At 38.4% G+C, this 115,343-nt stretch carries 99 protein-coding genes, 1 tRNA gene, 2 rRNA genes, 1 other RNA gene, 6 pseudogenes, 1 riboswitch and 1 other annotated feature (2 of these 111 only partly in view); of the genes and pseudogenes, 28 read left to right on the plus strand and 81 right to left on the minus strand.

Features of this window, described 5'->3' with window-relative positions:
• The 4 genes from IGK53_RS09815 to IGK53_RS09830 form a co-directional block, all read right to left on the minus strand.
• Positions 1-929 (minus strand): 23S ribosomal RNA (locus IGK53_RS09815); it reaches 1,986 nt to the left of the window's first position.
• A 344-nt stretch (positions 930-1,273) separates the two neighbouring features.
• A 16S ribosomal RNA gene (locus IGK53_RS09820) occupies positions 1,274-2,834 on the minus strand.
• The 16S and 23S rRNA genes sit together here, the layout of an rRNA operon.
• Positions 2,835-3,534: 700 nt before the next feature.
• Positions 3,535-3,897, minus strand: coding sequence for a hypothetical protein (locus IGK53_RS09825; protein ID WP_002310196.1), 363 nt, complete (start codon positions 3,895-3,897; stop codon positions 3,535-3,537).
• A 75-nt stretch (positions 3,898-3,972) separates the two neighbouring features.
• The gene (locus tag IGK53_RS09830) at positions 3,973-4,353 is read right to left on the minus strand and encodes a CvfD/Ygs/GSP13 family RNA-binding post-transcriptional regulator (protein WP_002290989.1); all 381 of its coding nucleotides are present in this window, start codon (positions 4,351-4,353) and stop codon (positions 3,973-3,975) included.
• Between the two features lie 63 nt (positions 4,354-4,416).
• Here IGK53_RS09830 and IGK53_RS09835 point away from each other — a divergent pair, with 63 nt between their 5' ends.
• Positions 4,417-5,610, plus strand: a complete 1,194-nt coding sequence (locus IGK53_RS09835) for a MalY/PatB family protein (RefSeq protein ID WP_016853423.1) — start codon at positions 4,417-4,419, stop codon at positions 5,608-5,610.
• Positions 5,611-5,685: 75 nt separating this feature from the next.
• On the opposite strand, the gene IGK53_RS09840 is transcribed toward IGK53_RS09835, so the two are convergent.
• The gene (locus tag IGK53_RS09840; RefSeq protein WP_002290993.1) at positions 5,686-6,270 is read right to left on the minus strand and encodes a peptidylprolyl isomerase; all 585 of its coding nucleotides are present in this window, start codon (positions 6,268-6,270) and stop codon (positions 5,686-5,688) included.
• Between the two features lie 210 nt (positions 6,271-6,480).
• Here IGK53_RS09840 and IGK53_RS09845 point away from each other — a divergent pair, with 210 nt between their 5' ends.
• Both IGK53_RS09845 and IGK53_RS09850 read left to right on the plus strand, forming a co-directional pair.
• Entirely contained in the window at positions 6,481-7,479 is a 999-nt protein-coding gene (locus tag IGK53_RS09845) for an NAD(P)/FAD-dependent oxidoreductase (protein WP_002290995.1), read from the plus strand.
• A 110-nt stretch (positions 7,480-7,589) separates the two neighbouring features.
• Positions 7,590-8,099 (plus strand): phosphatidylglycerophosphatase A family protein, encoded by a 510-nt coding sequence (locus tag IGK53_RS09850; RefSeq protein ID WP_002290997.1) that lies wholly within the window; start codon positions 7,590-7,592, stop codon positions 8,097-8,099.
• A gap of 26 nt (positions 8,100-8,125) precedes the next feature.
• Here the strand turns inward: IGK53_RS09850 and IGK53_RS09855 are convergent, their stop codons facing one another.
• The 6 genes from IGK53_RS09855 to tadA all read right to left on the minus strand — a co-directional run bounded on the left by IGK53_RS09855 (position 8,126) and on the right by tadA (position 12,501).
• On the minus strand, positions 8,126-8,785 hold the full coding sequence (locus IGK53_RS09855; RefSeq protein ID WP_002310190.1) for a TIGR01906 family membrane protein: 660 nt from the start codon (positions 8,783-8,785) through the stop codon (positions 8,126-8,128).
• A gap of 1 nt (position 8,786) precedes the next feature.
• Positions 8,787-9,551: a TIGR01457 family HAD-type hydrolase gene (locus tag IGK53_RS09860; protein WP_002290999.1), complete on the minus strand. Its 765-nt coding sequence runs from the start codon at positions 9,549-9,551 to the stop codon at positions 8,787-8,789.
• Between the two features lie 7 nt (positions 9,552-9,558).
• On the minus strand, positions 9,559-10,236 hold the full coding sequence (locus IGK53_RS09865) for a YutD family protein (protein ID WP_002335489.1): 678 nt from the start codon (positions 10,234-10,236) through the stop codon (positions 9,559-9,561).
• A gap of 36 nt (positions 10,237-10,272) precedes the next feature.
• Positions 10,273-11,658, minus strand: a complete 1,386-nt coding sequence (locus tag IGK53_RS09870; protein ID WP_002291001.1) for a bifunctional metallophosphatase/5'-nucleotidase — start codon at positions 11,656-11,658, stop codon at positions 10,273-10,275.
• Positions 11,659-11,877: 219 nt separating this feature from the next.
• An RNA gene (ffs, locus tag IGK53_RS09875) (signal recognition particle sRNA small type) lies at positions 11,878-11,964 on the minus strand.
• A gap of 39 nt (positions 11,965-12,003) precedes the next feature.
• Entirely contained in the window at positions 12,004-12,501 is a 498-nt protein-coding gene (gene tadA, locus IGK53_RS09880) for a tRNA adenosine(34) deaminase TadA (protein WP_073357764.1), read from the minus strand.
• Positions 12,502-12,607: 106 nt separating this feature from the next.
• Between tadA and IGK53_RS09885 the strand changes: the two genes are divergently transcribed.
• Complete coding sequence (locus IGK53_RS09885; protein ID WP_002315790.1) at positions 12,608-13,465, plus strand: helix-turn-helix domain-containing protein; 858 nt, start codon at positions 12,608-12,610, stop codon at positions 13,463-13,465.
• 80 nt (positions 13,466-13,545) lie between these two features.
• Here the strand turns inward: IGK53_RS09885 and IGK53_RS09890 are convergent, their stop codons facing one another.
• The 3 genes and pseudogenes from IGK53_RS09890 to IGK53_RS09900 all read right to left on the minus strand — a co-directional run bounded on the left by IGK53_RS09890 (position 13,546) and on the right by IGK53_RS09900 (position 15,940).
• On the minus strand, positions 13,546-13,881 hold the full coding sequence (locus IGK53_RS09890) for a hypothetical protein (protein ID WP_002291007.1): 336 nt from the start codon (positions 13,879-13,881) through the stop codon (positions 13,546-13,548).
• Positions 13,882-13,956: 75 nt separating this feature from the next.
• Positions 13,957-15,327: an RsmF rRNA methyltransferase first C-terminal domain-containing protein gene (locus IGK53_RS09895; RefSeq protein WP_002335488.1), complete on the minus strand. Its 1,371-nt coding sequence runs from the start codon at positions 15,325-15,327 to the stop codon at positions 13,957-13,959.
• A 77-nt stretch (positions 15,328-15,404) separates the two neighbouring features.
• Positions 15,405-15,940 (minus strand): annotated as a pseudogene (locus tag IGK53_RS09900) (TetR/AcrR family transcriptional regulator).
• 319 nt (positions 15,941-16,259) lie between these two features.
• On the opposite strand from IGK53_RS09900, the pseudogene IGK53_RS09905 reads away from it, so the two are divergent.
• A pseudogene (locus IGK53_RS09905) lies at positions 16,260-17,748 on the plus strand (helix-turn-helix domain-containing protein).
• A 292-nt stretch (positions 17,749-18,040) separates the two neighbouring features.
• Here IGK53_RS09905 and IGK53_RS09910 read toward each other — a convergent pair.
• The 8 genes from IGK53_RS09910 to IGK53_RS09945 all read right to left on the minus strand — a co-directional run bounded on the left by IGK53_RS09910 (position 18,041) and on the right by IGK53_RS09945 (position 26,248).
• Positions 18,041-19,258 carry an IS110 family transposase gene (locus IGK53_RS09910; protein ID WP_002341111.1) on the minus strand — a complete coding sequence of 406 codons (1,218 nt, stop codon included), beginning with the start codon at positions 19,256-19,258 and terminating at the stop codon, positions 18,041-18,043.
• A gap of 259 nt (positions 19,259-19,517) precedes the next feature.
• Positions 19,518-20,225, minus strand: coding sequence for a zinc metallopeptidase (locus tag IGK53_RS09915; RefSeq protein WP_002287139.1), 708 nt, complete (start codon positions 20,223-20,225; stop codon positions 19,518-19,520).
• Positions 20,226-20,303: 78 nt separating this feature from the next.
• A complete protein-coding gene (locus IGK53_RS09920) occupies positions 20,304-20,642 on the minus strand; it encodes a zinc ribbon domain-containing protein YjdM (protein ID WP_002291014.1) in 339 nt (112 codons plus the stop codon).
• Positions 20,643-20,753: 111 nt separating this feature from the next.
• On the minus strand, positions 20,754-21,716 hold the full coding sequence (locus IGK53_RS09925; RefSeq protein ID WP_002291016.1) for a DHH family phosphoesterase: 963 nt from the start codon (positions 21,714-21,716) through the stop codon (positions 20,754-20,756).
• A gap of 14 nt (positions 21,717-21,730) precedes the next feature.
• On the minus strand, positions 21,731-23,062 hold the full coding sequence (locus IGK53_RS09930; RefSeq protein WP_002291018.1) for a DRTGG domain-containing protein: 1,332 nt from the start codon (positions 23,060-23,062) through the stop codon (positions 21,731-21,733).
• A 7-nt stretch (positions 23,063-23,069) separates the two neighbouring features.
• On the minus strand, positions 23,070-23,750 hold the full coding sequence (locus IGK53_RS09935; RefSeq protein ID WP_002291020.1) for a metal-dependent hydrolase: 681 nt from the start codon (positions 23,748-23,750) through the stop codon (positions 23,070-23,072).
• 213 nt (positions 23,751-23,963) lie between these two features.
• Positions 23,964-24,443, minus strand: a complete 480-nt coding sequence (locus IGK53_RS09940) for a YbaK/EbsC family protein (protein WP_002291021.1) — start codon at positions 24,441-24,443, stop codon at positions 23,964-23,966.
• A 125-nt stretch (positions 24,444-24,568) separates the two neighbouring features.
• The gene (locus IGK53_RS09945; protein WP_002291023.1) at positions 24,569-26,248 is read right to left on the minus strand and encodes a ribonuclease J; all 1,680 of its coding nucleotides are present in this window, start codon (positions 26,246-26,248) and stop codon (positions 24,569-24,571) included.
• A 547-nt stretch (positions 26,249-26,795) separates the two neighbouring features.
• Here IGK53_RS09945 and IGK53_RS09950 point away from each other — a divergent pair.
• Entirely contained in the window at positions 26,796-28,292 is a 1,497-nt protein-coding gene (locus tag IGK53_RS09950; protein ID WP_002341208.1) for an ABC transporter permease, read from the plus strand.
• 12 nt (positions 28,293-28,304) lie between these two features.
• Positions 28,305-28,967, plus strand: a complete 663-nt coding sequence (locus IGK53_RS09955; protein WP_002315781.1) for an ABC transporter ATP-binding protein — start codon at positions 28,305-28,307, stop codon at positions 28,965-28,967.
• Positions 28,968-29,066: 99 nt separating this feature from the next.
• Here IGK53_RS09955 and IGK53_RS09960 read toward each other — a convergent pair whose 3' ends face one another.
• The 8 genes and pseudogenes from IGK53_RS09960 to IGK53_RS09995 all read right to left on the minus strand — a co-directional run bounded on the left by IGK53_RS09960 (position 29,067) and on the right by IGK53_RS09995 (position 39,547).
• On the minus strand, positions 29,067-29,270 hold the full coding sequence (locus tag IGK53_RS09960; protein WP_002291027.1) for a CsbD family protein: 204 nt from the start codon (positions 29,268-29,270) through the stop codon (positions 29,067-29,069).
• Positions 29,271-29,381: 111 nt separating this feature from the next.
• On the minus strand, positions 29,382-30,566 hold the full coding sequence (gene iadA, locus IGK53_RS09965; RefSeq protein WP_002315780.1) for a beta-aspartyl-peptidase: 1,185 nt from the start codon (positions 30,564-30,566) through the stop codon (positions 29,382-29,384).
• 160 nt (positions 30,567-30,726) lie between these two features.
• The gene (gene yfcC / locus IGK53_RS09970; RefSeq protein ID WP_025481635.1) at positions 30,727-32,466 is read right to left on the minus strand and encodes a putative basic amino acid antiporter YfcC; all 1,740 of its coding nucleotides are present in this window, start codon (positions 32,464-32,466) and stop codon (positions 30,727-30,729) included.
• A gap of 773 nt (positions 32,467-33,239) precedes the next feature.
• Complete coding sequence (locus IGK53_RS09975; RefSeq protein ID WP_002291034.1) at positions 33,240-33,854, minus strand: SIS domain-containing protein; 615 nt, start codon at positions 33,852-33,854, stop codon at positions 33,240-33,242.
• Between the two features lie 605 nt (positions 33,855-34,459).
• Positions 34,460-34,837 carry a hypothetical protein gene (locus IGK53_RS09980; protein ID WP_002328959.1) on the minus strand — a complete coding sequence of 126 codons (378 nt, stop codon included), beginning with the start codon at positions 34,835-34,837 and terminating at the stop codon, positions 34,460-34,462.
• 300 nt (positions 34,838-35,137) lie between these two features.
• Positions 35,138-36,019 (minus strand): UTP--glucose-1-phosphate uridylyltransferase GalU, encoded by an 882-nt coding sequence (galU, locus tag IGK53_RS09985; protein ID WP_002315776.1) that lies wholly within the window; start codon positions 36,017-36,019, stop codon positions 35,138-35,140.
• Between the two features lie 42 nt (positions 36,020-36,061).
• The gene (locus IGK53_RS09990) at positions 36,062-37,081 is read right to left on the minus strand and encodes an NAD(P)H-dependent glycerol-3-phosphate dehydrogenase (RefSeq protein ID WP_002291040.1); all 1,020 of its coding nucleotides are present in this window, start codon (positions 37,079-37,081) and stop codon (positions 36,062-36,064) included.
• Positions 37,082-37,810: 729 nt separating this feature from the next.
• Positions 37,811-39,547, minus strand: a pseudogene (locus IGK53_RS09995) (fibronectin type III domain-containing protein).
• A 206-nt stretch (positions 39,548-39,753) separates the two neighbouring features.
• On the opposite strand from IGK53_RS09995, the gene IGK53_RS10000 reads away from it, so the two are divergent.
• Together IGK53_RS10000 and IGK53_RS10005 are read left to right on the plus strand one after the other, a co-directional pair.
• Entirely contained in the window at positions 39,754-40,638 is an 885-nt protein-coding gene (locus IGK53_RS10000) for a helix-turn-helix domain-containing protein (RefSeq protein WP_002291043.1), read from the plus strand.
• A gap of 131 nt (positions 40,639-40,769) precedes the next feature.
• On the plus strand, positions 40,770-41,414 hold the full coding sequence (locus tag IGK53_RS10005) for a lytic polysaccharide monooxygenase auxiliary activity family 9 protein (RefSeq protein WP_002291044.1): 645 nt from the start codon (positions 40,770-40,772) through the stop codon (positions 41,412-41,414).
• A 63-nt stretch (positions 41,415-41,477) separates the two neighbouring features.
• On the opposite strand, the gene IGK53_RS10010 is transcribed toward IGK53_RS10005, so the two are convergent.
• The 7 genes from IGK53_RS10010 to IGK53_RS10040 form a co-directional block, all read right to left on the minus strand.
• Positions 41,478-42,482 carry an SIS domain-containing protein gene (locus tag IGK53_RS10010; protein WP_002291045.1) on the minus strand — a complete coding sequence of 335 codons (1,005 nt, stop codon included), beginning with the start codon at positions 42,480-42,482 and terminating at the stop codon, positions 41,478-41,480.
• Positions 42,483-42,494: 12 nt separating this feature from the next.
• Positions 42,495-43,544, minus strand: coding sequence for an SIS domain-containing protein (locus tag IGK53_RS10015; protein ID WP_002291046.1), 1,050 nt, complete (start codon positions 43,542-43,544; stop codon positions 42,495-42,497).
• Between the two features lie 16 nt (positions 43,545-43,560).
• The gene (locus IGK53_RS10020; protein ID WP_002291048.1) at positions 43,561-44,382 is read right to left on the minus strand and encodes a PTS system mannose/fructose/sorbose family transporter subunit IID; all 822 of its coding nucleotides are present in this window, start codon (positions 44,380-44,382) and stop codon (positions 43,561-43,563) included.
• Positions 44,369-45,148 carry a PTS mannose/fructose/sorbose/N-acetylgalactosamine transporter subunit IIC gene (locus IGK53_RS10025; protein ID WP_002335477.1) on the minus strand — a complete coding sequence of 260 codons (780 nt, stop codon included), beginning with the start codon at positions 45,146-45,148 and terminating at the stop codon, positions 44,369-44,371. Before IGK53_RS10025 ends, IGK53_RS10020 begins: the two co-directional genes overlap by 14 nt.
• Positions 45,149-45,164: 16 nt before the next feature.
• Complete coding sequence (locus IGK53_RS10030) at positions 45,165-45,635, minus strand: PTS sugar transporter subunit IIB (protein ID WP_002287114.1); 471 nt, start codon at positions 45,633-45,635, stop codon at positions 45,165-45,167.
• An 11-nt stretch (positions 45,636-45,646) separates the two neighbouring features.
• Complete coding sequence (locus tag IGK53_RS10035) at positions 45,647-46,066, minus strand: PTS sugar transporter subunit IIA (protein ID WP_002328951.1); 420 nt, start codon at positions 46,064-46,066, stop codon at positions 45,647-45,649.
• Positions 46,067-46,145: 79 nt separating this feature from the next.
• Positions 46,146-48,923, minus strand: coding sequence for a sigma 54-interacting transcriptional regulator (locus IGK53_RS10040; protein ID WP_002341202.1), 2,778 nt, complete (start codon positions 48,921-48,923; stop codon positions 46,146-46,148).
• 193 nt (positions 48,924-49,116) lie between these two features.
• Between IGK53_RS10040 and IGK53_RS10045 the strand changes: the two genes are divergently transcribed.
• Positions 49,117-49,341, plus strand: a complete 225-nt coding sequence (locus IGK53_RS10045) for a hypothetical protein (RefSeq protein ID WP_002315767.1) — start codon at positions 49,117-49,119, stop codon at positions 49,339-49,341.
• 249 nt (positions 49,342-49,590) lie between these two features.
• On the opposite strand, the gene IGK53_RS10050 is transcribed toward IGK53_RS10045, so the two are convergent.
• A complete protein-coding gene (locus tag IGK53_RS10050; protein WP_002291054.1) occupies positions 49,591-50,214 on the minus strand; it encodes a hypothetical protein in 624 nt (207 codons plus the stop codon).
• A 598-nt stretch (positions 50,215-50,812) separates the two neighbouring features.
• Here IGK53_RS10050 and IGK53_RS10055 point away from each other — a divergent pair.
• Positions 50,813-52,528 (plus strand): ABC transporter ATP-binding protein, encoded by a 1,716-nt coding sequence (locus IGK53_RS10055; protein ID WP_002291058.1) that lies wholly within the window; start codon positions 50,813-50,815, stop codon positions 52,526-52,528.
• A gap of 2 nt (positions 52,529-52,530) precedes the next feature.
• Positions 52,531-54,294 carry an ABC transporter ATP-binding protein gene (locus IGK53_RS10060; RefSeq protein WP_002291060.1) on the plus strand — a complete coding sequence of 588 codons (1,764 nt, stop codon included), beginning with the start codon at positions 52,531-52,533 and terminating at the stop codon, positions 54,292-54,294.
• 39 nt (positions 54,295-54,333) lie between these two features.
• Here IGK53_RS10060 and IGK53_RS10065 read toward each other — a convergent pair whose 3' ends face one another.
• The gene (locus IGK53_RS10065; RefSeq protein ID WP_002291062.1) at positions 54,334-54,870 is read right to left on the minus strand and encodes a folate family ECF transporter S component; all 537 of its coding nucleotides are present in this window, start codon (positions 54,868-54,870) and stop codon (positions 54,334-54,336) included.
• A gap of 37 nt (positions 54,871-54,907) precedes the next feature.
• A riboswitch (THF riboswitch) is annotated at positions 54,908-55,006 on the minus strand.
• 186 nt (positions 55,007-55,192) lie between these two features.
• Positions 55,193-55,615: a methylglyoxal synthase gene (gene mgsA / locus IGK53_RS10070; RefSeq protein WP_002291069.1), complete on the minus strand. Its 423-nt coding sequence runs from the start codon at positions 55,613-55,615 to the stop codon at positions 55,193-55,195.
• Between the two features lie 208 nt (positions 55,616-55,823).
• Here mgsA and IGK53_RS10075 point away from each other — a divergent pair, with 208 nt between their 5' ends.
• A complete protein-coding gene (locus IGK53_RS10075) occupies positions 55,824-56,933 on the plus strand; it encodes an ABC transporter ATP-binding protein (protein ID WP_002291070.1) in 1,110 nt (369 codons plus the stop codon).
• 118 nt (positions 56,934-57,051) lie between these two features.
• Here IGK53_RS10075 and IGK53_RS10080 read toward each other — a convergent pair whose 3' ends face one another.
• The 4 genes from IGK53_RS10080 to IGK53_RS10095 form a co-directional block, all read right to left on the minus strand.
• Positions 57,052-57,681 (minus strand): hypothetical protein, encoded by a 630-nt coding sequence (locus tag IGK53_RS10080; RefSeq protein WP_002291071.1) that lies wholly within the window; start codon positions 57,679-57,681, stop codon positions 57,052-57,054.
• Positions 57,682-57,994: 313 nt separating this feature from the next.
• Positions 57,995-58,879 (minus strand): 16S rRNA (adenine(1518)-N(6)/adenine(1519)-N(6))-dimethyltransferase RsmA, encoded by an 885-nt coding sequence (gene rsmA, locus IGK53_RS10085; protein WP_002293596.1) that lies wholly within the window; start codon positions 58,877-58,879, stop codon positions 57,995-57,997.
• Entirely contained in the window at positions 58,872-59,441 is a 570-nt protein-coding gene (rnmV, locus tag IGK53_RS10090) for a ribonuclease M5 (protein WP_002315760.1), read from the minus strand. Before rnmV ends, rsmA begins: the two co-directional genes overlap by 8 nt.
• On the minus strand, positions 59,434-60,210 hold the full coding sequence (locus IGK53_RS10095; RefSeq protein ID WP_002293591.1) for a TatD family hydrolase: 777 nt from the start codon (positions 60,208-60,210) through the stop codon (positions 59,434-59,436). Before IGK53_RS10095 ends, rnmV begins: the two co-directional genes overlap by 8 nt.
• On the opposite strand from IGK53_RS10095, the gene IGK53_RS10100 reads away from it, so the two are divergent.
• Positions 60,209-60,358: a hypothetical protein gene (locus IGK53_RS10100; protein WP_002293589.1), complete on the plus strand. Its 150-nt coding sequence runs from the start codon at positions 60,209-60,211 to the stop codon at positions 60,356-60,358. The two genes, IGK53_RS10095 and IGK53_RS10100, sit on opposite strands and share 2 nt — an antisense overlap.
• Before the next feature lie 6 nt (positions 60,359-60,364).
• Here the strand turns inward: IGK53_RS10100 and IGK53_RS10105 are convergent, their stop codons facing one another.
• The gene (locus tag IGK53_RS10105; protein ID WP_002328947.1) at positions 60,365-61,687 is read right to left on the minus strand and encodes an APC family permease; all 1,323 of its coding nucleotides are present in this window, start codon (positions 61,685-61,687) and stop codon (positions 60,365-60,367) included.
• Positions 61,688-61,861: 174 nt separating this feature from the next.
• Between IGK53_RS10105 and IGK53_RS10110 the strand changes: the two genes are divergently transcribed.
• Positions 61,862-62,449, plus strand: a complete 588-nt coding sequence (locus tag IGK53_RS10110) for a hypothetical protein (RefSeq protein WP_080489359.1) — start codon at positions 61,862-61,864, stop codon at positions 62,447-62,449.
• 475 nt (positions 62,450-62,924) lie between these two features.
• Here the strand turns inward: IGK53_RS10110 and metG are convergent, their stop codons facing one another.
• Positions 62,925-64,934: a methionine--tRNA ligase gene (gene metG / locus IGK53_RS10115; protein WP_002293583.1), complete on the minus strand. Its 2,010-nt coding sequence runs from the start codon at positions 64,932-64,934 to the stop codon at positions 62,925-62,927.
• Positions 64,935-65,202: 268 nt separating this feature from the next.
• Between metG and IGK53_RS10120 the strand changes: the two genes are divergently transcribed.
• Both IGK53_RS10120 and IGK53_RS10125 read left to right on the plus strand, forming a co-directional pair.
• Positions 65,203-65,481, plus strand: coding sequence for a hypothetical protein (locus IGK53_RS10120; RefSeq protein ID WP_002293582.1), 279 nt, complete (start codon positions 65,203-65,205; stop codon positions 65,479-65,481).
• Between the two features lie 97 nt (positions 65,482-65,578).
• Entirely contained in the window at positions 65,579-66,400 is an 822-nt protein-coding gene (locus IGK53_RS10125) for an NUDIX domain-containing protein (protein ID WP_002293580.1), read from the plus strand.
• A 282-nt stretch (positions 66,401-66,682) separates the two neighbouring features.
• Here IGK53_RS10125 and IGK53_RS10130 read toward each other — a convergent pair whose 3' ends face one another.
• The 5 genes from IGK53_RS10130 to opp3b are packed head-to-tail and all read right to left on the minus strand — an operon-like array spanning position 66,683 to position 71,709.
• Positions 66,683-67,693 (minus strand): RNA-guided endonuclease TnpB family protein, encoded by a 1,011-nt coding sequence (locus tag IGK53_RS10130; protein WP_002293578.1) that lies wholly within the window; start codon positions 67,691-67,693, stop codon positions 66,683-66,685.
• Positions 67,694-67,704: 11 nt separating this feature from the next.
• Positions 67,705-68,658, minus strand: a complete 954-nt coding sequence (locus tag IGK53_RS10135) for an ABC transporter ATP-binding protein (protein WP_002293576.1) — start codon at positions 68,656-68,658, stop codon at positions 67,705-67,707.
• Positions 68,648-69,718 carry an ABC transporter ATP-binding protein gene (locus IGK53_RS10140; protein ID WP_002293575.1) on the minus strand — a complete coding sequence of 357 codons (1,071 nt, stop codon included), beginning with the start codon at positions 69,716-69,718 and terminating at the stop codon, positions 68,648-68,650. Before IGK53_RS10140 ends, IGK53_RS10135 begins: the two co-directional genes overlap by 11 nt.
• A 5-nt stretch (positions 69,719-69,723) precedes the next feature.
• Positions 69,724-70,767 carry an ABC transporter permease gene (locus IGK53_RS10145; RefSeq protein WP_002293574.1) on the minus strand — a complete coding sequence of 348 codons (1,044 nt, stop codon included), beginning with the start codon at positions 70,765-70,767 and terminating at the stop codon, positions 69,724-69,726.
• The gene (gene opp3b, locus IGK53_RS10150; RefSeq protein ID WP_002293573.1) at positions 70,768-71,709 is read right to left on the minus strand and encodes an oligopeptide ABC transporter permease; all 942 of its coding nucleotides are present in this window, start codon (positions 71,707-71,709) and stop codon (positions 70,768-70,770) included.
• Between the two features lie 83 nt (positions 71,710-71,792).
• On the opposite strand from opp3b, the gene IGK53_RS10155 reads away from it, so the two are divergent.
• Complete coding sequence (locus IGK53_RS10155) at positions 71,793-72,140, plus strand: DUF3899 domain-containing protein (RefSeq protein WP_002293571.1); 348 nt, start codon at positions 71,793-71,795, stop codon at positions 72,138-72,140.
• 69 nt (positions 72,141-72,209) lie between these two features.
• Here the strand turns inward: IGK53_RS10155 and IGK53_RS10160 are convergent, their stop codons facing one another.
• The gene (locus tag IGK53_RS10160) at positions 72,210-73,871 is read right to left on the minus strand and encodes a peptide ABC transporter substrate-binding protein (RefSeq protein WP_002289796.1); all 1,662 of its coding nucleotides are present in this window, start codon (positions 73,869-73,871) and stop codon (positions 72,210-72,212) included.
• A gap of 193 nt (positions 73,872-74,064) precedes the next feature.
• Here IGK53_RS10160 and IGK53_RS10165 point away from each other — a divergent pair.
• Positions 74,065-74,166, plus strand: a pseudogene (locus IGK53_RS10165) (ribonuclease P); the annotation flags it as partial.
• A 127-nt stretch (positions 74,167-74,293) separates the two neighbouring features.
• On the opposite strand, the gene aac(6') reads toward IGK53_RS10165, so the two are convergent.
• Entirely contained in the window at positions 74,294-74,842 is a 549-nt protein-coding gene (gene aac(6'), locus IGK53_RS10170) for an aminoglycoside N-acetyltransferase AAC(6')-Ii (protein ID WP_002293569.1), read from the minus strand.
• Between the two features lie 550 nt (positions 74,843-75,392).
• Between aac(6') and IGK53_RS10175 the strand changes: the two genes are divergently transcribed.
• The gene (locus IGK53_RS10175; protein WP_002293566.1) at positions 75,393-76,496 is read left to right on the plus strand and encodes an iron-containing alcohol dehydrogenase family protein; all 1,104 of its coding nucleotides are present in this window, start codon (positions 75,393-75,395) and stop codon (positions 76,494-76,496) included.
• Here the strand turns inward: IGK53_RS10175 and IGK53_RS10180 are convergent.
• The 7 genes and pseudogenes from IGK53_RS10180 to IGK53_RS10210 form a co-directional block, all read right to left on the minus strand.
• A pseudogene (locus IGK53_RS10180) lies at positions 76,493-76,700 on the minus strand (hypothetical protein). The gene IGK53_RS10175 and the pseudogene IGK53_RS10180 sit on opposite strands and share 4 nt — an antisense overlap.
• Complete coding sequence (gene rlmN, locus IGK53_RS10185) at positions 76,690-77,757, minus strand: 23S rRNA (adenine(2503)-C(2))-methyltransferase RlmN (RefSeq protein ID WP_002293564.1); 1,068 nt, start codon at positions 77,755-77,757, stop codon at positions 76,690-76,692. The pseudogene IGK53_RS10180 and the gene rlmN overlap by 11 nt, the downstream one beginning before the upstream one ends.
• Before the next feature lie 233 nt (positions 77,758-77,990).
• A complete protein-coding gene (locus IGK53_RS10190; protein ID WP_002293563.1) occupies positions 77,991-80,438 on the minus strand; it encodes a DNA translocase FtsK in 2,448 nt (815 codons plus the stop codon).
• Between the two features lie 188 nt (positions 80,439-80,626).
• The gene (locus IGK53_RS10195) at positions 80,627-82,063 is read right to left on the minus strand and encodes a glycoside hydrolase family 1 protein (protein WP_430604713.1); all 1,437 of its coding nucleotides are present in this window, start codon (positions 82,061-82,063) and stop codon (positions 80,627-80,629) included.
• 154 nt (positions 82,064-82,217) lie between these two features.
• Positions 82,218-83,033 (minus strand): amino acid ABC transporter substrate-binding protein, encoded by an 816-nt coding sequence (locus IGK53_RS10200; protein ID WP_002328943.1) that lies wholly within the window; start codon positions 83,031-83,033, stop codon positions 82,218-82,220.
• Between the two features lie 17 nt (positions 83,034-83,050).
• Positions 83,051-83,686, minus strand: a complete 636-nt coding sequence (locus IGK53_RS10205) for an amino acid ABC transporter ATP-binding protein (protein WP_430604715.1) — start codon at positions 83,684-83,686, stop codon at positions 83,051-83,053.
• Positions 83,687-83,704: 18 nt separating this feature from the next.
• Positions 83,705-84,346, minus strand: coding sequence for an amino acid ABC transporter permease (locus IGK53_RS10210; protein WP_002293344.1), 642 nt, complete (start codon positions 84,344-84,346; stop codon positions 83,705-83,707).
• 155 nt (positions 84,347-84,501) lie between these two features.
• Positions 84,502-84,736 (minus strand) — a binding site (T-box leader).
• 88 nt (positions 84,737-84,824) lie between these two features.
• Here IGK53_RS10210 and IGK53_RS10215 point away from each other — a divergent pair.
• Positions 84,825-85,310, plus strand: coding sequence for a prolyl-tRNA synthetase associated domain-containing protein (locus IGK53_RS10215; protein ID WP_002293342.1), 486 nt, complete (start codon positions 84,825-84,827; stop codon positions 85,308-85,310).
• 452 nt (positions 85,311-85,762) lie between these two features.
• Here IGK53_RS10215 and IGK53_RS10220 read toward each other — a convergent pair whose 3' ends face one another.
• From IGK53_RS10220 to IGK53_RS10235, 4 genes are all read right to left on the minus strand, one after another.
• Positions 85,763-86,671, minus strand: a complete 909-nt coding sequence (locus IGK53_RS10220) for an IS982-like element ISEfm1 family transposase (RefSeq protein ID WP_002335471.1) — start codon at positions 86,669-86,671, stop codon at positions 85,763-85,765.
• Between the two features lie 118 nt (positions 86,672-86,789).
• The gene (locus IGK53_RS10225) at positions 86,790-89,516 is read right to left on the minus strand and encodes a Cna B-type domain-containing protein (RefSeq protein ID WP_080343993.1); all 2,727 of its coding nucleotides are present in this window, start codon (positions 89,514-89,516) and stop codon (positions 86,790-86,792) included.
• A gap of 463 nt (positions 89,517-89,979) precedes the next feature.
• Complete coding sequence (locus tag IGK53_RS10230) at positions 89,980-90,279, minus strand: bacteriocin immunity protein (protein ID WP_002291543.1); 300 nt, start codon at positions 90,277-90,279, stop codon at positions 89,980-89,982.
• A gap of 138 nt (positions 90,280-90,417) precedes the next feature.
• Positions 90,418-90,490: transfer RNA gene (locus IGK53_RS10235), tRNA-Thr, on the minus strand.
• Positions 90,491-90,610: 120 nt separating this feature from the next.
• On the opposite strand from IGK53_RS10235, the gene IGK53_RS10240 reads away from it, so the two are divergent.
• Positions 90,611-90,853, plus strand: a complete 243-nt coding sequence (locus IGK53_RS10240) for a hypothetical protein (protein ID WP_002291542.1) — start codon at positions 90,611-90,613, stop codon at positions 90,851-90,853.
• Positions 90,854-90,990: 137 nt separating this feature from the next.
• Here the strand turns inward: IGK53_RS10240 and upp are convergent, their stop codons facing one another.
• The 7 genes from upp to IGK53_RS10275 form a co-directional block, all read right to left on the minus strand.
• Complete coding sequence (upp, locus tag IGK53_RS10245; protein ID WP_002291540.1) at positions 90,991-91,620, minus strand: uracil phosphoribosyltransferase; 630 nt, start codon at positions 91,618-91,620, stop codon at positions 90,991-90,993.
• Positions 91,621-91,753: 133 nt separating this feature from the next.
• Positions 91,754-92,701, minus strand: coding sequence for an alpha/beta hydrolase (locus IGK53_RS10250; protein WP_002328941.1), 948 nt, complete (start codon positions 92,699-92,701; stop codon positions 91,754-91,756).
• Positions 92,702-92,855: 154 nt separating this feature from the next.
• Positions 92,856-94,100, minus strand: coding sequence for a serine hydroxymethyltransferase (glyA, locus tag IGK53_RS10255; protein WP_002291533.1), 1,245 nt, complete (start codon positions 94,098-94,100; stop codon positions 92,856-92,858).
• A gap of 165 nt (positions 94,101-94,265) precedes the next feature.
• On the minus strand, positions 94,266-95,291 hold the full coding sequence (locus IGK53_RS10260; RefSeq protein WP_002291530.1) for an L-threonylcarbamoyladenylate synthase: 1,026 nt from the start codon (positions 95,289-95,291) through the stop codon (positions 94,266-94,268).
• Positions 95,292-95,484: 193 nt separating this feature from the next.
• Complete coding sequence (gene prmC, locus IGK53_RS10265) at positions 95,485-96,324, minus strand: peptide chain release factor N(5)-glutamine methyltransferase (RefSeq protein ID WP_002291522.1); 840 nt, start codon at positions 96,322-96,324, stop codon at positions 95,485-95,487.
• Entirely contained in the window at positions 96,317-97,390 is a 1,074-nt protein-coding gene (prfA, locus tag IGK53_RS10270) for a peptide chain release factor 1 (protein ID WP_002291519.1), read from the minus strand. The genes prmC and prfA overlap by 8 nt, the downstream gene beginning before the upstream one ends.
• Before the next feature lie 2 nt (positions 97,391-97,392).
• Positions 97,393-97,977: a thymidine kinase gene (locus IGK53_RS10275; protein ID WP_002291517.1), complete on the minus strand. Its 585-nt coding sequence runs from the start codon at positions 97,975-97,977 to the stop codon at positions 97,393-97,395.
• A gap of 320 nt (positions 97,978-98,297) precedes the next feature.
• On the opposite strand from IGK53_RS10275, the pseudogene IGK53_RS10280 reads away from it, so the two are divergent.
• Positions 98,298-98,887, plus strand: a pseudogene (locus IGK53_RS10280) (class I SAM-dependent methyltransferase).
• A gap of 121 nt (positions 98,888-99,008) precedes the next feature.
• Here the strand turns inward: IGK53_RS10280 and lepB are convergent.
• The 4 genes from lepB to IGK53_RS10300 all read right to left on the minus strand — a co-directional run bounded on the left by lepB (position 99,009) and on the right by IGK53_RS10300 (position 101,857).
• Positions 99,009-99,578, minus strand: coding sequence for a signal peptidase I (lepB, locus tag IGK53_RS10285; protein ID WP_002291512.1), 570 nt, complete (start codon positions 99,576-99,578; stop codon positions 99,009-99,011).
• 173 nt (positions 99,579-99,751) lie between these two features.
• Positions 99,752-100,519, minus strand: a complete 768-nt coding sequence (locus IGK53_RS10290) for a DUF6681 family protein (RefSeq protein WP_002291511.1) — start codon at positions 100,517-100,519, stop codon at positions 99,752-99,754.
• Positions 100,516-100,995: a hypothetical protein gene (locus tag IGK53_RS10295; protein ID WP_002291510.1), complete on the minus strand. Its 480-nt coding sequence runs from the start codon at positions 100,993-100,995 to the stop codon at positions 100,516-100,518. The genes IGK53_RS10290 and IGK53_RS10295 overlap by 4 nt, the downstream gene beginning before the upstream one ends.
• Positions 100,996-101,119: 124 nt before the next feature.
• Positions 101,120-101,857, minus strand: a complete 738-nt coding sequence (locus IGK53_RS10300; RefSeq protein ID WP_002291509.1) for an epoxyqueuosine reductase QueH — start codon at positions 101,855-101,857, stop codon at positions 101,120-101,122.
• Between the two features lie 160 nt (positions 101,858-102,017).
• Here IGK53_RS10300 and IGK53_RS10305 point away from each other — a divergent pair, with 160 nt between their 5' ends.
• From IGK53_RS10305 to IGK53_RS10315, 3 genes are all read left to right on the plus strand, one after another.
• Positions 102,018-103,418, plus strand: coding sequence for a TrkH family potassium uptake protein (locus IGK53_RS10305; RefSeq protein WP_002291505.1), 1,401 nt, complete (start codon positions 102,018-102,020; stop codon positions 103,416-103,418).
• Positions 103,419-103,638: 220 nt separating this feature from the next.
• Positions 103,639-104,991 carry a Mur ligase family protein gene (locus tag IGK53_RS10310; protein ID WP_002287244.1) on the plus strand — a complete coding sequence of 451 codons (1,353 nt, stop codon included), beginning with the start codon at positions 103,639-103,641 and terminating at the stop codon, positions 104,989-104,991.
• On the plus strand, positions 104,984-105,682 hold the full coding sequence (locus tag IGK53_RS10315) for a type 1 glutamine amidotransferase (RefSeq protein ID WP_002291503.1): 699 nt from the start codon (positions 104,984-104,986) through the stop codon (positions 105,680-105,682). The genes IGK53_RS10310 and IGK53_RS10315 overlap by 8 nt, the downstream gene beginning before the upstream one ends.
• A 61-nt stretch (positions 105,683-105,743) precedes the next feature.
• On the opposite strand, the gene IGK53_RS10320 is transcribed toward IGK53_RS10315, so the two are convergent.
• From IGK53_RS10320 to IGK53_RS10330, 3 genes are read right to left on the minus strand one after another with little or no spacing between them, the layout of a single operon-like run.
• Entirely contained in the window at positions 105,744-106,895 is a 1,152-nt protein-coding gene (locus IGK53_RS10320) for a mannitol-1-phosphate 5-dehydrogenase (protein ID WP_002291501.1), read from the minus strand.
• A 12-nt stretch (positions 106,896-106,907) separates the two neighbouring features.
• The gene (locus IGK53_RS10325; protein WP_002291499.1) at positions 106,908-107,345 is read right to left on the minus strand and encodes a PTS sugar transporter subunit IIA; all 438 of its coding nucleotides are present in this window, start codon (positions 107,343-107,345) and stop codon (positions 106,908-106,910) included.
• A gap of 14 nt (positions 107,346-107,359) precedes the next feature.
• The gene (locus tag IGK53_RS10330) at positions 107,360-109,126 is read right to left on the minus strand and encodes a PTS mannitol-specific transporter subunit IIBC (RefSeq protein WP_002291496.1); all 1,767 of its coding nucleotides are present in this window, start codon (positions 109,124-109,126) and stop codon (positions 107,360-107,362) included.
• A 263-nt stretch (positions 109,127-109,389) separates the two neighbouring features.
• Here IGK53_RS10330 and IGK53_RS10335 point away from each other — a divergent pair, with 263 nt between their 5' ends.
• Together IGK53_RS10335 and IGK53_RS10340 are read left to right on the plus strand one after the other, a co-directional pair.
• Positions 109,390-110,067 carry an ABC transporter ATP-binding protein gene (locus IGK53_RS10335; RefSeq protein ID WP_002291495.1) on the plus strand — a complete coding sequence of 226 codons (678 nt, stop codon included), beginning with the start codon at positions 109,390-109,392 and terminating at the stop codon, positions 110,065-110,067.
• 2 nt (positions 110,068-110,069) lie between these two features.
• Positions 110,070-111,197 carry a hypothetical protein gene (locus tag IGK53_RS10340; RefSeq protein ID WP_002328940.1) on the plus strand — a complete coding sequence of 376 codons (1,128 nt, stop codon included), beginning with the start codon at positions 110,070-110,072 and terminating at the stop codon, positions 111,195-111,197.
• A 109-nt stretch (positions 111,198-111,306) separates the two neighbouring features.
• Here IGK53_RS10340 and IGK53_RS10345 read toward each other — a convergent pair whose 3' ends face one another.
• The 3 genes in view from IGK53_RS10345 to IGK53_RS10355 are tightly spaced (at most 10 nt apart) and all read right to left on the minus strand, a layout consistent with a single transcriptional unit that may run on beyond the window.
• Positions 111,307-111,747, minus strand: a complete 441-nt coding sequence (locus IGK53_RS10345) for a PTS sugar transporter subunit IIA (protein ID WP_002291492.1) — start codon at positions 111,745-111,747, stop codon at positions 111,307-111,309.
• Positions 111,748-111,757: 10 nt separating this feature from the next.
• Entirely contained in the window at positions 111,758-113,791 is a 2,034-nt protein-coding gene (locus IGK53_RS10350) for a BglG family transcription antiterminator (protein ID WP_002291491.1), read from the minus strand.
• 1 nt (position 113,792) lies between these two features.
• A protein-coding gene (locus IGK53_RS10355) for a PTS transporter subunit EIIC (RefSeq protein ID WP_002291490.1) crosses the window boundary here: on the minus strand, positions 113,793-115,343 show its 3' portion. It continues 153 nt past the right edge of the window; the window shows 1,551 of its 1,704 coding nt (coding positions 154-1,704); its start codon lies off the right edge, out of view — the gene reads right to left on this strand; its stop codon occupies positions 113,793-113,795.

The raw sequence follows: 115,343 nt of genomic DNA on the forward strand, positions 1-115,343 counted from the left end.
AGATGGGCCCCTAGTCCAAACAGTGCTCTACCTCCATCATTCTCAATTCCGAGGCTAGCCCTAAAGCTATTTCGGAGAGAACCAGCTATCTCCAAGTTCGTTTGGAATTTCTCCGCTACCCACACCTCATCCCCGCACTTTTCAACGTACGTGGGTTCGGTCCTCCAGTGCGTTTTACCGCACCTTCAACCTGGACATGGGTAGATCACATGGTTTCGGGTCTACGACTACATACTCAAACGCCCTATTCAGACTCGCTTTCGCTGCGGCTCCGTCTCTTCAACTTAACCTCGCATGCAATCGTAACTCGCCGGTTCATTCTACAAAAGGCACGCCATCACCCATTAACGGGCTTTGACTTGTTGTAGGCACACGGTTTCAGGTTCTATTTCACTCCCCTTCCGGGGTGCTTTTCACCTTTCCCTCACGGTACTGGTTCACTATCGGTCACTAGGGAGTATTTAGCCTTGGGAGATGGTCCTCCCGGATTCCGACGGAATTTCTCGTGTTCCGCCGTACTCAGGATCCTCCTAGGTGTCTTCCACATTTCGTCTACGGGGTTTTTACCCTCTTTGACTGACTTTTCCAAGTCATTCGACTATCTGAAAGAACGACCATATCGGAGTCCTACAACCCCAACAAGCAAGCTTGTTGGTTTGGGCTTTTCCCGTTTCGCTCGCCGCTACTCAGGGAATCGAATTTTCTTTCTCTTCCTGCAGGTACTTAGATGTTTCAGTTCTCTGCGTCTACCTCGAATGTGCTATGTATTCACACAATCGTAACATCCTATTAAAGATGCTGGGTTCCCCCATTCGGAAATCTCTGGATCATAGCTTACGTACAGCTCCCCAAAGCATATCGGTGTTAGTCCCGTCCTTCATCGGCTCCTAGTGCCAAGGCATCCACCGTGCGCCCTTATTCACTTAACCTTATCAACCTTATGGTTGGGTTTTGATCCTTCTTCTAGCGATAGAAGTTAGATCAAGAAAATAAGCAATTGAACTTATTAAAAAACTCTATCCAGCTCACAAATCAGCCTGTGCGGCAAAAAGATCGATCGCCTCATAAAATCAACGATTTTATGGCCGTCCGCCTATTTTGCTTCAGGCTAAACAATTTGTTTAGCTTTCAAATTCAACGCGGTGTTCTCGGTTTGTATTACTTACATTTACTTCAAATATCCAGTTTTCAATGAACAAAAGTGTTTGAGAGTAAACCTCTCAAAACTGAACAAAGTAAAAACAAATTGTGTAGTCTCCGTAATATTCCTTAGAAAGGAGGTGATCCAGCCGCACCTTCCGATACGGCTACCTTGTTACGACTTCACCCCAATCATCTATCCCACCTTAGGCGGCTGGCTCCAAAAAGGTTACCTCACCGACTTCGGGTGTTACAAACTCTCGTGGTGTGACGGGCGGTGTGTACAAGGCCCGGGAACGTATTCACCGCGGCGTGCTGATCCGCGATTACTAGCGATTCCGGCTTCATGCAGGCGAGTTGCAGCCTGCAATCCGAACTGAGAGAAGCTTTAAGAGATTAGCTTAGCCTCGCGACTTCGCAACTCGTTGTACTTCCCATTGTAGCACGTGTGTAGCCCAGGTCATAAGGGGCATGATGATTTGACGTCATCCCCACCTTCCTCCGGTTTGTCACCGGCAGTCTTGCTAGAGTGCCCAACTGAATGATGGCAACTAACAATAAGGGTTGCGCTCGTTGCGGGACTTAACCCAACATCTCACGACACGAGCTGACGACAACCATGCACCACCTGTCACTTTGCCCCCGAAGGGGAAGCTCTATCTCTAGAGTGGTCAAAGGATGTCAAGACCTGGTAAGGTTCTTCGCGTTGCTTCGAATTAAACCACATGCTCCACCGCTTGTGCGGGCCCCCGTCAATTCCTTTGAGTTTCAACCTTGCGGTCGTACTCCCCAGGCGGAGTGCTTAATGCGTTAGCTGCAGCACTGAAGGGCGGAAACCCTCCAACACTTAGCACTCATCGTTTACGGCGTGGACTACCAGGGTATCTAATCCTGTTTGCTCCCCACGCTTTCGAGCCTCAGCGTCAGTTACAGACCAGAGAGCCGCCTTCGCCACTGGTGTTCCTCCATATATCTACGCATTTCACCGCTACACATGGAATTCCACTCTCCTCTTCTGCACTCAAGTCTCCCAGTTTCCAATGACCCTCCCCGGTTGAGCCGGGGGCTTTCACATCAGACTTAAGAAACCGCCTGCGCTCGCTTTACGCCCAATAAATCCGGACAACGCTTGCCACCTACGTATTACCGCGGCTGCTGGCACGTAGTTAGCCGTGGCTTTCTGGTTAGATACCGTCAAGGGATGAACAGTTACTCTCATCCTTGTTCTTCTCTAACAACAGAGTTTTACGATCCGAAAACCTTCTTCACTCACGCGGCGTTGCTCGGTCAGACTTTCGTCCATTGCCGAAGATTCCCTACTGCTGCCTCCCGTAGGAGTTTGGGCCGTGTCTCAGTCCCAATGTGGCCGATCACCCTCTCAGGTCGGCTATGCATCGTGGCCTTGGTGAGCCGTTACCTCACCAACTAGCTAATGCACCGCGGGTCCATCCATCAGCGACACCCGAAAGCGCCTTTCAAATCAAAACCATGCGGTTTCGATTGTTATACGGTATTAGCACCTGTTTCCAAGTGTTATCCCCTTCTGATGGGCAGGTTACCCACGTGTTACTCACCCGTTCGCCACTCCTCTTTTTCCGGTGGAGCAAGCTCCGGTGGAAAAAGAAGCGTACGACTTGCATGTATTAGGCACGCCGCCAGCGTTCGTCCTGAGCCAGGATCAAACTCTCATAAAAAGTTCGAACAATCTTGCGATTGTTAAGCTCAATTTGTTTGCTAGCATATTGCTTGCTTGTTAAAAATGTTTGTTGTCTTGAATTGAATCAAGACGCCCTACACATTTGGTTTGTCTTACTTTGTTCAGTTTTCAAAGGTCTACTTCATCGGAAGTGTTTTTCCGATTTGTTTTTGGCTGCCGTAGCAACTTTTATATCATATCAGAGTGACAAGTGATTGTCAACTCTTTTTTAAAAGTTTTTTTGATTTCGTTTTTCAAAATCTTTCAGCAACTCATTTATCGTAACTCATCGTTTGTTATTTGTCAAGAACTTTTTTGAAGTTTTTTTCGATAGAATAAAGCTTCGCAAGTTGTTCTTTTTTAACGACTCAGTTATCTTATCATGTCATTATCAACATGTCAATAACTATTTTTTAAGTTTTTTTCAGAAACGTGATATAACGTCCGCTTCCAGAATCAACGCTGTTAAATTTATCATGTATTTCTTCCTCGGTCAACTATAAATTAAGCATTACTTTGTGAAATGATTTTTCGATCAATTATTATTATTCGTTATACAAACGTTTTCTACATATTTTGAAAACAAAATGCACTAAAAAATTATCTATAGCAGAACATTTCAATGTCTTTTCTGGATTAAACAATAAAAAAAGAAGTTTGAAAAAAATTCAAACTTCTTTGTTCGCTTAATCTGTATTTTAGAAGAAAGGCACTCCCTCTACTTCGTAAGTTCCAAGAACAGAGCGCATTTGACCTGGTTCTTCCCAAATATATCCTTCGCCTAATTCTTCTCTTTGATTCTTTTGTTCAGTCTCAAAGACAAACAACGGAACATTTTCCTGATTAATATGTGTATTTGTCAATTCCATCAAACTAATCTTGCTAACATCGATATGAACTATTTCTTTTAAGAAATTAAGTATATTCGCTAAACCAGTCTTCCCTTCAGAAAGTTCCGCTAACGCAAATTCCAACTTGTCATCAATTGAATGGACCAAAAATTTTTTAGAACCATCCTCCAAATGCAACATAATTGTACCAGCAACTCTTTTGCTTGCCAAAATTTCCACCTCGATCACCTTGTTCTATGGCTTACATAAAAATTCTAGCACATTTTCAGAAAAAATACACACTTTTTATTTCTTATTTTCTTTCCGTTCTAATTCAGATAACGCTTCTTCTATCCAAATAGGTAACTGCTCCGCAATAGTAGCAAAACCGATTTTACGATTTTTATTCGTGAAATATCTTTTTCTACGATAAGGAACAGCTGGATTTGTTTTTTCTAATGTTCTTAAAGATAAACTGATTTTTTTGGAATATTCATCAATGTCGATGATCTGAACGGTTACTGGCTGCCCGACTTTTAACAATGAATGGATATTTTTCGTATAACCGGATTGTACTTCCGAAACATGAATAAGTCCTTGCGTCTCATTATCAAGAGAGACGAATGCCCCATAAGGCTGTATCCCTGTTACTTTTCCTTCAATTATTTGTCCAATTTTATAAGTCATCTACTTCCCTCTCTTCGCATTTATCATTATACTGTAAATAGCTCAAAAAAAGAAGCGACGAAAATGACTGGAGGTATTGAGATGATCGAATTTGATAAAAAGATTTCAAGAAAAGATACAGAAAGTGTAAAATGGGACGCGATTGCCGAGACATATCAAATGGATGATTTACTTCCTTTGTGGGTAGCAGATATGGATTTCTTATCTCCCGAGGGGGTAGCTAATGCGTTTAGTGAATACATCAAACACGGAATCTTTGGTTATGCCACTCTGTCTGATAAACTCTATCAGGCTATCATTCATTGGGAACGTCAACGCCATGCTGTTGAGTTGACGAAAGAAAATATTGTTTTTACAAGTGGTGTGTTAACTAGTTTAGCTGCAGCAGTACAAACTTTTACAAAACCAGGTGATTCTATTTTGATTCACGACCCAGTTTATCCTCCATTTTCTTCTATTATAGAAACAAATCAACGTCACATTGTTCGAAGCTCTTTGCTAGAAAAAAATAATCATTTTGTCATGGACTTTTCTGACATGGAGAAAAAAATAGAAGAAAACAATGTAAAAGCAATGATCTTGTGCAATCCTCACAATCCAGGAGGTCGCGTTTGGAACAAAGAAGAATTGAAACAGTTAAGCGAATTGTGTTTAAAACATCGAGTGTTTCTGTTTAGTGACGAAATCCATCAAGATTTGACTTTATTCGATCATACATTTACTTCCATGCTGACGATTAATCCCGATTTGGACGATTTGCTCATTGCCTTTACTTCTGCAACAAAGACTTTCAATTTAGCTGCAATCAAAAATTCAATGGTATTTATCAAAAATCCAGAGCTGAAAGATAAATTTGAAAAACATCTAGTGATGAATCAACAGCACGAAATCAACACTTTTGGTTTGATTGGGACTCAAGCGGCTTATGAGACCGGTGGAGAATGGTTAAGTCAACTGATTCCTTATCTAGAAAAAAATGTTCAAACAGTTAATCAGTTTTTTGAACAGCATCTTCCGAAAGTGAGAATAATGAACCCTGAAGGAACTTATTTAATGTGGTTGGATTTTACCGCTTATATTTCAGACGACCAGAAATTAGAGAACACTCTAGTGAGAAAAGGAAAAGTCGTATTAAATCCTGGTATCACATTTGGGCCTTCCGGTCATGGACATATGCGCTTGAATATTGCTTGTCCAGAAGAAACTTTACTAGAAGGACTCCATCGAATCAAGCACGCTTTAGAAACAATCGAATAAATCAGTTATCAAAGTAAAAGGACGAGACCTTACTAGGTTTCGTCCTTTTCTATAATTACTCCGTATCATACCAAACTATTCTGAAATTTCAATTGTTTCTATCACTACATCATGTACAGGGCGGTCTTGTGGACCACGTTGCACATTTGCAATTTCATCTACTGTATCCATTCCTTCCAGTACATGTCCAAAGACTGTATGTCGGAAATCTAACCAAGGGGTTCCGCCACCTTTATACGCTTCAATGATTTCTGATGGGAATCCAGCACCTTCTAATTGTCCAAGCATATTAGCTGGCACATTTGTGTTATTTACAATAAAGAATTGGCTTCCGTTTGTGTTTGGACCTGAATTTGCCATAGATAAAGCTCCGCGAAGGTTGAACAGTTCACGACTGAATTCATCTTCAAAACTTTCTCCATAAATACTTTCTCCACCCATTCCTGTTCCAGTTGGATCGCCGCCTTGAATCATGAAATCAGGAATAACACGGTGAAAAATCACGCCATCATAATAACCTTTTTTGGAAAGTTCAATGAAATTTTGAACCGTCTTCGGTGCTAGTTCAGGGAATAATTGAACAGTAATATCACCACGGTTTGTTTTGATAACAGCTTTTGGTCCTTTTTCACTTTTTAAATCTAGTTGTGGGAATCCCATATTGTTTCCTCCTATTATTTGCATACTTCATAAATAATAATAACATAATACCTAACCTTCCGTAAAAATACTAGATTTGTTTTTCTTTATTTTTTCATCACTGCCTGCATTCCATGAATAAATTCTATGACTGGCCATTTCAACTTCAAATGTTTTTGAGAAGCATTCTCAATTAAATTCTGCTATAGTGTGAAAAGGGAGGAATTTTTTATGGAAATCTATGACATTACAATTATCGGTGCAGGTCCTGTGGGGATGTTTGCCGCTTTTTATGCAGGAATGCGCCAAGCTAAAACAAAAATCATTGACAGTCTACCTCAACTTGGTGGTCAATTAGCAACATTATATCCTGAAAAATATATTTACGATATCCCAGGTTATCCAGCAATCAAAGCAAGTGAATTAATCGATCAATTAGAAAAACAGTTAACTACTTTTAACCATACATTTCATTTAAAAGAAGAAGTTCTCTCGCTTACTCGTGAAGACGAAGTTATCGAGATCACTACAAATAAAGGCATACATTATTCTAAAGCAGTCATTTTAGCTTTAGGAAATGGTTCATTCCAGCCAAGAAAATTGAATTTAGATAATGCTGAAACATTCGAAAACCACGGATTGGATTATTTCGTAAATGATTTGATGAAATATGCCGGAAAAAAAGTTGCTATTGCTGGAGGCGGTGATTCTGCTATCGATTGGGCATTGATGTTGGAGCCTATTGCAAGCGAAGTTTACCTGATCCATCGTCGTCCGGAATTCCGTGCGCATGAACATAGCGTATCACGTTTGAAGTCTTCATCTGTCAACTTGCTTACTCCATATCTAATCGATGGATTGTCTGGAAACGATGGAGAACTGTCAGATATCCGCTTAAAAAAAGTGAAGAGCGATGAAACAATTGATTTGATGATTGATGCTCTGATCGTCAATTATGGATTCACTTCTAATTTAGAACATCTCTCTTCTTGGGGACTTGATAGTACCAGAAATGCCATCACTGTAAAATCAGATATGTCTACTTCTATTCCAGGTGTTTATGCAGCTGGTGATATCTGTACCTATGAAGGAAAAGTGAAACTGATTGCTACTGGGCTCGGTGAAGCACCTACCGCAGTGAACAATGCATTACACTACATTAATCCAAAAGAACGGACTCAGCCTGGTCACAGCACAAGCTTATATGATAAAAATCTTCGTCCTAGTTGATTTTTTAGATTCCTCTGCATTTCAAGCGAGATCCGAAAGCAGTTTCTTGCATTTTTTTCATGTTCCGTTAACATGAAATAGAGAAAGAAAAATAAAGGGGGAGCAATAATATGGTCGTCAAAACTGAGACTTTAGAAGAAAAAGCAAGAGAACTATTGAAGGAACGTGGCGTAACTGTAGAAGATATCGCACAACTTGTCATGTTTTTACAAAAAGACTATATTTCTGATTTGACTTTGGCAGATTGTACTGAAAGTGTCAACAGCGTATTAACAAAACGTGAAGTACATAACGCCATTATCACCGGAATCCAATTAGATATATTAGCAGAAAAGAAAAGATTGATGGATCCGTTGCAACACATTATCGAAGATGACGAAGGTCTTTACGGTATCGATGAGATCTTAGCTTTATCAATCGTGAATGTTTACGGTACGATTGGCTTTACGAACTATGGCTATATCGATAAAGTGAAACCTGGTATTTTAAAAGAACTAAACAGCCACGATGGCGTTCATGTCCATACCTTCTTAGATGATATCGTCGGAGCAATCGCCGCTGCTGCTGCCAGTCGATTAGCACACAAAGAACCAGAAAAAAGAAGTCGACTTACTCAATAAATCAAAAAAAGAAAGAAAACGTCTATTTAGACGAGTTCTTTCTTTTTTGTTTGTTTCAAACTATTTTTCCCTAAGAAAAGAAAAATAGCAAAAAATACTTCTAATACTACAAAGAACAAGATAAAGCTATGCATGAAAAATTCTTCTGGAAGTACATTGATGATTGGATCAGTTACAGGATCGAATAACCAGTCATCGTTGTTGAAAAACGTTTCATGAAAAAGGATAAAAAAGCGATCAAATCCAATCATCATGAAAAAACCGAAAATAACTGGCAGCAACATGCCAATCTGAAACGGACGAATCAATCGCCAAAGACGATCATTCTTTTGCAAATATCTGATAAACAAAATACTTGGGATCAGAGTGATGAAAAATACAGCATAATCCACTAAAAACAAAATTTTCACTTCATAAAAATGATGAGCTCCGCTAGCAGAAACTGGAAAGTCCGGCAAACTGAGGACTGTTTGGAAGGGATTATTAAGATAATTCATCAGGTGATCAAAATTTTTCAGTAATGTCTCTTGGTCTAAAGAAGTATAATCCAAAATATGCAAATGTCCGATATCAAATACATACAGCGGTCGAAAATTGATCGTCACACCAACTGCCAAACTGATCAGCGTCAGAAACAGGCTGAATAATCCGGCATATTCCAACCACCGCCATCTCGAATTTTTCATATTAGAAGCTCCATTCATCCAATGATCGTTTCACATAGGTAGCTGGGATAGGCAGCCCAGGTACATCTTCTTCTTTTGTGAAACCTGATAAAACGAGCAAAGTATCGATATTATTACGTATCCCTGCTTGGATATCTGTTTCATAGTTATCTCCAACCATGATTACTTCTTCTTTTTGCAGACCTAATACTTCAACGGCTTTATCCATAATGATTGCTTCTGGTTTTCCGATATAAATTGGTGGAGTTTGGGTTGCTGTCTCGACGAAAGAGATGACTGACCCAGCTCCAGGAAGAAGACCTCGTTCGGTAGGTATATTCTTATCCGGATTCGTTCCAATGAAAGTAGCCCCTTTTTGAATAGCAAGAGTTGCTTTGACGACCTTTTCATAGGTCAAATAATTATCTAGCCCTACTACAACATAGTCAGGAACCTCTTCTTCCCATGTAAATCCGGCAGCTAAAATCAAGTCAATCAATCCGGCTTCTCCGATAACATACACTTTTTTTCCTTTTCCATCTGTTTTCATGAAATCAATTGTAGCCAAAGTAGCTGTATAAACTGTTTCTGGTGCTACATGAATGTCAAACTCATCTGCTAGACGATTAGCCACTGTTTCTGGCGACTTAGTCGTGTTATTCGTAACAAATAAGAAAGGCAATTTCCTTTTTTGTAATTCTTCCACAAACCGTTTTCCTGCCGGTATAGGTTCCGTCCCGCGATAAATCGTCCCGTCTAAATCAATTAAATATCCTTTATAATCCATTCATCCACTACTCTTCCTTTTTTCTTATCGTAAATGCTGTTTTTGTTTTTTCCACTTGTTTAGATTGTTCCTGTTTTTTTACTTTTTCAGAGGTTTTTGCTGACTCTGTTTTTCGGTTTTTAATAACCGGTTTTTTGCGATTCGATGTGACTGGTCCTTTTTTCTCATCGATATACGCACGATTATGGTTTTTTTTCTTTTTTCGGCGCTGAGTTGTCTTTTCTTTTTTACCGCCGATTCTTTCGATGACAAAATACGCACAACCAAAATTGCAATATTCGTAAAGATAGTCTTCCAATGAATCAATTCGCTGATCCGGATGCGCCCGTCGATTATCCGCTCGGAAGAATCCTTTTAAACGTAGTTGTTCATAACCCCAATCTCCTACGATATAATCATATCGGGCTAATACATCACTGTATCGTTCTCCCAGTTTTTCTGCATTAAATCCTTCACGATAATCGGACACAAGCCGATAATGTCTTTCGCCTACCAAAAAATTACTGTCATCTAACAGCGTCACTAATTCACCTTTGACTTTTTCTGCTTTCGGCTCCTCGACGATTTCTTCCAAAGCAGCTGTCAATTCTTCTGTGACTGTTTTTTCCTGTTCAGCTGATGATTTTTTCTTAGCAATTTCTGTTTTATGCTCAACGTTCTGCTGTTCATTTTGTTTTGCAGACATGCGTTCACCACCTATCTTTTTTATTATACCTTGTTTTTATTTGATTGGGTAGTGAGCTTTCAAGTAATCTCCTACCACGCTTCGGATAAATTCAGGAAACAAAAATTCATTTTTTCCAACAATTTCGATCGTTGGAAAAAATGGGACAAACATTAGATGATCGACGGTAGTAAAAGTATAATTTTTAGTCGGATCGACTGGCTTGTTCTTCCAAAAGACTTGGTGGTTAACAGAATCATACGTGATTCCATTATAGACCATCTGTCCAAAAATCTTGCCGCGAAATCCCATTCCCTTCATCGGATAGTTACGTAAAAAAAGACGATTTTTTTCTATTTCTAAAACTAAACGAATCAGATCATTTCCACCCAATGTGACATTCAGCAAGTGCATTGGATGCGGCAATGCCGTGTGAAGCTGATCTTGATTGACACGTCCTTTTGGAATTTCAGTTAAAAACAGACCACTGTTTAATATTGCGGCGTCCGTCTTTCCTCGTTCTTTCACCGCCTCAAGGGCTACTTGGATAAACGAATGCTCACTGAAGATATCTAGGCTTAAAGAAAACGGCAAATCCGCTACTTCTTTTTCTTTTAGCAGCTCATGCCCCTGTTCTAAGTAACCGTTTACCTCTTGTTCATCTTCTGTAAAAGCTGTCATTGTTTCTGTAGGGATGGCTTTGGCCGAATGCTTAAGGATTTTTTTTTCTTCATCGATGGTTAAATGGACTTCTCCCACATACTGACCGTATTTGCCAGCTGCTGCTATTTGGACATCGTTGACTACATGACCTTCTCTGAATAAATGATGGGTGTGCGAACCTAAAATAACATCAATTGCTGGTATTTCTTTTGCAATTTGTAAATCATCTTGAATCCCGAGATGACTCATCAAAACTAAAACATCCACTTGTGGACGTAAATCTTCGACTAATTCCGGCAAAATATCATATGGATTGCGTATGTCCCAGCCATTTGGATTATACGTAAGCGGGAACGGGGCAGTAAATGCAATCAAGCCAATTTTTGTCTGGTGTTTCGTTGTAATGATTTTATACGGTTTCGTCCATATCGGTGGCTGCAACGTATTTTTATCGAACAAGTTATCAAGGATGATATCAAACTCAGCATGATCATATAAATGATTTAGATCTTCTTTGGAATTTCCTACGCCTTCATTGTTTCCTATCGTCGCTGCATCATAACCAACTTCATTCATCAGCAAGATATTCGCCTGTCCATTCGTTGCCTCTGATAATGGATGCCAACGATCCACAAAATCACCTAGATCGACTGTAATCGTTGTTGTATTTTCTTTCTTTTCGTTTTCTCGTTTACGCTGATCTAAGAATCTTCTGATCCTTGGCCAATTTTCTAAATGTGAATGCAGATCATTCGTATGTAAAATCACTATTTTTTCCATGTGTCCTCTCGCCTCTCTTTATCTTCATCATACCACAGGCAGCTTTTTCTTCCATTGAAACAAGCTCCATTTCAGAGCTTTTCCTGCCTAAAAGCAAATTACATAAGTATAATATTCGATAAAATAGTCTGGCTAAAAGAACGAAAAACCATTCAGTTTTATAGCCTAATTATTTCTAGAAATAAAAAAAAAACAGACCCGAAAGTCTGTCGTCGTTTCATTATAATCAGACACATGGCGGAACCTGCTTAGTGCTGCTTCCTTCCAGACCTGACACGCTTCACAAGCCCACCATTGTCCTAGCCTTTCGGCAAAGAATAGTATACCTTATTTTTCATTCGTTGACTAGTCTTTTTTTAATTTCTTTTTTCGCTGACGTAGCTTTCGAAAAAAGTCAGTCAAAATCATCCCGCATTCGTCTTCTAAAATGCCACCTTCTACATACGCTTGATGGTTGAATCGTTCGTTTTCCAAAAGATTCATCAAAGTGCCGGCTGTTCCGCCTTTCGGGTCATATGCACCGAAATAAACTTCTGCTACACGAGACAAAATCATCGCGCCACTGCACATAGGACAAGGTTCCAAGGTAACAAAAAGAGACGCATTTTCTAAGCGCCAACTTCCAACTTTTTCACAGGCTTCCTTGATTGCAAGCATTTCTGCATGTGTAGTAGCATCTTGTGTCGTTTCTCTAAGGTTATATCCTTTTCCAATTACTTCTCCCTCTAATACAACCACTGCTCCAATCGGAACCTCATGGAGCACTTCTGCTTTTTTTGCTTCTGCCAATGCAAGGCGCATCCATTTTTCTTTATCTACTGCATCAAGATTTGTATTAACCAATTATCCTTCCCTGCCTTTGTTTTTTCTTGTTTTACTTTAGCATATGACAAAAAGGCTGTAACTAACTTTTTTTTCTATGGTAAAATAAATACAAGAGGTGAACAAGATGAAAATGAATAAATTACTTGCTCTTTACCCACAAGCACAGAAAAAAAGCTGTCCAGCGTCAGAAGCTGATATCCTTTCTTTTGCAGTTGATGATGCTTTTATTTGGATCAAAAGCGATTCACTATCCCAACAAGAAACTAGTCTTTTGAAAGCGTTATTCCCTATAGTCAGCGATCAAAAAAAACATCCATGGTATCACTATCTTTTTAAAGATGCTTCTTGCATCCAAGAAAAAAGCTTTCGCTTGATCCAGCTTCACGTCGAATCGAAAGGAGAATTCTTAAAAAAAGAATGGCAAGATACTATTTTGGAATTATTTCGCTATTCTGCTGATTTCTTCTTTTATACAGATACTGATGCTCTCTTGATCGAACAAAAAAATTGTGATTATCTTGATGCTGCTGAGATCAATGGTATTTTTCTATCTTTAGATGCTGATTTTGATACGACAACGTCTGTATTCGTTGGTTCTTTTCATTCACCAGGTAGCGACCTTGTCCCTTTGTTTGCTGAAGAAAGAAGAATTTTTTTAACAGAGCAAAACAATCTCTATACTCACAGCCGTACTTTTTCTATGCAAGATGTTGCTTTACATTACTATACAAAAGATGTCATGAAAGATAGTGCGTTGATCAAAAGTTACATAGAACTGATCAAACAAAATGAAATGGAAGAGATTATTCAAGAATTATGGAATGAATTAGGTAATGTCAGCTCTGCTGCAAAAACATTGTTTCTTCATCGGAATACGCTAAAATATCGAATCGAAAAATTTCAAGAACAATCAGGTTTCAATCTAAAAAAAGCCAATGATTTACTGTTTTGCTACCTTTTATTGATTCATGAACATGATTAAAGATAAGTTAAAGGGGTTATGACAAAAATTTTGTCACAACCCCTTATTTCGAATGAATAGTGTTCAAAAGCTAGTTTCTCTTACATCATTTTTTCAACAAAATGCATAAGGCGATCTTTTACGTCTTCGGTTGAGTCTTTGATGGAATCACCGTAAACAGAGATTTTCTTTTTTCCTGATTTTATTTTTGCTAACATCCCCATCAAAGAATCCAAGTCACTATCTGACAGATCATCTACGATTTCCATCAATTTTTCATTTCCATCGAATTTGTCATGGACGAATTTTTTTACTTTTGTCCGAGTAGTCATATGATGGATCTTTTCCATTACTTTTCCCGATACGACGACTGCTGTCGCTACACTGGCAGCGGCTGCTACGCTTAATCCAATTGTTACTTTTGTTGATGTTTTCATAAGTATCAGCTCCTTTTTATCTACTTCAATCATAGCATAGACAAAAAAATAAACGAACTAATCCACTCATCGAAATCAGCGAAATCTTAATCCTTTAGGAAAAAAGTTCTTTACTGTTCCTTTTACTTGTTTACCAAAACCGACAGGTATCTTATCCAATACTAATAAAACCCATCCTTGATCCCCATCACGTTGAAATGTTTCTCCTGCTGTGTAAGATTGCCATTCCTTTTGAGTGATCGACAAACAAGGGATGTTTTCTGTCTTTTTCATAGCAAGTGCTAAGGCATAGCTAGGTTCAAATCGATTCTTTTTGAAATCTCCTAAATGCAAACCTGTACGCATGACTTTCAAACCATCAAGAGAAGGGAGCAACTCAGGAACTTCCCAAAGATGATCGTTGAACACTAAAAGTCTCCCAGTGATTTCATAATGGAAATCCATTGAAAATTCCGTCCAAAGTTTTTCCTGTTCTTTTGTCAATTGTTCTTTCCGTTTCTTACGTACTTTCTTTTCTTTACACGTCGGGTTTTGTCCATGAAAAGTCAACTTTGCGACAAAATGCCCTTCTCCTTGATTTTCATGAGGCCATATACGTACTGTTTTGTCCAAACCATCTACGCTTCCCCATTCAGGACGTCCTGAACTAACGGTTTGAGACAAAGGGATTTCTTCAATTGTTACTGGATAATTTTCTACAAGCCAGCTAATAATCTCTTCATTTTCTTCTGGTGCAAACGTACAAGTAGAGTAGATCAGCTGCCCTTCATGTTTTAGCATCTTTATTGCTGAAGACAAAATCTCTTGCTGACGTTTTTGACAGTGTAGCGGAGATTCTTCTGTCCACTCTTTTACTGCATTCGGGTCTTTTCTGAACATCCCTTCCCCTGAACAAGGCGCATCAACCACGATCCGATCAAAAAAACCGGAAAAATGAGGAACAAGCTCTGCAGGTGCATGATTTGTCACTATTGCGTTCGAAACTCCCCATCGTTCTATATTTTCTGATAGGATTTTCGCGCGTTTCGGAAATATCTCATTTGACACTAATAACCCTTTGCCTCTCATTTGAGCAGCTAATTGGGTCGATTTACCGCCGGGAGCCGCACACAAATCCAATACTTTTTCTCCGGGTTTTGCTGCAGCAGCTGTTCCAACAATCATTGCACTTGGTTCTTGGCTATATTCGTACCCAGCTTGATGGAGGAAAGACTTTCCATTCACAGTGCCAAGAAATCCCTCATTGCTGTAGGGAGCGGGTTGCAATTCTTCGCTATGGTAAGTTTGAACCATAGCCAATCCTGCCGGTTTTAGTGGATTCCACCGAAATCCTTTTTTTGCGCTTCCTTGCTCAAGTGCGCAAAAAAATTCAGTTGATTCTTCGCCTAAAAGAAGACGGTATTTTTTGATAAATTGCTGTGGTAACGTTGTAGCTTCCTCCTTCATTCAAATGTTTCGTTAGACATTTTACAATCTTTTTTACGAAAAATAAAGGTGGCTGATCTACTTTTTCATGTTGCTTCCTAAGATAACTGGTCCTTTAAGATACTTTCCAAGTATTCATCCGTCACCTCGTTTTTATCCCAAACAGCGTTCATCGTTTCAAAAAAATCTTGAGAAAAATTATCTGAGCTTAAACTTCCCAATGCATTAAGCCAAAGCAATTCAAGCAACTTTTCTTCTTTGACTTTCGTGTGGCTTTTGATGTATGAGAAAAATGGCCGTTTAAATAGCGAATTCATGTCTAATTCAGATTTTGCAATGATTCCACGGATACTTTCATGGATAGAAAAAAATCTTTCAGCAAGTAGACTGTGCTTAGAACATCATTGGAATTGCATTCAGCTAAGTATCGTTCAAAGCAAACAGTGATTTCTTCTAATATTTTCTCCTTTAACCCGCTGATCGATTTGAAATGTGTATAAATCGGATATGTAGAGCACCCGCAGAAATCCGCCAGATCTCTTGCAGTAATTGATTTCATTCCATATTCTTCCACATATACCATACTTTTGAACAGCAAGTATTCTTTACTATAATTCGTTACTCTCCCCATTATTCTTACCTCCTTCCCTCTTCAACTACCCTCTAATAAATAACATACAAAATTAAAAAAATAGCGAAATAATCACTGATAACCTTCATAATCACTTTAGATATATCCATTAAAAATCAAGTATATTTACTTCTTATACAAGAAAGCCTTGACAAAACATCCTATGAAATAAACAATAGAATAAACATGGTGATAACAAGATTTAAATAACAATATATACAAACAAAAGGCGGTACTCTGTGAGAATAACACACACTGAAATGACTTTCCACTCACAGTTTTTGTCTAACTATATACAAAAACAGAATAAAAGGAGGCTATTATGTTAATTGAAGCAAGAAAAAAAGAGTTGCTTGTTCTGCACAGGGTCATTCAAAAAAAATTGTTCTTTACAGGAATTAGCCAATGAATTGCATATTCCAAAACGAACAATCAAAGAGTTGATTCGGAAAGTAAATTTTTCGCTCAAGCAATTTTTATTGATGGAGGAATTTATTTATTCTAACCATAAAGGAGAGATCTACACCAAAGAAACCGATCAGCCTAAAAAGCTAGCTGTTTTTTATAAGTTAAGATTACGCTACCTACAAGAATCCAATCGTTTTAATTATTTAATGTTGCTGATCAATTATCCACAATCTGCTGTACCAAAAAAGTATTTACTTGAACAACTTTATATATCGCCCTCCTATCTCGAAAAGCTGACAAAACAGCTCAATCATTCATTAAATAAATTCCATTTAAGGATCGTATCTGTACAAAACTGCTGTGTTCTTGAAGGAAACGAATTATCTATCCGCCTTTATCTTTATTTTTTTCTTTCAGATACATTCGAAGGAGACGATTGGCCGTTTTCCTCTCTTGAATTAAATACACTAAAAAAGAAAAGTAAGGATGAGCACAGAGAAAAAAATCCAAAACAAGAAAAAAACATCTATTTATTACTTGCTTTATTCATATGTCGTAACAGACAACAGGCACGTTTTTCGAAAATTTCTCCTGAAATTACTGAATTAATGGATTTGTTGCAGCGTACACATGATTATTCAGAATGCTTTACTTCTTTTTCAGCGATTTATCCCTGTGAAGAGGTAGAAACGGAAAGAGCCTACTTCAATTATTTTTTCTATTGTTTTTTTCCAAATCAAATTTCATTCCAACAAAAACAGGTGATTGGTTTCTTATTTTCCACAAGCAAAAACCTTATTTGCCAACAAGTCGATCAATTGATGACTTACTTAACTCAACAGTTTCCTATCAATCATTTGGAAGACAAAAAACCGATCTATTTTTATTTTCTCGTACTAGCAGTTATTCTTTTGGAACTGTTAGGTGAATCTAGCAGTAGCTTTTCTACACTCTGCTTTCCAGAAACTACCTCCAATCAAACAGCTTCTTTTATACAGGAAAAAAAATTAAGAGAAAAAATCGACACAATTTTTTCAAACTCTAGAAAAAAAGTTCAATTAAGTCAATACCTTAGTCAATTGATCCAACACTTATTACAAACAGAAATGAAAGAACAGTTACTCATCCACTTGCAGATAACCAAACCATTCACAGGGAATTACCATCTGCAAAGTCATTTACAGAAACTATTTCGCAATGAAGCAATCAAGATTATCGAATGTCCTGAACATGCTGATTTGATTATTACAGATCAGCATGAGAAAATATCAGCTGAAACGGAAACTTTCTATCTAGATACAAACCACGATACAGTATTATTCGGTGAGTTGATAAAAGCGATTCAAGAACTGTATATGAAAAAAAGATATGAGAATAAAACAAAGAGCGTGGGACAAAAGTAAAGAACACTTTTGTCTCACGCTCTAAACACGTATAAACGGCGGAAGCAGAAGCAACTCCTTCGGAAATAAGCTGAAATTCACAAAAATTTGAAAAGCAATTTTCGTGAATTCCTTCTTATTTCTTGGAGTTAAACGCTTCTGTCCCAGCCTCTTTCCTACGATTAGTCAAGTAAAAGGTGTAAGAAAAATAGCTCATAAACGAAAGCGACAAAATCAAGGCATACCAAATAAAGCCTCGTTCGTAAAAAATTTTCGATCTGGGCAAAGAAGTGGTATACTGTAAGTGGTTTAGTTAATGGTCCACTGAGACCGCGTACGCATAGTCGTACTCTGTATGTGCCCTAACCATAGCGTGCATACATTTCAGAAGCTTGTTCATACAAGCAACTGTGGCAACCTTATCTTTCTTAGGGATAGGTTGCTTTTTTAATTTGTAGTAATAATCGACAATATGATTAGGAGCTGCGCGTTGCTGGCGAATCATATTTCGAATGGTGAAGAAAATAATTTTCCGTGCTTTGGGATTACCACGCTTATTGATGCGGTCTTGGCCAGTATACTTACCTGATTGATACCGTCGGATGTCAATTCCGACAAAGGCATTCAATTGTTTATGGGTTTTAAATCGTGTGATATCTCCTAATTCACCGAGCAATAAAGCGGCTGTGAGTGCGCCGATCCCAGGGAACGTTTGGTACAACAAAAAGCAAGGAGAGCCTTCGGCTTTTTTGATCATTTGTGTCGCCAGTGCTTCTTTTTGTTCGAGTAAATCTTGGAGAAGTTCGGCGTAATAAATCGTTTTTTGACAGTGGATACTGTCTTTTTCAACAGCTGGATAGGCACACTGTGCATAGTGGATGATTTGATCTGCCTTTTGCTCGGCACGATTCGCGGAGATTTTTTTCCGTGTTTCGTTGATTAGTTTATTTTTTATTTTTGTCCGAGTAGATGCCAATACAAAATCTGGATGGGGAAAAAGACGGATCAATGTCAATGCGTAAGGGGTCAGCCTGTTTGAAAAGAACTGTTCAAGCTCTGGAAAAGTCAACTGAAGGCAGTTGTGTAAATCCATGCGCAGACGAGTGATTTTCTTCTCAATCTCTTGATAAAAACGGGCTAAATCGCGCATCTCTAAGTAAAAATTGCTTTGTACTTCTTTTGGCTGACGTTGATTTTTAAGATGAGTCTGTGCGAGCCGGTGGGCATCCGATTTATCTGTTTTCCAACTGCGTAAGGTGTTTTCTTCCATCTGCTTTTTCGCTTCTAACGGGTTTAACAAACAGTAAGAAAAGTGATGATCTTGAAAGAACTTTTCGACTGGTCTGGAATAAATCCCCGTTGCTTCAAAAACAATCAATGGACGTTCAGGCAAGTGCTGGATCTCTTCGAGTAATGCATGAAATCCTCTTTGAGTGTGTTCGATCTCGTCTTCAAATAAGCAGGTGTCGTCTTTGTATAGGACACTGTAGCTGTGTCCCATTGAAACATCTAATGCAAGAATGTAAGGCATTTGTATTCCTCCTTTTTAAGTTTTGAAAGAACTTTACTGCTTCATTTCGATTCCAATTTCCTATACACGGGCTCATGGCCCCAACATACGTAAACCTGATTCTAAAATGACAGTAAAGAAGTTCGGTTTTTGATAGGGACTCGTAGTCCTCAAGGCTTTGTTCGAACTTTCTTTCACTCTTCACTATAATCTAAAAATAGAAAATAGAGGAGAACATCATTCGTCAATGATGTTCCCCTCTAATCTTAGTATGTTTATGTTAATCTCTTCGGTTACCGCCAAACAATAAAATCAGACGCAGTAGTTGCAAGAATGTCGAAAGCGCCGCTGCAACGTAAGTTAATGCCGCTGCAAACAATACGTGTCTTGCCATCGGTACTTCTTCTTCCGTCAGCAGTCCGCCTTCACTCAAAATTTGGATTGCTCGACGAGATGCGTTGAATTCAACTGGTAATGTCACCAATTGGAAGAGTAACGCTAAAGAAAAAGCAAAAATCCCGATATTGATCAACGTAGAGTTCCAACTAAGCAATACACCTACCATAATCAATGGGAACGAAATCATCGAACCAAAGTTAGCTGCGGGAACAAGTGCCGCACGGATCTTCAATGGAACATACCCCGAAGCATCTTGCACCGCATGTCCGCATTCATGAGCTGCTACACCTATCGCAGCAACTGAAGTAGATTGCGCAGTCGCTTGAGACAGGCTCAGCATCTTATTACCTGAATTGTAGTTATCTGTGAGATCTCCGGCAATTTGTTGAACGCCAACATTATTTATTTGTTGGCTTTGCAATATATATTGTGCTGCTTGTGTACCAGTCACGTTGTTTTTGCTTCTCACTTGATCATATTTGCGGAAAGTACTATTGACATAAGCAGACGCAATTCCGGAAATGACTAATCCAAGAATGACCAAAAGAAATGTCGGATCTAAAAAACCATACATTCCATAACCATACATTGTCGTTTCACTCCTTTTTGTTTCCTTTATTTTATCATTAGTAGCAAGAAAAGAATGTGAAAAGACCTTGAATATTCTTTAATTCTTTTTCACAAATTCCGATTTCAGTTTCATCGGTCCAAATCCTTCTACTTTACAATCGATATTATGGTCGCCTTCTACTAAGCGGATGTTTTTGACTTTCGTTCCTTGTTTAATGGCACCTGATGCACCTTTTACTTTCAAATCTTTGATCACTGTCACGCTATCGCCTTCTGACAGACGGTTTCCATTTGCATCTAATACCACTAATCCGTCTTCTATGACAGTTTTTTGTTCTTCTTTGCTCCATTCGTTCCCGCATTCTGGGCAAATCAACAGACCTCGATCTTCATATGTGTACTCTGAGCCGCATTCTGGGCAATTTGGTAATGTCATCTTCTTTCTCCTTTAAAATCTTTAGTGAGCACTATTGTAACGGAAAAAGAAGATGTTGAAAAGATACATTTGTGATTTTTACCACAAAAGGAACGTTTTCGAATGAAGTTGTTACTTCGTTTCTCTACTCTTATACGATTGGCAAATGTCTTGAATCTCTTTATAGATTTCCTCTACTTCTGCTAAATCTTTTGCATTCGCACCACTTGCTAATGGGTGGCCTCCCCCATGATGGCGTTTCGCTAATTCATTGATGACTGGTCCCTTAGAACGTAAGCGTACGCGGTAATGTCCTGAAGGCTGCTGAACAAAAATACCCCAAGCTAGTACTTCGTCGATCACTCCAGGAAGAGAAACGATTGAAGCCGTCTCTGAATCATCGATTCCATATTTATCAAGAATTTCTTGCGGAAGGATTATTCTTCCTGCACCATTTTCATCCACCTGGATATTTTGATAAAGATAACCGGAAAGTTTAGCGACTTTCATCGGCATTTGCTCAATCTCTCTATTCAAAGCACTTGCATCAAATGGATAATTTCTCAATATCGATGCAATCTCTAATGTACGGGACGTCGTGGAGGGATACAAAAAGCGCCCTGTATCTCCGACGATTCCCGCATAAAGTAACCGTGCAGCTTCCACGTTCATCTTAAATAATTCAGGAAACATCAAAGCAAATTCTGCAATCATCTCACTACAACTGCTTGCTTTTGTATTTACCCACACAAGATCTCCATAAGGGTCATCATTGGGATGATGATCGATTTTGATCAGCTTTTCTGCTAACTGATATCTTTGATCACTGATTCTTGGTGAATTAGCTGTATCGGTCACGATGACTAGCGCTCCTTGATAGAAGGCATCTTCAACCTCTTGCATTTCTGCTAAAAAGCGAAGACCTTCAATCGTTTCACCTACTTGTCGTATTTCTTTTTCTGGGAAACTTTCCCGTAATAGTTCAGCTAATCCTACTTGTGATCCTAACGCATCAGGATCAGGGCGCAAATGCCTGTGGATAATGATTTTATCGTATTTTTTTATTGTATCTACTATTTCTTGCTGTACTGTCATTTCACTCCTGCTTTCTAAGAACGTTCCATTACTTGACAAACAACGATTGCTTTGGAAACGATGGTATTTTCAATAAATACTTCGATATCCAATTTAGCGGAACGTCTGCCGATTTCCAATACACGTGGACGAATGTCCAACTCGCTTTCCAATTGGATCAGCCGCAAATAATGTAGGTTCACTTGTTCAATCAAGATATTTCGTTTTTGGTTCATCACCATTGTTTTTTGTGCGACATCAGAAATGATTTCGCTAAGTACACCAAAAGAAATGGTTCCAACACCATTGACCATTTGTGGTGTCACTACAAATTTGAACTTAGGGTTTTCCAAACGGTTCCCTTCACGATCGGTATCAATCGTATGGATATTTCCAGATATCTGATCTGAAATCGTATCTGCAATCTGCGGTTGTCGCTGGACAAGCTGCATCGCTTTCATTACATCTTGCCGGGTAATCAAGCCTTCCAATGTCAAGTCATCGGAAACGACCGGCATGACTTCCAGCCCATCCCAGATCATTTGATGGCTAACAGAAGCAATACTCATTGTTTTCTTTACACTGATTGGTTCTTTCGTCATCACTCGATCAATGATCTGATTTGGTGATTTCCCTAAAACGTCTTTTGCCGTAACGATCCCCATCAAACGGTGATGGCGGTTAACGACTGGAAAACGTGAATGTTGCGTTTCTTCTGACAAACGTTGATAATCAGATATCGTATCCATCTGATGCAAATAATGTGTCTTTTCTGCCGGCATGTAGATATCGCTAACAAGCATAATATCTTTTTTGATCAATTGGTCACTTAATGCTCGGTTGATCATGGTAGCGACTGTAAATGTATCATAAGAAGTGCGCAAGATTGGCATTTCAAGTTCATCGGCTAGCTTTGCAATCTCAGCAGTCGTATTGAATCCGCCTGTGATCAATACTGCAGCGCCATCTTCCAATGCTAATTTTTGGACTTCCGCCCGATTGCCGACGATCATCAGTGAGCCTGGTGTAATATAGCGTTCCATGGCATGTTTAGTCATCGCACCAATGACGAATTTATTCAAGACCTTGTCTAATCCTGCCGAGCCACCTAAAACGTCCCCCTCAATGATCCTGACGACTTCGCCAAATGTCAAACGTTCAATATGTTTTTTTAATTTACGTTCGATACGAATCGTACCTACTCGTTGAATCGTTGAAACTAGTCCGACATTTTCCGCATCTTTGATTGCACGGTACGCTGTTCCTTCACTGACATTCAATTCTTTTGCGATGCTTCTTACAGAAATTCGATTGCCCACAGGTAAACTTTCAATATATTCTAAAATCAAATCATGTTTTGTCGCCATTTTCTGCCTACACTTCCAGCGTTTCCGAGACGCTCATTATTTTTCCTTCGCTATCTTCCAGTAATGCTACAAAAGATTCAGGATCTTGTTCAATAACAGGGAACGTATTGTAATGGATTGGAACGACTTTCTTGGCACGAATTGTTTGTGCAGCCCGAGCCGCATCCTCTGGTCCCATCGTATAGTTATCACCAATCGGCAAGAAAGCAACATCAATATCGAATTCCTCTGCAAGCAATCCTAAATCACTGAAATAAGCTGTATCTCCTGCATGATAAATCGTTTTGCCTTCTGCTTGGATAATGATTCCGCTAGGCTCACCCATATACTGAACGATACCATCTACTTCATAGCTTGAACTATGCTGTGCATGGACGAATTTTACTGTGCCGAATGGAAATGCATGTTTTCCGCCGATATTCATACCGAATGAATCTACTCCTCTGCTATTTGCATAATCAGCGATCTCAACAATACTGATAACCGTGGCTTGATTTTCTTTTGCAATAGGGATCATATCTCCTATATGGTCACTATGTCCATGAGTAATCAGCAACCAATCTGTCTTTACTTCTTCTGCAGTTAAATCTGACAATGGGTTTCCTGTAATAAACGGGTCAATCATCACACGTTGGCCATTTTCCATTTCAATCGTTAAACAAGAATGTCCATGATACGTAATTTTCATATTCTACACCTCACGTTTTCTCTGTATCTTTTTTATTAAAACCGATTTCATTACTTGCACATCAATGAAAAAATATAGTTACTAAATATATTTTCATTGGATTGATAGTACAGTATGCACAAAGTAATTGTAACAGATAATACAGGATGCACCAAGTACCAAGCAGATATAATCTCAAGTTTGAGCTCTCTGCTTGGCTCCTCTTCTCGTCACTTAACTAATTAAATCAGCGTAAATAGGATGGACGATTTTTTCTAAATCAGCTACTTTTATCTGGAGGCTTCTCCCGATTTCACCGCTCGACACAATCACTTCTTCTTTTTCTTTTAAAGAACTGTCTGCTAAAAAACAATAATCAGGATGTGCGAGTTTTATTCCAATAGGGGTATTCGCTCCGTGAGGATAGCCTGTATGTGCTAATACAAAATCCATTCCAGGAAAACCGACTTTACGATCTTTCGTCACTTGTCTCGTTTTTTTATAATCTAAATGATCATTCAAAGGAATCAATGCGATGATCACCCCGGTTTTGTTCCCTTTTACTACGAGAGTTTTACATATCAAAGCTGGATCAATCCCTCTTTTTTGTAGTTCTTCTGTGAAAGATCCTTCTACTATATGACTAAAATCAAGTGGTTGATAGCTGATTTTTTGTTCTTCTAAATAACGTTCGACTTTTGTTTGACTCATCATTGATCCACTCCCTTTATTCTATCGTTTATTATAGAACGAGGGATACTGTATTCAAAAATCATTTGTTTCCCTCAAAAAAAGAGCAAGACGAGCACTCTATAGAGAGCCATCTTACTCTTATTTATTTATTTCTTATTTCGACGTTGAGTAGCTTCCATAATGACTGGCAAGATCACAGGGCGTCGTTTTGTTTGTTCAAATAAGTAACGACCTAATTGATCACGAATGTCTTGCTTTAATTTGCTCCACTCAAAATCATTGCTTTCTAAATGTTTCTCAACGATCGTTTCGATCATGTTGCTACTTTCTTTCATCAGATCACGGCTAGCTTTTACGTAAACGAATCCTCGTGAAGTGATTTGAGGTTTTGAGATGATTTTCTTCTCTCTTCGGCTGATAGTGACAACCGCTACGAAAATCCCATCTTCTGATAAGATTTTCCGATCACGTAAAACAATGTTTCCGATATCGCCTATGCCTAAACCATCAATCATTACATTTTCTGCACTTGTAGTTCCTGCAGCACTCATACGTTTATTCTTATATTCCAGCACATCTCCGCGTCCAGTAATATAGATATTTTTGTAAGGCATCCCTACTGCATGAGCCAAATCTGCGTGAGCAGCTAATTCCCGATATTCCCCTTGAACTGGCACAAAATATGTCGGCTTCATCAAATTGATCATCAATTGCAAATCATTAGGATTGGCATGACCAGAAACACGCATATTCTCAGAAATCAATTTCACTGTTCCACCAGCTCGATAAATGATATCTTCCGTTTTCGCCACGATTGTTTCCATCGCGATGCTTGGCGTAGTAGTGATATAAACCAAATCCCCTTCTTCGATCTTGACATTACGGTGTGTGCCGTTTGCCATTTTTTGCAGAGACTTGATGGGTTCACCCATTCGGCCAGTTTCTAAAATGATTAGTTCTTCTGGATCATAGTTTTTCATGTCTTTCAATGTAACAAGCAAATCTTCACTTGGTAATTGAAGTTTTTCTAAACGCATCGCTGTTCGAATAATTCGTTCGAAATCTTGACCAGTCAAGACAACTTTTCGTTGTGCTTTTTCTGCTGCGTCCAATACTTGTTGCACTCGTTGCAAATTACTTGCTACACAGGCGACGATGATGCGTCCTTCCCAATATTTGATCGTATCAAATACTTCATCAGCTATCTGAGCTTCAGAAGCTACAGGTTGAGGATTCTCTGCATTTGCCGATTCACTCAGTAAAGCTAAGACTCCTTCTTTGCCGATTTCTGCCAATCGTGCATAATCTGTTTGATACATCGGGATAGCCGTTTGATCAAATTTAAAATCTCCCGTATAAACGATACTACCTTCTTTTGTTTTCAGATTGATCCCCACTGAATCTGGTATCGTGTGAGTGGTACGGAAAAAGCTCACTACTGTTTCACCAAAGTCGATTTCTGTATGCTCATCTACCACATGGAAATCCTTAAATCCTTTGGCTGCTTCGTTACGACTGACATTCAATTTTGCTAACTCGATCGTCAACTCCGTTCCAAATACTGGTACAGAAATTTTCGACAACAAGTAAGGAAGCGCCCCGATCGCATCTGCGTGCCCATGTGTTAAAAAGACACCAGCTACACGATCAATGTTTTCTTCTAAATACGTAAAATCTGGGATGACGACGTCGATTCCCAGCAACTCATTTTCAGGATATTTTAGCCCACAATCTAATATGAAAATATCCTCGCCCACTTCTGCGACATACATGTTTTTTCCATTTTCGCGAACGCCGCCTAATGGGATAATTTTAATGGTACTCACAAATTTCACCTCTTCTTATGACATCCAAGTTTAAAGATGTCGATTTTCTTCTTTATCTAAATTTACGAGCCATTCCAATGAAGCACATGCAAAATCACTAGTTCTCAACTTATGGAGAATCAGCAGGAAAATTACCAGCACATCCGCGTTCTGACAGTTGGATGGGCATTTTATTTTGGATATACTTCATTAACAAAATGGATCTTTTGCGAAACGCTATAGCCAGAATCCTTATATAAGTATTCGGCTGTTCCCCATTATTATACAACAAATGAACTAAATCGCTAGTATCAGCAATTGTTAGAATCACTAAGCAAATGAAAATTCCTCTGTAACATCTAGGATTTCTTTTGCTGTTTCTCTTTCATCTCTTCTTCGTCGGTTTGAAACATACTTTTTTCATTTTACCACATTTTTTGCAATAACTATAGTGACTTTTTATATATACAGAACCTCGAGTTGATGATATGCAAACAGCATAAGATTTAAGCTAGTTTTAAGATAGGTTGTCTATTATCAAAAGCATCTACTAGGAGGGATGCAAGATATGAATTTTATGAAACGTGCATGGAAAAGTACAAAAGTAAAATGGGGACGTTCATTGTTATTGTTTGCCGTGTTCACAGCCATTCTTATTTTTGTGCTAGCTGGCCTCACGATTCGAAGCGCTGCAGAAGAAGCAGCGAATCAAGCACAAAAAGAAGTTGGAGCAACAGTGACTTTAAGTGCCAATCGAGAAGCTTCATTTAAAAAACAGGAACAAACTTCTTCAAGCAATTCTACCGCTGAAGAACGTCCAGATCCGGGCAGTTTTTCTCTTACCCCAGTATCCTTAACGGACGCGGAAAAAATAGCTAAATTAGATAATGTAAAGAGCTATTCCTTTGAAAGTTCCGCCTCAGCTATGGCAAAAGATGGAATAACTGCCATCACTAGTTCTGATTCAAGTGAAGACAGTTCAGAAACTACCGATGCAGGCGGTGGACCTGCCGGAGGAATGGGCGGAAATCCGCAAATGACTCAAGCAGATTTTCAAATCAGCGGTGTGTCAGCAACTGCACAAAATAGTACTTTTTCTGATGGGACAGCAAAAATCACGGATGGTGAAGGAATAGATGACAGCGACAAAGGCACAAACAACGTAGTCATTGATTCTACGCTAGCAGAAGCAAATGACCTGACAGTCGGAGATACTTTCACAATCACGAGTACTGAAGATGAAGATACCACTTATGAAATGACGGTCAAAGGAATTTATGAATCTAGCGAAACAAGTAGCAGTATGGGTATGAAATTCAACTTCATGAATCCGTCGAATACACTTTACACCTCTTATACTTTTGCAAATGAATTAAATGGGACATCTGACGATAACACGATAGATTCTGCTGTTTACACTCTATCTGATCCAGATGAAATGGATAAATTTCTCGAAGAAGCAGAGAAGCTGATCGACACAGATACATTTAGCTTACAATCAAATGATTCCATGTATCAGTCAATGTTGGAACCTTTAAACAATGTGGCAAGTTTTTCTAAAAATGTTGTTTTACTAGTGGCTGTAGCCGGTATTATCATACTTACTCTGATTATCATGATTACCATCCGGGAGCGTCGGCATGAATTAGGCGTCTTGTTGTCTTTAGGAGAATCCAGAAGTAAAATCATTCTCCAATTGTTTACCGAAGTTGCTATTTGTATGATTCTTGCATTAGGAGTTGCTTCGATTAGCGGGAACGTCGTCGCGAATGCCGTGGGGCAGCAGCTACTTGACCAACAGACAGAAACCACGACACAAAACCAACAAGCTCCTGGCGGTGGACAAATGCCAGGTAACGGACAAGGCGGTCAACGTGGGGGTCAACAAGGAAACATGAATAATCCATTTGCTGTTTCTGATCAAGTCAGCGAATTGGAAATCAATGTCAAACCTACACAATTAGGACTACTAGCCGGAGTAGCATTTGGAATCAGCCTGCTTTCTGTCTTTTTAGCTTCTATAGGGATATTAAGATTAAACCCAAGAAAAATCCTATTAAATTAAAGGAGGAATTTGATGTTACGGACAGAACAATTGGGATTTTGGTATCAAGATCCGCAAGATGCGCTTTATAAAGATGTAGAACTGAATTTCGAAGCTGGAAAAATGTACGCTATTTTAGGAGCAAGTGGTTCTGGAAAAACGACTTTTCTTTCGCTTATTTCCGGATTAGATACACCAAAAGAAGGAAAGGTATACTATCAAGATCGTTCACTGAACAAAATCGGGTTAAGAAGTTATCGTAAAAATGATGTCTCGATTATTTTCCAAGCTTATAACTTGCTTCCTTATTTATCAGCTCTAGACAATGTCATAACAGCAATGGAGATCACTAAAACCAAACAAGAGAATTATCGACAAGTTGCTTTAGATCGACTGGCTCGTGTAGGAATTGATGAAGTATTAGCAAAAAAACAGGTGACCAAACTTTCAGGAGGTCAGCAACAGCGAGTCGCTATCGTTCGTGCTATCTGTTGCGAACATCAACTGATTGTAGCTGATGAACCTACTGGGAATCTGGATGAGACCGCATCACAAGATATCGTCAAACTTTTCCAAGAAATCGCCCATGAACAAAATCGCTGTATTATCATCGTGACCCATGAGGTCGAAGTAGCAAAAAGCTGCGATGAAGTCTTTGAACTAAAAAATAAAGAATTTCAAAAAATAGAAGTTTAAAAAACAGGATAACTTTCAAACAAAAAATCCGAACCATATCTATGAAGCAGATACGGTTCGGATTTTTATTTGCTTGATTCATTTAGTAATGAACGTTGTTTATTTGTTTTCATCTTTTCGAGAGAATTTGTCTTTGATTTCATCGCCCAAATCACGAGCTTTTTCTTTGATATCAGAACCTAGTGATTGTGCTTTTCCTTCTGTTTCTTTGCTCTTGTCGTCTGTTGCTTTGCCGTATGCTTCTTTTCCTTTACCGACTACTTTGTCTTTCATGTCTTTAGAACGCCCTTTTAAATCTGCCATTGTGTTTCCTCCTCTTAATTTGTTTATTGATCTACTTTCAGGGTAACATCAACAACAGATACAGACAAACAGAACGCTCGTTTTCTAAAAAAGGATGAGACAGATAGTGGATCAAAAACTTTTTTCGAAAGTTCCCCATACTTTGACTTCTTTTTCTTGGACCATTATTTCTCCTTTAGCAATAACTGTATCGATATCAAGCGTTTCTTTGTCCAAGATACACAAGTCTGCATCTGCGCCAATTTCAATTTTTCCTTTTTTATCCAATTTCAATATACGTGCTGGGTTACTGGTTATAGCTCGCAAGGCGATTTCCAGAGGAATATTTTCTTTTTGCACAGCTTCTTTGATCCCTACTAGCAATGCCTTAGCACTTCCTACTCCTAACCCTAGGAAATGATTGTTTTCATCAAAATAAGGCAAGCTTCCTTGTCCATCTGAGGTCATCGTGAAATTATCTAAAGAAACATCTTCCTCAATCAATCGTTTCAATGCTTTACTGAAGCGCACTTCCCCATCTGTCTTCTCCCAAAAATCAGGATCTTCGCTAGCGGTGAAGTCAATCGTGCCGCCACGTTTAGCAAATGCCACGCAAGCTTCAAATAATTCTGGTGTACGATTCGCATGAGTAGGCAAAAACTGTGTGATCGGAATTTCTGTTTCTTCTACAATTCGTGTCAATAACTCTAGCTTTCTTTTTCCTCCGCCTAAGTGGACATTGATGATCCCAGCTTTTCCCGACAACATGCCTCCTACACGAGCATCTGCTGCTGCACGGGCGAACTCTTCAAAACTTGGCTGAGAAGAACGGTGATCGGATACTGCGATTTCTCCGATTCCGATGATTTTATCGATTGTTAAAAAGTCTTTGATGATCGAATCTGTTACTGTTTTTACCGGCAATCGGTACGAACCCTCGTACACATAAGTGGAGATTCCTTCTGCTTCAAGTCCTTTCGCTTTGCTGATCAAAGCAGTCATATCTCGACCTTCTCCGTCTGTTCCCAAGCAACCGACAACTGTCGTTACACCAGCTGTAGTCAATTGACTTAATGTAACTTCTGGTGTTCGGTTTTGATAACCGCCTTCTCCTCCTCCGCCTAAAATATGGAAATGACAGTCAATGAAACCTGGAGTCAGTACTTTTCCCTCACCTGAAAGTTCTTCTACTTCCACTCCTTCGTAGCCGCCTTCTAGCTGTTCTTCTACAGCCAAAATCTTCCCACCGGCAATCAATACGTCCATTTTTCCTAAGTAATCTGGTGCAAACACTTCAATTTGTCGGATGATCTTCATACATTTTTCCTCTTTCTTTAAGTATAACTGATGATAGGATCTTAAAAAATAATCCAAACGATAGAATCTTTACTCCTTTGATTTTACCGTAAAATGACGGTTCTTGGAGTCATTTATCTACTGTTTGGATTACTTTTTTTATTTACTTATGTCTCCAGTACTACTGCAGACCGATCGCAATAGCAATCATGATGAAAATAGTTCCCAAAACAAACAGGAATCCTTGCATCTTGATTTGGAACCTTGCCCATTTTGCCCATTCGATCCGTGCAACACCTAACACACCAATCAAGCTAGCTGATACGGGCGTAAAAGCATCCATGAAACCAGAACCAAGCTGATAAGCAAGAACTGCTACTTGTCTGGATACACCGACTAAATCTGCCAATGGAGCCATAATCGGCATGGTCAAAGCTGCTTGTCCTGAATTTGATGTAACAACCAAGTTGAACAAACTTTGGAAGATATACATCGCCCAAGCGCCAATGACAGCTGGCACACCGGTCAATGCCGTCCCGATTCCATGCAAAATCGTATTCAAAGCTGAAGGAACAGACGCATCGGATCCACCTAAGACGAGAAGGATTCCTTTGGCCATCCCTACTACGATTGCTGTACCAGCTAAATCAGCTGCACCAGATTGGAAAGAAGAAGCGATGTCATTGACTTTCATTCCATCTAATTTGAAAAGAACAGCAATGATTCCGGCAACTAATCCCATCACAAAGAATTGAGAAGCGATTTCGGGGATGTAATAGCCTTTTTGAGTCACGCCCCAAACGATCCAAACAAGAACAGCTAACATCTCTACTAAAATCAGTTTATGCCCAAGCATGAATTTTTTATTTTCATCAGATGTCTTTTTGATATGAGAACGGAAATAATCATCTGATTTATAAGTCAACGAACTTTCCGGTTTTTTACGGATTTTTTCTGCATATATCATCATATAACCAGCTGCTAAGGCAGTAACAACTACCCACATAATCAATCGAAATGTCGCACCAGACAACACTGGGATTCCAGCAATCCCTTGAGCTACAGCTACGCTAAACGGACTCATCCAAGAGGTCGCATTTCCGACTTGAGATGCGACATAAGTCACGGTTACTGCTACGATCGAGTCATATCCTAAGGCAATGACGAATGGAACCATCACCATTGAGAATGGAATTACCTCTTCTGCCATCCCAAATGTAGCGCCCCCCAATGAAAAAGCAAAGAATAATAGCGGTAAAGCTAAACGCTCCAGTCCCTTCGTTTTACTGATAAACGCATAGATTCCTGCATCAATCGCTCCGGTACGCATAATAATACCAAAAGCACCTCCGACAACAAGGATCAATGCAGCAATCCCTACAGCAGATCCATATTTATCTCCAGATACTAGACCTTCAAAAACAAAATTTAAGAAGCCAAAGCCACCAAAATCGTCTGTTCCCCATATTTTGGCTGTTTTATGCAATTTTTTAGAAGTATCATAGATATTTTCGCCATACTCATCGTAAAGAACATCATCTGTTAAGGAAATTTCATCTAGTTTTTCTTGCGTAAGATTTTTTTCTCCGTCAGCAATGACTTTTTCCAATCCTTTTTCAGGAACATCCAGTTTTTCACGTTCTGCTGGATGATCTTGCAGTTCTTCTAATTGATCAAATACATACGATTTATCCAGCTCGTAAGCATAACGGAAGGAATCTTGGCGTAAAACAGTACGAGTACTTGTTTCGCCATTCGCATCTTTATATTCAATGTCTTGCGTGCTGAACTTTCCTGCTGGTACGACAAAAGTCAGTATCCATGCAAAGATGACTACACCAAAAATAATGACATACGTATGGGGTGTCGATAATTTAGTGAAGTCACGTTTCGGTTTTCCTGAAGAATTTGTTTTCTTCAAATTTATTTCTTCCTTTCTTTTCTCAGTAATTTTGATGAATAAAAAATGGATAATCAAATGAATTATACAGTAAAAATGTCAATTCCACATGAATAATTTATTAGAAAATCACTTTTTTCTATTTTGCTTTTTTTCTCATATGTATGACTATTTTTTTCTTTTTCCATTTATATTGAGTATTTTATTTCTCTGTTTTTCCTTAAAATTCTTTTTTTATTTTTAGATTAGCGGAAATCCCGTCCTGATTTTTTCATTTTATAATCGTGAATAAATTGTATTTCATTGCAAAAAAGCAAAAAATAATAATAAATATTCATCTCATATCTTTCATTTTTTGTATATTTTCTTTCTATTAGAAAAAGGAATCTTCTTCGACAATTTTGTTATATCAGGTAAACTTCATTGCAATAATGATAACAAATGTACTATAATTACATTGTAAAGAGTTTTGGGGAAGACTCTTTCATCAACGTGTATTAAGAGGCAAGAAAGGATCCATGCGGATTCTTTCTTGTCTCTTTTTCCGCTATTTTTTTTCTATCTAGCATTGCATATTTTTGTAGCTCTTTTCTTCTCATTGTGAAACAACTTATAAAAATAATGTACTTTCAAAAAAAAAAGGCTGACCTCTATAGCTAAACAAACTTAAAATAACAAAAAATAAAAAACGATTATTACTGCTTTTCTTTAAAAATCGTTTTCTTTGTTTCAAACACTCCATATTTACGTGGAACACCGTTTTTTTAAAGAAACTTTGGTCATTATGTGGAAAACTATTTTCCTCTTGTTTCCTGAACTAGCTGTTTTGCTGTAAAATACAATACTTGTTGAAGCAAAAAAATCGTTGCAAGAGAGGCTGTTCCACAGATTGCTGGATCTAAATTCGGCAAAGTCAAGACTGCATCATGCAGATTGGCATGGTTATCCAAAACTAAATCAGCAAATTCAAATAATCTCAAACCACTGCTATGCTGGGACTTGATGCTTCGTGACAAATCAAATCCAGTAACAATGATCAAAGGATGTCCATTTTCTTTGATCCATTGAGCCAACTCAATGATTGCTGGATTTCTTCCTTCATTCGAAAGAAGTAGAAAAATGTCTTCTGGTTTGACAGAAAGCTCATCAATAATCGCTTGTCCTGCCCCTTCTAGCGTTTCATAGACACCTCCGGCTGGGTTTTCAATCAATATACTTGGCACAAGGTCCGGTGTTTGATCCCAAAATTCAAATGCTACACCACTTAGTGTGCGGCTAGCATATATCTGCAATCTGCCGCCTTGATTGATTTGTTTCGCAATCCAAGTTCCTGCTTGAACCATCAACGGCTCTTCTATCCTTAATTTCTCTTCCAATTGGTAATAATAGTCAAAATAACATAAACTCATTTTTCTCTCCCGCCTAGCTATACTTGACATGAATAGAAACAGCTGCCTAATCTAAGGAAATACATAAAAAACAGAAGATAAACAGTAATACATGCGGTCTTTGCTGTTTCAAACGCAAAAAAGGTATTGAACGAATACGCCCAATACCTTGACATAGCAAATAAAACAACGTGCAGACCATAGAAAATCTCTACACAGGGGTAGAATTTTCCCCTTAGATTAGGTACAATAAATAAGGTCGATGCACTGCATTGACTATGGCAAAATGATCGGTCAGGGTGTATGAGTGTGACTGGTCATTCCCTGATTCTTAGCGCCAACTAAGGGTCAGGGAGCCTTTTTTTATTCAGCTGTTTCTATCTGAACTCATTGTAAGTAATCTCTTATTCAAGTGCAAGTACGAAAACACAAAAAAACATTGGTATGATTTTTTTACAAATAAATAACATAAAAAAAGGAATGGCTTGTCCTTATGTAGCAAGCATTCCTTTTTGAAAAGATTCTTTTAAATAAGTGAAAAAAGTTTTTTCTCATCAATTAAATAAATCTCTCAACTCAATATTTTGTCCATTATTTTATCTTTTTTTGCGTATACATACTAAATATTACCGTCTTCTTCTCGCTCTTCTGCTTTGTTCTGGAGAATCTGTACTAGAAAAAGTAGTGGCATGTCTACCCTTTCTTCCGATCCGAGACTTTCTTTTCCTATAAGGAATATAAATGAGCAGATACAATACAGCAAAAAATAAGGCAAATATGCAAGCTTCCCAACTACCTAACGCCAGTTCGATCATCAAGCTAGCAACTGCAATAGACGCTGCATACCAGATAAAAATCAGGAATCTTTCTTTTTTTCTGACCATTTTGAACATGATAAATAGACTAATGAGCAATAGTGGTAACACAAATACCCAATTATTTCCTTCCATCAGCCACTTGAGTATATCAAGTAGCGACTGCGCAATAGCGACTAATTTTCCCATAGTGGACACACACCTTTTTTATAATTAAAAAAATTCGCCTTTTTATTCTACTATGAATCTTCTGGATTGGCTTTCATTTCTCTTATGTAATCATTTTCTTTTATGTAACTTAAAAAAAAATTAAACCATTAGCAGAAAATTTCCTAAATATATTCACGAAAGTCTTTTTCTATCTTTCATTTTTCCTCGTCTTCATTCACTTAGCGTCAAAAAATAAAAACGACAGTTGCGCAAATGACGCACAAGCTGCCGCTTTAATACCCATTTGATTTTTATTCTCAGCAGGTCACTTATTTCCAGTTAATTTCCTGTTCTTAGCTCTTTGCTCAACTGGATAATATATGCGCTTAACGATGCGCCGATTTCCGGATGATGAAGTCCATATTCAATATTTGTCTTCATATATCCTAGCTTATCGCCTACGTCATATCTTTTTCCTTTAAATTCTCTCGCATAGACCGCTTCTGTTTGGTTAAGGGTCTGGAGCGCATCCGTTAGTTGTATCTCGTTCCCTGCTCCTGGTTCTTGAGTTGCTAATATCTCAAATATTTTGGGGGTCAGCAGATAACGTCCGATAATGGCTAAATTGCTTGGTGCTTTTCCAAGTTCAGGTTTTTCTACAAAACCATTTACTCTGCAACGTCCCTTTTCGTTATCCGTTTTAGGATCAATAATTCCATATTTAGAGGTTTCATTTTCTGGTACACGCATGACGGCAACAGCAGAAGATTGTGTTTCTTCATAATCCATCATCAATTGTTGAGTCAGTGGGATATCATCTTTCATCAAATCATCCCCGAGCATGACAACAAATGGTTCATTCCCTATGAATGCTTTTGCTTGAAGCACGGCATCCCCCAGTCCTCTTGGATGAGATTGACGGATGAAGTGAAGATTGACATGAGTCGTTTCTTCAACTAAAGCGAGTAGTTCTGTTTTTTCCTTTTCCCGCAAATTGTTTTCCAATTCGATATTTGCATCAAAATGATCTTCGATGGGTCTCTTTTCTTTTCCCGTTACGATCAAGATATCTTCGATTCCCGAATCCAATGCTTCTTCCACAATAAATTGGATCGTTGGCTTATCCACGATTGGAAGCATTTCTTTTGCCATGGCTTTTGTTGCCGGCAAAAAACGTGTTCCTAGCCCAGCGGCAGGAATAACTGCTTTTTTGACCTTCACTTACTGTTCCTCCTAAACGACGCTTACCTGTTAATCATCTATTTAACGAAGAGAAAATTCATTCTCCATTTTTCCGTCACGTAGCATGATTTCTTTTGCTGCTTTTTTAATATCTTCTCCATTATACAAAACATTATAGATGGTTTGAGTAATTGGCATCTCAACCCCTAGCTGTTGTGCTAGCTCGACTGCTGCTTTTGTCGTTGCCACACCTTCAACGACCATTCCCATGTTTTCCAAAACTTCTTCCAGTTTATGCCCCTGTCCTAGTAAGTTACCGGCGCGCCAATTACGGGAATGAACACTTGTACAAGTAACAATCAAGTCCCCAACACCGCTCAAACCGATAAACGTCAGCGGATTGGCACCCATTGCTACACCAAGACGACTAATTTCTGCTAATCCGCGAGTCATGATGGCCGCTTTTGCATCGTCTCCGAACCCTAGCCCATGGATAGCACCGGCACCAATAGCAATGATATTTTTTAATGCTGCGCCAGTTTCTACACCAATCACATCATTATTTGTATAAATCCTGAAATAATCATTCATGAATAATTCTTGTACATAAGCAGCTGCTTTTTGATCGATACTTGCAGCTGTAATCGTTGTAATATCATGAACTGCTACTTCTTCCGCATGACTAGGGCCAGATAATACGACGATTGCCTGTCGTTTTTCTTCTGGAATCTCTTCAGCCAAAACTTCTGAGATCCGTTTATGCGTATCTTGTTCTAGGCCTTTACTTGCATGGATAATGACGGGCTTAGTATTCATTTTACCAATAAGTTCCTGGGCGACTGAACGGATTGCTTTTGTCGGAACGACAAACAAAATAGCATCTGCGTCATCCACTGCTTCTGCCAATTCTTTATATCCGATAATCGATTCTGGGATCGTCAAATCGGGTAAAAAATGTTGATTTGTATGATACGTATTGATTTCGTCAATCTGTTCAGGTACATTTCCCCAAATCCGGACATCATGCCCGTTTTCTGCCAATGTCTGTGCTAAAGCAGTGCCCCATGATCCAGGACCAAGAACTGCGATTTTTTGTTTCATGGATATTCCTCCAAATAAATAATTGATAATTTCCATTATAGTATACATTTCTTAAAGTTTGGACTAATTTCCATTGTTTTTAAGTGTTTGTTTAATTCTTTTATCGACTTTCACTTGAAATAATCTATTAAATGTTGCAATAGCGTACATTTTAATTTTTTTCTTTTTACACTTGTTATACTTTATTTGTCACTAAGAGAAAGGAGGTTTGACTATGTTTCCATTACCATTACCATTGGGAGGCTGGGAAGTTTCTCCTAACAACCCTTAATTGAAGCTACATACAAGAAGAGGCTGGGACAGAAGCGTTTAACTCCAAGAAGTAAGAAGGAATTCACGAAAATTGCTTTTCAAATTTTTGTGAATTTCAGCTTATTTCCGAAGGAGTTGCTTCTGCTTCCGCCGGTTATACGTGTTTAGAGCGTGAGACAAAAGTGTTCTTTACTTTTGTCCCACGCTCTTTGCTTAAATCAATACATGGTAGAAATTTTGATAAAAGTCGTATCCTCCTTATTCCGAGTAAATGATGTGACACGCAGTTATACATCAGGCTTATTATCTCTTGATACACAGTGTTCAATCAGCTCACCCTCAATATTAGATTAAAAAACGGCAAAATATGAAAAACTATTTTGCCGTTTTGTTTCTGTAATACTTAGGTCAAAGTATTGATTTCACAACCGCTTGATAAACGGTGTTACAGAAGTAGCTTCTATCACGACCTCATCATCAACTTATTTTTTGCCATAAAGAGAAGGCCGTATCTGGTGCCCAATGTGCGGCTGCAATATGCGCTTGCAAGCAACGATATTGAATACCATTATATGTGACTATGTCTCCTGCTTGATAAAAAGTACCGACTGTCCAAGAATTTCCTTGGCCGTTCTCGTCTAGGGTTCTTGCTGTGACAGACTGGCTTAGTAAAGAAACACCTGTCCGATTGACTGCACGAACTTGATAGCGATACGCAGTAGAAGCTGTTCAATTTTGATCTTCAAATACAGCGGTTTGTGAGGTAGCGATCTTCTTGCCATCTCTGTATATTTCATAATAAAGTACTTCTTCCAATAAGCTATTTTCTTGCCATACCAAACGAACTGTTGATTGTGTCACATGGTTGATGCTCAACCCGTTTGGAATAGAAGGTGCTGGTAAAGCTGTTGCTTCTTGCGTACGGATATTCAATCTATCGGAACGTGCAGAAATATTTCCTGATGGATCGACCGCTTCAATCGTATAAGAATAAGTCGTTTCTGGTTGTAAACCTGTATGTATATAATTCGTAGTTTTGCTTGTTCCTACTAATCGATTGTTTTCATAAATATTATAATGTGACACACGAACGTTATCCGTTGACGCAGTCCAAGACAATGTGACTGTCGTACTTGTTGCTGTTCCTCGAAAATTGGTCGGTTTAGAAGGTTTCTCTGTATCTGGTTCTTGTTCCGTAAACAGATTTTGATAAGCTTTCGCAAATGATTCATTATAAGAAATGCCAGCTGAGTTTACCCCTTCGTCCCAGTTCACGCTCCAAGTCATCAAACCTTTTAAAGGTGTACGTTCTTTTTCCATTTGTTCGAATACTTGATAAACAACGGATGGATCTTGCACATAACCGTTGGCTGCCGCATCGTTATTTGCTGGAATCCCCAAAGCCAGACGATCTGCTGGTATCCGAATGTATCCACTCTCTCCGTTATGCAAGGCTTTTGACATACCATATAAGAAATCATATTTTCGACTGTCATTGTTCTGAGCAATCCATTCGTCTCCCACGCTTAATCCGTCGCCCGCCTGATTATATAGTTGTGGTGCAATAAAATCATACTCATTTTCTAATGCAGTGATATAAGGTACATAGCCTCCCGCTGTTCTCAAATAAGGGAATTCAGGTGCCATAGAAATAATAAAGTGTTTTCCTTGCTTTTTATAATGATCTCGTACGATTTTCAACGCTTCTGGGATCACTTGCTGGTTATCTCCTGCCGTAATGGCGCTTTGTTCTAAATCAATGTCTAAACCATCAAAACCATAAGTTTCTACCAACCGAATCACTTCATCTGCAAATGCTTGTTCTTGTCCTCTGTGCAATTCGATATGGGAATCAGCTCCGCCTAAAGAAATGATAACTGATCGTCCTTCTTCATTCAGGGCAGCCACTTTGCTTCTGAATTCTTCATCACTCATATTAAATGGCTTAAATGTAGGGATTCCTTCGCCTTTCATAAAAGATACTGCGATGACATTGTAAAACGGATTGATCTTTCCTAAGTCTGTCTCTGCTGGTTTCCCACCTCTATATCCCGCACCTTGCTCTGGTACCCAGTTATGATAATATCCAACAGCAATTTGCTTTTCTGAGATATCCGGCATCAATGCCGCGGAATCTTGTGCAGCATGTATAGTTTGTCCACCTCCAGCTAAACAGCCGATTGCTGCCAATGACAGCCAAAAAATTTTTTTCATTCATCATACCTCCTAGTATTTGGTAAATATATTTTATTTTAACAACATCTGTTTTTCATTTTTTGTATGTTATTACAACATAAATAAAAATTGCTTTTAAAGCATGAGCACTTTTTATCAAAAATAGTACATAATTGACATTTTCGTCCTTAGATAACAGCCTTGTGTTATCTTATATTCATAAAAAACGTATGGAGGTAACTTACATGATAAAACATGCTTCTTTAATTCGAAAACTAAGAAAAGAACGTGGACTGACACAAGCTCAATTAACAGAGGGGCTTTCTCAGCGAGGGACATTAGCTGCTTTTGAATCTAGAGGAACAAAAATCAGTTTTGAATTGTTAGTGGATTACCTTGAACGGATGAATGTTACACTTGAAGAATATCAATTTTTGCTGAACAACAATACTCTCACAAGTAAACAAAAACTTTCTAATTACCTGATCACAACAAAATATTTAACAAAAGAGCAAGAGAATGAACTGCTAAAAGAATATAAAAAAACTGGGAATATTTATTATCGCCTGCTATATACGCAACGTATACTAATTGATCAATATCTGGGAAACCGAAAGCTCACTCGTTCGGAAACTTTGACAGAAGTTTCTATTATCAAAAAGTACTTGGAAGGTATCGATACATGGGGACACTATGAACTTTCTATTTTTTCCAATTGTTTATTCATATTCGATGACGAGTATATTTATCATTCTTTTCAGCGTAGTGTCACAAAAATGAAAGCATATGTCGATACTGCTCATTATTCCGAATTATTATCAAATTTTCTTTTGAACGGGATACATCTATCTTTTCATCGTTCTTCTGTTTTTCTTAGAAAACTATTTTTAGGAGAATGGAAAAAAGTAAGTGACCGTTATAAACATACGTTAGACTTAGCCCGTTACAAAGCATTCACTGCTTTAGCTCTATTAGCAGATGGCAATGAACGAGCACTAGAAGAAATTGACGAAGCAATCCATTTCTTTGAATGGCTAGGACTAGAGGAAGTGAAAGAAGAGATCATTGAATTGAGAGATTCTCTTTTGAAAAAAACTATACATAAAAATGATAAGGCTATTTATCAATAGTCATTCTTCTAGTTTTTTATTTTTGTTGCAATACCATACAAAAAAATAATATTTAAATAATACATTTTATACTATCTTACGAAAAGGAAACCTTTTCTTAAAATATTTTATCTAACTGGAGGAATCATCAAATGAAAAAAAGTACTTTATTGGGATTAGGAATGTTACTTGCTACAACAGGAATCGCCGCTTTGTCTTCTGTAGATGTCTCGGCTCATGGCTATGTTTCACAACCTATCAGCCGTGGCTATCAAGGTGCTCTAGATAGTAGGAATAATTGGCAAAGTGCTTTTGAAAAGTATGGTCGTATCATCAACGAACCACAATCTTTAGAGGCACCAAAAGGATTCCCTTCGGCTGGACCTGCAAATGGTCGGATTGCTTCTGCTAATGGTGCAGTAGGTGACTTTGTTTTGGATAAACAAACAGCTACGTTATGGACAAAAAACAACTTAACTACTGGGGCAAACCGATTCACTTGGCATTTCACAGCTGACCACGCAACGACGAAATGGCACTATTACATGACTAAAAATGGTTGGAATCCAAATGCCCCATTGAATAGAAATGACCTGGAATTCATTGGTGAAGTAAATAATGGTGGTAATTCGTCTATTACTAATCCGACTCATACAATCAATATTCCTAGCAATCGTCTGGGGTATCATGTCATTTTAGCAGTTTGGGATGTAGCTGACACAGATAACGCATTTTATAATGTAATCGATGTCAATGTTCAAAATCGTAATGCATTAACTGACTTGGAAAACAACTAAAAAATAAAGGGAGCAGTTGTCGCTGCTCTCTTTATTTTTTATATTCTTTTCATCCAATCGATCCTAATAATCAAACTGACGATAGTAGCGGCGTATCTCTAATGGATGACAATTCAGCTGTTCGACATGTGCATCGATACGCTGTGTCACTGCATGCATCAATAAGAAAGACAACACACGTCCGCGATATTTTTCGCTGATACCTTCTACTGGATAGTCTTTTGTATCTATCAATGTATAATTACTACAAATTTTTGGCAAAAGTTTAGCTACACGTTCAGATAACGCTCTCTGTTCATCTTCGCCTAAAAATAAAGTGACTGGGGTCGTTTCTTCAACGATCTCTAACGTCCCGTGAAGAAACTCGGCAGCATGGATAGATTTCGATGGGAGCCAGCTTTGTTCTTCCCAATAACACATGGCATATGAATAAACAGCTCCCCATTGATTCCCTGCTCCGATAAAATAATGCATGCTATCACGTCGATGCTTTTCTGCAAATGATAAGCCAAATGTATCTGCTTTTTTCTCTGCTTCAACTAACCCTGTTGGCAAATAATGTTCGAGCTGTTCATAGTACTCTGAGTAATCTTCGAATTCCCCATGCAAATACATCAATCGATCTGCTACCATAAAAAATTTGATTTGTTCTGTTCCGGGAGCTGGATAAGTAACCACAAAATCGCATAGTTGAGACAACTTACTCTCCGCTTTATCGATAAATCCAATCAGTGTCGCTCCTACTTTCTTGATTTCTTCTACTGCTTTCACTACTTCTTGGGTTGTCCCAGTAACAGAGGACACGACGACAATAGAATCTTTTGTTAATCTTTTGTTCCCAGTAGTGTAATATTCTGCAGCATGCTGTACAAAGACAGGCAAGTTGCTTTTCCCATTCATATAAGTGACAGCTTGCATCGAAGAAGCATACGTTCCACCAATTCCTAAATAATAGACAGCATCGAATTTTTCCGTATAAAGTTTATCGATGATTTTTTCTACTTGCGGACGTAAAGCTAGTGCACCTTTTATTGCTTTGATTTGTTCTTCTTCATTGAACTTCAACATGATTTCCACCTCTTATAATTTACTTTTCAAGACTGTATCAAAGTCTTCAAAGATCTTTTTGTTCAAGTCGATTCCTTTAGCTGCTGCGATTTTATAAGCGAATAGTTGAAATGGAACGACAAGTGCTAATATAGACAGATATTCATCACATTCTATTGCTAATCCAAGTGTTTTCTCGTCTCTTGCTTTTTTTGTGGTAATTGTGAGAGCCTCTCCAACATACTGACTCATATATCTCCGCAACTTTTGTGAACGTTCCTTATTTTCATTGTCCCCTTCAATAAAGAACAGCAAATGGGAAGCATCAGCCTCTAGATATGGGCCATGCATGTAAGCTTCTAACTCAAATCCTTGTGACGGGACACGGATTGTTTCCGTCAATTTCGTTTCTGCTTCTTTCGCTGTTCCCCAGTTTGGACCATAGCCAATAGTGATGAAGCGTTGTGTTAAACGAAACAAACTTTGATACTCATCAAAAAATTCTTCCGTTTTTTGAATAATCACTGGTAAATGATCGATTATTTTTTGTAACTGTTGCATGTAGTTTTGTTCTATTTCTTTGCTGATATTATTTTTACTTATCCCAATTCCTAGCCCTAAGAGTAGTAACTGTAAGACAGTAGCAGAATAGCCTTTTGTAACGAAGCCAACTGTTTCTATCCCAGCACCTAAATCAATAATCTGTGTAGCTTCTAAAGCAAGTGGACTTTGTACGTCATTTGTGACAGCAATAATCGGTATTTCTTGTTTTTGGATCATTTTTACTGCTTCAACAGTAGAAGCACTTTTCCCACTTTGTGACACAGCAATCACAGTATCGATTGATGGAGAAAGTTTTCCATAATGAGCAAAATGAAAAGGTTCTTGAATATCGACAGTTAGCTCGCCATAAGATTCCAATGCCGGCTTCGCTGCTAAACAAGCGTTGTAAGAAGAACCCGTTGCTAGCATCAGCAGATTCGTTGTTTTTTTCATTTGTTTTCTTGTCGAAAAATCATTCTTTTTCAAGATCGTACTTAGTACTTCCTTTTCTTCATAAATATAATCTTGCATCGTAACCATTTTCTCTGCTCCTTTTCTAAAAAATCCCTATCCACGAACCAAAAATCCCAAAGAAAGCTAATCCGATCAAGATCGTCAATGGTTTTACTTCTTTTTTCAATAGATAAAACACTACACCAAATGCACCCAGACATAAGATATTTGGGACAATATCATCAAAAATACTTTGAACAGTCACAGCATTTTCTCCTGAACCGATTTTTAAAGGGATATTGATAGTAATCATCGTGGCAGTCATTGCTCCCACGACCATCAACCCAATGATAGACGCGCCTAATGTCAAACTTTCCATCATCCCGTTTGCCTGAATCTTTTTCAAAAAACCCGTTCCTAAGCGATAACCCCAACCTGTTGCTAGATAGCGGAACAGAATGTGCGGAATATTGAAAATCAAAATGAACAAGATAGGTCCTAAAATATTTCCTTGCATAGCTAAAGAGGTGCCCACACCTGTGGCAATCAATCGCAAAGTTCCCCAAAAGAAAGAATCCCCTAACCCTGCAAGTGGTCCCATCAAAGATGTTTTGATACTGTCGATTGCGGTCACATCAAATTCAGGATCATCCTTATTTTCTTCCTCCATTGCAGCCGTGATTCCTAAAATCAATGTAACGATATGTGGGGTCGTGTTGAAAAACTCTAGATGCCGTTTCAAAGCTGCTGCCATTTCTTCTTTCGACTGATATAACTTTTTCAAAATCGGAATCATTGCGTAAACATAAGCCATATTCATCTGTCGTTCATAGTTCCAAGAAAACTCCATTTGAAAAGAACGCCAGAATACATGATTCAGTTCTTTTTTCGTTATTTTGCTGTTTTTACTCTCAGAATTCTTCATCTTCTTCGACCTCCCCTGCAGTGGTTTGAAGTGGCAATTGACGGACATTCATGATATTGACTACCACAACGGCTAAAATTGCACCAAAAATAGCTACTCCGGTCACAGGAATCTTTAAGTAAGAAGCTATAGCGAAACCTAAGAAAAAGTATGGCGCAACTTGTTTGTTAATCAGCAATCGAGCGAGCATCGCGAAACCAAGAGCTGGAATCAACCCTGTAGCTACTGACAAGCCATTCTGAACGAAGTCAGGAATCTTATTGAGTAGATTTCCGATCGTATTGCTTCCCACCATATACGAAACCATTACCACAACACCAAGCATCAAAGAAAGACCGAAACCGGCAAGCAAGTGCATATGCTCGACTCCTTTATAGTTTCCTTCTTCTGCATAACTGTCCGCTTTATGGTTCATAATTGGAATCAAAAGACCTAAGTAAATATTTTTCAATATCAATGTCAACGTAGCAATTGGTAAACCTAGTAAAAGTGCCGTTTCCGTACCAGCTCCAGCTGTGATAGCAAAAGCCGTGCCTAAAATTCCTCCGGTCACCACATCAGGGGGGATCGAAGCACCTACTGAGAATGATCCGATAAATGCTAACTCCAAAGTGGCACCCATGACGATCCCAGTTTTTACATCACCCAACACGATTCCTGTAAACAGTCCCGTCACAATTGGACGAGAAAGCAGTGATGTCCCTAATGCATATTCTGATTGTGCGATAAATGCAACGATACCTAATAAGACTGCTTGTACAATCATTGAGTTTCTTCCTTTCTTACAAAACTTCCCTTACGTCCACTTTTTTATCTGCCGGTACTTGACGGATCTCCACTTCTATTTGTTTGTCAATCAATCTTTTCAATCGTTCCTCCTCTTCTGGTAAAATATTCACCGCTTTTCCAATACTGCGAGTACCAGGTTTCGCCTTGATCCCTCCTAAGTTGATGGTTTTGATTTCTGGATACGCTTCTGCCAGCTTATATGCGTCCTCGATTGATTCCACTACAATGAATAGCTTATATTTATCTGTCACACCGCTTTTCAATGCGGCAATCGAGTCATCAATGGATTTGATTACTAGTTTGACTCCTTGCGGCTTGGCTAATTTGATTGTTGTCTTTCGTATCTCATTAGTAGGCACATCATCATTGGCAATCAAAATACAATCTGCGCCTATTGTTTGTGTCCAAGAAAAAGCGACTTGTCCGTGTAATAACCGATGGTCAACTCTTGTCAATACAATCATTCTTCTTCCTCCTAAAATTCGTCTTCTTCTATTTTTTGATTGATCCGTTCGTTACAAAACTGGATCATTTTTTTTGAATCAGTTAGCACCTGTTGGATCAAAACAGTTGTCTCTACTTCAGCGTCCAACCGAGATACTAGCTCAATCAAGAGTGGCAAATTCAATCCGGCAACAAGATAGACATGATCCTGATTGATATATTGTAAGAATTCATTGTTGACACTTCCGCCAAAAAGATCCGTCAGAACAATGATTTCTTTATCTTTGTACCTCATAAACAGCTGACTTACTGATTCCGTTAAATCAAAATTCTCATCAGTATAGCAGTCCAATGCAGTAATAGAATGATTTTTCCCATAGATTAGCTCTAATGAATCTAGTATCCCTGAAGCAAATTTTCCATGGGAAGCTAAGATAATTTCTCTGTCCACTTTTTCATCTCCTCTTTTTACTTACACATACTAAAAAGCAAGTTGCGTGCCAAAGTTAGTGGCCGCAACTTGCGTATGTTCAAAATTCTTCTTCTATCGAGAGTAACTCTGTACTTTCACTCAAAATATCACAGATATAGGCAATCTCAGAATGAGGGATCATGACACTATAATGCTCTTCAATGACACTAAACGCAGATTTAATAGCAGATACCTCTTCTTTTTGACACTGTTCCCATTTCTCTAATCCTTGATAGGTTTCAATTGGCATTTGTCGAATCAAACGTTCGATTAGACAGCTCACATGGACATATAACGCTAGTTTTTTGGGATTACTGATTCTTCGATTCAACTGCACCTCTAATTCTCGCATAAAATGATCGATTTCCTCCATCACCTTTTCTGTATCTAGAATAGTCACAGAGTCCAGTACTTTCTCCAATGAAAAATTGCGAATGATGTTCTGGTTGAATGTTTCCTTATCTGAAACATTCATAGCAGAATCCAACCATTCTGCTAGTACAGACATCTTCTCTCCTGAGATGAGGTCTTCTAATGAAAGATAGTCGATATCGGTGATAGCAGGATCTGCGGTACCTATGATCCCTACGATTTCGTATATGGAAAACAATGGTTCCCTGTTTTTCTTATCTTTTAATCGCTGATATTCATATGGGATGATTTTCAACTGACAAGTCGTAGGCAAACTTTTCTCTAGCAGTTCACTTAGGTGAGCCGCCGTGCCGATTCCAGTGAAGCAGGTAGTAATGAGTGCTTTGGGTTTATTTTCTTGTGGATAGAGGAGCCGCCATTCTGGTTGGATTTGACGAACGGCCTCTTCTGCTATTTCTTCTAAAGCTGCATTTTTTTTCAAGCATTCCCCTACTGTGATGGCTAAAGGTGTCGTCACATTATTCAAAATCAAAAGTGGTACAGATAATTGTTTTTTAAAAAACTGATGGATTTCTTTCAGAGATCCCATATCTACTAATATGATCAACCCATTTGAAACATCGCTGTTTTCGCAATAATCCACGATTTCTGCAGCAATCTGCTGTGGTGTGACATCTAGCGGCATATCAAATGATTCAAATAGATCTTCTTGTAATAAACGATTGACCACATTTGCCATACTGCTGGCAGTTGCATAACCGTGCGCAGCAATCATTGCTTTTGGCAGTTGTTTTTCTTTTGACCATTTTGCTTTTTTTAGATAGATCGTCAGTAAAATCCGATCCATACTAGTGACTTCAATATCTAATTTAATCTTACTCAGTTCCAAGATTCGCTGGACATAATGATAACTAGATGGATAAGATTGAGAAACCTGTTTTTCTAATTCTTTGATTAGTTGGATAATCGCATGTTCTTCCGGTAACCATTTGACAGTGCTTCGCTGATAAAGATAGTAACTCAAGGCATAGACACTGTTTCCATCGAATTTGATTTGATAGGCAGACTCCATTTGTCGAAAGGTCTCACGGATAGATTGAGTCCAATAAACCAACAGCTCGTGTTTTTCTTGTCTACTGGTCTCAAATAGCAAAAAATCAAATAATTGGATCACTTCTTGTTTTAGTTTTCCTTCGCAAGAATATAGAAGACACTTATTTTTTTTGAAATCAAGCAGGATTTGCTCAAAACTTTTAACGATTCGTTGCTGTTCTGGTTGTTGCTTTTCCATCAATTGTTCTAAGGTCTGGTCTTGCGTGATATAGATTCCTTGCTGTGCTGTATTTTTGGTAATGGGCTCAGCGAGTAGTTCTTTTTGCAAATGATGGATGGTGACATGGATCTCCGACTGTTCACGTTGTTCAGCATACGCTTTTGCTGCTGAAACTTTGACAATATTTTTCAGCTCTCCTATGTTTCCAGATAATTTTTGACCTGCTAGAAGTGACAAAACTGGGCCACTGACTGACAAAGGGCTTCCCATTTTTCTTTGTTCCTCGATAAAAAAAGAGTAAACCAGTTCTAGCCGTTCATTTCGACTACGCTGATTGAGCGCAGGCAGTTCGATTCGGATAGGTATTCTTCGAATGAAAGTGGTTAAGAAATGACTAGTGGTCTCTTCTGTCGTGGCAAAAAAAAGACGTGTTTTGATCCGCCGTGACAAATTAGGTTCTCCCATACGATAAATCACACCTTGATCAAGATAGGTGAATAGTTTTTCCTGCCCTTCTGGTGTTAAGCGATGTACCTCGTCTAAAAACAAGATTCCACCATCTGCTGCTTCGAAAGCCCCTTTTTTATTTTCTTCTGCTCCAGTGTAAGCTCCTTTGACGTGACCAAACAAATTGCTAGTCAACAGTTCAGGATTATCTGCATATTGTGCACAATTGAAAGTGATGAATGGTGCAGAGTCCTCTAGTAAATCATGAAGCAGACAATACTGATAGACTAAATGGACTAAATAACTTTTACCTGTGCCGCTTTCACCTGTGATCAAAAGTGGCAGTCCGCCATCTGGATAGTAAAGAGCTGTTTTGATTTGTTCGATACTTTCTTTCAAACTGGCGTCGTGTCCGATCATAAAAGAGAATAAATCTTTTGGTTGTGCGAAAAAAGGCTGTTCTTCTTTAAGATCATTGATAGAAAAATAAAAATTCGTACGTAACTTAAAAAATTGTTTTTCAAAAGCTTCTTTGTGGAAATAAACCACTGGACGAGAATTGATTTTGACTAGTAGTTTCTCTTCATTCAACTGGTTCAAATAATGACTGACTGTGTTTCTTTTTACCCCAAAATGTTCAGCCAATCTTTTTGCTGTAAAGACCTCGTTCATATGGTTGAGATCGAAAAAGGCTGTCTGGTTCTCTAAGTAGCATAAAATTTCGTGTTTTAACAACTTATCCACCCCTACTCCATCATAGAAAACGGATTCATTTTGTCAATAAAATCTTTAATAAAGGGTTGAAAAATATGTCTTGTTATAGACAGCAGCTCACTTATCCCTTATAATTTTTATTCTAAAAAAGAACAGTTCCTTCCGGTTTTTATACTGGGATTTCCAAACAATAAAGAAAGAACAAGGAGGCTATGACTATTCAATGAAATCGGATAAATCTAAAAAGAGGAAGTATACTTCTTGGAAAACTTTTCGCGAAATCATCGGATCTTATCTCGCTGTGGTTGTGTTTTTACCTTTGCTTTATATGGCTATGACAGAACAAACCCGTTTTATTGATGTAGATACGCAATATATAGCCGAAACAGGATTTTTATTTATCTTTATCTTGATTTTTGCGTTCTATAAATCCTTCCACACAAAATAGGAGGCACAGCTCTCAATTTTTCTGTCTGCTTTTTGTTATTACAAATCCTTATATCTGGTATAACAACAATTTATTGGCGTAACGAGGAAAAACGAGTTATGATGCTTTCAGAGAGTAAAGAGGTACTGTTGTCACCATCCTTTTTATTGATTACGTACACCACTCTTAGTTTTTTCCCATTGATTAAGAAAACAAGGTAGAAACATCACTGTTCCTGCCTTGTTTTCTTTTTCGTGTGCTGTTTTGATATCAAAATCGCAAACGACTTTCTACATAGCGATATTGATAATGAGAGGTTGTATTCGTTACACCAAACTTAATAGAAGCGTTTCTTCCTACTCCGATGTTCACCCCTGCATTCCAAGTTGTTGAACCATTATTGAAGAAGTCGCCATTTACAATGTAAAAAATACGGTTAGCATCTTCTAAATGAACATAAACAGTTCCACCAAATTGTTTCGACAAACCATTATATCCGCGGATCATTTCAACTCGTACGATTCTTTTGATAGCCCTAAAATTTCCACTTTCACTGGTCTCCCAATAAAAGCGCATCGTGGGTCTATAACTAGCATTGACTGTGAAAGATTGCGATAATGTTCTGTATGTTGCTCTTGCTGTACGTGCTTGTCTTGCACTTTCATCTGTGAATCCAAGCTCTTGTTGTGCTTGGATAATAGGGATGCCGTTTTCTTTTGCTACTTCTCGCACCATTTCATCAAAAGTGAGTACGGGACTTATGTTTATCTCTTTCTTTTCATTTGATATGTCGATCACTGATGCATCCACTTCTACAGCAAACACAGGCTGTCCGATATTACTTACCCCCCCTAAAGCTGCCACACATAATAAACCAATCAACGATTTTTTCATTCTCATATCCCTTCTTTCAACATTAATTAGCTTTCCCACAAACAATTTGTTACAATAACTTTACAGCATAAAAAGAAAACGATTTCAACAACTTTTAAAAAAGGAGAATAAACTATGAAAACAAAGCTGTTATTAGATTTAATAACATCGTTACTTTTAATTTTTTCACCAAAAATAACGATGGTTTTTATGGAAAATGAAGCTTCGCCCTCTCCATTTTATGAGATTTTATTCATTACTAGGATCATTTGCTTTATACTCGCTGTTTTTTACTTAAATCATGGAATCACTACTTTTTTATTTTCAAAAAGTAAATAGCGCTCCATTGATGATTCTGTACCTGATCCACCTTTTGCACACGATTCATTTATAAAAAATCGGACAAAATAGACGTTTGGAGGAATGAAGAGACCGGGATGAATTTCCCGTTCTCTTTCTTTTTTTCTAAAAAATATTCTATTCAATCTCTAAAATCTCTTCATAATAAAACTTTCATTTATGAAAAGGCTTGTTCTCTTTTCATTCTAAATTTCCTAAGCTACAATGTGGTAGTACTTGTTTTTTCAACTGTAGACAAATAAATAATAGGAGGAATCATATGATTCAGTTATTACGTTATGCAAAAGATTATCGTAAGCAAATCATTTTGGGTCCGTTCTTCAAGTTTCTTGAGGCTGTCTTCGAACTTGTCCTACCTTTAATGATGGCTTCCTTGATCGATAATGGATTAAAAATGAATGACCGAGGAAAAATCATTGAAATGGGCTTATGGATGGTCGCTATGTCTGTGATTGGTCTGATTTGTGCTATCATTTGCCAATACTACGCTTCAATAGCTTCACAAGGATTTGGTACAGAGTTGCGAAATCAGCTGATCAAAAAAATCAATACTTTCTCTCACAACGAGTTGAATCATTTTGGAACAGATACCTTGATCACTCGAATGACAAACGACATCAATCAGCTTCAACTAGCTTTAGCAATGGTCATTCGTTTATTGATTAGAGCACCATTTTTAAGCATCGGTTCAGTAGTCATGGCTTTTGTGATCGACTGGGAAGTAGGTCTGTTTTTCTTAGCATTATTGCCTATTTTCTCCATCATCTTATTTTTTATCATCAGAAAAACTGTTCCTCTCTATCAAAAAGTGCAAGAAAAACTAGACCAGCTCAATGAACACGTCAGCCAGAATCTTAGCGGCGTTCGTGTCATACGTGCATTTGCACAGACAAAAAAAGAAACAGAAAAGTTTGATAAAAGCACAAATGATCTAGCGAACAATTATTTACGTGTTTCCAATATCTCTGCCCTTTTATCACCTGCTACGACCTTGATTATGAATGTCGGAATCATTTGTTTGCTAACAGTCGGCGGGATCAAAGTAAACATTGGGAGTTTGCAACAAGGACAAGTTCTTGCTTTGATCAATTATATGAATCAAATGCTTTTGGCACTGATCGTTGTTTCAAACCTCGTCGTGATCTTCACACGTGCCGAAGCTTCAGGTAATCGAGTAAAAGAGGTTCTAGACACAGAGAATTCGATTCTTGAAGCCGAGATCAGTACTACTCCCGATTTTTCTTCTGAATCGATTCTCGCTTTTGATCACGTTGACTTCCGTTATACTCCTGATTCTGGGCTTTCTCTTCAAGGGATTACATTTCAGCTGAAGCGAAATACGGTCCTTGGAATCATTGGTCCAACGGGAAGCGGGAAAACGACTTTGACTCAATTGATTCCGCGCTTCTATGATGTCAGTTCCGGTACAGTCATAATGGATGGAATGGACGTTCGTTCTTGGCAGCTGGATCATCTTCGTCAGCAAATCGCCCTTGTTCCCCAAACTTCCGTGTTATTTACTGGGACTATTCGTGAAAACCTTCAATGGGGTAAGCAAGATGCCACAGAAGATGAGTGTTGGGAAGCCCTGAAAATCGCTCAGGCAGAAGAATTTGTACGTCAGCTTCCAAATGGTTTAGATACAAAAGTCATGGAAAACGGAAAAAATTTCTCCGGCGGTCAAAAACAGCGACTAACGATTGCAAGAGCTTTGATTGCCAAGCCAGAATTACTGATTTTAGATGACTCTTTGAGTGCGTTGGATTATCAGACTGACTTGGATTTGCGTAAGGCGCTGCAGACTTATCTTGGCAGTACAGTGATCATTATCTCCCAACGTGTCCGCTCCATTCAAGAAGCCCACCATATCTTAGTGATGGATCAAGGAAAGATCGCTGCTCAAGGTACGCATGAAGAATTACTTGCTCAATCAGCGGAATATCAGGAAATCGTCGCATCACAGGAGGAAGAATAGTTATGAAAGTAAAAAAATTATCCTTGCAGACACTCCGTCGCTTCATCCCTTATCTTACTGCTTATGCGAAAGACATTTGGCTAGCTGTATTACTAGGGATCATCAACGGGATCGCAACAGTTGTGATGACGTTACAAATTGGCCAAAGTATCGATCAAATGATCGGAGAAGGACAAGTTCGCTTCAATCGACTATTCCATTTACTGATTCTGTTCGGTGGGATCGTTTTGATCAACGTAGTCAGTCAATGGCTCATCCAAGTATTAAGCAATCGGTTAGCTTACTTGTCCGTTGCAACATTAAGAAAAGATGCTTTTGCTCAACTGAATCGATTGCCACTTCGTTATTATGATCAAAATTCTCATGGAAATATCGTCAGTCGATTTACAAATGATATGGACAACATTTCTATTGCGATTTCTGCTGCCTTCAATCAATTGTTTTCCGGAGTTGCGATCATCCTTCTTTCGTTTATTTTTATGATGCGTCTAAGTCCACTTCTGACATTGGTCGTTCTTTGTTCCACACCGATTATTTTCCTTGTGAGTTGGATCGTTGCTCGTGCTTCGCAAACAAATTTCGATAGACAGCAAAGAATCATTGGGGAGATCTCGGGCTTTGTGACCGAACGAATCGGTAATCAGAAAATCGTGAAAGCTTTTCAGCAAGAAGAAGCTAGTCAACAGCAATTTGAACTGCTAAATGCTGATCTATATCAAAAAGGACAACGGGCACAATTTTCTTCTTCCTTGACAAACCCGTCTTCTCGTTTTGTAGATCACCTTGCTTATTTATCGATTGGTTTAGTTGGCGGCCTATTGGCATTGAAGAGTGGTTCGTCAATCACTGTTGGTGTGATTTCCAGTTTTACGATCTACTCAAGTCAGTTTTCTAAACCATTTATCGAACTTTCTGGAATCACGACACAACTGCAAACCGCTTTTTCTGGTCTAGAACGAGCATTTGATTTGATCGATCAACCAGAAGAAAAGCCTGATTTGCCAGATGCCTATGCCTTGGAACCCAAAAATATCAAAGGAAAAGTCTCTTTTGATCATGTTTCTTTTTCTTATGACCCCAAACAGCGTTTGATCGAAGATTTCAATTTTACTGCTTATCCAGGTCAAACCATTGCTATAGTAGGAAAAACAGGGGCCGGAAAATCCACACTTGTTAATTTGCTGATGCGTTTTTATGACACAACAAAAGGAACGATTACAATCGATGACCATGACATCCGCTCTATCCAACGTGATACATTACGTAAAAGTTTTGGAATGGTGTTACAAGATACTTGGCTATTTGACAGTACATTGCGAGAAAATCTTCGTTTTGGGAATCCGGAAGCAAGTGACGTAGAAATCAATGATGCCCTAAAAGCCTCTTATATGTATGAATTTGTTGAACGTTTGCCGGAAAAATTAGATACTAAGATTGGCGGTCAAGGGTTAAAGATATCAGATGGCCAACGCCAACTGTTGACGATTGCTCGAACGATGATCAGTAATCCGCCTATGTTGATCTTAGATGAAGCTACCAGCTCAGTCGATACATTGACAGAGAAAAAAATCCAACAAGCTTTCTTAGCAATGATGGAGGGAAAAACCAGTTTTGTTATTGCCCATCGCCTGTCCACAATCAAAAATGCGGACCAGATATTAGTGATGGATCAGGGAGCCATTGTCGAAATGGGCACCCATGATGAGTTGCTTCAAAAAGATGGTTATTACCGACGGCTCTATCAAGCACAATTCACAGCACAATAAAAACAAGCAGTCTTCTGGGATGGGAAGACTGCTTGTTTTTTATTTAGCGTGGATCGCTAAACTTCTTAAAATTTTTTTGTAAGGAACACTACGTCCTACGTAATAAATGGCAATTGATTGAATCGGTAACCATATCACTGTTTTTAACAGGCGGGGCGCCCAAACGACCCAGCTGAACAATGGCACATGGTACATCAACGCAAGCCATAATGGTGTCAAAAATAAGTTTATGATCAGCGTGACACTAAGCGTAGCCAAAATGGCATTTTTCCAAGTGATTTCTTTTCGATAGAAAAAGAATCCGTAGATTGCTCCTTCAATAAATGCATTCAATGTAAATCCAATAAAAAATGCAGATTTCGAGAAGAGAGCCATTCCTACTAAATCAGCTAAAACTGCACCTATCCCTGACCAAAAAGGACCAAAAAGAATGCCCATGATCACTTGTGGAATAAATGTGACACTGATTTTAATAAATGGGGTCTCGATTGCTACCAGACGGGACAACGTGACCATCAATGCAATCAGTAAGCCCATAATAGCAATCATACGTGCGTCTAACCGGTGTTTCTTCATTTTTAGCATCTCCTTTAAGAGCTGCTACATCGTATCATGCAGCGAATGCGAAAATAAAACCGCGAACATTACGTCCTTCGTCCAAGAGGCAACATCCCATCCTCTTAGCACTTAACGCTTTATTTTCTACTCTGTATTATTTTTGGGATCTTTTCCCACAGAAACTATAGCATATTTTCACATTTACTGCAAACACGAAAAACTAATATTATTGGTTATATTATACAATACGTTCGTATTATATCGCATATTCTCAGTTCGTTTAGCTTTTATAGCTACATATAGGCGAACATTAAACGTTATTTTTCTATACACTTATCCATCAAAATGAAAGTGGACGTTTGTCTATTTCATGGACGATTCTTCGAAAATCTAGGAAGCCGGCTTCCAGTCCTCTTAGCAGCACCTCAGCTGTTCCGATATTCGTAGCCAACGGAATCTCATAAACATCAGATAAACGGATAAGTGCTGTTACATCTGGTTCATGCGGCTGTGCAGCTAGGGGGTCTCGAAGAAAAATCACCAAATCTAACTGGTCCTCCGAGATCATTGCTCCAATTTGCTGATCTCCGCCTAACGGTCCGGATTTAAACCGATGAATGGGCAATCCGGTCGCTTCCGTGATCCGTTGTCCAGTCGTCCCGGTAGCAAAAAGTTCATGTTTTTCCAATATTGTTTTATACGCTGTTGCTAATTTCACCATCATAGGTTTTTTTCGGTCATGAGCGATCAAAGCGATTTTCATAAGAGACACTCCTTTTGATATGGTTAACATACTTATTTACTCCAGTGTATCAGTTTTTATTTCTTATGGATATTTATTGAAGCTTAAAACTAGCACATTGACAAAAAAAAGAAAAAATTCTTGTTCAACATGACATTGAACTTAGTTAACGCTTTCATTTATACTTTAATCAGTTAATAAAACTAAAAAAGAAAGTGTGGAACGTATTATGGTAGAAATGGCTCTGAAAAACGTATATAAAAAATATGATAATGCAGAAAATTATTCTGTGACTGATTTTAATCTATCAATCAAAGACCGTGAATTTATCGTTTTTGTTGGTCCTTCCGGTTGTGGAAAGTCAACTACTTTGCGAATGATTGCGGGACTGGAAGATATCTCTGAAGGAGAACTAAATATTGGCGGAAAAGTCATGAATGACGTGGCACCTAAAGACCGTGATATTGCCATGGTTTTCCAAAACTATGCATTGTATCCTCACATGACTGTTTATGATAATATGGCTTTTGGTTTGAAATTACGTAAATATGATAAAGCAGACATTAAAAAGCGTGTGGACAATGCAGCAGAGATCCTCGGACTGACAGAATACTTGAAACGAAAACCAGCTGCTTTATCTGGTGGACAAAGACAACGTGTAGCATTAGGACGTGCAATCGTTCGGGATGCCAAAGTCTTCTTGATGGATGAACCATTGTCAAACTTAGATGCTAAATTACGTGTAGCCATGCGTGCTGAGATTGCCAAACTTCACCAACGTCTTGAAACAACGACGATCTATGTTACTCATGATCAGACAGAAGCGATGACTATGGCTGACCGAATCGTTATCATGAAAGACGGATTTATCCAGCAAATCGGTACACCGAAAGAAGTTTATGATACACCAGTCAATATGTTCGTTGCCGGCTTTATTGGATCTCCTGCCATGAACTTCTTTAATGTGACATTGAAAAACGGTGTCATCACAGATGGACATGGGCTTAAGCTTCGTATTCCTGAAGGGAAAAACAAAGTATTAGTCGAAAAAGGTTATGAAGGAAAAGAAGTCATCTTCGGCATTCGTCCAGAAGACATCCACAGTGAACAAGTAGCCCTTGAAGCTTCACCTGAAGCCGTAGTGAAATCAGAAGTTGTCGTTTCCGAATTACTTGGTGCTGAAACGATGCTTTACACAAAAACTGGTTCTACTGAGTTCATCTCAAAAGTAGATGCAAGAGATTTCCATAAACCAGGTGAAATGGTTGACCTTGCCTTCAACATCAATAAAGGGCACTTCTTTGATAAAGAAACCGAACAAGTCATCAAACTTCCCTAATCTGCCCCCTTCAGAGCTACGCCAGAAAATAGTGGTGTAGCTCTTTTTAGGACAAAAAATTCTCATCTTAGCGGATTTATTATCCGTTAGCAGATGAGAGTTTTTCTTTGATAGATCATTAGTATGTCGTTTTCTTCGCGTACCCTTGAATCGATTCTTTCCGATTTCCTTTTTTTGCTGCCGTAAATACCGGGATATCAAAGTATTTGCTGAGTGTTCCTGCTATAAAATAAGCAATATTATAATCAACCAAACTGTGGATGAGTCCACCAATTCCCATCAAGATGAACACTGTATAAAAATATCCTTGAGAGTAATACGTGTCAGGCATATTACCGATGAAGTAAAAGATGCTGACTACTAGCATTTCTACTAAAGAATGAATCACACCTATCACAAAATTGAACCCTTGGAAACGCCAATTAGTAAAAGTAAACTGTCCATTCTTTAAAACGATACTCGGATGCTTTTGCAAGTACCATGCCCCGATCAATGCAAATACAAGATGTGACAATGCGCGCAATGCAATGATAACTGGTGTTGTCAAAAAGAAACCGAATGTCGTACCTAGTGCAACAGCCACTGCAACTCCTGGTGTAAAAAACATCGCAATAAATAATGGCACATGAGACGCTAATGTAAAAGAAGCAGGTGGGATCATGATTTTAGGCATAACCATTGGGATAATGACCCCCATCCCAATCAATAAAGCAGAAATCGTTAGTTTTCGAACTGAATTTTTTCTCATTTTTTCCCTCTCCTAATATGTCTTGACACATAAATGTCGACTTAGTATAACTCACTTATCAATAACTGTCAAGACACATATTCTTTTCTAAATCCATACAAAATGAGTGTGAGTATCCAGTATAAGAATTTTTTGATCAAGAGACAAAAATAGGAGATGTGACAAAATTTGTGTCACATCTCCTTGTTCATAATGGGAATCAAAAGCTTGCCTTTGCGGAAATAAGACCAACCAAATCAAAAATAGGAGAAGCAATTTTCGTAAATTTCTTCTTATTTCTTGAAGCTGATCACTTCTGTCACAACCTCTTTTTTTACTGCTTATTTTCTGACATCGCATTGCTTAATGCGGCAAATTCTTGTAATGACAACGTCTCTCCACGACGTTTTGGATCGATTCCAGCCGTTTCCAAGCTTTTTGCTAACCATGCTTTTGTCTGATCATCTTTGCCATACGAATGCTGCAAATTATTCCAAAGCGTTTTTCTTCTTTGCTGAAATGCAGCTTTTGTCAATCGGAAAAATGCTTTTTCGTCCGTCACTTCTACTGCCGGTGTATCTCTTCTTGTCAGTTTCAAAATCGCTGAATCTACATTTGGCTGAGGGACAAATACTGTTTTTGGTACGATGAAGGCTAAACTGGCTTCCATATAATATTGAACAGCAATCGATAATGAACCGTATGCTTTCGTTCCTGGTTCAGCAGAGATTCGATCAGCTACTTCTTTTTGCATCATGACGACTAATTCATCCACGACCAAATCCGATTCAAGAAAATGCATCATGATGGGCGTCGTAATATAATAAGGTAAATTCGCCACGACTTTTAACGGAAGCTCTTCATGAAATGTTTCTCTTACGGCTGTTGATAAATCCGTCTTCAGAATATCTTGATGTATGATGGTCACATTGTCATAGGGTTGCATCGTATCAGCCAATACAGGGATCAAACGATCATCAATCTCAAATGCTACGACTTGCTTTGCATGCATCGCTAATTGTTCTGTCAATGCGCCGATTCCTGGCCCAACTTCGATCACGTTCGTTCGTTCATCTATTTGCGCAGTTTCTACGATTTTTCTTAAAATATTTGGTTCAGTGAGAAAATTTTGTCCTAAACTTTTTTTAAATGAAAAACCATGTTTCAATAAAATCTCTTTTGTTCTAGAGGGTGTCGCGATTTCACGATATTCACTCATGTTGTTCCTCCACTATTTTCATTGCTTGTGCGAGCTCTTTCGGCGTGATACGAAACATCTTCAAACGTTTTTCCAATTGTTTGCCGTTCGTATAACCGATACGCAACTCATCACCTAGTTTTTCTCGTTTTTCTTTTGCTTGTGCTCCAGCTATTAAACCATAGTCTAAAAGGTCTTGTCTAGTGATTTCAGAAACAGCCGTTTGGGAAATGTCTGGCGTCACAACTTTTTTCAATGCTTCTAAAATAGCAGCATCACTTGCATGTTCAACACCAAGACTTCCCTTTTTCTTTGGTTTAGCTTGTGTACGCGGCAAAAAAGCATGTTTTGCCTGAGGAACAGCTTCCATAATGATTTTTCTTATTTTTTCTCCTGAAAAATCAGGGTCGGTAAAAACGATCACCCCTCGAGTCTCTTGGGCATGTTCAATTTGCATCAGGATATCTTCATTGATAGCAGAACCGATCGTTTCTATCGTATCTGCATCAACTACTTCCCGCAGCCTTCTTGTATCGTCTTTTCCTTCAACGACTATAATCTCTTGGATCCTCATCTTATCCATGTTCGCTTAGACCAAATAATCGGTGCGCATTTGTCCATGTTTGGGCAGCCACTTCTTCTATTGGCAGATTCCGAAGTTCAGCAATCTTTTCTACTGTATAACGAGTATAGCCTGGTTCATTTCGCTTTCCTCTAAAAGGAACTGGTGCCAGATAAGGGGCATCTGTTTCCACTAGTAATCGTTCGATTGGTACATTTGCTGCAGCCTCTTGGACATCTAATGCTTTTTTGAAAGTGACGACACCGCTAAATGAAATATGCATTCCTAAATCAAGAAATCGTTTTGCCCATTCATAATCACCGCTGAAACTATGCATGATTCCACCGATATCTCGAACATCTTCTTCTTTTAGGATTTGATACGTGTCTTCAAGTGCTTCTCTAGTATGGATACTGATTGGAAGGTTCATTTCTTTTGCGATAGCAATCTGTCTGCGAAATACTTTATCTTGGACTTCTTTCGGGTCTTCCATCCAATGATAATCCAAGCCAATTTCCCCTAATGCTACAACCTTTGGCAAAGTCAATTGTTCTTGTAATTTATTTTCGATTTCTTTCGTATAACTGCCAGCCTCTGTCGGATGCCAGCCGATAATACTGTATATATTTGGATAGTCATGGCTTAATTGCAAAGACTTTTCAATCGTTGGCGTATCGAAGCCCACGACCGCCATTTTCGTTACCCCCATTTCTTGTGCTCGCTGAATCGTTTCTGGAATATCTTCATTGAACTGTTCCGCATTTAAATGGGTATGAGAATCAAATATCATGTTTATCGCTCCTTTTCATTCTTACTTTAGCACATTAGCACTGCTTGCAGAAGTAGCAAAAATCAAAATAGAAGAACTTGTTTTGTTGAAACAGAAAAAGCACGAAGATCCAGAGGACTTAGTTCGTACTTTTTCTATCTGTTGTTGAAATATTTTACTCTTCTGAGCGTTTTTTCTTTTTTTGATAATAGACTGGGATACCAATCAAGGTAACACCTATACCGATCAATGCTAATTTCGTTTGCGTCATCATCGTCATACCTAAAATGAAAATAGCACCGAGAATCGCAATAATCGGAACGATTGGATAAAGTGGTACTTTATATGGGCGTGGCAATTCCGGCGATTTTTTTCTTAAAATAAAGACACCGATAAAAATCAGTAAACTGAATAGCCACATCACAAAAATCAACATGTCGGTTAAAAAGTCGAAAGAACCAAGGCTCATCATAATACAAGCTACTGCTAACTGGAAAATCGCAGGAACATAAGGTACCGTAAATTTCTTTGAAAGCTTTGTCAGCTGTTTGCTGAAAGGTAGCTCGTCTTCCAAAGCCATCGCATAAGGCACACGAATCCCAGTTAAGGTATACCCATTCAATGCCCCGTATACCGAAATCAAAATCCCAATAGTGACCAGTTTTCCGCCGATTTCTCCAAAAATGACGTCTGATGCTTCAGAAGCTGCGTTCAAATTACCGGCAAGATGATCAATCGGCAGAGTTTTCAAGAAAACAAAATTGATCAATAAATAAACGACAGTGACAAAACTCAGCCCAAGTATAATCGCTTTAGGCAAATCTTTTTCCGGCCGTTTCATTTCACCAGCCATTGCGCCGACGCCTAACCAGCCGTCATAAGCAAACAATGTTGCTAGCAACGCACTGCTCAAGCCTTCGACAAAAGTAACCTCTTTTCCAGCTTCGATTGGAAATAGCTGGACAGTTCCTTGTCCTGGTGTCAATAATCCCCATACGACAATCACGGCAATTGGTATCAATTTAACAATCAGCGTCACTGATTGTACAGACGCACCGACTTTTGTTCCTAATAAATTCAATCCTGTCACAGAAACAGCGGTAATCACTGCAATCAACAAAAGGTAGTCGGTAGATAATTGTAATAAGTTCGTCAATTGTGTCGCAAAGATAATCGATAATGCAGCAATATTAGCGGGGAAATAAATCAAGCTTTGCGCCCATCCTAATAAAAAGCTGGGCAGCTTTCCATAAGCTGCTTCAATATATTTGACAGCTCCACCAGTTTCTGGGATCGCTGTAGCTAATTCAGCCACTGTCAATCCAGCACAGATCGTTAAGAAACCACCCAAAAGCCAAGCTAGTAATGTCAAACTTGTAGACTGCGTGCTTGCAGTAACAGCAGCGGTTTTAAAGAAGACCCCTGCGCCGATCACGGTTCCCATAACGGTAGCTAATGCGCCAAACAGATTGATTTCTCGTTTTAGTTTGCCTTTCATTCCCATCCTCTTTCTTCTTTGAAATTTGGTATAATTTTCAGTATAACTGAGAATATTTTAATTTACCATTCTTTTTTCTCCACTTTCAATGAAAAACTCCCTCTTAAGACGGATGTATTTCCTCTTTATTTTGCGTATACTAAACCTACCTTTTCCACGAAGGAGGAACAGTTTATGGATTTTAAGCGTTCTTATCCGAAATTAGCAGATTATTTATCCAACCGAATCGATTTTTCTCGTAAAGAACAGCAGCAGTCCCGTTGGCATTGGTTCACGTTGATTTTATTTGGATTATTGACCATTGCGACGTTATCACAAAAATTGATATTGCTGACGGTGTTCATCGCAATCGTTGCATTGATCAAAGGCCCCGTGATGATTTTGTGGGGGATGTTGTATTCCTTTCTAGTGGGGCTATTCCCACCTATCGGTATTTTGCTTTCAGCGATTTTCTTTTTATTGAACATCGGAACATTTACAAAGAACTGGCGGATGACCTTAGCAGGGATCTATTTTTATTTTTATCCCTTCGGAGTGATGGCACTTCGTGAAGTCATGCATTGGAATAATCATTGGTTTTCAGCTGGTGCCTTGCTTTTAGGATTGATCTTGCTTCATGTGATGTTGACGAAACTGTATCAGCGTTATGGTATTGGAAGAACGATTTTCTGGTATGTCTTTTCGATTCCATTTGCACTGCTTACTGCGCTCTTACCAAGCCGTTTGAAGACAAAAATAAAAGGTTACCATAAAATCAAATAATCGGATTTTTACAAAATAAAGAAAACAATCATCGAGGTCAAAATCGATGATTGTTTTCTTTATTTTAAATACTATTAGTAGATGTCAACAAATTATTGCTTTCAAAATCCTTGGATGTAAGAGACAATAAAATAAAAAGGAGCGCCAGATGAACCAATTAAAAACCGCCCGTCCACTTATCATTATGTTGCTTCTTTCTGTCTTTACGATTCCTATCAGCCTTTTTCTTAATTGGCAGACAGAGGAAAGGAGCACAAATATTTTATTCAACTATTCGCAGCCACTTTTTCTTTTGTTTTTAGGAAGCTGCAGATTCCATCGGTGGGTAAAGCTCGTCCTTCTTTTTCTAGGATACAATTTATATGGTTATATGTGTCTTTATTATATGATTGGCTTCCATAATCACCATTGGGGCAATTGACAGGAATTAAAAAAACTCGCAAGCAACATTGTCTTGCGAGTTTTTCTTATGATTTTATGCGATCTCTGAGCCATTCGGCATGGATTTTGGTGCTTCAATCACTTGTAAAGAGCCATCTGGTGCTTCTGCGGAAAGGATCATTCCTTGACTGATTTGTCCACGCATCTTTCGTGGTTTCAGATTTGCGACGATCACTACTTTTTTCCCAATCAGTTCGCTTGGATCAGGATAGAATTCAGCGATTCCTGACAAAATTTGACGATCTTGGCTGTCTCCAGCATCTAGTCGGAATTGCAACAACTTATCTGCCCCTTCTACTTTTTGGCAGTTGATGACTTCTGCTACTTTTAGTTCAACTTTTTCAAATACATCAAATTTGATTTGTTTTTCTTTCGTTGAAACAAGTTCTGTTTCTTCTGGATCCCATTTGACTGTATCTTCGTTTGTTTGAGTACCTTCAGACATTTTTTCTTGGATAAAAGCAACTTCTTCTTCCATATCCAAACGTGGGAAGATTGGTGTACCTTTTGCAACTACTTTTGTTCCTGAAGGGAATTCGCCAAAGTGCAATCCTTCAAGATTCATCGTTTCAGGGTCCAACCCTAGTTGATTGAAGATCTTCTCTGGCGTTTCTGTCATGATCGGTTGAAGTAAAATTGCGGCGATACGCAAGGATTCAGCTAAATGGATCATGACACTATTCAATTCAGCTTTCTTTTCTTCGTCTTTTGCTAATACCCATGGTTCTGTTTCGTCAATGTATTTGTTTGCACGAGAAATCAGCACCCAGATTTCAGCTAACGCTGTATTGAATTCCATTTTTTCCATTGCATCATGGTAACGTCCGACAACGTTAGCAGCCGTCGTAGACAGTTCACTGTCAAATGGAGTGACAAGTGAGGCATAATCAGGAACGAGTCCATCACAATATTTATTGATCATAGCGATCGTACGATTCAATAAGTTCCCTAGATCATTTGCCAGATCATAATTGACACGAGAAACAAAATCTTCTGGCGTAAAGACGCCATCTGACCCAAATGGCACAGCACGAAGCAAATAATAACGGAGTGCATCTAAACCATAACGTTCCACAAGCATTTCAGGATAAACGACATTTCCTTTTGATTTAGACATTTTTCCATCTTTCATCAATAACCAGCCATGACCAAATACTTTTTTAGGTAGAGGCAAATCAAGAGCCATCAGCATGATTGGCCAATAGATCGTATGGAAGCGAACGATTTCTTTACCGACCATCTGAACATCTGCAGGCCAGTATTTTTCGAATAGACTTTCATCCTCGGACCCGTAGCCTAGTGCAGTGATGTAATTGGACAATGCATCGATCCATACATACACCACATGTTTCGGATCACTCTTGACTGGTACCCCCCAAGTAAAGGTTGTTCTTGAAACTGCAAGATCTTCTAATCCTGGTTTGATAAAGTTGTTGATCATTTCATTTTTACGAGATTCTGGTTGGATGAATTCAGGATGTTCTTCATAGTATTCCAACAGACGATCTGCGTATTTGCTCATGCGGAAGAAGTAAGATTCTTCTTTTACCAATTCTACTTCGTGTCCGCTTGGCGCTTTACCGCCGATCACATTGCCTTCATCATCTTTGTACACTTCTGCAAGTTGTGTTTCCGTAAAGAATTCTTCGTCAGAAACAGAGTACCAGCCTTCATATTCACCTAAGTAAATGTCTCCCTGTTCTAATAAACGATCAAATATTTTTTGAACAGCTGCTTTATGGTAATCATCTGTCGTACGAATGAATTTGTCATAACTGATATCAAGCGTTTTCCATAATTTTTTGACATCAGCCGCCATTTTATCTACGTATTCTTGCGGTTTTACACCTAATTCTTCTGCTTTTGTTTCGATTTTTTGACCATGTTCATCCACTCCAGTGAGATAAAACACATCAAAGCCCATCAACCGTTTATAACGAGCAATTGCGTCACATGCAATCGTAGTATATGAGTTGCCGATATGAAGTTTGCCGCTTGGATAATAGATTGGCGTAGTGATATAAAAAGTTTCCTTTTCTGCCACGGGGCTCTTCCTCCTTTATCGCATGATGCGAATTCGTTTCCTTGCTAGTATACCATAAAAAAAGCAAGCTGTTAGCTTTTTTTCAAAATGAAAAAGTCTGGATAAATGACTTCTTCTCTATGATGAATCCCTCCTTCAAAAGGAAGGACAGAGGGAATAAATGCTATTTTTCATCTTGTTTCATGTTTAGTTGGAGACGGCTTTTTATTTCTCTTCTGACTCGTGGTATAATAAAGACTATCTATTTTAGTAAGGGACTGGAACGATCATGCAGAAGAAACATCTTTTTTTTACACTTAGTATTGCTTTTCTTTCATTAGCACATTTGATATTCAGCTATTTTTATATTCGTATGTATGGTTATTTTAACCTTCATGGGCATTTGAACAGTTTCATGACAGTCGCATGGCTTTTACGTTTTGTCATTGACGCATATATCGTTATTTGCGGCTTCTTTGCCGTTCGTGAAGAGCGGTATAAAGTATTACCGTTTTATCTGCTTTTCTTTTTATTCAATCTAGTACTCCCATTTATTTTTCATATTTAAGGGAGAACCAAGGATTTTTCAAGTAAATCCTTGGTTTTTTTTCAGAGTCTGCTACAATAAGGTAAAAAGTACTTTTAATGTCAACGGAGGTGGTCTGATGAACCGATTTGCTTCTAAAGAAGAAGAAAAATTATATTATGAACATGAAGCAAGTGAAGAAGATTTTCTTAACTGGTATCAAAAACAGGAACGTCCAGAATATGACAAGCCCTCTTTGACTGTCGATATCGTACTGATGTGCTATAACAAAGAAGAAGATCAGCTGAAAGTATTGCTGATCCAACGAAAAGGGCATCCTTATCGAAATTCATGGGCATTACCTGGTGGTTTTGTCCAAAAGGATGAGTCAACTGGAGAAAGTGTCTTAAGAGAAACAAAAGAAGAAACTGGTGTAGTTATCTCTAAAGAAAACATTGAACAACTGCATACATTCAGTACGCCTAATCGAGATCCGCGAGGTTGGGTCGTCACAGTCAGCTACTTAGCTTTTATTGGAGAAGAACCGCTGATCGCCGGAGATGATGCTAAAGAAGTACGCTGGTTCACATTGGAACGTCACGGCAACAAAATCAATTTATCGAGCGGAGAAGTGGCTATCTCACTTGACTTAGTCACTGGAGAGTCTTCTGGCAAAGATACTTTAGCTTTTGACCATAGTCAAATCATTTTGAAAGCATTCAACCGTGTAGTCAATAAAATGGAACACGAACCGCAAGTTTTGCAAGTTTTAGGTAAAGATTTCACGATTACAGAAGCTCGAAAAGTATTTGCAAAGTTCTTAGGAATCGATTATAAAACGATCGATCATTCCAATTTTAAGAAAGCTATGCTCCAATATTTCGACGAGATTGGCGAACGTCCTGTAGGAATCGGTCGCCCTTCAAAAATCTATCAGCTCAAGCCGGGGCATCATGAGTAAGGATTGTGAAGAAAGGACTCCGTTCTGAACACTCAAGAAAAATGGAAAGCCGCTCTTTGTGTTTTGCGTTTTTTGCTCTATACTTTGGCGTGTCAGTAAAATTCTTCGAATAAAAAAATAACAATAGCAGAAAAAATTCGTACGAGTTTTTTCTGCTATTGTTTTATTGGTTTGTCATAATTAGTGAGCTTTTCTTCAAAAGAAAATTCCTAGAAACAAAAGTCAATCAGACTTTTTATTAACAAGGCGAACCCTAACGCTCCTGTCAGTTTCATTCATTTTTTATTCCTTGATGACCGAATGCCTACCTAGTTGTTCTAACACTTGGCTCTTTCTTACAGAATTGCTTTCTTCTGCTCCGTCGGTATTGATCAAAAGAAATTTTTTATTATACCATTGGGACTTATAACGCAATTTTGTTATTAATTTATGCCAGTCATGAATAGAAAAATCAGCATGTGCCTCTTCTTTTGGAAAAGATTCTACAAATAAGTAGTCATATTGTTTGACCAATTTCCCAGATAATTGTTCAAGATAATCTTCTCGCTGGTTCTTTTGTTTCAGATAAAGATCCATTACTTTTCTCTTTTGTTTCTGATAATTGCTTGCCTTATCTAACCTGGTCTTTCTATGGTGAGCGGAGCGGACTTTTACGCTTAATTTCCGCTGTGCATGCTGAAGTTTTTCTTCTGTCTGGTCAAATTTTGGCAAAGTTACTTCTATGGGCTGCGATGTTTCGATCAATGTTTTTGGATGATAGGCAATCCCAATCCATTTAGCTGAAGATTCTTTTTTTATTGATGAAACATCACAAAGTAGTGCGACATAGAACTCTTCATTATATCGAGCAGAAATCGTAGCGGAACGAATCGTGCCTTCGACTGGACGGTGCTGGTTTATCTTGATCAGTTCTTTTTGTTTTGGTAATTTTAAGTGACCGTTTTTCAGATAGACCGTATGGGTTTGATTATTCGTCGTATAAGATTGCCACATACTTTTTTTCGTTTTAAGCTTTGGAAAGCTGGCACGTCCCTTGAAATAATTGCGAAAAGCTCGGTCCAAATTAAGCTGTGCATTTGCTAAAGCAAGACTGTCTACCTCTTTTAAGAATGGGTATTCTTTTTTTAACGTAGCAGGCGTGAGCGAAAAATCGGCCACTCCTGTTTGTTGCCAACTTTTCTGCCGTTCTTTCAGCAAATGGTTATAGGTAAATCGAACACAGCCAAAAGTACGAATCAATTGCTGTTTTTGTTCTTCTGTCGGATACATACGGAATTTAAAAGCTTTTAGCATCTATGTCCCTCCTAGTTAGCAACCAGAAGAGATTCCTTTTGTCGTTTTAATTTTTTTGCATAATATGAGACTTCCTGCTCAGTTGCATAAACAAAATGTTCTGGTGCGATTTCACGAAGCTGACGTACTTGTCCGTCATCTGGTTCGGGTTGATATTTGATTCTTCTGCGCTTTCTCTCATGATCTGGATCTGGCAAAGGAATAGCAGATAACAAACTTTCTGTATAAGGATGGACACCATGATTATAGATTTCATCACTTTTACCCATTTCTAATAACAAACCGTTATGCATTACACCGATTCGGTCGCTGATATGTTTAACCATTGATAAATCATGCGCAATAAATAGATAGGTCAATTGATGTTCTCGTTGGAGATCTTGCAATAAATTGACAACTTGGGCTTGAATGGAAACATCTAATGCAGAAATCGGTTCATCGCAAATGATAAATCGCGGTTTTACTGCTAATGCTCGTGCAATACCAATACGCTGGCGTTGTCCTCCTGAAAATTCATGGGGATAACGAGTGCCATGGCTCGGATTCAATCCAACGGTTCTTAATAGATCATCGACTTTTTTGGCACGTTCCTCTGGTGACTTAGCTAACCCATTGACATCAATTCCTTCCGCAATGATATCTCTGACTTTCATCCGAGGATTCAGCGAAGCGTATGGATCTTGAAAGATCATCTGAACATCATGTCGGAATTTCGTCAATCCTTTTTTGTCTTTGATCTTCGTTACATCTTGACCGTCGAATAATATCTCACCGTCAGTAGGTTCATTCAAACGAATGATCGTACGGCCAGTAGTGGATTTTCCGCTTCCAGATTCTCCTACTAAACCAAATGTTTCTCCTTCATAGATGTGAAAGCTGATGTCATTTACAGCATGTACTTCATTCTTTTTTCCTACATTGAAATACTGTTTCAGTCCTTTAACTTCAAGTAGTTTATTTGGCATCAGCAATTCCTCCTTGACCATAAGTATGTTTTTGTTTCTCTTTAAAAATAGCCCAGCGACGTTGGATTTCTTCTGGCGGTGTCACTTTAGGCGCTTGTGGAGCAAGTAGCCAAGTTGCTGCCTTGTGCGTTTTTGATAGTTCAAAAAATGGCGGTTCTTGTTCTGCATCGATTTTCATCGCGAATTCATTTCTTGGGTAGAATGCGTCTCCTTTTGGTGGATTCAGTAAATCCGGTGGAGAACCAGGAATGGCATACAATCGGTCGTTCGCACTGTCTAATGTCGGCATTGAGCCAAGCAGTCCCCAAGTATAGGGATGTTGCGGGTTGTAGAAAATCTCTTCGGATGTTCCAACTTCAACGATTCTTCCCCCATACATAACAGCTACACGGTCAGCAACGTTTGCTACTACACCAAGGTCATGAGTGATAAAAATGATTGATGTATCGATTTTTGTCTGAATTTCTTTCAGCAGTTCCAAAATTTGTGCTTGGATAGTCACATCAAGTGCTGTTGTGGGTTCATCAGCAATCAGGATTTCCGGATAACATACCAGTGCGATCGCAATCACGATCCGTTGGCGTTGACCTCCTGAAAACTGATGGGGATAACTATTGATACGTTTCTCAGCTTCAGGTATACCAACTAATTTAAGCAGTTCTAATGCAGCTTTTTGTCCCTCTTTTTTCGAAACTTTATTATGCTTTCTAAGAGACTCAGCAACTTGTTTCCCAATAGGCATCGTCGGATCTAAAGAGGTCATTGGATCTTGGAAAATCATTGCTATTTCTTTTCCGCGGATTTTTTGCATCTCTCTTTCTGTCTTTTCAACGATGTCTTTACCTTTAAAGAGGATTTGCCCAGCATCTATATTGGCATTGCTTGACAGCAAGCGCATGATGCTTCTGGTCGTCACTGATTTTCCGCTTCCAGATTCCCCAACGATCGCCAATGTTTCTCCTTTATTCAAATAAAAATTGACACCGCGAATCGCTCGTACCTTTCCAGCATACGTATCAAAAGAGATTTCTAAGTCTTTCACTTCTAAAATTTTCGTCATCGTCCTCACTCTTTCATTTTAGGATCAAAGGCATCACGCAATCCATCAGCAAGTAAGTTAAAGCCAATCATGATAACCGATAAAGTTACTGCCGGAATCCATAACAGATAAGGCAGATACAGGAATGTCTTGTACCCTTCGCTCAACATCGTTCCTAATGAAGCTGACGGAGGCGTAAGACCTAAACCGATAAAACTTAAAAAGGCTTCGAAGAAAATAGCAGATGGGATGCTAAACATCATTTGAATAATAATGACACTGGAGATATTCGGCAAAATATGTTTGAATGCAATTTTCATTCTTGATTCACCTAATGTCAATCCAGCTAGAACATATTCTTGATCTTTTAATTTCATTGTTTGTGCACGAACGATACGTGCCATTGGTATCCAGTTTGTGATGGCCATAGCAGCCACGATGGAAAAAATTCCTGGTTCAAAAACGACCAACATCAAGATCATGACAACGAGGTTTGGAATTCCTGACAAGATTTCCAAAAAACGTTGCATCGCATTATCGACACGTCCGCCTAACAAACCAGATATTAACCCGTAAGCTACACCAATCGTTACATCTAGTAATGCAGCAATAAATGCGATCAACAACGAGATTCTCGTTCCCATAAATAAACGGCTTAATACATCACGGCCCAAACCGTCTGTTCCTAAAAAGAAACTTACATTTGAAGGAACGTTTGCTTGAGCATATTTATCCACCAGTTCACCGCCGACCATTGCTTTTCCATTCAATCCATCGATATTGATTCCCGGAATACGAGGAGGCAAATTGATATAAGCCACATTTTGGGCAGTTGGATCATGTGGAGAAACAAAGATCGTGACCACAGAGATCAAAATGATGACCAACAGTAAAAACATTGAAATAACGGCAGCTTTGTTTTTCTTTAAACGGCGCCATGAATCTTGGATAAAATTCAAAGAAGGCGCAGTAATCTGCTCACGTTCTTCTTCGGTATTTTTTTGTAATGGAAGAAACTCATCCGCAGGAATATCTGCGACTGTTTCATAACGCTTTGGTGTCATTTCCATTTATCCTCGGCTCCCTTCTGAAACACGAATTCTTGGATCAACTAGACCGTACAACAAATCAACGATCAAAATAACAAAAATCAACATAAATGAGTAAAGGATCGTTACAGCCATGATCGTAGGATAATCATTTGTTGTGATCGACTTAACGAATTGTTCCCCGATACCAGGAATAGCAAAGATATTTTCTACCACCAGTGATCCGGTCATCAATGCGACAGCCAAGGGTCCTAATAAAGTCATCAATGGGATCAAACTATTTCGAAGACCATGTTTAAAGGCGATTTCCCAACGGCTCAACCCTTTTGCTTTTGCTAATTCCACGTAATCACTATGCAGTACTTCCACCATTTCCGTCCGGATAAATCGAGCAGAATCAGCAAGCGGCGACATGGCCAATGCAATTGTCGGCAAGATCGTGTACACAAAGCCATCCCATTTTGCGATTGGTAAAACTTGTAATTTGATTGCAAAGATATATTGTAGTAAAACAGCAAATACAAAGTTTGGAATGGAACGACCTAATATCGCTACAAGTGTAGAAGATGTATCTGCCCATGTATTTTGCTTCATGGCAGAAATCGTTCCTAAAATCGTTCCTAGGACTGTTCCAAAGATAATTGCCTGTAACCCTAATTGCAAAGATGGTCCGATTCTTCCAGCTAACAAATGTGCGACTGGCTGGTTTTTAAATTGGAAGGAAATTCCAAAATCGCCTTGAAGCAAATTAGAAAGATAAATCCCATATTGTACGATAACTGGTTTATCCAAACCGACTTGTTTATTTAGCATCTCGATTGTTTCAGGACTCAAACGTTCCTGATTCGTATATGGCGTGCCCGGCAGCAATTGCATCAAGAAAAAGGTGATTGTTGCAATTAACCAAAGCGTGATGATCATGAAAAAGACACGTTTTAATACATATTTGATATAACTATTCACTAATGTTTCCCCCTAGCTTTTGACTTCTGACAGATGTTTCGCTACATTATTAGATAATGAACCAAAAATAAAGGAGCAATCAAATGAAAAAAAAATCTATCCCTTACGCAGTAGCTTTTCTACTGATTCTGGTTATTTTAATAAAAAACGTCATCAACCATTCCTTTACACTCATTCAATTATCTAATGATCTATTCTTATGGTCATTGCCGTTTCTGATTATCGGCGGTTTTTTATGGGTCTTTTCTTCGGGTTTCTTCGATCATTTTCAGCGATCAGTCCATCTTGCACGAACAAGGAACCGAAAGAAAAAACCAGAATTTTCCTCGCTCTCGTCTGCCAGCTACGGTATGTACAGCTTTTGGCTGATCATTGCCGGAATACTAATTGCTCTTTCTGCTATTTTCATGCTTTTTTCTTTGTTAGGATAAGTAAATATGAGAACGAGGTTGCGACATTTGCCGCAGCCTCGTTTTTTCTCATGCTCACGGTATTAACGATTATTCTTCAACGTATGTCCATTTGTAATCCCATGAAGCGCCTGCAGCATGGTGAACGATACCTTTGATTTTTTCATTCACTAGGTGACCTTCTGCTTTTTGGTACACCGGAACGACACCCATATCATCAGAGATGATCTTGATTGCTTTTTGGAAATCATCCCAACGTGCTTGTTCATCGCCAGCATCTGTTGATGAAGCTGCTTTAACTGCTTCGTCATATTCTGCATTGCTCCAGCGACCACGGTTGTATGAATTACCTGTGACAAACAAATCAGTAAAGCTGCTTGGGTCTGCATAGTCAGCAGCCCATCCGCCTAGTACTGCGTCAAAATCACCCGAAGTTGAGCGGTCAAGACGTACAGAGAATGGAACAGGTGTTGGTTTGACTGTTACGCCATCCAAGTTTTCTTGGATTGAGTTTTGAACATATTCGATTACTTTTTTCGATGAATCATCATCAGAAGCCATCAAATCAAATTCTAAAGAATCAACGCCCAATTCTTTTTTCGCTTTTTCCCAATATTCTTTTGCTTTGTCTTTGTCATAAGAAACTAATTTTCCAGCTTCTTTTGCAAAGTCTTCGTTCGTTGTTGGACTTTTTACCATATCTGATGGGATCAATCCTGTAGAGACAACTGATCCGTCACCTAGTACTTGTTTTACTAAAGCTTCACGATCGATAGAATAAGAAATAGCTTTTCTTAGGTTCACATTGTTGAATGGTGAATTCTTTTCGCGTTGGTTGAATTCGATATAGCTTGTTCGTGCTTCTTTAACAGAAGTATAAGCTGGATCGTTTGCGTTTTGCTGTGCTAATTCACCAGACAAGATCACATCATCTGCTTGGCCATCTTTGAATAAGTTCAAAGCAGTAGAAGATTCTTTTACTACACTGACTTTGATTTCAGAAAGTTTTACTGTGTCTTTGTCCCAGTAATGGTCATTTTTCTTATAAGTCCATTCTGTATCTGTTCCTGGTCCATCGAAATCTTCTAATGTGAATGGTCCATTATAAACAGCTTTATCACTTGCAGATGCATAGGCATCCCCATTTTCTTCCACTACGGATTGTTTTTGTGGGAAAAATGATGGGAAAGCAAGCAGGTATTGGAAATATGGTGTTTGTTTCGTCAATTTGATTTCTAATTCATAGTCGCCAACTGCTTTGATCCCTAGTTCTGATTTATCTTTCTTTCCAGCTGTGATGTCTTCTGCATTTTCAACTGGCGCATACAGGTAAGCATATTCAGAAGCTGTAGCTGGGTCTACTGTTCGTTGCCAGCCATAAACGTAATCCGCTGCTGTAACAGGATCACCATTTGACCATTTTGCGTCTTCTCGTAATTTGATTTTGTAAGTTAATCCGTCTTCACTGACTTCTGCCAACTCGCTAGCTCCTGCCGGCTGTGGTTTGCTATCTTCATCAAGACGGTAAATACCTTCATAAACGTTATTCAATGCTGTAAAACTGATTGTATCTGTTGCAACTGATAAGTCAGCTGTAGGCATTTCTTGAGGCACGACTAAGTTAAATACGCCTCCTCCATCTGCTGAACCGCTTTTTGCTGAACTACTGCTTGTGGCTGAACTGCCGCCATAACATCCAGCAAGTACAAGGCCGCATACCGCAACCAACCCAAATGTAAATTTCTTTTTCATTTTACGTACCCCTTTATTGGAATTTTCAGAATAATTAATATTTTCTGAAGTTGTTTAAGAGTTTAATGAATAATTATTAAAAAATCAACACTTTTTTTTGTCTTTTTCATAAAATAATGATTTTTTCGTGAGGTTTCAAGGAATTTTTCAGAAAAAATAGCTTTGTACAAGGTTTTCTATTGTCTTTCAGTAGCCATTAAATAATTTTTGTTATATTGTCTATTATTGCCATACAAAGATAAAAAAGAATAAACAAAAAGGAACTCTGACAAAAGTCTTGTCACAGTTCCTTATCCGAATAAACGGTGTTCAATCAGCTGACCCTCGATATTAGCTCAACAAACGGCAAAATATGAAGAACTATTTTTCCGTTTGTTTCTCTAATACTCAGGTCAGGACGCTGATTTCACCACCTCTTTTTATTATTGAGAATCTGGTCGAGGAATAATCGTTTTTGCCATCCAAATATCCGGTTTGTCCCAACCACTTGCATTTGGTAAGACACCTACGATTTTATAACCTAATTTTTCATAGAACTCATAGGGATGTTCACGAAGGTTCTGGATGGAGGCCACTTTATCAAACGTATGCTCATACAGGTCCGTTTGACTTAACGTTGTTCCATGGTCTAAATCATCCGTACCTAAATAAATCGTGATTCCTCCTCTGGAAGCTACTTCTTTTTCTAAGTAATTGACTAATCGAGTACCTATTTGGTTCTTTCGTCGGGAGCTTTCTACAACTAATGGATGCAATTCCCAACCTGTGATACCGTATTGAGGGATTGCACCAATAAATCCTACTAACTCATCTTGGTCAACCGCTGCTACCGCGATCCGTTCTGGATTCATCATTTCTTCTACTTCTTCTGCCGAGCTGTCTCCATATTCTTCCGGCCAAGTCAGTCTCAGTAAATCAGAAAGCTGATCTTTCAATACTGGATTATTACGGTCAAATTCACTGATTATCATACGTCTTCCCCCTTGTTCTTGCTTATTCTAACAGTCCTTTTGAAAAAACGAAATGTTCTCGCTCAAAAATCTTTAGCTACCAATCAGTATCTCTATTCTTTCATTATTTACCTTACTTATAAAATAAAAAAATTATACAGAAACACTTTATTCAAAATAGGAAAGATCAGGAAAGCCATCAATTGGAGGAAAAAACTCTGTTTGTTCATCATGATATAGATTATCTTTTGCTTTAAAAAAACCAATTATGAATTGACAAATGAAACACATTTTTATAAAATAATCTAAATGTTCAGAATTTTTAGATTATTTAAATAAGCAAGAGGAATCGTAGAAATACTAGGAGGAACAAAAATTCATTATTGTCGTTTTCAATGTTTATGTACTTATTTTATTTTTAGGATACTTATTGATGATTTCAAGGTGTTCATGCCACCTTATTCATTACTTATCCTGTCTTAGATTCGCCTCTACTCCATCTACAGCCGCGGTCAGAAAGATCACTCTTTAAAATTTTAACCCGTTTCAACGAAGAAAGAAGGAAAAGAATATGAGTCAAAGTGTTTTCTTACCAAATTATACCATTGGAACAGATGCGTATGAAAAAGCAAATGGAATCGTCAAAGAATATGGGAAAAAAGTAGTGCTGATTGGAGGGAAGACTGCACTTTCAAAGGCAGAAAACAAAATAAAAGCAGCTTTGACTCAGGAAATAGAAGTTATCGCCAGTCTCTGGTACGGGGGTAATTCAACTTATGGAAATATTGAACAGTTGATCCAACATGAAAGTGTCCAAAAAGCAGACGTCTTGTTTGCAGTCGGCGGTGGCCGTGCTTGCGATACTGTAAAAGTCATTGGTGAAAAACTAGCTAAACCAGTCTTCACCTTCCCCACTATTGGTTCGAACTGTTCGCCCGTCACGGCGGTATGTGTCATCTATAACGAAGAAGGCGTAATGGACGGACTCTTCTTTCCTTCAAAACCACCTGTACACACCTTCATTGATACAGCAATTATTGCCGAAGCACCTGATAAATACTTATGGGCAGGTATTGGCGATGCTTTATCCAAAGAAGTCGAATCTACTTTTTCTGCTCGTGGCGATGATCTAGGCTACACGGATAGATTAGGAATCCAAATTGGAAAAATGTGCATTGATCGCCTCTTGACTTATGGTACGCAAGCATTGAAAGATAGTGCCGACGATCGTCCCTCATATGCAATTGAACAAGTCGTTTCGGATATCATTGTTACTACCGGATTGGTTTCTGTTTTAGTTAACAATAACTATAATTCTGCTATGGCACACTCATTCTATTACGGTACGACTGTTCTAGAAAAAATGGAGGGATACCTTCACGGAGCATCTGTCAGTTATGGTGTACTGACCTTATTGATGATGGATCAGCAGTTCGATTTGTTTGATAAAATCTATGTGTTTATGAAAAAGAACCAACTTCCAGTATCGTTAGCCGACATGAATCTCAATGTCACGACCGATTTAGAAGCAATCTTAGATAAAGCCATGACCACAAATGATATCAAACATGTGCCTTATGAAATCACCCGAGAAAAATTTAAACAGGCCATTCTTGACGTAGAAACTTATCATGCTACACAAGAAAGCCAGCAAGGATATAAGAAAATCAGTTAAATAATTGCTAAAACCCCCATCAAGCAGGCTGTCATCAAATTGACGACATTTCTTTGCTTAATGAGGGCTTTTCTTGTCAAAAAACGCTTTATAACTTTCGCTATAGAATCTTTTCACTTATTTAAGTTGAACAGTTCCTTAATTAAGAAAACTGCTCCTTTTATGGTAATTGAAAAAACGAAGTAGGCTACGATTATTTGGCAGCTGTTTTTTTCATTTGCTTGCTTCGCAATTGTCCGCAAGCTGCATCAATATCTGTACCATGTTCTTTACGTATCACACAGTTTACGCCGTTTTTCTTCAATACATCATAAAATCTCAATACATCAGCTTTTGGACTGCGAGAATATTGATCATGTTCACTGACTGGATTATATGGAATCAAGTTGACATATGCTAATTTTTTCTTATCTTTTAATAGATCTGCTAATTGTTGCGCATGCTCTGGTCTATCATTTACTTGATTCAACATGATATATTCAAACGTGATTCGACGGTTTGTTTTCTCTAAATACTCATCCACAGCTTCCATCAATTTCTCAATTGGGAAACTTCGGTTGATCCGCATGATCGATGTTCGCACCTCATTATTCGGCGCGTGCAAGGAAATAGCCAGATTGACTTGTAAGCCGTTATTAGCGAATTCCTTGATTTTGTGTGCTAAGCCACTAGTAGAAACTGTAATATGTCGCGCACCAATCGCCAATCCTTTGGCATCATTAATAATATGCAAAAAGTCCATTACATTGTCGTAATTATCAAATGGCTCACCGATTCCCATTACGACGACATGGGAAACACGTTCGCCAAGATTGCGCTCATCAAAATAATGTTGAACCATCATGATCTGCGCAACAATTTCTCCAGCGGTCAAATCACGGTTCTTTTTAAGCAACCCGCTTGCACAAAATGTACAGCCGATATTACATCCTACTTGTGTCGTCACGCAAACGGACAAGCCGTATTCTTGTCTCATTAGTACGGTCTCGATCATATTTTTATCAGGAAGTTCAAACAAATATTTAACTGTACCGTCCGAAGCTTCTTGGACGACCATTTGTTTCAGAGGATTGATGATAAAATGCGCCGATAATTTTTCTATCAATTGTTTTGACAGATTCGTCATTTCTGTGAAGTTACTTACACGTTTTTGATACAACCATTCCCAAACTTGGGCAGCTCGGAATTTTTTCTCACCGTTTTCTATAAACCAATTGATTAATTCTTCATTCGTCAAGCCATAGATGGATTGTTTTTCCAAAGTATTTTCCCTCTTTTTCTCAAAGTTTCGCTACATACTATACATGATTCGTTTAGTTAATGCAATACTTCACAAATAAATCGAATAGAACTTTCATCTCATAAAAAGCAAAAAAGACAAGACATCCTACCGTATTAGAAAAGATGGGAAAAAAGCCATTTTTTCTCTTGGTATCATCATGTCTTGTCTTTTTTATATAGTTATTCGTTTTTCAACCGTTCATCGAACAAGTTTTACATTTCATTATCTTCCGGCAGTGGTTCTGATGTTTCCTCTTGCTCAATGAATACTTTACGAGGCTTACTTCCTTCTGATGGGCCAACAACTCCATGAGCTTCCAGTTCATCTACGAGTCGAGCGGCTCGGTTGTAACCGATTCGAAACCTTCTTTGGAGAAGGGAGATACTTGCTGTTTGCATTTCAACAACAAGTGCTTTTGCTTCCTCAAACAGTTCATCTTGTGGCTGTTCTGGGGCACCTGCCGTTTCAACTTCATCTGTCGGCATCATTTTCTCTTCATAGTGAGCTTCTTGCTGATCTGTAACAAATTGAACGACCCGCTCCACTTCATGGTCAGAGATGAATGCTCCTTGCACACGGATAGGTTTATTCTCACCCATTGGCAAGAACAGCATATCTCCTCGCCCTAAGAGCTTTTCTGCTCCATTAGAGTCGATGATCGTCCGAGAATCTGTACCGCTTGATACAGCAAATGCCATTCTGGAAGGTACATTTGCTTTGATGATCCCTGTGATAACATCCACACTTGGACGTTGAGTAGCTAGGATCATGTGGATGCCCGCTGCCCGAGCCATTTGCGCTAAACGAATAATCGCATCTTCGACTTCGTTGCTAGCTACCATCATCAAGTCAGCTAATTCATCTACGATTACTACGATGAATGGTAAGGTTGGATGTTTCGTTCCGTTTTCTAAGTTTTTCTGCTGAACAAATTCATTGTAACCAGAAATATTTCTTACACCAGTTGCCGCAAATTTTTCATATCGTTCTTCCATTTCTTGTACTACTTTTTGTAAGGCTTGTGCCGCTTTTCTAGGGTTCGTCACGACCGGCGTCAACAGATGAGGTATCCCGTTGTACATATTTAATTCAACCATTTTCGGATCGATCATCATCAGTTTTACTTCATGGGGCTTAGCACGCATCAATATACTTGTAATGATTCCATTGATTGCTACTGACTTCCCACTACCAGTCGAACCAGCTACAAGTAAGTGAGGCATTTTCGAAAGGTCAGCCGTTTGTACTCGTCCAGAAACATCACGTCCTAAAGGTACTTCCAGTAATTTATCTGGATGGTTTGGCTGAGCTTCGATGATTTCTCTAAAGGAAACCATACTGATCTTTCCATTTGGTACTTCAATACCAATCAGTGATTTACCTGGGATCGGCGCTTCCATCCGAACATCTTTCGCCGCTAAAGCAAGTGCGATATCATCTGTTAAGTTCACGATTTTACTTACTTTTACCCCTACAGCTGGTTGGACTTCGAATTTTGTGACGGATGGGCCTAAACTAGCTTTGACGACCTTAGCATCCACACCGAAACTTTGGAAAGTTTGTTCCAATACACCGATATTTTTTTCAATTTTTTTATACTCATCACTTTGATCCACAGTTGGTATAGAATCAAGTAAGTCAACTGTCGGCAATTCATAATCTTGATTTTCCTGTTCTGCTTCGATCTCAAATTCTAATGAAGTACCGTCATCCTCTGGCAACTCATCAGCTAAACCTTCCGCTGTATTGGTCTGTTTTGGTGTATCTGGTACTGGTTTCTCTAGATTCGCAGGATGGATATTTTCTTGAAAACTGTCAATTGGAACAAAACTTAACTGCTCAGGTTCGGCATTTTCTGGTTCCTGCCATTCATCAGGAGTATTTTTCCTTTGCTGGTTCACAGCTTTTTTCTTCTCATATTCTGCAGCTTCTTTTTCTGCTGCTTCTTGTGCCGCTAAGCGTCTTGCTTCTTTCGCTTCTGCACGCTGTTTCATTCTTTCTTCCTTTGCCGCTTGCTTTTGAGCTTGCTTGGCAGGATCACCTTCTAATAATTCCTGTACCCGTTCTCCAATTGATTGGATACCATTCAGCAGCTGATAGCCTTCCAAATTACTGAACAAGAATGCTCCACCCGCCAGTAATAAAACAGCTGCTAAATAACTTCCAGGCTGTGCAATCAAGAAATAAGTGAAATGATAAAGAATTGCTCCGATCATTCCTCCGCCAACGTTATTATCTACTTGACTTTGTTTTATATCGCTAGCTAATAAGTCCCATGTCGTTCCCATGATATTTGGTTCCCCAGTATGGAGTTTGCCGAATAAATGGGCATGTAGCAATAATAAGATACCGAAATAAAAGAGTATACCGCCAAACCAGCGTCGGTTTTTGCCAATTGAAAACTCTGTATTCTTAATGACAATCCAAAATCCTAATACGGCTAATAAAAGACAGAGGATTTGGTAAGTATTTCCTGCAATGATCCGAAAGCCGTTTGCAATCAATATTCCTAAAAAACCTAATTTTAAAAAGCCGAATACAGCAAATAGAATCAAGGCAAATCCAACACCAATCGTCAGCATTTGTTCTTGCTGCTGTTTTTGCTTTTTCGTTTTTTTCGTCTTTTTCCTTTTCTTAGTAGGCCGTTTCTTTTGTGCCATTTATTATCCCTCATTTCATCAAGTTTCATTATACAAAAAAAAGCAAGGGAACTAAAGTTTTGTTTGAAAGAACTGACGCTTTCTTTTACTTTTCAGCTTATTTTACAGTTTTTCTTAATTTATAAATGATTTTATCAAAAAAAGGCACGGCCATATCCAGCCGTACCTTCTTGTTTTAAGCATGAGAACTAAAGGTTCTCTCCATTTTCTTCGATCAGTTTTTGGTACCAGTAATAACTGTCTTTCTTATATCGTTCCAAAGATCCTTCTTGTGTTTCATCTTGATCGACATATACAAATCCATATCGTTTTTGATAACCGTTCAACCAGCTAAGCAAATCTGTATAAGACCATGTACAATAGCCTAATACTTCTGCTCCATCTGAAATTGCTTCTTTGATTGCTTTGACATGGCTTTGTAAATAATGGATTCGATAGTCGTCATGGATTTGTTTGTCTTCTGTCAACTTGTCATACTCTCCTAAGCCATTTTCCGTGATCAGCACCGGCATGCGGTAACGGCTCGTGATACGACGCAATCCGATCCTTAAGCCTTCTGGGTCGATTTCCCAGTCCCAATTTGTTCGTTCGACAAATGGATTCTCAAATTTTTTATACATTCCAGGAACCCCTGTTTCTTCTGATGAACCTTTTTTCCCGGTCGTATTCATTTTTCCTGCTCCAACCCCATCTAATGGATTGAATGCATTCGTCGCTGTTTGATAGTAATTGATCCCAAGGAAATCTGGCTTGGCTGATTCTAGCAATTCTGCATCGCCCGCTTCAATCGTTGGCGCCCATCCTTTTTCTTCTAAGAATCTCATAGCAGCAATAGGATATTTCCCCCACATATAGACATCCATCCAGTAATTGGCCATTAGATCTTCTGCATTTTCGGCTGCCAGAACATTTTCAGGATTACTGTCGATTGGATAATTTGGCGTATACGCAAAGCTTGGTCCGATTTTCCCAGGCATTTCTAACTCATGGTATTTGTTGATGACAGATGCATTTGCTAGATTTGCGATATGGTTGACTTCATACATTCGTTTTGGATCCGTCACGCCTGGCGGATGTGCTGCTAATAAATAGCCTAATGAAGTGAAGATATTTTGTTCATTCAAACTAATCCAGTAATGGACTTTCCCGCGGAATGCCTCAAATAATGTTTCTGCATAATGAGTGAAATCTTCAATAATCTGACGTGACTCCCAACCATTATATTCATCTTGCAACGCTTGTGGAAGATCCCAATGATACAAAGTCAACATAGGTTCGATACCGTTTTCAATCAATTTGTCGATCAATCTCTCATAAAAAGCGAGCCCAGCTTGATTGACTTCTCCGCGCCCATTAGGAAAAATCCGTGTCCAAGCTACAGAGAAGCGGTAAGCTTTCAGACCTTGTTCTTTCATTAAAGCAATATCTTCTTTATAACGATGATAGTGGTCTACTGCCAGATCACCGTTTGTTCCTTTAAATGTCTTTCCTGGAATTCGAACAAATCGATCCCAGACTGATTCGCCTTTCCCATCTTCTTGCCAAGCTCCTTCTACTTGATACGCTGCAGAAGCAGAGCCCCACAGAAAATCTTTTGGAAATGAGGTAAGTTCTTTGTGTTCCATTCATCTCTTCCTTTCCTATAACCTTCAATCGTTCCTCTTTTTAGAATAACACGAAACCCCTTCCATAACAAAATAAAATTATGTAAAACATACTAAGATTAGAGGGGAACATCATTCGTCAATGATGTTCCCCTCTAATCTTAGTATGTTTTTGTTAATTTCTCGGCGTGACATCTTCACCAAACCATTTATTGGAGATTTTTTGGAATTCCCCTGTTTTTTCTAATCGATCAAATGCTTCATTTATCTTCTTCACTAACGTATCATCTGACTTACGCACGCCAACCGCAAAATCCTCACTTTCGTAAGAACCTTTTGTCATGTTGAAGTCTTCTAGCTCGTTTCTTTGTTTCAAATAATAGTCCGCATATACTTTATCCATCAGCAAACCATCGATCCGTCCGCTTTTCAGATCAATCAGTGCTTCATTAAAACTATCGTACAAAACAGCATCTTGGTTTTTGACTATCTCTTTTAACACTTCTGGTTGTTTTGTAAATACATCATAACCAGATGACCCATTTTGCGCACCTAATCTCTTATTTTTCATTTGCTCAAAGCTTGTGATTCCTGATTCTTTAGGTGTGATCAGTACTTGATCATTTTCCATATAAGGTTTTGTAAACTGCACTTTCTTTTCTCTTGCCGGTGTCTTGGAATAGCCATTCCAGATCAAGTCGATCGTTCCATTGTTCAATTCAAATTCCTTCATTGACCAGTCAATAGGCTGAAAGTCTACCGTAATCCCATATTGTTCAAAGACTGCTTTGGCTAAATCAATATCGAATCCTGTAAGCTTCCCGTCTTTATCTCTAAATCCCATAGGAACAAATGTATCGTCCAAACCTATAACGATTTTTTTCTCTTCGTTGATAGCCGCCCAATTATCTGCTGAAGCCTTTTTATTCGAACAGCCTGCAAAAAGAAGAAGACCTACGAGCAAAGCGAATAGAAAACTGATTTTTTTCATCTCTATCTTCTCCTTTCTTAACGAATTGGGGAAACTTTTAATAGTTGATCACCGACATTTTCTGCAAATACGAGATCATGTGTGACAATGATTTGGGTTACCCCGTCTTCTTTCAATGATAGGATCAAACGCTCGACTTGCTGACGCAACTCAGGATCTAAAGCACTCGTTGGTTCATCATAAGCCAATACCCTCGGATTCATGGCCAATGCTCTGGCAATCGCTACCCGTTGTTTTTGTCCGCCAGAAAGCTGATAAGGATAGTTATTCAATAAATCGCTAATCCCTAATGAAGCCGCTAATTCTTCTGCTTTTTTGGTGTATTCTTCTTTTGTCTGTTTCAATACCATTTTCGGTGCTAAGGTAATGTTTTCAAAAATATTCAGATGTGGAAATAGCTGGAAGTCTTGGAATACGACTCCTACAACTTGTTCTTTTATTTTAAGTTCGAATGGATTGAACGGTACACCGTCTAAATAAAATTCTCCGCTGTCAGAGCTTTCTAAGCCAGCCAAGATACGTAAAAGTGTGGTTTTACCGCCACCGGAAGGACCTACGATAGCTAATGTTTTCCCATCTGGAATGATTAGATCCAAATCTTTGATTATTTCTTTTTCACCAAATGCTTTGTTCACTTTCTTCAATTCAATCATATTTCTTCCTCCTATCAGTTAGCGGTAATAATTTAATTTTCCTTCAACTTGTTTCATTACGATTGTTAGAATACCAGTCAATGTAAGATAGATGATTGCCACGCCTAGCAAAGGCAGTAAAGTCGCGTCGCGTTCCATCGCGATTTTCCCGGCACGCATTACGTCACCTAAACCTAATATATAGATCAAGGAAGAATCTTTGACCAAGTTGATAACTTCATTACCTACAGAAGGTAAAACAATCTTTGTTACTTGCGGGATGACGATTTTCGTCACCGTTTGAAAGGGACTTAATTGCAAAACTTGCGCTGCTTCATATTGACCTTGAGGAATCGATTGTATCCCTCCACGGAAGATCTCTGCAAAATAAGCGGCATAGTTCAAGATAAAAGCAATGAGCGCTGCTTCGAATCGATCAAAAACGATCCCAATCGTCGGCAAACCATAAAAAACAAAAATCAGCTGTAACAATAGCGGCGTTCCCCGCATGATCCATACATATGTTTGAAGAAAGTAGCGTAGTGGCTTAAAATGCAAGGACAATCCTAGTGCTAAAATAATCCCTAATGGCAGCGAGCCAATCAAGGTAAATAAAAATAATTTCAATGTTGTGAGTGCTCCTACTAATAATTGCGGCATAACTTCAATTAAATACTCCATCTTCTTTTCCTCCTTTAAAATAAAAAAATCCTCTTGGCAAATGCCAAGAGGACGTATTATACGTGGTTCCACCTCTGTTTATTTTTTCCTTGCAGAAAAAACCTCACACAGTCGTTGCAAATCAGATGAAAACAAAAAGTCCTTTGATCCGAAGATCAAAGGACGTTAATCACGTGGTTCCACCTTTTTTTACCGGCTCCTCACGGAAAAGCCAGCCTTATCTGGTCATCTAGCAACGACCGCAGCTGTAACGGGCTCCCCGGATTTTCCTACTATACGCTTCAGAAAATCGACTCCAAGATGTGTTTCACGGTTAACTGCTGCCTCTTTCCACCAACCAGAGACTCTCTAAAAACACCTAACTGCTACTCTTCTTTTCGATGTCATTTATTTTAACTTTACGTGTAATTTACATGATTATTTTTCATTTGTCAACTCTTTTTTATGATACACTAATAAAAAAGGAGGATGATGCGCAATGAGTCGTGCAACCGAACAAGAAGCTTATGAACTACTAAAAAAACTGGATATCTCTTTTCAAAAAGTCGATCATCCTGCGATTACGTCAGTCAAAAATGTCCCTTTTTCCCTACCTGGTCCGCAAGTAAAAAATCTATTATTGAAATCAAGAAAAGGAAAAAAAATCTATCTTGTCATCTTGCCTGATGAAAAGCATGCCGATTTAAAACAACTAGCTGAACAATTAAAAGAAAAGCGCTTATCTTTTGTTTCTGAAGAACAGCTTCCTGACCTTCTAGGTGTTCCAGCAGGTACAGTGACTCCATTAGCATTGATGCACGACAAAGAGAAAAAAATCCAAGTCGTGATCGATGCTGCTATTGATCGTCAAGATACCGTAGGCTTTCATCCAAATATCAATACCACTACGTTGATCATGGATTTTTCCGACTTTGAAAAGATACTTGTTTACTTAGAACATCTGCCAGTTTATGAAAATTTGTAATGATAGAGTAGTTTTCTTATTTCCCAATCCAAGCGTCTTTTTCTTTATTTAGTACAAAATATATCAGAAATTCTTTTAGCCAATCAAACAATGTAACAACTAGTATGGACACTGAAAACTAGAGTATTCTTCCATAGTTAGCCAAATCCATATTTATTGATTCTACGAAAAGAGGCTGGGACAGAAGCGTTTAACTCCAAGAAATAAGAAGAAATTCACGAAAATTGCTTTTCAAATTTTTGTGAATTTCAGCTTATTTCCGAAGGAGTTGCTTCTGCTTCCGCCGTTTATACGTGTTTAGAGCGTGAGACAAAAGTGTTCTTTGCTTTTGTCCCACGCTCTTTTCAATTATAAAGCGGAATTTTATTTTTTTGCTTTCAGTCATATTTAACAAAAAATATTATATTCTGAATAACAAAAATTATTCTATCTACCCGTGGTGCTAGTTAATTTTAATATTCTAAAGAATATCTCAAAGTTCCTTCAAAACGTCGTTGTACTCGACTTAATAGAACACTGTAAGCCAGTAATATGCTTTCAAATCTACTCTCTAGCCCTTTAACAGAACGTGAGTTGAAATTTTGACAACCTAATTTTTCTAAGGAAGAAAAAACAGTCTCAACTGTTTTTCTTTGTTTTCCAAGTAAGCTGTGGTCTAGTTTTTCTGATTTATCCATGTTTTTACGTGGCGGAACGGATATAGTAATGCCCTTAAGGGCAAGCTTTTCATAGATTTTATGGCTAATATATCCTTTGTCCCCTAGGATATTGGGAAGATTCGCTTCTTCCGATAAAGTCTCTAACACTTTCACGTCATGGACACCTGGATTCGTGATTGAGTAAGTAATCGGAAAGCCAGTATTAGTAACGATCATATGAATTTTAAGACCATAAAAATAAGATTTTTTTGTTGAGTTATAGCCAACTTTGGCTATTTGATTCAATAGTTTTGCTTGTCTATTTCTAACTGGTTTACATAATGGACTAGGAAAACTATCTATAATTCCGACTAGTTCACCTTTGGTGAGCTTCTTGATGAAAAAGTATCGAATAATCTTGATAGTGTAAGCTAAGTTTGAACTTAAGCGAGTGAATCGACTCCTACTAGGAAAGTCACCATTAGGAAATAAGACGGAACAAACCGCTCTATACGTGGCTCTTTGGCTAGTATAGCCATTAATTATGCCCCATATAACACAAGCAATAATCACTGTATCGCGTTGCTTCAGTTGATCAGTATTTCTTCGGTTTTTAATCTTATCTGGTACACAATTGTGGTATATGTTAGAAACAGTTCTCATAATTTCCTTGAATGTTATAAAAGTATCTGTATAATGTTCAGTATATTTTGATGAACGCATATGTAGTCCTCATTTCTTGGGAGTTTTGAGACTACTATATGCGTTTTTTTGTTGATTTACCAACATGTTTAGACATTTTCCTCTAGGAAAAAATTAACTAGCACCACGGGTATTCTATCTAAACTTTTTTATATTTTTGTAAGAATATCCCTGTACAGATAGTTACTATCAATAAACCAATGATTACAGCAAAACTAGATTTTTTACTACTTGTTTTAGGAAGAATGCTTTTTGATTTATTTGTTATCTGTTTAGGTACAGCTCTCTTACTAATATAATTGGTTCTTTGTTCGCTAGATTCCCCTGTATGAGCAAATATTTGCAATTTTTGAGAGAATAGATTTCTAATTTTCTCTCTCTCTGTCTTCTCTGGAAAATTTTTCCACGGTTTTATGTGGTTACCTGGTATAGCTATATTTGTTTTGCCCGGTATATAACTGTTTTTGATGTTATACCCGTCAATTGTCGTACTGTATTCTGGCACGTTGTCTTCCGTTACTGTATAGATGATTTCTTGCCCGTCTTTGTATTTTGGCAGATTTGTGAAACGATAGCGCCAATCATCTTTTTCACTGACTTCTTTGTGTTGGATCGGTTGACCGTCGGCTAATAGATTCACTGTGATCGTTGTCGGTCGTTTGCCGTCTTGATTCTCATTGTCTTCCCATGTTTTTTGTCCTGAGACCTCTTTGGTTTCTGGCACATGGGTATTGGTAATAATGTTGTTTCCATCCTTTGTTTGTTTAACTTCACTGGTATAGCCAGCTACTTTGGTCAACTCTTCCACTCGATAAGTGACAGCTTGACCTTTCGCCTTTTCTGCCAATTCGTTCCATGTGGTCGTCCAGTGATTCTCCTCGCTCAGTTCTACTGCTTCGCCTATTTTTTGGTTATTAGCATACAGCTGGACTTGGATACTTTGAGGTCGTAGCCCGTCTTGGTTATTTCCATCATCCCATACTTTAGTAGCACTTAGGCTAGTTTTGCCCGGTGTATAACTGTTTTTGATGTTATACCCTTCAATCGTCGTACTGTATTCTGGTACGTTGTCTTCCGTTACTGTATAAATGATTTCTTGGCCGTCTTTGTATTTTGGCAGATTTGTGAAACGATAGCGCCAATCATCTTTTTCACTTACTTCTTTGTGTTGGATCGGTTGACCGTCGGCTAATAGATTCACTGTGATCGTCGTCGGTCGTTTGCCGTCTTGATTCTCATTGTCTTCCCATGTTTTTTGTCCTGAGACTGAAATGACTTCTTTATTCTCATTGGTAACGACTAGCCCGTTTTCAATTTTTTGATAACCTGAAGGGACGTAATCATTTCCGTTTTGGTCTACTTCTTGCACTTTAAACGTATATTCGTTTCCGCTATCATCATACTGTTGGATATCTTCCCAAGTCACTGAAGTTATTCCATTATCTAATCGTTTTGTTTCTGCATCAGGAACTGGTTCCCAATTGTTTGTACTTGCTCTGAATAATTTGAAATAAATACTTGGTCTGGGAGTGGTTCCACCGTTCCAAATTTTAGTTGCTGTGATGTTCGTAACCTTTTTCTTGTTATAAATAGGTAAACTGACTCCCTCTGTATCATTTTCGTTTATGGAGAATTTGAGTTCATTTGAACTTAGTGGATCAAAATCAATCCAATTGGGTGCTTCTTTTTCTTTTACAACATAATCTCCTACTTGCAGACCTTTGATACTAACTTCTCCCTGTTCATTCGAAGTCAATAGGATACTAGACTGTCCTTGAATAGGCTGTTCATCTGCTCGTCTTAATTCGAAAGTCACATTTGGGATACCAATCTCTGTGCCATTGATATATTTGAAAATCTTCAATTCGCCTCTAACTGTACCGTTGACTCCACCAGAAGCTGAAATATTTTTAACTGTATGATTGAAACTTTCTCCATCAACAGCAGGTTTATTAACTTCTTTAAACCAAGCTTTCGAATGATTCTCAAAACTTGTTTGTTCTGGTTCTTCTATGATCGTCTTATAACTCACCATTATTATTCTAAGATTGACAAAGTTTTTTGGTATAGTTATTTCAATGTAATTATCATTTACTGAAAAATCAAATGTAGCACCGGGGAAATCTTGTAAAAATTGTTGGATTCCCTCTTCTCCTCTGTAAACTTTCTGTTCACCTAAGTGTATTTGATTAATTTCAAACGCACTTGGATCTAATCTTTGTCCACTTTGGATTTCATCGCTGATTTTAACTGGTTGTTCAACGTAAGTGCCGTTATTGTTAATATTCAAAAACCATCGAATGTGCTCAGTATCTTCAGGAAGCATGTCTCCTGTTTTATAATAAAAAACGCTAGAAGAAGAACCAGAAGCTGGCTTTGTCACATTTACAGTAGCCGTTTTGTCACCGCTCGTCACGGTGAATGGCCCCGTATTTTCTTCACCAGTATCGGTTACGTTTCTGGCCTGTATCTCAAATTGCCCCCAACCTTCTACTGAGTCTATGTTTTTAATATTTTCATTAAATACAACCTGTGCAGAATCTTTTCTGACCGTTAAAGTTCCAACATTTTTATTTTCAATCATTAATGGGATTTCTTTTTGAAATCCTTCACCGCGAATATTTCCTTCACTTGGCCAATTGATCCAAAGATAATCACCTGGCTGGATGTCTTTTTTTTTTTCGTCAAACGAGAATTTTACTTTTATGTTTCCTCCATCTGTAATATTCGTTGGATCCACGGTCAACGAAGTGACATTACTGCTGATATCTCTGCCTGAATCCGCATAGACATGAACAGGAATCAGTGATGTTATATTAGTAATAATAAATAACATTGATAAAATAATATTTCTACACTTTTTCATTTTTTCTATCTCCCCTATTTTAACTAAAAATAAAACCTACCATATCATCTCTCAAAAATCCTTTCTTCAATTCCTCCCCACTCATTTCCAATCTTTTAACTAAAAAATTGATAGTTATTTTACAAATATTTATAAAAAATAAATATGCCAAAAAACTGTTTTTACAAGGTTTTTCCTAATGCAAATTATTTTTTCGCATATATTCATTTTATTTTACTTATTGCTTTCATTTTTTCAATCTATATTTCCAATTTTTAACTTACAAAAATGCAACGTGCATAAATAACTATAGTTGCATAAAATATTCTTTTAATTAGCATTATTATTTTATAACAGCTGTTTTTATGTTAAATAAAGAATAAAACACAATATAAAAAATACAGACTTTGTTCAAATAAACGAACTTAGCCTGTATTCTGTGATTGACGCTACTTTTTAATTCATTGAGATGAATAATCCATTTTTATAAATGCCCAAAAGTAATCGGTGCCGAAGCCATTCCTCGACCTAATTCTTTTTCAAATTTTCCTATTGTTGATATCTCCATATAAAACGGTGAGACTGGTTTAGACAATTCTCCCTTGATTGCTAACGGACGTAAACTACGTTCCAAATTATTCATGACTTTAGGATAATACTGACCTTTTTCTAAGCCTGTTTTTGCTTCTATCAGAAGTATACGTTCCTTTTCATTGATCTCTGGATTTAAAACGAGATCATATAATTTTAGTACCATGTTTTCTATTTCTTCACTTTTAGACATCACGATTTCCTCCCAGAAATATTTTTCTCCCCACTACATTCTATACACAAATTATACGCCATTTTTAGTGGTTTTTAAATCACACAGACATAAAGAAAAAAGACAGATACCCAACCAGGGTATCTGTCTTTTGCTTTATGCCAGCTATAGGGATCGAACCTACGACCTACGCGTTACGAGTGCGTTGCTCTACCAACTGAGCTAAGCTGGCCTTATCCAAAAGAAATTATATACTCTATTTGGCTGATTGTAAAGAGTTCGATGGAAAATTAGTTTAATTTCATGATATTTTTCATAAAACGTGGTATAATTGATGTGAAAGGCAGGTTTTATGAAAATGGCAACTTTTGGAAAATTTGATACAACTATCGTACCATCGGAAATTGGTGAAAAATTCAAGATCAATACTCACGTAATGTTCACGATTCACGGCAAGCCGCAAACTGGAACGATTTCAAAACAATTGAAAAATTCCGCTGTTGTTGAGATTGATGAAACTGCAGAAAATGCGAACTTGATGACGCAAAGCAAGGGTGTAGTAATCGTTAACTACAAAGAACTTAAAAAGATTTGAATTTGACCATCTCTGCATTTTTGGGATGGTTTTTTTATATACAAACGAAAGCTGTGAAAAAGCTGCTCTGCCTCAAACATTAAAAATGACCAAAAAGGATGTGACAAAAGTTGTGTCACATCCTTTTTCATTTTCACTTATTTTGTACCAAACAAACGGTCACCCGCATCCCCTAGTCCAGGAACGATATAACCATGTTCATTCAATTTTTCATCTAGAGAAGCTGTATAGATATCAATATCAGGATGCGCTTCTTGCAAAGCTTTTACTCCCTCAGGTGCTGCTACCAAACAAACGAATTTGATGTTCGACGCGCCACGTTCTTTCAATGCATCGATTGCCATGATTGCTGATCCGCCTGTTGCCAACATTGGATCTACTACAAACAACTGACGTGCATCAATGTCTTCTGGAAGTTTGACGAAATATTCATGTGGCTCAAATGTTTCTTCATCTCGATAAAGACCGATATGGCCCACTTTAGCAGCTGGAATCAATTCCAAGATACCATCAACCATTCCGATACCTGCACGCAAGATTGGAATAATCGCTACTTTTTTACCGGACAACGTTTTTTGTGTTGTTTCAGTGATCGGTGTTTCGATCACGATGTCTTCCAACGGCATATCCCGTGATACTTCATATGCCATCAACATAGCGATTTCATCGACTACTTCACGAAAAACCTTTGTTCCGCAGTTTTTGTCCCGAATAATAGTTAGTTTGTGTTGAATCAATGGATGATCGATCACTTGAAATTTGCCCATTTTTTAAGCTCTCCTTTGTTCTGTCGTTTCTTTTTAATTGTAAAACAAAATCAAGTGATTGACTAGTCAAACTCGCCATTTTTCCTAAGAAAATCCTTTTTTGAAAAGAAGTTTTCCTGCTGACAAGCAAAGCTTATTCTTTTTCCATGATCCAAGAAGTAGATAATGCCATTGCTGCACGCGCTGCCTTTGTCTGATCCATAGCATTTACCATGACGAAATCATGGATGATTCCTTGGAAGCGTACTTGTGTAACAGGAACCCCTGCATCACGAAGTTTGCGTGCATAAGCCTCGCCTTCCTCTCTTAATACATCCGCTTCTCCTGTCAAAATCATTGCTGGAGGTAGATCTTTTAGTTCATTCAGGTCTGCTCTCAAAGGCGAAGCTGTGATTTCAGCACGTTCTTCTTCATTCGTCGTATATTGATCCCAAAACCATCTCATTCCATCTCTCGTCAAAAAATAGTTTTCTCCGAATTCATGATAGGTATCTGTATCAAAATCAGCGTTGGTAACTGGATAATACAGCAATTGTTTAGATATTGGGAGCCCTTTTCGTTCTTTTGTTAAGATCGTCATGACTGTAGCCATGTTACCACCTACTGAATCTCCTGCAACAATTAGATTCTCGAGATCCAGATTTTTTGACTTGGCTAATTTATTCAGCTGTTGCAACACAGCATAATTTTGTTCAATTGCTGTTGGATATTTCGCTTCAGGTGATCGACTATATTCTGGAAAGACAACGACAGAATTCGTGCGGACCGAAAGTTCTCTTATCAATTTATCATGGGTTTGAGCACTGCCAAAGACCCAACCAGCTCCATGGATATAAAAAATAACTGGTAATTTATCTATATTTCCTTCTGGTCGTACAAAACGAATATTGATTTTTCCCCATTCGCCAGTATCTACCATCAAGTCTTCAATATCAACGGAATATTTGTTCACAGGTGATCCTTGTACTTCTTCCAGTAATGCTCTTCCTTCTTCCGGTGCTAGTTCATAGATTCGCGGATGAGGTGCATTTGCATCACTGAATGCTATGGCTTCCTTTTCTAACGAGATACGATCAGTCATGACTTTTCCTCCCTGAGATTTAATGTGAAGACTAAAATTACACCTCATATACTAGAGAGCATCATCGATATTGTCAAAGAATCCGTTTTCTCCAAAAAAAATAAACAGAAAAGTCCAGCATTGAACTTTTCTGTTTTATATGGAATTTAAATTTTTATTTTTTGTGCAATGGAAATTTTTCAGTTAATTCGCGTACACCTGTTTTGACTTCGTCTAGTTGAGCATTGTCGCCTTTTGCTTGTAATGCTTTGACAACTAATTCAGCCACTTTTACAGCATCTTCTTCTTTGAATCCGCGAGTAGTGATTGCTGGTGTACCGATTCGGATGCCGCTTGTTTTGAATGGACTTAGTGTTTCAAAAGGAATCGAGTTTTTATTTACCGTGATATTCACACTGTCCAAAATACTCTCTGCTTCTTTTCCATTTATACCTAACTCACGAACATCGATCAGCATCAGATGATTATCTGTCGCTCCTGAAATGACTCTTGTTCCGATTGCTTGATTGAATACTTTGACCATTGCTTTTGCATTGGCAATGATTTGTTCACTATATTCTTTAAATGCAGGATCTAGTGCTTCTTTGAATGCCGCTGCCTTCCCAGCAATCACATGCTCTAGAGGTCCGCCTTGAATACCTGGGAAGACCGCACTATTGATTTTTTTCGCTAATGCTTCATCGTTTGTCAAAATCATGCCGCCTCGAGGTCCGCGCAATGTTTTGTGAGTGGTAGTCGTTGTGATATCTGCATAAGGAACTGGATTAGGATGAAGTCCTGCTGCTACTAATCCTGCGATATGTGCCATATCTACCATCAGTTTTGCGCCTACTTCATCTGCGATTTCTCTGAATTTCGCAAAATCGATCGTTCGTCCATAAGCACTGGCACCTGCTACAATCAATTTTGGTTGATGTTTTCTAGCTAAAATACGTACCACATTATAATCAATAACTTCTGTTGTCGGATCAACACCGTAAGCAACAAAGTGATAGGTTTTGCCACTGAAGTTGACTGGTGATCCATGTGTTAGATGTCCGCCTGCGGAAAGATCCATTCCTAAGATCGTGTCCCCTGGTTCTACCAAAGCGAGATAAGCAGCCGTGTTGGCTTGAGAGCCGGAGTGAGGTTGGACGTTCGCAAATTTTGCTCCGAATAATTCTTTTGCACGGTCAATCGCTAAATTTTCAACGATGTCGACAAATTCACATCCACCATAATAGCGATGCCCTGGATAACCTTCTGCGTATTTATTTGTCAAAATACTTCCTTGCGCAGCCATCACTGCTTCGGAGACAAAGTTTTCAGAGGCAATCAGCTCCAAATTATGTTCTTGTCTTTCTTCTTCTTTGGCGATCGCAGCCCAAAGATCAGGGTCAAACGTTTTGTAATCTACCACAAACAACAGCTCCTTTTTATTTTCCTACAATTTTATTTTTCCCATCAAAAACAAATTGCCAAATATTCGTATCTCTTCTATTTACACTTCGTTTTTCGTTCACTGATAGAAGATTTACTTGATAGCATTGTATCATACTAAAAGAATGCGGCAATAACCAATTGATCATTTTTCAAAATAATTTTGCCCAGCTGCTTTTTTCAAGCGATTCATATAAGCATTCCCCAATCCAGTTTCTGGATATACTTGTACAAAAATCAAATCTAATCCAAGTGTTGGTTCATCTAATCCTCTTAGACCTGCAAACAATCCTTTAGCCGCCGCTTCTACTGAGTTGTCGTTATACATATAAACAGCTGCAGTATCTGTCCGCACTTGATCCGCAATTTCGGGGCTTGCTATGACACCTGCACGGATCTTCTTATTTTTTGCCCATTGAACTGCAATTGACCAATCGCTATCTCTGACCATCAGAACACGTGTATCGGGTGAGTAGTGTTTGTATTTCATCCCAGGCGCTTTTGGTGTTTCATTTTCTTTTACAAGATGCTGATCAACAGCAACAGGAGATCCGATGACTGCTTCGATTTGTTCTTTCGTTACTGCACCTGGTCGTAAGATCATAGGCATGGCTGTTGGATTACTTAAATCAAGAACAGTGGATTCTACACCAATTCGCGTAGCTCCATCCTCAATGATCCCGGTAATTTTTCCTTGTAGATCATGGAATACATGATCTGCAGTTGTCGGACTTGGTTTTCCCGACGTATTTGCACTTGGACCGACAAGCGGAACCCCTGAAAGTTCGATTACTTCTAGTGTTTTTTTGTTATCCGGCATACGAAATGCAGCTGTGGATAATCCTCCTGTTACAACTGAGGGCAAGGTGTCTTTTTTGATTTTAAATATCAAAGTTAGTGGTCCAGGCCAGAAGTTCTTCACAATCTTCTCTGTTTCTGGATGAAAGTTGTCCACATACTCTTTTACTTGTTCAAAAGAGGCGACATGGACGATCAATGGATTGTCTTGAGGTCTTCCTTTTACAGAAAACACTTTCTTGACAGTATTGGGCAATAGAGCATTGGCGCCCAATCCATACACTGTTTCAGTAGGAAAAGCAACAAGTTCTCCTGCTTTCAGTGCTTTGGCTGCCTCTTTTAATTCAGTTTCATCATAACGTTTCGTTTCCACAGTTTATCCACAACCCCTTTTTCATACATTCTTGTTTTATCCAACTTTATCCTCAAGTTTTCCACTGTCTGTGGATAATCCATTTGTCAATAGTGGACAAACTTGTTGATAAGCCAAAAAGTCGTTTACATCCTTGTCAAATTAGTGTTTTTTTATAATAAAAAAACAAATAAAAATTTTTTCATCCACAACTTCAACTGTAGACTTGGATCATTCGTTCATTACCAAAAAGATCCTTTTTTATCGCTACTTTTTTATCTGGAAATGCTTGCTGGAATATTTTTTTTACTGCTTCACCTTGGCGAAATCCGATTTCTAAAAAAATCGTTCCATTTGGTTTTAGTACGCTTGGTGCTTCAACTGCTATTTTTTCATAAACAGCTAATCCATCGTTCTCCGCAAAAAGGGCCATCTTAGGTTCGAATGACCGGACACTCTCATCCATCAGTTCCCATTCATTCCGACTGATGTACGGCGGATTAGAAATAATCACATCAAATCGCCGATCCTGTACTGGTTCCAATGTATTCCCATGGTAAAAACTGATTTTCGTTCCTTCGTGCTGAGCATTTTCTTTCGCGACTTCTAACGCTTCTTCAGAAAGATCTACGGCAGATACATGCCAATTTTTTCTTGCTGCTTTCAAACTAATAGCAATCGCCCCAGTACCTGTCCCAATATCTATCACTTCCAATGGTACATCAGGCGTCTCGTCTAAACACCACTCCACTAACTCTTCTGTTTCTGGTCGAGGAATCAGTGTTGCTTCGGTTACCTTCAACCGATGATCATAAAAATCTGCATATCCTAGCAAATACTGAGGCGGATGATCTGCAAGCAGAAGTCGCAGATCTGTTTCGATCAACTGTTGTTCTTCTTCTGAAATCTCTTCGTTCATATGAAGGAGCCAATCAAGTTTTTTCCATTGTTTCCGTTCCAAAAATAAAAATTGGATACTGTATGCTTCTTTTCCATGATCCTCTAAAAAAGAAGAAGCCCGTGACAGGACTTCTCGATAGGTCATTTTACCCATTTTGCATAGCTTCCAGTTTTGATGTTTGATCATACATGATCAATGCATCAACGATTTCATCTAATTTCCCTGCTAAAATCTGATCTAATTTTTGGATAGTTAATCCGATACGGTGATCAGTCACGCGATTTTGCGGGAAATTATATGTCCGAATCCGTTCTGAACGATCCCCAGTTCCGACTGCTGATTTTCGATTGGCATCATATTCACTTTGTGCTTCTTGTTGGATCTTATCATACACACGAGCACGCAAGATTTTCATTGCTTTTTCACGATTCTTGATCTGAGAACGTTCATCCTGCATAGCAACGACGATCCCTGTTGGTAAGTGAGTCAAACGTACAGCAGATGCTGTTTTATTGACGTGCTGTCCGCCAGCACCTGAAGCATGATAGATATCTGTGCGGATATCTTTGTCTTCAATATCGATCTCTACTTCTTCAGCTTCTGGCATCACGACAACTGTTGCTGTGGAAGTATGGATACGCCCTTGCGATTCAGTTGAAGGAACACGTTGGACACGGTGTGCACCACTTTCATATTTTAATTTCGAATAAACATTCTCTCCGGTAATCATCATGATCACTTCTTTGTATCCACCGATTCCGGTAACGTTCGCTTCCATCACTTCTGTTTTCCAACCTTGCGCTTCAGCATACTTTTGGTACATATTGAAAAGATCACCCGCGAATAAGGCTGCTTCGTCTCCACCTGCTGCTCCACGGATTTCCATGATGATATTTTTATCGTCATTTGGATCTTTTGGTAAAAGCAGGATCTTGATTTTTTCTTCTAAGACTTCTTTTTCTTTTTTTAACTCAGATAATTCTTCTTTTGCTAATTCAGCCATTTCATCATCCAGTTTTTCACCAAGCAGTTCTTCTGTATCGGTGATTCCTTGTACTACTTCTTTATAACGACGATAAACTTCGACTGTTTCGCGCGTGTTTGCTTCTTCTTTTGAAAGCTGCATAAAGCGCTTTGTATCAGAAATCACTTCTGGGTCGCTTAAAAGTTCTCCAAGCTCTTCATAACGGTCTTCAATTGATTGTAATTGATCGTACATGCTTATTCTCCTTCTGTAATCATTGATGGATGAAAGTAATGTTTTCGACAAACGGGGTAATAAGCTTCATTTCCGCCAATTTGCACTTGATCGCCTTCATAAACAGGTTTCCCATCAATATAATGTAAATTCATGATTGCTTTTTTGTGGCAGAACCAACAGATCGTTTTCATTTCTTCAATCTTGTCTGCGTAAAGCAATAAATATTTTGATCCTTCAAATAACTCGTTTCGAAAATCATTTTTCAAACCAAACGCCATAACCGGAATATCCAATTCATCCACGATTCTCGTAAAAGCAATGACATGTTTCTTTTTTAAGAACTGCGCTTCATCGATCAGCACACAATAGGGTTTGCTTTCCATGTTCTGAATCACGTCAAATACGTCTGTTTCTTCAAATATCGGCATTGCTTCACGTTTCAGTCCGATTCGGCTTGAAACAACGCCTAAACCATCTCTCGTATCAATACCGCTTGTCATCAAGACAACTGGTTTGTTTTGTTCTTCATAATTATGAGCGACTTTTAGGATCTCGATCGTCTTGCCGCTATTCATTGCGCCATACTTAAAAAATAGTTGTGCCATGCTCTTTTTCACCTTCCAGTTTGTTCCTATGGTATTATACTTGATTTTCAACATTTTTTACAGTGAGAATTTTCATCAAGCACAGATTATCGTTCAAATCCCTTGCTTACTTTTGTTCCAACTTTTTGACAGGAACTAAATAAGGCGATCCATTTCTCTCATCTTTCTGGAAAAATTTCTGTCCTTGAAAATTCTTAGGAGTTATAAAAATAAGTACATCCGCTAAATACTTTCTTTTTGAATTGAGTATAGCATGTTTTCTTTCTTTTCACGTGCTATAATAAGTTAAAATTCCAAAGTTTTATGTAAGGAGCTATTTGATGACAAAAAATATTTTTGATTCCATCGCTAACCATTATGATTCCCCTGACCGTCAAGCATTAGCCAAAATTATTCGCGAAGAACTAACTACTTATCTACCGCGCGACAGCCACCAAAAAGTCCTGCTGGATTATGGAGGCGGAACTGGGCTTGTGAGTTTACCGCTTGCGGAAAGATTCAAAGAACTGATCATTGCCGATGCTTCAGAAACTATGTTGAAAATGGCAGAAGAAAAGATCCAAGCAGCAGATCTGAAAAATGTCCGCACGATCCACGCTGATGCCTCTGTCGAATTTCCTGCTGTCCCCTTCTATCACTCGTACTTTTGCACATTCCCGATACAGAGACTATTCTCATGAAACTTTACGAACTTTTAGCTCCTGGCGGTCAACTGATTATTGTAGATTTTGACAAGAATGAACAAATCAGTCATCCGAAAGTCCATAATGGTTTTACCCAAGAAGAATTGAACGATCGATTGAAAAAAACTGGCTTTGTCTCTACTGCTAGTCATACTTTTCATCGTGGAGAAAAGCTATTCATGAATAAACATGCGTCGCTTTTCTTATCCATCAGCCAAAAAGATTAAAAAGAAGCTGTGACAAAAATATGTCACAGCTTCTTTTTTCGTTTAAACGGTGTTCCAAAAGCAGCTTCTTATTTCTTGAAGCTGACCACTTCTGTCACAACCTCTTCTTTTTATTTTTTCATCAAATGATTTTGATTTCTGAAAGAGGCCAGTAGCGGAAAACAACTTTGCCTTGGATCATATCTTTGTCGACTAACCCAAACATTCGGCTGTCTTTTGAAATCAAACGGTTATCCCCCAGAACAAGATACTTTCCTTTCGGCACAGTATATTCAAAATCGCTCGTAAAGGTAGAGGCACTTTCTGCTTGTGCTTGGAACCCTGAACTATAAGCATACTCTCCTTGTAACTTATCTTTTGAAAATTCTTTTTTGAACTTATCTAGATAAGGCTCATCATACTTTTTGCCATTAATGGTCAACTGGTCATTTTCCATCTTGACTGTGTCCCCAGGCATACCAATGATTCGTTTAACGATCATTCGTTCTTCATCCCCTGGTTCCTTCGTAGTAATAATGTCCATTCGTTCATAGTTCGAGATTTTAGATGAAATCAGTCGTTGTCCATCACTTAATGTAGGGTCCATCGAATGTCCGTTTACAGTGACTGGTGTAAACACGTACACTCTAGCTAATAAAATAGCCGCTAATACAAGGATCAGAATCCCCCAATTTTTCAAAAATTCTTTCACAGCTTACCTCCTACTTATATTTCCTCGTTATTTATTACATTTTTTTACGATATTTCGTTGTACTCTCTTTATTCTACAATGTTTATAAATGAAAGGAAAGAATAAGTGACGTGTTCGTTCTATTTTTCTCGTTATATAAAAAAGGGGCATGACAAAAGTCATGTCACATCCCCTTATGAATGTCTTCTTCTTTGGCTCCGACTATAAACAACTTGTTCTTCTTGTGATTGTGCTTTTTTTGCAATTAATTTCAGGCGATAAGGCTCATGATAACGCAACCCGTCTTTGACAAAATCACCGCCAACGATGAACAATCCGACAGGTTCCAATGTGTCTTCTGTTGAGCTCAGTCGAATGGTCCCTACTTTTTCCATGTCCGAGTAGCTTCGTCCAATATTTAGAACATACTCTTTCTCACCTGTTTTCTTGACATAGTAATAAGGATACAATGTATTTCTGTCGACCAAAAATCCATCCATGCGACCGAGTTCATTTGTTTTGATCTCACCATTTCCAATCAAATACCGCATATTCTCGGCTAATTTCAATTGGTAATCTTCGTCATACGAAACCATGACCTCTTGTGTATTCACTTTATCGATCGAATTTCCATTATTGATCGTTTCTTCTGTCTGGATGTTGAACGCTTCATCAGGCAAATACTTCACAAAAAGCTGCGTGACATCGGCTTTCGTGTTTTTATCTAAAAAGTAATAAAATACATTTAAAACAGTAAAATAAACAAGCACTAGAAATGCAAGTCCATATAAGAAAAATTGAAGATAGTTTTGGTTTTGCCAAAGTCCATAAACAATTCTCAATAAATAAAGCGTGGGAATCACACTTAAAATCGTATATCCACGGTTAAGATATTTAGGACTGATGTCTAAATAGCCAAGGAATTTATGCACCCCGTTGATAAGGTCTAGTAAAAATGTCATTGAGAATCACCTGCTTGCTGGTTATACGCTTGGGTATTTCCTGAATCTTGGTTTTGCTGTGCTGTACGTGCTGCATCATCATTTTGCGTGTTATCATCTACAGTCGTACTGCTTGGTATCGTTTCGGAGCTAGCACTTGTATCCGGACTTGTACTTGGATTGGTTGAATCCGATGGAGTGCCATCTGGTACCGTATTACTTGTTTCGCTTGAGCTGTCAGTTGTATATGTCTCATCATACGACGAACTAGTTGTTGTATCGTCCCATGTACTTGTCGTAGTGGTTTCATTCAAACTTTCCGTTGTTGTTGGTTCAGATGTCGAGACTGAAGTAGTTGGTGTTGTTTCTTCTACAGTACTAGAACTTGAACTTGGTGCACGGTAGCTGGAACTATTCACAATACCTGTAGTAGTCGCGACAATCGTCGAGATTGTTAATACAGCGATTGGCTTCAAAATAGGTGCTACTTTTCGCATCTTATCTCTTCCTTCATTGAAATTTATTCTTGTTTCCTTACTTTACTACGGACAAATTATACAGTCTACCTTATTTCTATCATAAATTCTTTATTTTTTTCTTACGTTTTTCCGAAAGATTTCTTTAATTTTCATCCAAAACTACGGTCGATGTTTTTAAGTAAGCTTTTGCTTCCCGATTGATTTTTTTCAGATCACATCCTTGCTGCTTGGCAGCGAACACGCAACCACAATAACATTGGCGATAGATATCATACTCTTTGCACATTTGCAAAGAGCGTTCATAGCCTTTGTTTTTCTTGAAATCACTTGGCAAATATCGTGTCCCGTAAATCTTTTGGATATCCATTCCGATTTGATTGATCAAGGCTGCATTTTTCTTTGGTGAGATCGTCAGGGCACTTCCAAAATAATCGTATCCTAGTTCTTGCGCTTTTTGCGCAACAAGATCTAATCGCGTATTGAAGCATGCACTACAGCGAGCACCACCTTCTTTTTCGTCTTCAAGATGGTTGGTTAAAACCATTTTGGTGAATTCACTTGGACGGTATTCATCAACAATCAGCGCTACATGATGGTCAGTTTTCTCATTAAATTGGTCTACAAATCGTTTTTGTTCATGTAATCTCCGCAAATACTCACTTTTAGGATGGATATTCGAATTTGAAAAAAATAACGTGATATCTGCATACTGAGACATGAATTCCAATGTGTGCGTACTGCAAGGAGCACAGCATGTATGTATTAATATCTTAGGCTTTACTTCTTCTTTCTCCCATTGCATGATCATTTTTTTCAGAACTGTATCATAATTTATTTTTTGATTTTTCATTTTTTCTACGATTTGTTGGGCATTGATCAATTTGTTATTCCTCCTCCTTCTTTTTTCTAGGATTTGCTTTATTATAAGCCATTTCTATTTTAATCGAAAGCTGTATTGTTATCTGTTCAATAATTTCTTTGAGTATTCCTGATTCCCCTTGTATACTGGTAGAAACGACTATTGTCAGGAGGATAGTACTGTGCATGTTGATTTATTCTTTCAAAGGCTGCAGCGGCGAGGACAAAAGTTTGCTGCCAATCATTTCTCATCGATCCAAATCATCGTTTTTTATTATATATTGATGACGGTCTTATCACTCGTTCTATTTTATCTGCCGATTTTTCGCGAACCAGATAGCCATGTTTCTTTTGTGGACATGCTGTTCATGGCAATCAGTACAGTGAGTGTGACTGGACTATCGACTTTTGATATCAATTCTGTGTTCAATGATAACGGCATTATACTGCTGGAAATATTATTTCAAGTTGGTGGTTTGGGGATCATGATGATTTCTACTGCTTTTGTCATTTTTTCTAAACGACGAATCACATTGAAACAGCGGCAGCTGATCATGACGGATATGAATCAACCGCGTTTGTCTGGTATCGTCCGACTGATTCGGATCACTTTTGCTATTTTAATCTGGTTTCAATTACTTTTTGGGACATTCTTTTCTATTTATTTTTATTACAGAGGCTATTTTGATCGTTGGCGTGATGCCGTTTTTTATGGTTTTTATCAGGCGGTATCGGCTGTCACGAACTCTGGATTTGACGTCACTGGGGATTCCATCAAGCCCTTTGCACATGACTATTTTTTCTTGATTCTGATCATGTTTTTGATTTTTGTCGGCGGAATTGGTTTTCCTGTATTGATGGAGTGCCGGGAGTGGCTGTTATATAAACGTTCCAGTGCAAAGCTTCCATTTCGTTTTTCCTTGTTTACCAAATTAGCTGTGTTGGCTTTTGTCATCTTGTTCGTTTCGGGAACTATCTTAATTTATCTATTGGAAAAGGACCATTTATTCCAAGATTCCAGTATGAGTGTCAAATGGATCAATTCGATGTTTTATTCGATCACGACTCGTAATGCCGGTCTCCAGATTCACGATTTGAGTGATTTTCAGATTACGACACTGATTATTTTTTCTTTACTGATGTTTATCGGATGCAGTCCTAGTTCTGTAGGAGGCGGGATTCGAACAACTACTGTAGCGATCATCGGTTTGTATCTATACTCCTTCCTCAAGAGTGAGGATAATATCAATATTTTTGGACGAAGAATCGAACAAGATGATGTGCGAAAGTCAGTCGTTGTCTTTATGCTTTCTCTTGGTATGTGTTTCTTTTGTATCGTTTTTTTATCTGCTACAGAGGAACAAACACTGATCTCGATCATCGTCGAAGTAACTTCTGCTTTTGGAACAACTGGTTTGTCCTTAGGAATTACCGGCGACTTGTCTGTTGTAGGGAAAATTACGATTGCTGCCCTGATGTTTATTGGGCGGATTGGAATGCTGTATACATTGATGCTGTTCGTACCAAAAGAAACCCGAGATCTGGGCTATGAATATCCAAGTGAGAAAATCATTATTGGTTAATAATGAAAAGACCGATGAGGAGTAATAAAATCACAGCAGCTTGAAACAATCATTTTGTTTCAAGCTGTTTTTTTGTTAAATCATGCGGTTTTGTCCGATTTCATGCACTTTCAGCCGTAACCTTTTCTTAAGAATAAGAAAAGCAATTTAACCTTTTTTTCAACATATGGTATGATTAGTTGAATTTATTCGTCAGCAAATCGTTTTTGGAGGTTACATAATGGGAATACGCAGTCATTTTGCGATTGCAGTTGGGAAAACGTCGCAATGGGCATTAAAAACTTTTTTTAAAGGCGGATCAAGTTTACCAGGTAAACTAGCGCTGAAAGTCGATCCACATATACTAGATAGCTTGGCAAAAGACTACCAAGTCGTCGTTGTTACCGGAACAAACGGTAAAACATTGACTACCGCTTTAACAGTCAATATTTTGCGCCAGCAATTCGATGAAGTTCTAACCAACCCTACTGGTGCGAATATGGTACAGGGAATTGTATCGACTTTCTTGCAGGCAAAACCAAAAAAAGGACAGAAAAAATTTGCTGTCCTAGAAATAGATGAAGCAAGTTTGAGCAAAGTCACAGAATATATGAAACCAGAACTATTTTTATTTACAAATATTTTCCGTGATCAAATGGATCGGTATGGAGAAATTTATACGACCTATAAAATGATTGTAGACGGTGCTGCAAAGTCACCAAATGCAACGATTATCAGTAACGGTGATTCACCGATCTTCAATTCGATCGAAACAGTTAATCCTAGAAAATATTATGGCTTTGACCATGAAGAAGATCGTGAACAAATGGCGCATTACAATACAGACGGTGTCTTGTGTCCAAATTGTCATCACATCCTGCATTATAAAATGATCACTTATGCAAACTTAGGAAAATATTACTGTCCAAATTGTGACTTCAAACGACCTGAACTGGATTACCGATTGACTGATATGGTACGGATGGACAATGTTTCAGCAGATTTTGTGATCGATGGTCATGAATATGGAATCGAAGTTGGTGGTATGTATAACGTCTACAACGCTTTAGCAGCTACTGCAGTGGCGGAGTACTTCAATGTCGATCCTGATAAAATCAAACAAGGGTTAGGATATGACGAGAAAGTGTTCGGCCGACAAGAAGTCATCAATATCAATGGAAAAAAATGTACATTAGTACTTGTCAAAAATCCTGTAGGTATCAATCAAGTAATCGATATGATTGGTCTAGCTCCTTATCCATTTTCTTTAGTGGCTTTATTGAATGCCAATTACGCAGACGGAATCGATGTCAGCTGGATTTGGGATGGTAATTTTGAAAACTTTGCCGATATGGATATCCCAGCCGTTATTTCTGGAGGAGACCGTCATACAGATATGACTTTACGTCTGAAAGTTGCCGGGATTCCAGAAAATAAATTGACAGAAACAAAAGAATTACCAGAAGTAATCGAAAAAATCAAAGAATTGCCAACTGAACATGTCTATATCTTAGCTACTTACACTGCTGTATTGCAGCTGCGTAAAGAACTAGCGGCTCAAGGATTTATCAAAGGAGGAATGAATCGTGGCTAATTATGAACTCAATATCGCCCACCTTTATGGAAATTTGATGAACACATATGGCGATAACGGAAACCTTTTGATGTTGAAATATGTAGCAGAAAAAATGGAGGTTTCTTGCCATACGGAGATCGTTAGTATACATGAACCTTTTGATGCTGATAAATATGACCTGGTTTTCTTTGGCGGTGGTCAAGACTTTGAGCAACTGATCATTTCAAAAGACATCCAGAAAAAGAAAGATTCTTTGATCAACTATATCGAAAATGATGGTGTCATGTTAGCCATTTGCGGTGGTTATCAATTGCTAGGTCACTACTACATGGGAGCCAACGGAGAAAAGATCCAAGGTATCAGTGCACTGGATCACTACACATTAAGTCAGGAAAATAACCGGTTTATCGGTGACATTGTCATCCATAATGAAGAATTCAATGAAACTTATTATGGATTTGAAAACCACAATGGTCGGACTTTCTTAGGTGAAGGTGAACGGCCTTTGGGGAAAGTGGTACAAGGTCAAGGAAACAATGGGGAAGATCAATCCGAAGGTGTCATTTACCGAAATGTCTTCGGTTCTTATTTCCACGGACCTATCCTTGCAAGAAATGAGAAATTAGCAGCTCGCTTGATCCGCCTAGCTTTAGAACAACGTTACGGTAAAGAGTTGGACCTGCCCTATCTTGAAGGACAAACAGCCTAGTTATTCGAAAAAGGGGAATGTGACAAAAGTTGCGTCACATTTCCCTTTTTCGTATCCTATTTTAAGCGACTTGCTTGGCATAACGGTTCACGTTTTGCTTGATATTCCCAATTGTTTTCGGATCATTGATTCCTGTGACTTCTTGGATCAATTGTTCCAAGTTTTCATGGATCTTCATTTCATGCAGTTGACGGCTTTGTTCATCTTCAGGATCATAGTAATTAAAAATAATACCCATTGTTGCCGTCAAATGTGGACAAGTCAAGTTATGTTCTTGCAGTTCTCTCACTGGCCGTGTAAACCGTTCTTGATAACCTAGCTTACGTAATGGTGTCCGAGCGACACGTGTGATCGCATCAGAGATATATTTGTTTTGGAAGCGATGGATGATTTTTTCAATATACGCATGATGCTGCTCTGCATCAAACCCCCATTTGGCAATCAGCAAACTTCCTGTTTCCTGCAGAACTGATTTTAATTGTGCCACAACTAACGCATCTTGCATTGCTTCATCAATGGTCTGGTAACCTAACAAGGCACCTGTATAAGCGACAGTCGCATGACCAGTATTGACACTAAATAATTTGCGTTCGATATATGGTTCTAGATCATCTACATATAAAACCCCTTTTAATTGGATTTCTTTATTTTTTCTTTGGCTATCGTCAATGACCCATTCCTTGAAAGGTTCTACTTGGACGAATAAAGGATCTTCATGGTGTTGTAATGGGACGATTCGATCGACTGCTGCATTTGGAAAGCCGATATATTTGTCAGTAAATGATGTTTCTGGAAGATATTTATACACTTCTTTTTCTAGAAATGCTGAACCGCCAATCATGTTTTCACAGGCAATGATATCTAAAGGTGTTGTGTTTCCTTCCATTTCTCTTTCTTGGATCCCTTTTGCAATCAACTCGGCAATAAAAGGTAAGATATTCGGGCCAATGGCGGTAGTAACTAAATCTGCTTCAGCGATTTCTTGGATTACTTTTTCTGGATTTGTTTGATTGTTGATTCCTTTGACATTTTTTACAGTGATTCTTTCTTTTGATTCATCTGCTAATTCGATTTCGTATTCTTTTCTTTCATTTAAAGCATCAACGATCGTGTGATTCACATCTACGAAAGTAATCTCAAATCCATTAGCTGCCAAAATTTCTCCAATAAATCCTCGACCGATATTTCCTGCACCAAAATGTACTGCTCTCATTTTTCTCTCTCCTTAAGCAATTGCTAGATTTTCCGTTACTTCTTCTTTGCTGAGCGCGTCTGCTAGTTGGACAACATTGTCCATATCACTGCAATAAAGTGCGATTTGCTGTACAAGTTGCAGATGCTCATCGCCGACTCCTGCTATACCGAACAAAACAGTCGCAATCTTTTCTTCTTCTTCCGTACCAAAATTGACACCGTCTGGCACCTGTACGACACAAATGCCGGATTTTTTCACATATTTTTTTGCTTCATCTGTTCCATGAGGAATCGCGATAAAATTCCCCATGTAAACAGATAACATGTTGTCTCTTTCTACCATGGCATCGATATATTCCTCATCAACGCATCCTGCTTCTACAAGCTTTTGACCGCAATAGCGGATCGCTTCTTCTTTGGTTTTAAATGATCGATTGAGTTCGATCATGTCGAATGGCAAACTTTGCATGCTGTTTTCCTCCCTTAAGCTGTCTGTTTCAAATATTGTGCAATTGATTCAAATTTTTGTGGGTTGACCATGCTATTAACCGATAAATGAATGGATTGCGGTGCAGCCATCCGTGCTTTTTCTGCTAAACTCTCTTTGGCTACGATCAGTGAATCAGGTTCCCCTTTTAACTCCTGGATGTTGACTTTTCGTAACGGGATAGTTAAATGGTTCTTGTCTAATATATCTTTGAGCACGGTCATCCCCATTGTTGCTGATCCCGAACGATCATCGTGAACAAGTAGGATCTCTTTGATTTGTTTGATGTTTGCTGAAAGAAACTCTTCTGTTGGCTCGTTCTTAGTTTCAGAAGCTGATGGTTCCTGTTTGCTGCTCAATTCTTGAATGATTTCATCATATCGAGGTGAATTCAAAAAGTTTTCTACTGAGACAAAACGCGCGTTCGGTGCTTTTTGTTTTGCTCTTTCTTGTAGTTCGACCTGAGTAACGATCAATGTATTCGAGTCATCTGTCAGTTGGCTGATTGCTTGGTTAGTCACCGTTTGAGGCAAGTCTGCTTCCTGTACTTTTTTTCTCAAGATCGAAGCGCCCATCGCACTTGATCCCATCCCTGCATCACAAGCAAAAATGATTTTTTGTACGCCAGATAGCGCAGTTCCTTGAGGAATACCTTGGGCACCTTTAGATGCTTGTTTAGCTGCTTTTGTCTCTTGCACAGACTTTTCAAAGTCTTCATTTGTATCTTTCGCGTCCGCTTTCAAAATCACTGCAGAAATACCGAATGAAACAGCTGCGGCAACAATCACGCCCAAAATAACAGGAAGGTAAGAATTGAACGGTGTCATTGCTAGAATCGCAATGATCGACCCTGGAGAAGCTGGCGCTCTTAGTCCAGCATCCATCAATTGGAAAATGAAACTTCCTGACATTCCTCCGCCTATAACTGATAAGAATAATAACGGTTTCATCATGACGTAAGGAAAATAGATTTCATGAATCCCACCTAAAAAGTGGATAATCATGGCACCTGGTGCTGAAGATTTTGCTGCTCCTTTGCCAAACAAAGTAAAAGCAAGTAATACGCCAAGTCCTGGACCAGGATTTGCTTCAAGCAAGAATAGAATAGATTTTCCTGCATCTGCTACTTGTTCAGTTCCCAATGGTGTCAAAATCCCATGGTTGATTGCATTATTCAAAAATAAGATTTTTGCTGGTTCAATAAAAATACTTGTCAATGGAATCAAATGGGCAGATAAAATGATCTCTACACCTTTTGCCATTGCTTGAGTCAATGCATCGACAACTGGACCAATCGCAGAAAAACCTAATAACGCTAATCCAAAACCGATAAGACCTGCTGAAAAATTATTGACCAACATTTCAAAACCGGATTTGATCCGTTTTTGGAACAGCTGATCAAATTTCTTGATGGCATATCCACCAAGAGGTCCCATGATCATCGCACCTAGCATCATTGGAATATCTGTTCCGACAATCACACCCATCGTTGCAATTGCTCCCACAACTGATCCGCGGTCACCAGCAATTACTTTTCCGCCAGTATAGCCGATCAATAAAGGAATCAGATAAGTTAGCATCGGGCTTACCATGGTAGCGAAAGCTTCATTTGGCAAATAACCATCTGGGATAAATAAAGCCGTTAACACACCCCAAGCAATCAGTGCTCCAATGTTTGGCATGACCATGCTTGATAAGGTACTGCCTAATTTTTGTACCCTCGCTTTTAGCGAAATGTTGTTTTTGGGAATCGTCCGTTCCATTTTGTCTCTTCCTCTCTCCTTTTGATACTCTAATTGTATCCGCTTACTAAAAAGAGAAATAGTCGTACTTTGGCACGAAATTTTGTGCCCAAGGTTTGAGGATATCAGCAAAATAAAAAAATTTCGGGATCAGCAAACTTTACTTTTAAATAAACATGTTATTTTAACTTTTTTATAATATGTAAATAATAACTTTTTTCAGCATTTTATTTGGATATTTTTTGTTTTATTATGATATTAAAATTTATATTGGAGGCCTATCTATGACATTACTGATCAAAAACATGAACATGAAACGTGGTAAAAAACGTGTGATTCGACAATTGGATCTTTTAGTAGAATCAGGAGAAGTAGCTGCTTTGATTGCCCCGAACGGATTTGGCAAAACAACTTTGCTGAATGGCATTGCCCAACTGCTGCCAACAACTTATGATCAATTGTCCCTTCACAACATCTCTCCTACTGCTTATACAGATTATCGCCGGTCTTTCTTTTTTCTAGAATCAACGAATCAGTTATCCGACTATCTAACGGCTGTTGATTATTTGACTTTGATCAAATACTATTGGCAGAGCAAAGTAGAATACCAAACTGTTTTCCAACGATTGAAGATGACTGAGTACCTTACTTTGCCGATTGGAAAAATGTCTCTAGGAATGAAACAACATGTCTTGCTTGCTGCTTACTTGATCAGTGATTCATCTGTCATGTTATTCGATGAACCGTTGAACGGGTTAGACCCAGGAAGTATTGATATCTTGAATAGGCTGATCAGACAATGGCAGAAAGAGGGGAAGACGATTCTTCTTTCTTCCCACGCTATCGCGAATATCCAATCGATTTGTTCTAAAGCATGTTTTCTAAAAAATGGAGAAATCGTCACAGAATCCTCAAATATGGAAGAGATTTTAGCTATTTATCGTAAATTGTATGAGGTGTAACTATGACTTTATTTACATTTGAACGCAATCTCTTACTAAAAAACAAAGTAAACTTTTTATTTCCTCTATTGTTGATCGTGCTCTTTGCATTCCCACTTTTTTTTGATTATGAACTTGCTTATACAGAATTCGATGAACTGAATCATAACTATGAAGAGACGCAAACTTTGATTGAAACGTTGAAAGAAGATGAGAATGAGAAAGAATTTGTGGAAAGTTTAGAGAAAAGCAACAAACTGATCGAAGCAATCTTACATGCAAAAAACACAGGGAACGTCCAGGAAATGGTCGAAGCAACTTATCATTATGAAAAAGATATACTGGATCGACTGATTTCTGGTCAAAGACAAGGAATTCCAATCATTGAACAACAAAAACGTGTCGAGTTGCTCCGTTATATGAAAGAACATCAGATCCAAAGATATTCTATTTTTGACTTGCCAGCGCATCTCCCTTTAGCGAATTACTACGAAAATATTTTTTCAGGAATAATTTCTAGTTTTTTGATTTTATGTATAACCGCCTTGTTTCTTTCCTCGATCATCTCTTATGAAAAAAGAAAGCAGGTAATCTCTCTAGTCAATCTATTACCGGATAGTATGGTAAAGAAACATAGCATCCGTTTCACCGTTTATTATGGTGCAGCTATGCTAAGTCTCGTGATTCCATTTTTGTTCGTCTCTATACTAGTAGTAATCAAAAATGGTTTGGGCGACTTCCGTTATCCTGTAGGAACGATCATTGGTCAGGAGATACGAATCCTTCCGATGTATGCGTATCTTTTCCAGAGTTTTCTGTTCCTGTTGTTGTGGGTACTCTTTTTAAGTACAATCAGTTTTCTTCTATCTGCTTTATTTGAACATTCTCTAGTCAATCTTTTAGGTACACTTCTTTGTCTTTTCTTAGCAGAGTATCGCTTGTTTTCTTCGATTGAATGTATAGAATCAATCAGTCATTACTTGCCAACTTCTTATGTTGATTTTCAAAATGTGATCGTAGGAGGAGATATGTTCTCGCCACTAGCTTCAGAACAGGTTACTTTCATGAATGGTATCTTGACACTTGGTACATGGAGTATCGTTCTATTATTCATAGGTATGGGCGCTATCTATATAAAAAAGAGCTATTAAAACACAAAAATAATAGGAGCGGTGACAAAAATCTTGTCACCGTCTCCTATTTTTCACTTGGTTGAAGTTATTACTTGATGCAAGGCAGCTTTTTTACTGAGAACATTGGTTATATATCTCCATGTTCAAAAATCATTTGGACTTCTTCAATGGTTTCCGCATCACTGAGTGCCATTACTTGGTCGATGTCTGAACAGAAAAAGGCTAAATCTTGGAGCACAGCTAACTGATGTTCTCTTTTTAAAGCCACTACAAATAAGAGTGTAGCGATTTTTGGTTCCTCTTTTGTTCCAAAGTCCACACCATCAGGCACTTGGACTAAATAGATCCCTTCTTCTATTACTTCTTCATCTTTGTCAGTCCCATGTGGCAAGGCTACGAAATTCCCGATATAGACACTCGATTTTTCTTGTCTTTCGATCATTGATTGGATATATGCCGCTTTGATTCCCCCTTGTTGGGTCATCCACTGGCCGATCTCGGTCAACGCTTCTTTCCAATTTTGATAGGATTGATCGAGCAATATTTTTTCTGCTGGTAGCTGGATCATCTTTTCACCCTCATTTCTTTATTTCTTCAATCAGGATTTTCGCTAACAATTGATAAACGATTTCTCTATTTCCTGAACGGAAGATCTCGGTGTTCAAATCGTTCATGATGATTGCTCCACTGATCTTTCCTAAAAGAATCCCGTCTTTTTCTTGGATTGGCGAAGGCGCCAGCATAACTAACATACGGGACAAATCGACTGGCTGTCTATCCATCCCGTCAATTGTCAACGGTTGTTTCAAATTGAAAATACAAAAGATCGGTTTAGAAACCAATGAGCTGGATGTATGGAATAACCCCATATTTGTATGAGGAATTCCGATAGGTGCTTGTTCATATCGCTTAAGCAGTCGGCGATGAACCACCTCTTCATCCGTTACTAGTCCTTCAGGAAAATAAGGAAATAAACTGCGAATCGTTTCAGAGACCGTATTAGGATTATCTAGTTCTTGAATAAAGAAACGATCAAGTAATTGATTGATTTGCTCCATGAAATGCATCGTTTCCTCATAAGTATCTTCTAGCATCCACTCGTTATTGCTGTTATACGTATTTTTTTGCCTTTTTTTCTTCTCAATATGCGAAAAAGCTTCTTTTAGCTGCTTGACTTCCTCTTCTAGCAGTAGCGGGGAGACTAAAATATATGTTCCATCATATCCTGGTAGAATAGATGTAGAAATAACAATATCATATTCTTCTTGTAAATCAATTTTTTTCAAATCAGCGATCCGATAGAAATGAATCTGTTGAATGAAAGGAAAATACCGTTTCAAACGCAGTTCCAACATGCTAGTAGAAGCTAAGCCGCTTGGTGAAAATCCTGCAATACTGATATTGCTTTCTTTCGGACTTTTTTCCAATGAATTTGCAAAATGAAGGACCATATATGCGATCTCTTCTTCTGATAATTTCTTTTCTTGAAAAATCCGCTCTACTGCTTGGCGGATTGCATTGGCAATTTCTTCATATTGAACCATGATTTTTTCTAAAATCGGATTAGTCAGTGTCTCTTCTTGTAAAACGGCTCTTGAAAACACACCAGACAAATGGGTCAAAAGCATTTTGTACAAGGTTTCATCTTCATAAAAATGGACATTCGTCTCTTCACTTACTTCTTGAATCAGTTGTTTTACTAAATAAGCAAGCTGTGTATCGAACGTTTCTTCAAAGAAATTCTGATCAAATGAGTTCGTGAAGTCATTTAATAATCCTGCAAAAAAGACGATCTCATTTACTGGGTAAAGTTGTTTTGTCTCAGAAGCAATCCGTGAGAATAATCGTTTAGCGGTCTGAAGCAATTCTTTGTTTGCCAGACCATTATACGTCTCATTTGTCAGTAAATGATTTTTCGTTACACGATCCATCGTCAATGTCAGCATCAAAACCAAATGTTCAAGTTTTCTATCACTTAGATTGGTCTTTTTTTGGATCAATTCTTCCCCGACTACTTGGCGTGCAAGAGACAGATGTTGCGGATCAACGAATCGAAAAAAGTAATTCAGCGATGAATCAAAAGAAATACTATGAAAAAGTTCATATTCATTGATTTCTAATTCTAATACATTCGCTGTTAGAAGCCGACGGTATTTTTCCGGTCCTACGATCTCATATCCTTGGTTCCGAATGATTTCCAAAGGCAGTTGGCGGGTACTTTCTTCCAACTGTTTGATATCTGCATAAAAAGTAGTATTACTGATGCGGTATAATTCCATAAAATGGGCAAGACTCAACGGTTCTGTCGTTAGTAACAGCTCGGCTAAAATTGCGTGCTGTCGTTTAGCAGTAGGCAAATCCTCGCTTTTCCCATCTGTATTTTCTTTTAATTGCTCCATTACTTCTTCCGATGCCTCAATGACAAACGAACCTCTTGCTACTTTTTTCAAAGAAGCATTTACCGATTTCAATGAGACTTCAAGATTATCTAATTCGCGGTAAACGGTCCGCTTGCTGACTTTCAATAAATTCATCATTTTTTGGATAGTCACAGGTGAGGGACTGCTGAGAAATTCTGCTAATAATTGTTTTTCTCTGGGCGATAAGTACATCTTATTTTTCTCCCTTCACGAGTTTTTCGTATTCATTCGTAGCTACCCAATGTTCCACTAGGACTAGCTGAGGGATCGTTTCTTTTAGCTGTTCATTTACAGCTAGTTCTCTTTGTGCGATATAAATCGTTTCTTCTTGGATTTTGAGCTGTTCGATTGGTTCCTTTAAGATAACAAACTGTTTTTTCTCTTTTTTTGCTAATTGACTTAAAATCGCCATGCCCATGGTTTGTGAACCACGTCTATTATTTTTATACAAAAACACAACGTTGACGGGCGATTTTTTCTGTTCTACTACTTCTACTCTCTCTTTTTTTTCTTTCCAATTTGGTTCGTGGATCGCTTCTTTTATTCGTGACAGCAAGATATCTGTTTCCAAAAAGTGATCCAGTACGAAAATTTGACTTTGAGGTACTTTTTCTCTTGCAAGATCCGCTAATTCATGTTGGACGATAACAAGCTGATTTACTTGATTGTTCAATTCATAGACAGAGCTGTATCCAACAGCGAGATCAATTTTTTCCGCTGCTAATTTTTTCTTCAGCAAGGCGGCTCCCATAGCGCTTGATCCCATGCCTGAGTCACACGCAAAAACGACAGAATGAATGGTAGATAGTTCCAAGATTTCTCCCCTTTCTTTGACCGTGTTGTCTCCTTTTTCTTTTTTCGGTAATTTCAATAGCAGCGTTGCACAAATGAAGGTTACAAATGTACTGATTGCTATCCCTATACTTACCCCAGCTAGTTGCGGATAAGGCGTATTGGCAAAAATCACGAGTAGTGACCCGGGCGATACAGGAGTAGCTAATCCCGCATCTAACCATTGGAATATCAACGTGCCGCTTGCTCCACCAACCATTACAGCTAAAAACAGAGATGGACGCAACAAGACAAACGGAAAATAAATTTCGTGAATCCCACCAATCGCATGGATCATCAACGCTCCACTTGCGTTTACTTTTTCCTGTTTTTTTGCAAAACAAAGGATAGCAAGTAAGATCCCTAAACCAGGTCCCGGATTTGCCTCCATCAAAAACAGGTAAGAGTGTCCGACTGCTTGTGAGAATTCGATTCCTAAAGGTGTCAACACACCATGGTTGATTGCATTATTAAAAAATAATACTTTTAGAGGTTCTAGGATCAAACTGACAAGCGGCAACAGATTCATTTTGACTAGCCAAGACACGACGGAGACAAGCAACAGGTGGAAACTATTTAAAGCTGGCTCAATAAAAACGATTCCAATTATACAAATAATACTACCAATCAGCCCTACTAGTAAGTTGCTGACAAGCATTTCATACCCAGCTTTGAATTTCTCATGAAATCTAGAAACAAATTGTTCATACAAGATGCCGGCAAGCGGCCCTATAATCATCGCTCCTACGATTTGCGGGGCATCGGAACGAGCAATCAACCCTAAAGAAGCGATTGCGCCCGCGACTGCCCCTTTTTGTCCCCCTACCGATTTTCCGCCTGAATAGCTGATCAAGATTGGTAAAAGCAGTTGAATCATCCAGTGGCATACCTCTTCCAACGTGGCGTGCAAATC

Origin of the sequence: Enterococcus sp. DIV1224, assembly GCF_050555455.1 — a bacterium.
Classification (GTDB): domain Bacteria; phylum Bacillota; class Bacilli; order Lactobacillales; family Enterococcaceae; genus Enterococcus_B; species Enterococcus_B lactis.

What these genes read in the sequence shown, in the direction of transcription:
- IGK53_RS10075 (WP_002291070.1), top strand. Translation starts at nt 55,824, where the DNA reads ATGGTAGAAATGGCTCTGAAAAACGTATATAAAAAATATGATAATGCA.
- IGK53_RS10065 (WP_002291062.1), bottom strand. Translation starts at nt 54,870, where the DNA reads ATGAAGAAACACCGGTTAGACGCACGTATGATTGCTATTATGGGCTTA.
- IGK53_RS10295 (WP_002291510.1), bottom strand. Translation starts at nt 100,995, where the DNA reads ATGCGAAAAGTAGCACCTATTTTGAAGCCAATCGCTGTATTAACAATC.
- IGK53_RS10080 (WP_002291071.1), bottom strand. Translation starts at nt 57,681, where the DNA reads ATGAGAAAAAATTCAGTTCGAAAACTAACGATTTCTGCTTTATTGATT.
- IGK53_RS10025 (WP_002335477.1), bottom strand. Translation starts at nt 45,148, where the DNA reads ATGATTGTACAAGCAGTCTTATTAGGTATCGTTGCATTTATCGCACAA.
- IGK53_RS09855 (WP_002310190.1), bottom strand. Translation starts at nt 8,785, where the DNA reads ATGAAAAATTCGAGATGGCGGTGGTTGGAATATGCCGGATTATTCAGC.
- IGK53_RS09885 (WP_002315790.1), top strand. Translation starts at nt 12,608, where the DNA reads ATGAAAATGAATAAATTACTTGCTCTTTACCCACAAGCACAGAAAAAA.
- IGK53_RS10010 (WP_002291045.1), bottom strand. Translation starts at nt 42,482, where the DNA reads ATGTTGAAGTTCAATGAAGAAGAACAAATCAAAGCAATAAAAGGTGCA.
- IGK53_RS09950 (WP_002341208.1), top strand. Translation starts at nt 26,796, where the DNA reads ATGAATTTTATGAAACGTGCATGGAAAAGTACAAAAGTAAAATGGGGA.
- IGK53_RS10105 (WP_002328947.1), bottom strand. Translation starts at nt 61,687, where the DNA reads ATGAAAGGCAAACTAAAACGAGAAATCAATCTGTTTGGCGCATTAGCT.
- IGK53_RS09890 (WP_002291007.1), bottom strand. Translation starts at nt 13,881, where the DNA reads ATGAAAACATCAACAAAAGTAACAATTGGATTAAGCGTAGCAGCCGCT.
- IGK53_RS10135 (WP_002293576.1), bottom strand. Translation starts at nt 68,658, where the DNA reads ATGCCAAATAAACTACTTGAAGTTAAAGGACTGAAACAGTATTTCAAT.
- IGK53_RS10240 (WP_002291542.1), top strand. Translation starts at nt 90,611, where the DNA reads ATGAAAATGGCAACTTTTGGAAAATTTGATACAACTATCGTACCATCG.
- IGK53_RS09940 (WP_002291021.1), bottom strand. Translation starts at nt 24,443, where the DNA reads ATGATGAGTCAAACAAAAGTCGAACGTTATTTAGAAGAACAAAAAATC.
- IGK53_RS10310 (WP_002287244.1), top strand. Translation starts at nt 103,639, where the DNA reads ATGGGAATACGCAGTCATTTTGCGATTGCAGTTGGGAAAACGTCGCAA.
- IGK53_RS09865 (WP_002335489.1), bottom strand. Translation starts at nt 10,236, where the DNA reads ATGTCTGCAAAACAAAATGAACAGCAGAACGTTGAGCATAAAACAGAA.
- IGK53_RS09840 (WP_002290993.1), bottom strand. Translation starts at nt 6,270, where the DNA reads ATGGGATTCCCACAACTAGATTTAAAAAGTGAAAAAGGACCAAAAGCT.
- IGK53_RS10055 (WP_002291058.1), top strand. Translation starts at nt 50,813, where the DNA reads ATGATTCAGTTATTACGTTATGCAAAAGATTATCGTAAGCAAATCATT.
- IGK53_RS10045 (WP_002315767.1), top strand. Translation starts at nt 49,117, where the DNA reads ATGAAATCGGATAAATCTAAAAAGAGGAAGTATACTTCTTGGAAAACT.
- IGK53_RS10290 (WP_002291511.1), bottom strand. Translation starts at nt 100,519, where the DNA reads ATGACATTTTTACTAGACCTTATCAACGGGGTGCATAAATTCCTTGGC.
- IGK53_RS10160 (WP_002289796.1), bottom strand. Translation starts at nt 73,871, where the DNA reads ATGAAAAAGAAATTTACATTTGGGTTGGTTGCGGTATGCGGCCTTGTA.
- IGK53_RS10275 (WP_002291517.1), bottom strand. Translation starts at nt 97,977, where the DNA reads ATGGCACAACTATTTTTTAAGTATGGCGCAATGAATAGCGGCAAGACG.
- IGK53_RS10145 (WP_002293574.1), bottom strand. Translation starts at nt 70,767, where the DNA reads ATGGAAATGACACCAAAGCGTTATGAAACAGTCGCAGATATTCCTGCG.
- IGK53_RS10175 (WP_002293566.1), top strand. Translation starts at nt 75,393, where the DNA reads ATGAGTCAAAGTGTTTTCTTACCAAATTATACCATTGGAACAGATGCG.
- IGK53_RS09845 (WP_002290995.1), top strand. Translation starts at nt 6,481, where the DNA reads ATGGAAATCTATGACATTACAATTATCGGTGCAGGTCCTGTGGGGATG.
- IGK53_RS10030 (WP_002287114.1), bottom strand. Translation starts at nt 45,635, where the DNA reads ATGATTGTATTGACAAGAGTTGACCATCGGTTATTACACGGACAAGTC.
- IGK53_RS09920 (WP_002291014.1), bottom strand. Translation starts at nt 20,642, where the DNA reads ATGACATTACCAAATTGCCCAGAATGCGGCTCAGAGTACACATATGAA.
- IGK53_RS10050 (WP_002291054.1), bottom strand. Translation starts at nt 50,214, where the DNA reads ATGAAAAAATCGTTGATTGGTTTATTATGTGTGGCAGCTTTAGGGGGG.
- IGK53_RS10205 (WP_430604715.1), bottom strand. Translation starts at nt 83,686, where the DNA reads ATGATTGAATTGAAGAAAGTGAACAAAGCATTTGGTGAAAAAGAAATA.
- IGK53_RS09850 (WP_002290997.1), top strand. Translation starts at nt 7,590, where the DNA reads ATGGTCGTCAAAACTGAGACTTTAGAAGAAAAAGCAAGAGAACTATTG.
- rsmA (WP_002293596.1), bottom strand. Translation starts at nt 58,879, where the DNA reads ATGAGTGAATATCGTGAAATCGCGACACCCTCTAGAACAAAAGAGATT.
- IGK53_RS09895 (WP_002335488.1), bottom strand. Translation starts at nt 15,327, where the DNA reads ATGAAGGAGGAAGCTACAACGTTACCACAGCAATTTATCAAAAAATAC.
- IGK53_RS10350 (WP_002291491.1), bottom strand. Translation starts at nt 113,791, where the DNA reads ATGTACTTATCGCCCAGAGAAAAACAATTATTAGCAGAATTTCTCAGC.
- IGK53_RS10325 (WP_002291499.1), bottom strand. Translation starts at nt 107,345, where the DNA reads ATGCAAAGTTTGCCATTCGACATGATCGAACTCAATCGATCATTTAAA.
- IGK53_RS10060 (WP_002291060.1), top strand. Translation starts at nt 52,531, where the DNA reads ATGAAAGTAAAAAAATTATCCTTGCAGACACTCCGTCGCTTCATCCCT.
- IGK53_RS09935 (WP_002291020.1), bottom strand. Translation starts at nt 23,750, where the DNA reads ATGAAAATTACGTATCATGGACATTCTTGTTTAACGATTGAAATGGAA.
- IGK53_RS10340 (WP_002328940.1), top strand. Translation starts at nt 110,070, where the DNA reads ATGACTTTATTTACATTTGAACGCAATCTCTTACTAAAAAACAAAGTA.
- rnmV (WP_002315760.1), bottom strand. Translation starts at nt 59,441, where the DNA reads ATGGATAAGATGAGGATCCAAGAGATTATAGTCGTTGAAGGAAAAGAC.
- IGK53_RS10155 (WP_002293571.1), top strand. Translation starts at nt 71,793, where the DNA reads ATGAAAAAAAAATCTATCCCTTACGCAGTAGCTTTTCTACTGATTCTG.
- IGK53_RS10345 (WP_002291492.1), bottom strand. Translation starts at nt 111,747, where the DNA reads ATGATCCAGCTACCAGCAGAAAAAATATTGCTCGATCAATCCTATCAA.
- IGK53_RS10210 (WP_002293344.1), bottom strand. Translation starts at nt 84,346, where the DNA reads ATGGAGTATTTAATTGAAGTTATGCCGCAATTATTAGTAGGAGCACTC.
- IGK53_RS09955 (WP_002315781.1), top strand. Translation starts at nt 28,305, where the DNA reads ATGTTACGGACAGAACAATTGGGATTTTGGTATCAAGATCCGCAAGAT.
- IGK53_RS10140 (WP_002293575.1), bottom strand. Translation starts at nt 69,718, where the DNA reads ATGACGAAAATTTTAGAAGTGAAAGACTTAGAAATCTCTTTTGATACG.
- upp (WP_002291540.1), bottom strand. Translation starts at nt 91,620, where the DNA reads ATGGGCAAATTTCAAGTGATCGATCATCCATTGATTCAACACAAACTA.
- mgsA (WP_002291069.1), bottom strand. Translation starts at nt 55,615, where the DNA reads ATGAAAATCGCTTTGATCGCTCATGACCGAAAAAAACCTATGATGGTG.
- prmC (WP_002291522.1), bottom strand. Translation starts at nt 96,324, where the DNA reads ATGGGTAAAATGACCTATCGAGAAGTCCTGTCACGGGCTTCTTCTTTT.
- IGK53_RS10200 (WP_002328943.1), bottom strand. Translation starts at nt 83,033, where the DNA reads ATGAAAAAAATCAGTTTTCTATTCGCTTTGCTCGTAGGTCTTCTTCTT.
- IGK53_RS10335 (WP_002291495.1), top strand. Translation starts at nt 109,390, where the DNA reads ATGACATTACTGATCAAAAACATGAACATGAAACGTGGTAAAAAACGT.
- IGK53_RS10215 (WP_002293342.1), top strand. Translation starts at nt 84,825, where the DNA reads ATGAGTCGTGCAACCGAACAAGAAGCTTATGAACTACTAAAAAAACTG.
- IGK53_RS10120 (WP_002293582.1), top strand. Translation starts at nt 65,203, where the DNA reads ATGCAGAAGAAACATCTTTTTTTTACACTTAGTATTGCTTTTCTTTCA.
- IGK53_RS10110 (WP_080489359.1), top strand. Translation starts at nt 61,862, where the DNA reads ATGGATTTTAAGCGTTCTTATCCGAAATTAGCAGATTATTTATCCAAC.
- IGK53_RS09830 (WP_002290989.1), bottom strand. Translation starts at nt 4,353, where the DNA reads ATGACTTATAAAATTGGACAAATAATTGAAGGAAAAGTAACAGGGATA.
- IGK53_RS10190 (WP_002293563.1), bottom strand. Translation starts at nt 80,438, where the DNA reads ATGGCACAAAAGAAACGGCCTACTAAGAAAAGGAAAAAGACGAAAAAA.
- IGK53_RS10005 (WP_002291044.1), top strand. Translation starts at nt 40,770, where the DNA reads ATGAAAAAAAGTACTTTATTGGGATTAGGAATGTTACTTGCTACAACA.
- IGK53_RS10000 (WP_002291043.1), top strand. Translation starts at nt 39,754, where the DNA reads ATGATAAAACATGCTTCTTTAATTCGAAAACTAAGAAAAGAACGTGGA.
- IGK53_RS10220 (WP_002335471.1), bottom strand. Translation starts at nt 86,671, where the DNA reads ATGCGTTCATCAAAATATACTGAACATTATACAGATACTTTTATAACA.
- IGK53_RS10195 (WP_430604713.1), bottom strand. Translation starts at nt 82,063, where the DNA reads ATGGAACACAAAGAACTTACCTCATTTCCAAAAGATTTTCTGTGGGGC.
- IGK53_RS09960 (WP_002291027.1), bottom strand. Translation starts at nt 29,270, where the DNA reads ATGGCAGATTTAAAAGGGCGTTCTAAAGACATGAAAGACAAAGTAGTC.
- IGK53_RS10230 (WP_002291543.1), bottom strand. Translation starts at nt 90,279, where the DNA reads ATGTCTAAAAGTGAAGAAATAGAAAACATGGTACTAAAATTATATGAT.
- IGK53_RS10250 (WP_002328941.1), bottom strand. Translation starts at nt 92,701, where the DNA reads ATGACTGATCGTATCTCGTTAGAAAAGGAAGCCATAGCATTCAGTGAT.
- IGK53_RS10330 (WP_002291496.1), bottom strand. Translation starts at nt 109,126, where the DNA reads ATGGAACGGACGATTCCCAAAAACAACATTTCGCTAAAAGCGAGGGTA.
- prfA (WP_002291519.1), bottom strand. Translation starts at nt 97,390, where the DNA reads ATGTACGATCAATTACAATCAATTGAAGACCGTTATGAAGAGCTTGGA.
- IGK53_RS09980 (WP_002328959.1), bottom strand. Translation starts at nt 34,837, where the DNA reads ATGGGAAAATTAGTCGCTATTGCGCAGTCGCTACTTGATATACTCAAG.
- iadA (WP_002315780.1), bottom strand. Translation starts at nt 30,566, where the DNA reads ATGAAGATCATCCGACAAATTGAAGTGTTTGCACCAGATTACTTAGGA.
- IGK53_RS10130 (WP_002293578.1), bottom strand. Translation starts at nt 67,693, where the DNA reads ATGCTAAAAGCTTTTAAATTCCGTATGTATCCGACAGAAGAACAAAAA.
- IGK53_RS10015 (WP_002291046.1), bottom strand. Translation starts at nt 43,544, where the DNA reads ATGGTTACGATGCAAGATTATATTTATGAAGAAAAGGAAGTACTAAGT.
- IGK53_RS09930 (WP_002291018.1), bottom strand. Translation starts at nt 23,062, where the DNA reads ATGGCGACAAAACATGATTTGATTTTAGAATATATTGAAAGTTTACCT.
- IGK53_RS09975 (WP_002291034.1), bottom strand. Translation starts at nt 33,854, where the DNA reads ATGAGTTTATGTTATTTTGACTATTATTACCAATTGGAAGAGAAATTA.
- IGK53_RS10095 (WP_002293591.1), bottom strand. Translation starts at nt 60,210, where the DNA reads ATGATATTTGATTCTCATACCCATTTAAATGCGGAACAGTTCAATGAA.
- IGK53_RS10020 (WP_002291048.1), bottom strand. Translation starts at nt 44,382, where the DNA reads ATGAAGAATTCTGAGAGTAAAAACAGCAAAATAACGAAAAAAGAACTG.
- IGK53_RS10125 (WP_002293580.1), top strand. Translation starts at nt 65,579, where the DNA reads ATGAACCGATTTGCTTCTAAAGAAGAAGAAAAATTATATTATGAACAT.
- IGK53_RS10100 (WP_002293589.1), top strand. Translation starts at nt 60,209, where the DNA reads ATGTTTATCGCTCCTTTTCATTCTTACTTTAGCACATTAGCACTGCTT.
- IGK53_RS09870 (WP_002291001.1), bottom strand. Translation starts at nt 11,658, where the DNA reads ATGGAAAAAATAGTGATTTTACATACGAATGATCTGCATTCACATTTA.
- IGK53_RS09915 (WP_002287139.1), bottom strand. Translation starts at nt 20,225, where the DNA reads ATGTATGGTTATGGAATGTATGGTTTTTTAGATCCGACATTTCTTTTG.
- IGK53_RS09990 (WP_002291040.1), bottom strand. Translation starts at nt 37,081, where the DNA reads ATGAAACAAAAAATCGCAGTTCTTGGTCCTGGATCATGGGGCACTGCT.
- IGK53_RS09925 (WP_002291016.1), bottom strand. Translation starts at nt 21,716, where the DNA reads ATGACAGTACAGCAAGAAATAGTAGATACAATAAAAAAATACGATAAA.
- IGK53_RS09860 (WP_002290999.1), bottom strand. Translation starts at nt 9,551, where the DNA reads ATGGATTATAAAGGATATTTAATTGATTTAGACGGGACGATTTATCGC.
- IGK53_RS09910 (WP_002341111.1), bottom strand. Translation starts at nt 19,258, where the DNA reads ATGCCTTACATTCTTGCATTAGATGTTTCAATGGGACACAGCTACAGT.
- IGK53_RS10320 (WP_002291501.1), bottom strand. Translation starts at nt 106,895, where the DNA reads ATGAGAGCAGTACATTTTGGTGCAGGAAATATCGGTCGAGGATTTATT.
- IGK53_RS10225 (WP_080343993.1), bottom strand. Translation starts at nt 89,516, where the DNA reads ATGAAAAAGTGTAGAAATATTATTTTATCAATGTTATTTATTATTACT.
- IGK53_RS09835 (WP_016853423.1), top strand. Translation starts at nt 4,417, where the DNA reads ATGACTGGAGGTATTGAGATGATCGAATTTGATAAAAAGATTTCAAGA.